Raw genomic sequence first — 115,343 nt, 5'->3', positions numbered from 1 at the left:
TCCATGATGCCCGTCGGCGCGCCGACGAAATCGTTCTCGGCACGCTGGGTAGCCAGCACCATGTCCTGGACCCCCAGCCCGGCGCCGGTGAGTTCGTTCAGCGCCGTAATGACGGCGCACTCAATGGCATGGGAAGAGGACAGTCCGGCGCCCCTGGGCACATCCGAGTCCAGGAGCACGTCCATGCCGGTGACGGGGAGCCCGCGCTGCTGCAGCGCCCACAGCACGCCGAGCGGGTACTTCGTCCAGCCGCGTGCCGTGGCACGGTTCAGGGCGCCGGCGTCCGCCGTCGTCAGTCCCTGGTTGCCGAACGTGGACAGCAGCCGGACTGTCGAGTCGGGCCGGATCCGGACCGCCACGCGGGCCGTCCGGTCAATCGCGAACGGCAGCACGAAGCCCTCGTTGTAATCGGTGTGCTCGCCGATCAGATTGACGCGGCCGGGAGCCTGCCAGACGCCGTCGGGGGCCGCGCCGAAAGTGCTCCGGAACGTGGCGGCGAGTTCATCGATGCCCGGCGGCGGGGTCATGGCTGTGCGGATATCGTGGTGCGGCTCATGGGTCCAAGGTATACGGATTGCCGGGCCGGTCTGTACGGTGGTGCGCATGGATCAGATGACCCCCATTCCCCACAACGCATCCGCGGCAGGAGACGGAGCAACGCGGCGCTATGCCTCGGGCCGCCAATACGAGCTGCGGCGCGGCGACGCCCTCGCCGTCGTGACCGAACTGGCCGCCGGCCTCCGGCTGTACAGCCGCGGCGGCACCCAGCTGACCGAGAGCTACGGCGATGCGGAGATCCCGCCCGGGGCCACCGGGATCACCCTGGCACCCTGGGCCAACCGGGTGGAAGACGGGCTCTGGTACCTGAGCGGCAAGAAACAGCAGCTCGACATCACCGAGGTGTCGCGCAACAACGCCAGCCACGGCCTGCTGCGCAACAGCTCCTACGGACTTGTGGATGAATCGGAATTCTCGGTCACGCTCGAAGCTGCGGTCTTCCCCCAGCACGGCTATCCCTTCCTGCTGCGCCACCGCGTCCGCTACGAACTCGCCGAGGACCTGGGGCTCGTGGTCCGGCAGTCCCTCATCAACGATTCGCAGGAGCCCGCGCCCTTTGTCCTCGGCGCCCACCCCTACCTGCGGCTGGGGGAGCTGCCCAGCGAGGAGCTCACCGTGACCGTCGGCGGCGGCACCCGGCTCGTGACGGACGACCGGGGCATTCCGCGCGGCACCGAGCCGGTCAGCGGGGACTTTGACCTGCGCGGCGGCCGGTCCGTCGCCGGGCTGGATATCGACTCCGCCTACACCGACCTGGAGTACGACGGCGGCATCGCCCGGCACACGCTGCATGCCGCCGACGGCCGCAGCGTGAGCCTCTGGCAGGACACGAACTGCGGCTACGTCCACGTCTTCGTGACGACGAAGTTCCCGGGACGGGCCAAGGCGGTGGCGATCGAACCGATGACCGGGCCCGCCAACGCCTTCAACAGCGGCGACGGCCTCAGCTGGCTCGCGCCGGGGGAGGAGTCCGCCATGACCTGGGGCATCAGCGCGACGCTGGCGCCCTGAGCCGGTCCTGCGTTTCCCATCCGGCGGCTGCTGGGGAATCATGGGGCTATGACGCCAGTTGACGCCGCTGCACCACACAACGAATCCGTTCCCGCCCGACCGGCCGCGCCCCTGCGGGTCCTGACGGACCGGGAGCTGGACCAGGACATCCCCTACGGCATCCGGATCGCGGCGGCGTGGTCCTGGCGGCTGGGGCTGATCCTGTTGTTCACCGCTGCCCTCATCTGGTTGCTCAGCCACATCAGCTTCCTCATCATCCCGGTCATGGTGGCCGCACTGCTGGCCGGACTGCTCAGCCCGGTCACCCGATGGCTGACGCGGCACAGCGTCCCCAAGGGCCTCGCGGTGGCTATCACCGTCCTGGGCTTCCTCGGGATCATCGCCGGCGCACTTGCCCTCGTGGGACGGCAGCTGGCATCCGGCTTGGCCGAGCTGTGGAGCGAGGCGCTCGCCGGAATCCAGCAGATCCAGGGCTGGCTCTCCGAGGGACCCCTGCACCTGTCCGCCGCCCAGATCGATGAGTACCTCAAAGAAGGCGCCGACGCGCTGCAGAACAACAGCAGCAGCATCGTCAGCGGCGCCCTGTCCTTCGGAAGCACCGCTGGCCATTTTGCCGCGGGCCTGGTCCTGGCCCTTTTTGTGCTGATCTTCTTCCTGCTCGAGGGCGACCGGATCTGGGCCTTCCTGGTCCGGCTGCTGCCCCGTAAAGCCCGCGCCGCGGCGGACGGCGCCGGCCGCCGGGGCTGGACATCGATGGTCAGCTACGCGCGGATCCAGATGTTCGTGGCCTTCGTGGACGCCGTCGGCATCGGCGTCGGTGCCGCCATCATCGGAGTGCCGCTCGCCATGCCGCTCGGCGTCCTGGTCTTCCTCGGCTCGTTCATCCCCATCGTCGGCGCGCTCGTCACCGGTGCCGTCGCCGTCCTGCTGGCGCTCGTCGCCAACGGGCCCGTCAACGCGCTGGTCATGCTCGGGATCGTGCTGCTGGTCCAGCAGCTGGAGAGCCACATCCTGCAGCCGCTCGTGATGGGCAAGGCCGTTTCCCTGCATCCCGTGTCCGTGATCCTGTCCGTGGCGGCCGGCTCCTACCTCGCCGGGATCCCCGGGGCCCTGTTCTCCGTGCCAATCCTGGCCGTAGCAAACTCGTCGATTCGCTACATTGCAGGCAGAACGTGGGAACATGATGAGGTGCTTGCAGCCGCGGGTCAGCAGGGCGTCCTCGCCCCTGCCGGGCCCGGCGACGACGGCACTATCAAAGACGTCCACCTGCCAGGTAAACTCCCCGGCCACCGGGAGGGCGCCGCACACCATCACGGTGACCCGGGCAGCGAAGCAGGCCGGGGCACCGGAGCCTGATCCGAAGAAGGAGACTCGTTCGTGATTACCCTTGAGAGCCTGCCCGTCAAGCTGGACAATGTCCTGGAGGCGCAGAAGCTGCTCGACGGGATTATTACCCGGACGCCGGTCGAATCGTCCCGGGCCCTCGGCGCCCTGGCCGGCGGCGAGGTGTTCCTCAAGTGCGAGAACCTGCAGCGCGCCGGTTCCTTCAAGGTCCGCGGCGCCTACGTGCGCATGGCCAAGCTCTCCCCGGACGAGAAGAAGCGCGGCGTCGTCGCCGCCTCGGCCGGCAACCACGCCCAGGGCGTGGCCGTCGCGGCCAAGAGCCTCGGCATCAAGGCCCGCATCTACATGCCCCTCGGTGTGGCGCTGCCCAAGCTCGCCGCCACCCGCAGCCACGGCGCCGAGGTGGTGCTCCACGGCCACAACGTCGATGAGGCGCTGGCCGAAGCGAAGCGCTACGCCGACGAATCAGGCGCCGTCTTTGTGCACCCGTTCGACGACGTCGACGTCGTCGCCGGCCAGGGCACGGTCGGCCTCGAGATCCTGGAGCAGGTCCCGCACGTCGACACCATCCTGATGGGCGTCGGCGGCGGCGGGCTCCTTGCCGGGGTTGCCGTGGCGGTCAAGGCCCGTGCGAAGGAACTCGGCCGCGACATCCGCATCATCGGGGTCCAGGCCGAAAACGCCGCCGCCTACCCGCCCTCGCTGGCCGCCGACGCCCTCGTGCCGCTCAAGCGTGTCTCCACGATGGCCGACGGCATCGCCGTGGGGCGCCCCGGACAGCTGCCCTTCAGCATCATCCGCGAACTCGTGGACGACGTCGTCACCGTCAGCGAGGACGCACTGGCCCGGGCGCTGATCTTCCTGCTGGAACGCGCCAAAATGGTCGTTGAACCGGCCGGCGCCGTCGGCGTCGCTGCACTCATGGAAGGCAAGATCGAGAACCCGGGAACGGTCGCGGTGGTCCTCTCCGGCGGCAACATCGACCCCATGCTGATGCTCAAAGTCATCCAGCGCGGCCTCTCCGCCGCGGGCCGGTACATGACCGTGCGGATGATGCTGGACGACCGCCCCGGCTCGCTGGCCACGATCGCCCGCATCATCGCCGAGAACGACGCCAACGTGACCGGGCTGGACCACACCCGGGTGGGCGGCTCGATCAGCATGGGCGACGTCTCCATCACGGTGAACCTGGAAACCAAGGGCCACGAACACTGCGGACAGGTCCTGGCCGCCCTACGTGCAGAGGGTTTCCAGCCGATCGTGGTGCACTAGTGCCATGACCCTCGACTCATCGCGGAACGGACGGCCCCGCGCCGTCGGGACCACGGCGGAGCGGGCCCGCAAGGGACTGCTCGTGGTGGGATCCTTCGTGCTGGTGCTCTACGTTATCGAGATCATCAACACCCTGCTGCTGCATTCCCTGAACCGCACCTTCGGGCTGCGTCCGCGCAGCCTGGAAGGGATCCTGGACATCCTGACGTTCCCGCTCCTGCACGCCAACCTGACGCACCTGATCTCCAACACCCTGCCGCTGATCATCTTCGGATTCCTGGTGTTCCTCTCCGGGATGAGGGTCTTCGTCACGGCCCTGGCGGCGAGCTGGCTGGGGTCCGGGATCGTCGTGTGGCTGATCGGCGGATTCAACGTGACGGTGGGCGCGTCCGGGGTGGTCTTCGGCCTCTTCGCGTTCCTGCTGGTCCGGGGCTTCTTCAACCGCAACTGGTGGCAGATCCTGCTGTCCGTGGTGCTCTTCATGGCCTACGGCGGCATCCTGTTCGGCATCCTCCCCACCGTGGCCGGCTACGTCTCGTGGCAGGCGCACCTCGGCGGCGCGATCGGCGGCGTCGCGGCCGCGCTGCTGCTGAGCACGCGGCGCGCACAGGCACCGGGCGCAGGGCGGTAAAAACCGGCGGTATGACCGGCTGCCACGCACGCCCCGCCAGGACGAAAAAAGACGCCGGCCTCCCCGCGAAGGGGAAGCCGGCGTCATTCGTTCCGTCCGGGAACGTGCTGTGTGGCGCGGTGTCAGCCGGCGTACGGCTTGGCGGACATAATCTCCACCGTGATGTCCTTGCCGTTCGGGGCGGTGTAGCTGAGCTTGTCGCCCTCCTTGTGGCCGACGATCGCGGCACCTAGCGGGGACTTCTCGCTGAAGACGTTGAGATCGGAATCGCCGGCGATCTCGCGGGAGCCGAGCAGGAAGGTCTCCTCGTCGCCAGCGATCTTCGCGACAACAATCATTCCGGGCTCCACGATGCCGTCGTCAGCCGGCGATTCGCCGACGTGGGCGTCCCGCAGGAGGGCGGTGAGCTGGCGGATGCGGGCCTCGATCTTGCCCTGCTCCTCCTTGGCAGCGTGGTATCCGCCGTTCTCCTTGAGGTCGCCTTCCTGCCGGGCAGCTTCGATCTTCTGAACGATTTCCGCCCGGCCGGGGCCGGAGAGGTGGTCCAGCTCTGCCTTCAGGCGGTCAAAAGCTTCCTGGGTGAGCCAAGCTGCCGTTGCGCTGTTGGGGGTAGACACGGACTTCTCCTTTTTGTGGTCAAACAAGCAAAGACCCCGCCACGGTGGCCACTTATGGAACTCAGTAACCAGCTCAGCGGGGGAAAGGGTATTGATCCATTGTAGTCAATCCTGTGGATAAACCAAAGAACACAGCGGTGTGGATCACACCGTGTTACAGCCGGCCTGCCGGCTGCCGGACTATTTGGCGGCGTCGGGAATCCAGCAGCTGTCGACGACGCCGGAAACCGCCTGGGATTCCGTGCGGACGAGCGCCCGGTGCACGGTGGTGCGCCCGCCGTCGGTGCCGGCGTCGGCGGCGTTAGGCCCGACGTCGACCACCTTCCAGCCGACCACCGCGAACTTGGAGTCCAGCGCCTTGACGGCGCACCTGGCGTCCGTGGCGGGGTCCTTGGTGACCTGGAAATCGATCTCGGCGAGGGTGGCGTCCGGGGTGCTGTAGCCGATGTCCTTGAACGTCACCGACGCGGTGGCGGACGACGTCGAGATCCAGGCCATGAACCCGATCCCCAGCGCGAGGGCCGCAATCAGGATGTAGCGTTTGGTCCTGCCGGTCAGCGCGCGCTTTTGGCTGCCGTATCGATTGGCTAGGCTGGTAGATGCCGGCGCGGGCACGGCAGGCTGATCCTCGGAAGTCACCAGTCCAGTTTAGTGTGGATCGGGGCGGGGAAAATCCGCGCCGACGATCCGGACCTTGTGCCCGGCAAGCGACCCGTATCCCGATCATCAGTAGAAAAAGAGGAGCCGTCCCACGATGACAGCGTCCCCCAGCCCGTCAGCGCCGCTTCGACTGCTGGCTGTCCATGCTCATCCCGACGACGAATCCAGCAAGGGCGCAGCCACGATGGCCATGTACGCGGCGGCCGGCATCGACGTCCTCGTGGCGACCTGCACCGACGGCTCCCGCGGTGACATCCAGAACCCCGCCATGGAGGGCGAACCGCACCCCAAGCGCGACATGGCCGGTGCCCGCCGGCTCGAAATGAACAAAGCGGCCGAGGTCCTCGGTGTCCGGCAACGCTGGCTGGGCTTCGTCGATTCCGGGCTGCCGGAAGGCGACCCGCTGCCGCCCCTGCCGAAGGGTTCCTTCGCCACGCAGACGCTGGAACGGGCGTCCGCCCCGCTGGTGCGCCTGGTCCGTGAGTTCAAGCCACAGGTCATCCTCAGCTACGACGAGAACGGCGGCTATCCGCACCCGGACCACATCATGGCGCACCGGGTTGCCGTCGAGGCGTTCGAGGCCGCCGGCGATCCGGCCCGCTATCCGGGAACCGGCGAGGCCTGGGCGCCCAGCAAGCTCTACTACGACCGCGCCTTCAGCCCAGAACGATTCCGTGCCCTGCACTTCGCGCTGGAGGAGTCCGGACTGCAGTCCCCATACGCGGAGCGGATCGCGGCCTGGCTTGAGGCCGACGCGGAAGGCCACACGCCGCCCGCACCGACCCACCCCACGACCACCCAGATCGAGTGCGGGGACTTCTTCGAGGCGCGGGATGACGCCTTGCGCGCGCACCGCACGCAGGTTGACCCGGAGGGCTTCTTTTTCGCCGTGTCGCCCGCAACCCAGCGGCGCGTCTGGCCGTGGGAGGACTACTCGCTGATCCAGTCCAGGATCCCTGCCGAACTGCCTGAAAAGGACTTCTTCGCCGGGCTAAGATAGACCCAGCAGGCCGTTTCTATGCCGTGTAGAACAATGCGGACAGAAAAACTTTCCTGAAGCAGCCGTCAATTCCCATAGAAGGTCTTAACCGTGCATTCCTTGCTCATCGCCCTGGCAACGTCACCGGCGCCCGCCCCTTCGCCGTCGTTGCGGCCTGGGTTGACCCAGGACCAGGTGACGCCCGGACTGCTGGGCTTCCTGCTGACCGCCTTCATCGTGGTGCTGACGGCACTGCTGATCGTGGACATGGTGCGGCGCATCCGCCGGGTACGCTACCGCGCCCAGGTGGAAGAAGAGCGCGCCGCAGCCGCGGAAGCGGCGTCGAACGGCACCAACACCCCGGCTTCCCCCGATGCGGGGGACCCGAGCCCGGAACGCGGGGCCGGCACCCGCCCGGAAGTCAACGGCGATGCGGGACCCGGAACCCGCTGACGGGGGAACACCGCAGACCGTCCCCGCGGCCGTCAACTCCCTGGGCGCGGAGCCCTCTGCCTACCTCCGGCAGCACGCCGGAAACCCCGTCCACTGGCGCCCGTTCGGAGACGAAGCGTTCGCTTTCGCCGCCGCACGCGACGTCCCGGTGTTCCTCTCGATCGGGTACGCCGCCTGCCACTGGTGCCACGTCATGGCGCACGAATCCTTTGAGGACCAGGCCACAGCGGACTTCCTGAACGCCCACTTCGTCGCGGTGAAGGTGGACCGGGAAGAGCGTCCCGACGTCGACACCGTCTACATGGCCGCCACACAGGCGATCAGCGGCGAGGGAGGCTGGCCGATGTCCGTCTTCCTGCTGCCGGACGGCCGCGCATTCCACGCCGGCACCTACTTTCCGCCTCGGCAGATGCCCGGCCGGCCATCCTTCCGCCAGGTCCTCGAGGCCGTGGTCGACGCCTGGCAGGACCGCCGCGGCACCGTGGAACAGAACGCCGCAACCCTGGCCCGCGGACTTGCCGCCTCGCAGCCGGTATCCGCGGTGCAGCTGGACCGCCCGCCCGAGCCAATCGGCCCGGCCCTGCTGTCCGGGGCGGTCGAGGCCCTCGCAGCCTCGGAGGACCCGGACGCAGGCGGCTTCGGCACCGCGCCAAAGTTCCCGCCCTCCCCGGTCCTGGAATTCCTCATCCGGCACGCCGCCGTTCCCACGCCGGATGCGCCGGCCGGGGAAACCGGCACCGCCGGGGCAGCGAAGGGCATGGCGGGCCGGGCGCTGGCCGCGATGTCCCGTTCGGCCCTGTTCGACCAGCTCGACGGCGGCTTCGCGCGGTATTCGGTGGCCCGCGACTGGTCCGTCCCGCACTTCGAGAAAATGCTCTACGACAATGCCCAGCTGCTGCGCGTCTACGTCCACTGGGTCCGGCTCGGCGGGACGGACGAGTACCCGGTCGCGGAAGCCGCGGACGTAGCCCTCCGCACGGCCGGGTGGCTCCTCGGATCGCTCGGACTGGCTTCGCCCGGACCGACGCCGTCCGGGGCGCCGGCTCCTGCCGGCGCAGCTCCCGAGGCGCTGGCATCCTCGCTGGACGCCGACACCGTAGTGGACGGGGTGCACGCCGAGGGCGCCAGCTATCTGTGGGCACCCGCGGAACTGGCCGGCCTGCTGGGGCCTGACGATGGCGCGGCCGTGTCCCGCCTGATGAACGTCCACTCCCGGGGCACCGTCACGGCGGAGGGCTCCGCGCTGCATCCCGCGCGGGAGCTCAGTACGGCGGAGGCCGGGCTGTGGGAGCGGGTGCGGCCGGTCCTCCTGGCGGCGCGCTCACACCGGCCGCAGCCGGCACGGGACGACAAAGTCGTTGCGGGCTGGAACGGCCTGGCCGTCGCGGCGCTCGCCGAAGCCGGCGCGGTGCTGGAACGGCCCGAGCTGGCCGCTGCCGCGGAACGGATCGCGGAGTACCTCGAACGGGTGCACTGGACCGCCGGTACCGCGGGGAAACCGGGCACCCTTGTGCGGGTCTCGCATGACGGCGCGGCCCGGGGGATCGGCGGGCTGCTGGAGGATTACGCCTTCTGCGCGGAGGGGCTGCTCGCCCTGTACTCGGTCACTGGCCGGACGCGCTGGTTCGCCCTGGCCGGGGACATCCTGGCGGCCGCCTGCTCGCGGTTCGCCGCGGCGGGCGTCCTGACGGACACGGCAGGGGAGTCTGCCCAGGTGCTGAACGCCCAGGGCGGCAGTGCGTCCCTGGATCCTTTTGACGGCGCCACACCCAGCGGGGCCGCCGCGTTCGCCGGCGCGCTGCTGTCCCACTCGGCCCTGACCGGCTCCGCGGAATACCGTTCGCTGGCCGGCAATATCCTCGAGCTGCTGCCGCCCCTGGCAGTCCGGGCGCCGCGGGCGGCGGGCTGGCTGCTCGCGACGGCCCAGGCTGCGCTCGCCGGTCCCGTGGAAGCCGCCGTGGCAGGACCGGACACCGCGGAACGCGGGGCATTGCACCGTGAACTGCTGCTCTCGCCGAGCCCGGGGCTTGTGGTCGCCGTCCAGGACGCCTCCGGCCCGGACACGGTGCCCTTGCTGCGCGGCCGCGGGCCCGCTCCGGACGGATCGCCGCAGGTGTTCCTGTGCCGCGGCATGGTCTGCGAACTGCCGGTCGGTTCTGCCGCCGCGGTCCGGGAACGCCTCGCTACCATGGTGCGATGACTTCCCTGATCCGGCCGCCCATGACCGGCACGCCGCCCCGGAAAAACTTCGAGCTGGTGGTCTTCGACTGCGACGGCGTCCTGGTGGACTCGGAGGTGATCGCCGTCCGGGTGGACCAGCGGGTGCTCGCGGACCTCGGCTGGGAACTCGGGCTGGAGGAGATCGTGGAACGCTTCGTCGGCAAGAGTGAGGCCAGCTTCATCGCCGCGGTCGAAGCGCACCTCGGGATTGACCTGGCCGACGGCTGGGACCGGCAGTACGAGCCGTGGTACCGGGCGGCGTTTGAGCGCGATCTTGTCGCCGTCGACGGCGTCGAGGAGGCCCTGGATGCGCTCCGGCTGCCGCACTGCGTCGCCTCGAGCGGCAGCCACGCGAAGATGCGGCGGACCCTCGGGCAGACCGGCCTGCTGCACCGCTTCGAAGGCAGGATTTTCAGTGCCACGGAAGTGGACCGCGGCAAACCGGCCCCGGATCTGTTCCTGCATGCCGCACGCCGGCTCGGAACACCCCCGGAGCGGTGCGTCGTCGTCGAGGACAGCGTCTACGGGGTGCAGGCGGCCCGGGCGGCCGGGATGCATGTCCTGGCCTACGGCGGCGGCGTCACCCCCGCGGAGCGGCTGGCAGGCCCCGGCACCACGGTGTTCCACGACATGCGGCAGTTGCCCGAACTCGTCGCGGCAGGGCGGCCCCCGACGCCGGAATTCCCCACTTTCGACGTCGGCCACCGGCGTGCCGGACCGAACCGCCGGTAAGTCTCGGCGCCGCCCGGGCAGGGTGGGGAGAATCCGGGAGGGACTGGCCCCGGCGCCCGGCACGGTTCAGCTGAGGACCGCGACGGCAATCGCGATGTAGTGCGCGGCGAAGGCAAAGACCGTGAGGGCATGGAAGAGCTCGTGGAAGCCGAAGTGTTTGTAACTGAAGTTCGGCTTCTTCAGGGTGTAGAAGACCGCCCCGGTGATGTAGAGGGCGCCGCCGATACAGATCAGCACGGCCGACGCGACGTTGGCTGCAAAGAACTGCGGCAGGTAGAACAGCGAGCCGCAACCCAGGGCGATGTAGATCGGCACGTAGAGCCAGCGCGGGGCGTGGGTCCACAGCAGGCGGAAGAGCACACCAAGGATGGCTCCGGACCAGATCACCCACAGCAGCAGTTCGGCTTGCGGGCGTTCCAGCAGGGCCCAGGCCAGCGGCGTGTAGCTTCCGGCGATCACCAGCATGATGTTGGTGTGGTCCAGCCTCTTCAGCACGATCTTCACGCGCGGTGACCAGTTTCCGCGGTGATAGATGGCGCTGATGCCGAACAGCAGGACCCCGGTGAAGGCATAGATGGCGGAGGCGATTTTCAGGTCGGGTGTCGGGGCCAGGACCACCAGGACGATGCCGGCTGCCAACGCCAGCGGGGCCGTTACAGTGTGGATCCAGCCGCGCCATTTGGGCTTGATCATCAGCAGCTCGGCAAGCCGCACCGCGGCGTCATCCATACGCGTTCCGCGCTCAGCCGGGCGCTCTGCCGGGCTCTCCACCGGGCTCTCCACCGGGCGCTCCACCGGGCGCTCAGGCAGGGGCTCTGGACTGTTGCTAACCATGGGGCAATAATAGCTTACGGTCCAGTAAGTTACCCTTCAGTAACACCCGATGCGACGCAATCCCGGGACGCTCCTGCACCTTCCAACGCCCTCCGGCAGGTAGCCTAGGATTTGCACTGAAGTCGTAAAAGGAAGCCAGGTGAATCTCCGGATGGAACTGCCCGGGTTCCTCTATGGCTTCTACGAGCGCAGGCTCCAGCGGTCCCTTGACCCGGAGCGCATCCCCAAACACATCGGCGTCATGGTGGACGGGAACCGGCGCTGGGCCCGCCAGTTCAACGCCCCGACAAGCCAGGGACACCAGGCCGGGGCCGACAAGATCCACGAGTTCCTGGGCTGGTGCCAGGAACTTGGCGTCAAGGTCGTCACGCTGTACATGCTCTCCACGGACAACATGAACCGCTCGGGCGAAGAGCTGGACCTGCTGATGGGCATCATCGCCAACACCCTGGACCGGCTGGACGAGGACGCCGAGATCTCGGTGCACGCCATGGGAGCTCCGGAGCTGCTGCCGGACTACCTCGCCGAACGGCTCAACAACCTCACCGCCCGCACTCCCGCGCGCGAAAAGCTCCACGTCAATGTCGCCGTCGGCTACGGCGGCCGCCGTGAAATCGTCGACGCCGTCCGCGAGCTGCTGCACGACGCCGTCGCCCGCGGTGCGGACATCGGCAAACTGGCCGATGAGCTGAGCGTGGACGACATCTCGCGGTTCCTCTACACACGCGGCCAGCCCGATCCGGACCTCGTGATCCGGACCTCGGGGGAGCAGCGGCTCTCGGGGTTCCTCATGTGGCAAAGCGCCTACAGCGAGTTCTATTTCTGCGAAGCCCTCTGGCCCGCTTTCCGCAAGGTCGATTTCCTCCGCGCGCTGCGCGACTACGCCGGCAGGCAGCGCCGCTACGGCGCCTGAGGACGTTCTTCCGGAGTTAACAGGATGGCAACAGGAATCGCCGAAAAATGGGCGAGGAAACAAGACGGCGGAGATTTACGTTATTCCCATCAGCAGGCAAACCGCCGGCTGATCGGGGAGGCCAGTACATGGAGCGGATTTTCGCACCGGGTGCAGGGGAGGCCGCTTCCGGCCTTCCGGCCGAGCCGCCTCACCAATAACAATTCCGGGCATGCGCCCCGGGGCTGGAGTCGATGTGGCTATTTCTGAACAACTGCCCGACGTCGTGACCGACCAGGGACAGAAAGCTACCTCTCGCGCCAAGCGAGCCACCTCAAAGACCGGTGCAGCGGATTCCGCTGCGGCCGGTCCTGCTGTTTCCGGGGAAGGGACTGCAAACATGGAACCGGCCAGGAGCTTCGTGATCGACACCTCGGTGCTGCTTTCGGACCCGCGGGCTATCCTGCGCTTCGCAGAGCACGAGGTCATCCTGCCGATCGTCGTCATCACCGAGCTCGAAGGCAAGCGGCACGACCCCGAACTCGGCTACTTCGCCCGCAAAGCGCTCCGGCTCCTCGACGAGCTGCGCGTGGAGCACGGCGGACTGGACCGTCCCATCCCGCTCGGCCACGGCGGCGGGACGCTCATGGTGGAGCTGAACCACATCTCCTCCGAGGTGCTCCCCGCCGGCTTCCGCGGCGGTGACAACGACAGCCGGATCCTCGCCGTCGCCAAGAACCTCGCCAACGAGGGACGTGACGTGACGGTGGTGTCCAAGGACCTCCCGATGCGGGTCAAGGCCTCGGCCATGGGCCTGCAGGCTGACGAATACCGCAACGAGCTCGTCAAGGACTCCGGCTGGACCGGGGTAGCCGAGGTGGACGCGAGCGAGGAGGACGTTGCGACTCTCTACGGGCACGAACCGGTCTTCATCCCGGCAGCCGCCGAGTTGCCGACCAACACCGGGCTGGTGCTGCTCTCCAGCCGGGGATCCGCGCTGGGCCGGGTGGGCGCCGACAAGCAGGTGCGGCTCGTCAAGGGTGACCGCGACGTTTTCGGGCTGCACGGGCGCTCCGCCGAACAACGGCTTGCGATCGACCTGCTGATGGACCCTTCCGTGGGCATTGTGTCCCTCGGCGGGCGTGCCGGCACCGGCAAGTCCGCGCTGGCCCTGTGCGCGGGCCTGGAGGCGGTCCTGGAGCGCCGGGAGCACCGCAAGGTGATCGTCTTCCGGCCGCTGTACGCGGTGGGCGGACAGGAGCTGGGCTACCTGCCCGGCTCCGAGGCGGAGAAGATGAACCCGTGGGCGCAGGCGGTGTTCGACACCCTGGGTGCGCTGGTCAGCCAGGAAGTTGTGGAGGAGGTCATGGACCGCGGCATGCTCGAGGTGATGCCGCTGACGCATATCCGGGGTCGTTCCCTGCATGACGCGTTTGTGATCGTGGACGAGGCCCAGTCGCTCGAAAAGAACGTGCTGCTCACGGTGATGAGCCGCATCGGCCAGAACTCCAAGATCGTCCTGACCCACGACGTCGCCCAGCGTGACAACCTGCGGGTCGGGCGGCACGACGGCGTGGCGGCCGTCGTCGAGACCCTTAAGGGGCACCCGCTCTTCGGCCACATCACGCTGACCCGCTCGGAGCGCTCGCCGATTGCGGCCTTGGTGACGGAGCTGCTCGAGGGGGCGGAGATCTAAGCTTCTGTAATCGGTTGGCAGCCGCGCGAGGGTCACCTTCGCGCGGCTGTCGCGTTCCGCCGTCGCTTAGACACCTCCCGCCGCGCCGCTCCGGTCGCTGGGCGACCTCCGCCACGCTGTGGTCGGCGATGCGCTCCTACGCGGAACGCCACAGCCGCACTTGAGCGGGTCTACTCCACCACAGGATCAATCCCCAGGAACTTGGCGGTGGGTTCGTGGCCTTCTACTTTCAGCTGCCAGTCGGGGCGTTTGAAGGTGGCGGGGGTGAGGCGGACCCGTTGGGCCTCCTGCACCTTGCCGCCCCAGGAGGCCCGGGTGACGCCGTTCAGTTCGTAGCCGAGCGTGCGGGAGACGCCGAGGGACTGCTGGTTCCAGGCCGCAGCCTCGGATTCGGCGACTTCCGCGCCCAGCCAGTCGAAGGCGTAGAGCGCGACGGCGGCACGCATCTCCTTGCCGAATCCCTGGCCCTGCACGCTTTGCCGGAGCCAGGAGCCCGTGCTGACCGTCTTCAGGGTGGCGAAATCCTTGGCCTCGACGTCCTGGCAGCCGATGAACTCGCCGTCGTGCCAGATGCCGAGCAGCAGCGTCCACTCCTGCGGCGTCATGTTCCCGCGGCACCGCCAGTACCACTGCGCCATGTTCGGGGCGAGCTCGTCAGCGGGTGACTCGGCCCACGGCTTGCTGAAGGGGCTGCGGCCGGGCTCGTGGACGCCGCTCAGGGCCGCCTGCACCGCCGCGGGGATCTCCTCGTCCCGGATGGGCCGGAGGGTGAGGCGGGGCGTGGCCAGTGAGAGGGCGAACGGGGGCCAGTAGGAGGCGGGCTCAGTCATCACGAAAGCCTAGCGGCGGGGAGCTGCCACTGCCAGTCACACGCCCGGCGACACATCCCAGCTGATGTGCCGGCGCACGTCGGTGAGGTTCATGGATTCGGCCAGGAACAGGTCATCGAGCATGTACTCGTCGACGGCGAGGATCCGCAGCCAGTGGCCGTAGCCCTCGGGTCCGTCGTCGAGCCAGCGGCTCGCGACGCAGACGCCGGTGCCGGCGTCGATCCGCACCAGGGTGCGCCCGGGACGGCACAGCGGCGCGTCCGGGTCGGCCGGGCGGTAGCCGGCGTTGGGCGTGACGGTGGTTTCCAGCGCAGGGCGGCCCTCATGGTCGACCTCGGTGATTGTGCCCAGCTCCACGGCATTGGAGTTGGGGAATTCCAGCGGGACGGGAGCATTGCCTGCCAGCTCCACGGGGTCCAGGGTGGCTCCGAACCGGCCGTTGCCGAAGCACGGCTCGCCGTAGGCGGCCTCCGGGCGGCGCCGGACCAGGCCGCCGCCGTCGTAGACCGGGGTGACCAGTTGAGGCGGCAGCAGCCACGATTTCCGGGTGGATTTGACGTAGAAGCCGTCGCGCGAATCGTTGATGCCCGTGGTGCTGTGGAGGACGAGTCCGTCGGCGGTCTCGAGCCGGAGTGCCCCGGGACGCCGCAGCCACGCGCGGACGAGGTCGGGGGCGCCGTCAGCGGCGTCGCCGGACGGGTCCGGACCCGGGCGGGATACCGGCCGGTCCACGTACTCGAAGCGCAGTGACTGCCACTTCCACGGCGAGGAACGGCACAGGTTCCGGAACGCGGGCGCCTGCTCCGCCTGCCCTCCGGGCTTGCCCGGGCCGGGCCGGTTCCTGCTGTCCCATGCGACCATATCCACAGTTTACGCGCGGGTCCATCCACGGCCGCGGCAAAATCACGTAGCATCCGAGGGTGATCCATCGACTCGGGAACCTGGCCGACGCCGCCCCGCTGGCCTTCTGGCTGGTGGCCGCCGCCTGCGCCTATTTTGCGCTGATGGCCGCGCGGCTCACCGTGATCGACGTCCGTCACCACCTGCTGCCGGACCGGATCGTGATTCCGTCCTACGCGGTCGCCGGGGTGCTGCTCCTTGGCGCCACGGCCAGTTCGGTTTTCCTCGCAGAGCCGGGGGCGGACGCCGCACGCGACGGCGGGGCGGCCCTGTTCGGGGTGCCCGGGCTGCGGATTGTGGCCGGGGGAGCGGTGCTGTGGCTGTTCTATTTTGTGTTGCGTGCCCTCTACCCGCCGGGAATGGGCTTTGGCGACGTCAAGCTCGCCGGCGTCCTGGGGATGTATCTGGGCTTCCTGGGCTGGTCGCACGTCTTCGCCGGCACCGTGGCCGCCTTCGTGTTCGGCGGCGTGTGGAGCCTGGGCCTCCTGGCGCTGCGTCGCGGCACCCTGAAATCGAGCATCCCGTTCGGGCCGTTCATGCTGGCCGGGACAGCCGTGGTCATGGTGGTGCTGCCTGCGTGACGGGTTGCCGGGCGGTTAGGCTGGCGGCATGGCTACCCCCGACTTCATCCTGAAGCTGCGCGAAACAATCGGCCACGACATGCTCTGGATCCCGGCCGTCCGGGGCGTCGTGTTCGACGACGCCAGGCGGGTCCTGCTCGGCCGGCGTGCCGACAACGGGCGTTGGGGCCTGATCGCCGGGATCCTGGAGCCCGGTGAGGAGCCGGCGCCGGGACTGCTGCGGGAAATTCTGGAGGAGACCGGTGTGGTGGCGGCCGCCGAACGCCTCGTGGCGGTTGACGCCTCGGGCCACGTGACGTACCCGAACCGGGACGTCTGCCAGTTCCTGACGCTGGTGTTCCGCTGCCGGTACCTTTCGGGCGAGGCGAGGGTGAACGACGGTGAGTCCCTGGCCGTCGGCTGGTTCCGGCCGGAGGATTTCCCGGAGCTCCTGCCCGGGCACCGTGACGCCGTTAAGTGGGCGGCGCAGGCCGACGGCGCCGCCCACTTCCAGAGCTGACCTGCTAGTCCGGGGCGCCGGCCGTCGTCGTGGCGGCGGCGTGGCGTTCGGCGTCGAGGCGTTCTGCCTCCTCGCCGCCCACAGCCTCGCCGCGGGCCACCATGCCCGCAGTGTCCGAGAGCGGAATCTGCTTCAGGGTGAGTGCCAGGATCAGCGCGATGCCCAGGAACGGCAGCAGGTACCAGAACACCGGTGCCAGCGAATCGGCGTAGGCGTTCACGATGGCGTCCCTCAGCTGTTCCGGGAGCTGGCTCAGGGCCTGCGGGTCCAGCGTCCGGGTGGACTGCGAGGCCTGCTCGGCCGAGGCGCCCGCGCCGGTAAAGGCCTTGCCGAGGGACTCAGACAGCCGGGAGATGAAGATGGATCCGAAGACGGCCACGCCCAGGGACGCGCCCACTTCGCGGAAGTAAGTTGGTGCTGGTGGCGGTTCCGATCTGGTCGGCCGGGACGGAGTTCTGCACCACGAGGACAATCACCTGCATGATGGAGCCCAGGCCGGCGCCGAACACGAACAGCTGCACGCAAATGACCCAGATCGGGGTGTCGGCCGTCAGGGTGGTCAGCCAAAGCATGGCGCCCATCGTGAGGGCGGAGCCCATGATGGGGAACATCTTGTACTTGCCGGTCTTGGAGATGCGGATGCCCGAGTAGATGGCCGTGCCCATGAGGCCCGCCATCATGGGCAGCATGAGCAGCCCGGATTCGGCCGCCGAGGTCCCGGCGGACATCTGCAGGAAGGCAGCCCCGCGGCAGCACGGCCCTGCACGACGCCATGGTCCGGCTGATCGGGGAGGCCGGCGCGGAACTGGCCGCCCGTGCCGGAGGACCAGCGCCCCGGCACGGTGCTCGTGGCCGTCCTGACCGACGGTCATGAGAACTCGTCACAGAAAGCCACCGGCGCCATGGTCAAGGCGCTGGTGGAACGGCAGCAGAGCCAGTGGGGCCGGCAGTTCACCTACCTGGGCGCCGTGCTGACGGCCGGCGGCCTACACGGCGGAGGAACGTGAGGCGGCAGGCGGCCTGGGCATCCGGGCCGAGGACGCCCTGACGTACGCCGCGGGGAACGTGGACGCGGCCTTCTCGGTGCAGTCAGCCAAGACCCGCCGGCTGCGGGAGGCCAGGATCGGCCGCGCCAGCATGGCCGACGCTGCCGCGGCGGCGGCCTACACGGCGGAGGAACGTGAGGCGGCAGGCGGGGAACCGCGCCGCCCCTGAGTGCAGGCATGCCGCCGGCCGGCACCCTCCGGGAAGGTGCCGGCCGGCGGCCGATGTTCTTGAGGCAGGGCGGGCGTCGCCGCCCGCAGCCCTTAGGCCTTGTGCGGGGGACGCGTCATGGACATGACGTCCAGTGCGGTGTCCAGCTGCTCCTCGGTCAGTTCGCCGCGCTCGAGGAAGCCCATGGCCACCACGGTTTCGCGGATGGTCAGGCCCTCGGCCACGGCCTTCTTGGCGATCTTGGCGGCGTTTTCGTAGCCGATGAACTTGTTCAGCGGCGTGACGATGGACGGGGAGGCCTCGGCCAGGAAGCGGGCGCGTTCCACGTTCGCGGTGATGCCGTCGATCATCTTGTCCGCCATGACGCGGCTGGTGTTGGCCAGCAGGCGCACGGACTCGAGCAGGTTGGCGGCCATAACGGGGATGCCGACGTTCAGTTCGAACGCGCCGTTGGTGCCGGACCAGGCGATGGCGGTGTCGTTGCCGATGACCTGGGCGCACACCATGATGGAGGCTTCGCAGATGACCGGGTTGACCTTGCCGGGCATGATCGATGAGCCCGGCTGCAGGTCCGGGATCGCGATTTCGCCGAGGCCGGTGTTGGGGCCGGAACCCATCCAGCGCAGGTCGTTGTTGATCTTCATGAAGGAGATCGCGATGTTGCGCAGCTGGCTGGAGGCCTCGATCAGGCCGTCACGGTTGGCCTGGGCCTCGAAGTGGTCGCGGGCCTCGGTCAGCGGCAGGCCGGTGTCGGCGGCGAGGAGTTCGATCACGCGCTCCGGGAAGCCCGCCGGGGTGTTGATGCCGGTGCCGACGGCCGTGCCGCCGAGGGGTACTTCGGCAACGCGGGGGAGGGAGGCGTTGATGCGTTCGATGCCGTAGCGGACCTGTGCGGCGTAGCCGCCGAACTCCTGGCCCAGGGTGACCGGGGTGGCGTCCATGAGGTGCGTGCGGCCGGACTTCACGACGTCCTTGAACTCGACGGCCTTGCGTTCCAGCGACGCCGCCAGGTAGCCGAGCGCCGGAATGAGGTCGTTGATCAGGGCGGAGGTCGCTGCCACGTGGACCGACGTCGGGAAGACGTCGTTGGAGGACTGCGAGGCGTTGACATGGTCGTTCGGGTGGACCACCTTCTCGCTGCCGGCGGCCTTGAGGGCGCGGGAGGCAAGCTCCGCGAGGACCTCGTTGGTGTTCATGTTCGAGGACGTGCCGGAGCCCGTCTGGAAGACGTCGATGGGGAAGTCGCCGTCGTACTTGCCTGCCGCAACCTCGTCGGCAGCGTCGGCGATTGCCTGGGCCAGCTCGCCGTCGAGCACTCCCAGTTCTGCGTTGGCCTGGGCGGCAGCCTTCTTGACCCGGGCGAGGGCTTCGATGTGGGTGCGCTCCAGGGTCTTGCCGGAGATCGGGAAGTTTTCGACCGCACGCTGCGTCTGGGCACGGTACAGGGCGTTCACGGGGACGCGGACCTCGCCCATCGTGTCGTGTTCAATGCGGAACTCTTCGGTATTCAACTCGTCTGTGGAAGTCATGGGCCTAGCTTATTGGGCGGAGGCGTCCCATCGAAAACCGTGAACCGGCGGACCGGTGACGGCCCCCGGCCTGGTCTACAGTTCGCCGATTCCGGAAACGAGCTCGGCATGGCCGTCGGCAAGGCTGTAGGCGAGCCCGATCACGGCGGCCCGGCCGCCGTCGATGGCGTCCGAGATCACCCGCGAGCTGTCCACCAGCCGGCGGGAGGTCTGCTTGACGTTCTCGACCACCATGTCGTTGATGCCGTCCTGGTTGTTACGCAGCGAGGTCAGCACCGACGGCGTGATCCGCTCGACCAGGCTCCGCATGAAACCGACCGGCATTTCCCCGGTTTCGACCGCTCTTTTGGTCGCCGTCACGGCGCCGCAATTGTCATGGCCCAGCACCACGATCAGCGGCACGCCCAGGACGCTGATGCTGTATTCCAGTGAGCCGAGCACGGCATCGTCGATCACCTGCCCGGCGGTGCGGACCACGAACACGTCGCCCAGGCCGAGGTCGAAGATGATTTCGGCGGCCAGCCGGGAGTCGGAGCAGCCGAAGATCACGGCGAAGGGGTGCTGCTTCTCCACGAGGGAGGAGCGGCGCGAGGCATCCTGGTTGGGATGGGAGGATTCGCCGGAGACAAAACGGTCGTTGCCTTCGCGGAGACGGCGCCAGGCAAGTGCAGGAGTCAGGTAAGTGGCCACGGCCTATACCTTACGGCGATGGCGTGGCGGAAGGTGAAATTGTTGCTGCCGGGTTGCTGTCCAGGGACTGCACGACGGCGGCGCCGAGCACGGTGAACTCGTCGAGTTGCGCCGTGCCGCTCAGGATGACGGTGGTGCCGCGGTGGGCCAGCACCATGGACTTTTCGCCCTTGCCGGTGTCACGGAGTTCCCAGTCGCGTCCGCCGGCGTTCCTGGTTCCGGTCACGGGAGCGTTCTTCACCTGCTGCAGCAGCCACGTGGGATTGGACTGCCGGGTCTGCACCAGGCCGATGAAGGACTCCTTGGGCGTGACGTAGCCGACCTCCCACGTGGGGACGCCGCTGGCCGTGCCGGACTCCCAGCGGGCGTAATTCGGACGGAATGTGTCGCCGGTGGCCGGTGCCACCGGTGTGAATCCCGCCACATCCGCGGCGTTGCCGGCAATGGAGCTGACGTCGATGTCCGGCCGGTAGCCGTCGGTCTTCGGCGACGGATTCATCAGGACGATCGGGAGGAAGGCCGCGATGCTCAGCACCAGCGCAATCATCATCCCGATCACCGAGGCGTTTGCCCGCTTCGCCGCCCCGGGGGCAATGACGGGCTTCACGGGCGGCTGGCCGGCTTCGCCGGCGGCTCCCTGCGCGGCGCCGCCGCCGGGGGTTGCCGGGGCCGCGGGGGACGTATCCTGCATTTCACTCACCCCTCTATAGTCGCCCATCCCGGAGCCGATCTCACATTCGGGGAGTCCGCCCGGGACGTGGTGGGGTGTTTCACACGATGGTCATGCCGAGACGTAGCATTCCTGCCGCGACTATGATCAGTATCAGACGAGCCACCGCACGGCCGGAGACCGGCTTTGCGGGTTCCATGATCGCCACTCGAAGAAGAGGTTCACGTGTCACCAGCGTCCATGACCCAGAAGTACTCCACGCTTTCCCCGTCGCTCGCCGTCGGAATCGACGAGCCTGACCGCAACCTTGCACTGGAGCTGGTCCGCGTCACCGAAGCCGCGGCCATCGCCGGCGGCCACTGGGTTGGTTTCGGGGACAAGAACAAGGCCGACGGAGCCGCCGTCGACGCCATGCGCTCGTTCCTCCAGACTGTCCACTTCAATGGTGTGGTTGTCATCGGCGAGGGCGAGAAGGACGAAGCCCCGATGCTGTTCAACGGCGAGAATGTCGGTGACGGCACCGGCCCCGAGTGCGACGTCGCCGTCGACCCCATCGATGGAACCCGCCTCGCGGCCCTCGGCATCAACAACGCCCTCGCCGTCCTGGCCGTCGCGGAGCGCGGTTCCATGTTCGACCCCTCCGCGGTGTTCTACATGGAGAAGCTTGTGACCGGCCCGGAAGCGGCCGACATGGTGGACCTGCGCCTGCCGGTCAAGCAGAACCTGCACCTCATCGCGAAGGCCAAGGGCGTCAAGGTCAACCAGCTCAACGTCATGATCCTGGACCGGGACCGCCACCGTGGGCTCGTGGAGGAAATCCGCGAAGCCGGCGCCCGCACGAAGTTCATCATGGACGGCGACGTCGCCGGCGCCATCGCTGCGGCGCGTGCCGGTACCGGTGTCGACGCGCTGATGGGCATCGGCGGCACGCCGGAAGGCATCGTCTCGGCCTGCGCCATCAAGTCCCTCGGCGGCGTGATCCAGGGCCGCCTGTGGCCCACGAGCGACGAAGAGAAGCAGAAGGCGATCGACGCCGGCCACGACCTGGAGCGCGTGCTCTCCACCAATGACCTCGTCTCCAGCGACAACTGCTACTTCGCGGCCACCGGCATCACCGACGGCGACCTGCTCAAGGGCGTGCGCTACTCCAAGGACAAGGTCCTCACACAGTCAATCGTGATGCGGTCCAAGTCCGGCACCATCCGCTTTGTGGACGGCGAGCACCAGGCCAGCAAGTGGGAGGGCTACGCCCGCAAGAACTAGGCAACAGCGGCAGAAGCGCCGCTCACGCCAGCACCGTCGAATCCCGGGCCGCCGCAGGCGCCCCGGGATTCGCTGCTTTCCGGCCGCCGGGTTTCGGTAGGCTGGGCCCATGACGTGGCTTGTGACTGGCGGTGCGGGATATATCGGTTCGCATGTGGTGGCTGCGTTACGCGCCGCCGCCATCCCGGCGGTGGTGCTGGACTCACTGTCCAGCGGGCACCGCGAATTCGTTCCGGACGGCGTGCCGTTCGTGCACGGCACCATCCTCGACGACGAACTCGTGGCCCGCACGCTGCTGGAGCACGATGTAACCGGGGTGATCCACCTGGCCGGCTTCAAATACGCCGGGGTTTCCGTGCAGGAACCGCTGCTGACCTACGAACAGAACGTCACCGGCACGGCGCAACTGCTCAAGGCGATGGAACTCGCCGAGGTCCACAAGCTGGTGTTCTCCTCTTCCGCAGCCACCTACGGCACGCCGCCGGCGGATGTGGTCACCGAGGACACTCCCACACTGCCGGAGTCGCCCTATGGCGAGAGCAAGCTGATCGGTGAATGGCTCATCCGCGACCAGGGCCGGGCCCGGGGCCTGAAACATACCTCGCTGCGCTACTTCAACGTCGTGGGTTCCGGCTCGCCCGAGCTCTACGACACAAGCCCGCACAACCTGTTTCCGATCGTGCTCCGGGCACTTGTGGCGGGCCGGACGCCGCGGATCAACGGGACCGACTACAACACCCCGGACGGCACGTGCGTGCGCGACTATGTGCATGTGGCGGACCTGGCGGCCTCGCATGTGACGGCTGCCCAGACCCTCGCGGCGGGCCGGCCGCTGGAACGCGTCTACAACCTGGGCTCCGGCGACGGGCTGTCCGTACGGCAGATCATGACGGCGATGGCAACGGCCACGGGGATCGACTTCGAACCGGAAACCGGCCCGCGCCGGGCCGGCGATCCGGACCGGATCGTCGCCGACGGCACACTCGCCGCCCGGGACCTGGACTGGAAGATGCGGCACTCCGTCGAGGACATGGTGGCCAGCGCCTATGCTGCGCAAAGGCACGCGGCCGCCGCGGCGGCCGCCGCCGGGGAACACAGCGGCCGGCAGGGCCGCTAGCGGCTGGTCCTGGCCCGGAGTTCGGTACGCAGCGTGCCGAGGAGCTTGCGGGCCGCCTGCGCGCCGCGGCGGGCCAGCTGGTAGGCGGCATAGCGCATCTTCCGCACCGGCAGGTCCCAGGTTCCGGCGTACGCGACCTGGCGGCCGCCGAACGATTTCTTGAAGGCCGTGAAACCGGCCCATTTGTGGTCCGGCTGGTCCTCTGGCGCCACACCCCAGAGGTCCACATGCTTCAGGCCCTTGTCCTTGGCATCGGCCATCAGGGTCACCAGCAGCGGAATCCCGGCGCTGAGCTTCCGGTGCGTGTCATCGAGGGCGGCGTGCGCATAGGTACGCGTATCGGCCGAGTCGTAGGCCAGGGCGGCGGCGATCGGCGCCCCGTCCAGTTCGGCGATGAAAAGTGTCGCGGCCCCGGCCGGCATCAGGGAGCGCGCCACCTGGCTAAGGTACTCGTCACTCTGGGGCTTGAAGCCGTTGCGCGCCGCGGTCATGTGCAGGAACTCCAGCAGCACCGAGATCTCGGCCGGATCCTGGCTGGAGCGGAACGTCACGCCCTTCTTGTGGATGTTCCGGTACAGGTTGCGGTTCACCGGCTTCATATCGGCCAGGACGTCCTTGAAATCGCGGTCCAGGTCCACAATCCAGCTGAGCTCGGGCTGCTGGTTCACCGGTGCAGGCTGCAGGCCGCGGCCGCGCAGCAGTCCGGCGGCGCCCGGGGCTGCCAGGCCGGCGTCTACCGGCTCAATCCGGACGAACACGGCCCCGCAGCTGCGTGCCAGCTCCGTCAGTGCCGCCAGCGCGGCGTCGAACGCCGGCAGGGAGGCGGCCACCGGACCGTAGGGTGCGTAGAGCAGCTTCCCGGCCGGGTTCGCCTCCTCGACGGCGAGGAAGCTCCACCCGGGCCCGGACTGCTCATGGACGGTCCGGCCCAGCGAGCGTTGGAAGTCAGCCCACTGGGGGCCCTGCAGGAAGTAGTCCACGGTTGTCAGGCTTTCAGTGCGGTGGTGACGGCAAAGGCCAGGGCAGCCTCGGTGGCGCCGGAGACGGGGTGCACGTTGACCGGGGCCTCCGCAGCGGGCAGGAAGGCGCTCGCCCCGCGGGCCAGGCGCAGTTCGCCCTTGGGGGAGTCCAGGCGGACGGCGCCCGAGGCCACGATGATCACGGCGGCGCCGGACTGTGCCAGCGGAACCGGTTCGCCGCCGGGCTGCAGTTCCACCCGCTGCAGCTGGAATTCCCGGAACGGCGGGCGGAAAAGCTCCTGGCCCAGCATGGTGGTCTCGGCGTCGAGCATCGGCACGCCGACGGCCTCGAACGCGATGGTCCTGAGCAGTTCCGGGACGTCCACGAACTTGGGTGTGAGCCCGCCGCGCAGCACATTGTCCGAGGACGCCATGACCTCGATGCCCAGGCCGTGCAGGTACGCGTGGACGTTGCCGGCGGGCAGGTACACGGCCTCGCCCGGCGCCAGCGAGATCCGGTTCAGCAGCAGCGAGATCAGCACACCCGGGTCGCCGGGGTAGTCGCCGTTGAGGTTCACCACGGTGGTCAGCTCCGCCGTGTGCGGTGCCATCGGCGCTCCGGAGATGAGGGCCGCGGCGATCATCGCGGTGGCGTGCGAGACGTCCTCGCCGCCGCCGATCAGCCGCTCGAAGGCGGCACGGAGGGCCGCCGGCTCCTCGGGCCGGGCCAGGTCCGCCAGCAGCTGCGGGAGCAGCGGCGGCAGGTCCAGCCCCGCCAGTTCAAAGCAGGCCGCCAGGTGCAGGAACACGGCCCGGGACTCCGCCGCCGGCCGGAAACCGCACAGCGCCTCGAAGGGCGTGAGCGCGAAGATCATTTCCGGCTTGTGGTTGTCGTCCTTGTAGTTGCGCTCCGTGGCGGCACGGTCGACGCCGGCGTCCTCTTCCCGGGCAAAGCCTTCCCGGGCCTGTTCGAGCGTCGGGTGCACCTGCAGGGACAGGGGACGCTCGGCGGCGAGGACCTTGAGCAGGAACGGCAGCCGCGGGCCGAATTCGGCGATGCTCCCGCCGCCCAGGTGGTGCTCCGGATCTTCGGCGATGAGGGCGTCCAGGTCCCGGCGGCCATTGTCGTCAGAGCCAGCGGCATGCGCTCCGCCGGAGGCGGGCGCCGCGTAGGAGAGCGCCACGGACGGGGAGTCCGGGTGGGCTCCGATCCAGAGTTCGGCTTCGGGGCCGCCGGACGCGGGCCTGCCGAGCAGTTTCGCAATCGCGGTGGTGGAACCCCAGGCGTAGGGCCGGAGGACGTTCTCGAGTTCGTACACAGCCTGGTCCCTATCTGGTCACTGACGTTTGGTCGGTAAAGCGGTGGAGCCTAGAGCGGCGCGCACTGGCCGTTGGTCGCCACCAGGTCGCGGATCGACTGTTCGTCACCGTTGCGCTTGAACTGGTTCAGCATTTCCTCCGTGATCGGCTCGCCGTCGGGCGTCGTCGTCACCGGGGTGAAGTCCGACGGTGACGGCGGGGGCTGCGTCCCGGGGGCAGCGCCGGCGGCGGACAGCAGTCCCGGCGCCGCGGCCTGCGGTACGACAGTGTCAGCGTCGGCACCGGCAGCAGCGGCGGCATTGGCCGCGAGGAGGCCGTCCACCTTCGAGTGGATCTGCTCGAAGTCCGGGACGGTTGAGAAGGAGGCGTCGAAGTCCGGCGGCCCGATGGTCAGGCGGCTCACCTCCTGGCCCTTGGCCTTCATCGCCAGGTCAACGAAGCTGCCAAGCTGGCCGGCGGACACGTTGGAGTCCACCACCTTGGTGCCGGCCTTGGCGATGTCTTCGAACTTGGACAGGAGCGTGGCCGGGTCCAGCTGCTTGAGCATCGCCTGCTGTACGCACTGCTGCCGCTGGATCCGGGCGTAATCGTCCACGAACTCCCGCGAGCGGCCGTACCAGAGGGCGTGGTAACCGTCCAGGGTCTGGTCTCCGGCCGGGATCCAGCCCAGCGGCATGCCGTGGATGCCGTTGGCCTCATCGACCATGTCACCGCTCATCGGGACCCAGCCGCCGGCCTTGATGCGGATGCCGCCCATGGCGTCGATGAGCTTCGAGAAGCCGTCCATGTCCACCAGCACGTAGGCCTGGACCTTGATGCCGAGCGTGCCGGAAACCGCCTCCAGCGTGGCCTGGGCCCCCGGGTCTGCGACGCCGGGGTACAGGTCCTGGTGCTCGTTGGTGACTTCGGTGTTGATCGCGTTGATGAGGCACTCGTCGCCGCAGTCGTAGCCGTCCGGGTAGATCTTGCGCATGGGGGAGTCTTCGCTGAACTGCGCATTCTGGAGGTTTCGGGGCACCGAGATGATGGCGGTCTTGCCGCTCTTGGCGTCGACGCTGATGACGGAGAGGCTGTCCGGGCGGCGGCCCGTGCGGTCCGCCCCGGCGTCGCCGCCCATCATCAGGAAGTTGTACCGGCCCTCGGAAGGTTCGATCGTGGGGCCGTTGGAGGCGAAGATGCTCCCGATCGCGTCGCGGCCCACGTTGAGCACGTAGGCGGCGTAGCCCAGCGAACCGCTGCCGAGGACCATCGCCAGTATGAGTGCCAGCACGACGGCGGGCCGCGCCCTGGGCGCGAGGAGAACGGGCCGGATCAGGCGCAGGGTGTTGTAGAACAGGGCGGCCCAGCCGATGGCCAGCACCACCAGGACGATGACCAGGAGGAGCGAGGTGGCAGGGTTGGCAATGACGTTGATGAGCGTGGAACGCGCCGCCACGAGCAGGACAACCGCCGTCAGGGCCAGCGCCCACACCGTGAACGTGACCCGCAGGGCGATCCTGCCGAGCCGCTTGTTGCCCGCCACGATCTGGGCGCTGCCCGGAACCAGCAGCGTCATCAGGATCAGCAGGAAGGCGCGCTTGGTCAGGACCGGCGCCGCCGCTCCGGAGGGGTAGCGGACGGGGTCGGTCAGGGACGGCTGCGGCTGGTTGCGCCCTTCCGGCCGCTGGCTGTTCTGCGGGGCGGGGGCGTGGCGGTTGGTCATCAGGTGATCCTTAGCGGCTGCCCCGCGGAACGGCGTTTCCGTCGGAGAATACTTCGCTCACTTTTTGCCGGAGGTTGGCACCCTTGCGGGCGGCGACGTCATTGAGTTCCTGGGCGAACTCCGCGAGGTCGGCCCTGAGCCGGGTAGCGAGGTCGTCGGTGCCGCAGGCCAGCATCCGGACGGCCAGCAGCCCGGCGTTGCGGGCGCCGCCGATGGAGACCGTGGCGACGGGAACGCCGGCGGGCATCTGCACGATGGACAGCAGCGAATCCATGCCGTCGAGCGTCTTGAGCGGCACGGGCACGCCGATCACCGGCAGCACCGTGACGGACGCGAGCATGCCGGGCAGGTGGGCGGCGCCGCCGGCCCCGGCAATGATGACGCGCAGTCCGCGCTCGTGCGCCGTCTGTCCGTAGCGGATCATTTCGGTAGGCATCCGGTGGGCTGAGACGACGTCGGCCTCGAAGGGGATGCCGAACTCGGCGAGTGCCTCGGCGGCGGCCTCCATGACCGGCCAGTCCGAGTCCGAACCCATGACGAGCCCGACGATGGGGGAGCCTTTGGGTGCTTCCCGGCTCGCGGCTTGCGTTTCGGTGCTGGGGCTCATGCGGTCTCCTCGGAATGTCCTGGTGCGGTTCCGGCCTGGACCCGCCCGTTCCTGATGATGTTGGCCACGGTGGTGGCCCGCTCGCGGACTGAGGCCACATCCGCCGCCGAGGTGCCGACAAGGTTGACATGGCCGATCTTACGGCCCGGCCGCACGGCTTTGCCGTAGCAGTGGACCTTCGCTGCGGGTTCGCTGGCGAGCGCTGCCGGGTAGGCGGAAAACAGGTCCTGGTTCTCGCCGCCCAGGAAGTTCTTCATGACGACGACCGGCCCGAGGACGTCCGTGGCGCCGAGCGGCAGGTTCAGGATGGCGCGGAGGTGCTGTTCGAACTGGCTTGTGACCGAGCCGTCCTGCGTCCAGTGGCCGGTGTTGTGGGGGCGCATGGCGAGCTCGTTGATCAGGAATCCTGCCCCGACTCCGGGAGTCTCGAACAGTTCGACGGCCATGACACCCGTGACGCCCAGTTCGTTGGCGATCCGGATCGCGGCGTTCTCCGCCGCGGCGGCAACTTCGAGCGGGATGTCCAGGGCGGGGGCGATGACTTCGTCGCACACACCGTCGACCTGGATCGTATGCACCACGGGCCAGGCCCGTGATTCGCCGTCCGGGGTCCGGGCGACGAGGGCCGAAAGTTCGCGGCTGAACGCCACCTTGGCCTCGGCCAGCAGGGGAGACATCGCAGCGAACCACTCCGCGGTCCCGACGGCGTCCTCTGCGGAATCAACGATCCGCACACCCTTGCCGTCGTAGCCGCCGCGCGGGGTTTTCAGGACGACGGGCCAGCCCGTGTTCTCGCCGAACGCAATGAGCTCCGCCACGTCGGCGACGGCGGCCCAGCGCGGGTTGGGGAGCTCCAGCCGGTCGATGGCGGCGCGCATCACTAGTTTGTCCTGGGCGTTGACCAGGGCGTCCGGGCCGGGGTGGACGTTGACGCCGGCCTCGATCAGGGAGCGCAGGTGCCCGGTGGGCACGTGCTCATGGTCGAACGTCAGGACGTCCAGGCCGCGGGAGAACTCGAGCAGGTGCTCCAGATCGGTGTAATCACCGACCGGGGCGTTGGCCACGGCGGAGACGGCAGAGACGTCCTCGCTTTCGGCAAGGACGCGGAGCTCGAAGCCCAGGGCGGTGGCCGCCGGGGCCATCATGCGGGCAAGTTGGCCGCCGCCAACAACACCGATTACAGGAAAAGTCACATCTGCCAGCCTACCGAAAGCCTCGCCTTTCCCCGATTCTGCGCCGACGGATGCGGCAGGCACCCCGCAATCAGCGCTAAAATGGGCCGTTGGCCCAAAGGCCGATAGTTCGAGCAGGCCACGGAGGGTCATGATTACTACACTTACTGAGCGCATGCGCGGGCTTGCTTCGCTCTTCTGGCGCGAAGTGGCCAAGTTCGGCGCAGTGGGAGGTGTTGCGTTCGTCATCGACAACGGACTCACGTACTACCTGATGCACGGTCCGATGACCGACAGCGAGGCCAAAGCCCGGTTTGTCGGCGCCAGCGTCGCCACCGTCTTCTCATGGATCGCGAACCGCTTCTGGACCTTCCGCCACCGCCGCCAGGACAACGTGGTGCGCGAGTTCCTGATGTTCATCCTCATCAACGGGATCGGCATCGGCATCTCCACCGGCTTCACCGCCCTCGCCAAGTACAGCTTCGGCATTACCGACAAGAACATGCTGTTCCTCGCCGGCGTAGTCGGCATCCTGGTGGCCACCGTCGTGAGGTTCTTCGCTTACCGCTTCCTGGTGTTCAACAAGGAACTGGACGAAGAGCCGGAGTTCTCCCACGACCACGAAATCATCGAGCGGCACCCGCACCCGCACCCGCACGCGGTGCCCGGTGTCCGTGTTCCGGAGCAGCCCGTCAAGGATCCCGAGCTGCCCGGCCCGCAGGGCTAGCAGCGCGGGCCCTGCCGGCGGTTGATGCGCCTAGCGGGCGTCGACCCGTTCCGCGCCGAGCAGCTTGTCCGTCACCTCGACGTCGGGATGGACCAGCACCACTGACCCGTCGGCCTTCCACGCGCCCAGCGAGCGGGCCAGGGCTGCCTCGAGGCCGTCCCCGGCCGGCACCAGCAGCCGGAGCCCGGCGTCATGCGTCGAGGCGAAACCGTCCAGCAGCCCGGCATGCGTGTGTGCCGCCCCCGCGGTGGTCAGCAGGGCCGGCCGGGAAGCCTCGGGGTCCACATGCGGCATAAAGACGTCGCCATGGGAGCGGACTTCGGCGGCATAGTCGACGACGCCGGTCGGCAGCTCACCGGGCCAGCGCATGGCCAGGGCCGGGAGCGCAACGGCAAGGACGGCGTCGAACGCCCCTTCCGCCGCGGCCGGACCGGGTTCCGCGGTGGCCAGCAGATCGGCTTCGCCGGCGTCGAGCACCAGCTCCATCCCCAGCTGCCACCCGGCGAGTGCCAGGATCAGGGATTTCCAGTGTGCCGGCAGGTCCAGGCGGAGCCGCGTCCCCGGTTCGGCGTCGAGTTCGTCCTGCAGGAGGTTGCTGGTTTTCGCCACCCAGTTGTCCAGGACCCGGCCGGAGAGTTCAACGCGTTCGGCGTCGGGCCCGTACCAGGTGAGCCGTGGCGAGGTGGCCTGGCCGGAACGCAGGGCTGTCATCAGATCGAATGCCGGGATGCTCATGACTTCATCTTGCCACGGCACTCCGGCCGCGCCGCCGGTACGTGTGATCTCCGTCATAGCGCCGGCGGCCGCTCCGTCTCCGATGCCGGAGGCCGGGCCTGAACATCGCCGGGATTTCGGCAAAAACCTTCAAAAGTACTCAGCACCCTGATAAATTCAGTACCGCCGGGCGCCGGTGGGCGAAAAATCCCGGGCGTGGCGTGCCCCGGCAATTGGTGCAAGTTGATTATTATCTCCGCCGTGGCTTGACTCCCGGATACTTACACGCGTGTAATTAGGTATCGAAGGCCAATGCGCAGAAACCGGCACACAACCGAGTGTCCGAGGGTCAGGCAAAGGCTGCAAATCAGGAGGGAAACGCCATGGGGCTTGCAGAGCGTATCCATGAAGATGCCGTCGTTGCCGGCCAGGCGACGGCGAAATACCGTTCACGCGGGGTGCCGAGTGACTGGTATGTGGATCCGGCCGATCCGGACGCAGCAGACCGCTACAACGAACACACACGAGACTCACTCCAGGACCAGGCCACGGCCTTCCTGGCTGCGCATGATGAACTTCTGGCCGGGAGCCCGGACCAGGACAACGATCTTCACGACCCGCCGATGGAACTGCAGACCCTCCACGCAGGCACCACCGCGCAGCCGGTCTGGATCGGGTTGCCGTCCCAGCAGGACTTCGACGATGAAGGCGAGCTCGGATGGCAGACGGATGCGCTGTGTGCGCAGACGGACCCGGAGGCCTTCTTCCCGGAGAAGGGCGGCTCCACCCGCGACGCCAAAAAAGTCTGCGGAGCATGCAATGTACGTTCGCAGTGCCTGGAATACGCCTTGTCCAACGACGAGCGCTTCGGAATCTGGGGTGGCCTCTCCGAGCGGGAGCGCCGCCGGCTTAGGAAGCGGGCAGTCTAATTCTTCAAGTAGTACGAGTCACCGCCGTCGTGGTCTCCCACGACGGCGGTGATTTTCTCCCCAGGACCCTGGCAGCGCTGGCGGGCCAGACCCGGCCGGCGGATGTTGTGATCGGCGTCGACACCGGTTCCCGTGACCACTCAGCAGCCCTCTTGGAGCAGGCGCTGGGCAAGTCCAACGTCACTGTCTTCGAGCGGGCCAGGAGCGGCATGGGCGCCGCCGTGACGGCCGGCCTCAGCGCCCTTGCACCATGGCCCGCAGCGGCCGGTGCAGAAGCCCCCGCAGTACCGGACGGCTCCGGCAGCCGGCCGGGGTCGGACTGGATCTGGCTCGTGCACGACGACGCCGCACCTGCCCCCGAGGCTCTCGCCGAGCTGCTCCATGCCGTGGAGCGGGCCCCGTCCGTCACGGTGGCCGGCTGCAAGCAGCTGGACTGGCAGACCGAGCGGCGGCTCATCGACGTCGGCCTCTCCACCAGCCGCTGGGCCGAACGGCTGACACTCATCGACGCCGACGAACTCGACCAGGGCCAATACGACGGCCGCACCGACACCTTCGCCGTGAACTCCGCCGGCATGCTGATCCGCCGCGACGTCTGGGAGCAACTGAGGGGCTTCGACCCGGCCCTTCCCGGCACGGGTGACGACGTCGACTTCTGCTGGCGGAACCGGCTGGCCGGACACCGCGTGGTGGTTGTTCCGAGCGCGAAAATGTTCCACGTTTCGCACCGGCCCCATGCCATGGGCAATGCGAAAGCGGCCCGCAAGGCGCAGGTCCACCTGCGGCTCAAGCATTCGGCCGGCTGGAAGGTTCCGCTGCACGCGGCAGGCGCACTCCTGGGGAGCCTCTTCAAACTTGTCCTGAGCATCGCGGTCAAGGACCCCGGCCACGGCTTCTCGCAGCTGCTCGCCACCTTCGTGGCCTTGGGACGGCCCGCCGCGGTGATCCGCGGCCGGCGCAACGCCGCCCGCACCCGCCGCATCCGCCGCTCCGTCATTAAAGGACTGCAGACCCCGCGGCGTGAGGTCTGGGCCCACCGGCGCTCCCTGATGGAAGCCCTCGGCGCGGACGACGCCGGAGAGGCCCTCGCCGGCCACGGACTGGCCGAACAACCCAGCGGAGACTCCGCCGACGACTTCGCCGCCCTCGCCACCACCGAGCGCGGCTGGGTGGGCAACGGCGCGCTGCTCGCGGTGCTCGTCACCACGGCAGCCTCCCTGATCGGCCTGCTCAGCCTCTTCCAGGCCGAGGCCGTCTCCGGCGGCGCACTGATTCCTGCTTCGCTGCAGCTCTCCGAAATCTGGGGCCACGCCTCAGGCTGGTGGATTACCCTCGGCGCTGGCCTCCCCGGCCACGGCGACCCCTTCGGCTACGTGCTGTGGGTCCTGGGCCTGCTCGGCGCGGGGGATGCCAACGCCGCCCTGGTCTGGCTGCTGGTCCTCGCCATGCCGTTGTCCGCGCTCGGCGCCTGGTTTGCGGCCGGCGCGCTGACGCAGCGGCGCCGGCTCCGGCTGGCGGCCGCCTTCATCTGGGCCGGCGCGCCGGCCCTCCACGTGGCCTTGAACCAGGGACGTGTCGGGGCGTTGCTCGCCCACGTCATGATGCCCCTGCTCGTCCTCGCCCTGCTGCGGGCCACCGGCACCGCCGTCGGCCGCGGCCATCATGCCGTTCCGGCCCCGGGGGAGCGGTCCCTGGCCGAAAAGCCCCCGGCCCGGCCCGGCATCAACGGGACGCCCTCCTGGACCGCGGCGGCCGCAGCAGGCCTCGCCCTGGCCGTCGTCACCGCGGCTGCTCCGGCGCTGCTGGTTCCCGCCGCAATCGTGGTTGTCCTGTGTGGTCTGCTTCTGGGCCGCCGCGGACGCACCGTGTGGTGGGCTCTGCTGCCCAGCGTGGCGCTGTTTGTGCCGTTCGCTTTCTCCGCCATTGACCGGCCCCGCGCCTTGCTGGCGGACCCCGGCATGCCGCTGGGGTTCGACGCGGCGCCGCTCTGGCAGCAGGTCCTGGGCCAGCCGCTGCGCTTCGCAGCCGACGGCGGACTGACCGGCCTGCCGTTCTTCGGCGGTTCCGCCGGCACGCCCGTTGTGCCGTGGGCGCTCCTGCTCGCGTTGCTGATCGGCCTGCCCGTCCTGCTGTTGGCAATGGCCGCACTCTTCCTGCCGGGCCGGCGGGCGCTCGTGGCCCGTTGGCTGTGGGCGGCCGCGGTGCTCATGCTGTCCGGCGGCTGGCTCGCCGGACACGTCGCAACGGGTGCCAGCGCAAGCGTGCTGGTGACCCCGTTCACCGGACCCACCGTGTCCGCCGCGGCGTTCGCCGTCCTCGGCGCAGCGCTGCTCGGCGCAGAGGGCCTGCTGGCCTCCGCCGACCGGGCCACGGCGCTGACTGCCGGACGCCGGATCCTGATCCGCACCACGGCAGCCACAGCCACGGTCCTCCTGCTCGCGGGACCGTTGGCCGGACTTGCCGTGTGGACCGCACAGAACGTCCTCCAGCCGCCAGCACCGGCAGCTGCCGCCGCGGACGCCCAGGCATCCACCGATGGCACAGCGGCCGGCGCCCTTGCCGGCGGCGGTACCCTCGGCACCCCGCGGCTGGTCCAGCCGGCCGCACCCCGCAGCCTCCCGGCCACTGCGATCGACCGCGGCGAGGGCCCCGAACAGGCCCGGACCCTGATCATCTCCATCACCGGAAACGGCAGCTACAACGCAACGCTGATGCGCGGCGCCGGCACCACCCTCGACGCCCTGTCGGCGGTCGCTTCCGCCCGCCCCGTCCTGGGCGAGCCGGGCAGCGAGTCGGTCCGCGACGACGACGCCGTCGCTGGATCCCTCCGCAGCGTCGTGGCCACGATCGTGGCCGGACAGGGCGTGGACCCGAGGGAAGACCTCGAGCGGCTCGGAGTCGGCTTCGTGGTCCTCCGCGCCGCCGACACCGCAGCCCAGCTCACGGCCGGCAGGATGGACGCCGTCCCGGGGCTCGTCGCCGTCGGCAAGACGGACGTCGGCTGGCTCTGGCGGATCAGCCCGCTGAACCAGCCGGTCATCGAGGCCGCCGACGTCGCGCACCGCGTGCGGATCCTCGACGGTGCCGGGGCGGCCATCGGGCTGCTCCCCTCGGAAGCGGTTTCCGCCGCCGCCGCAGTGCTTGCCGGCCCGGAGGGCCGCCTGGTGGTGCTGGCCGAACGCGCCGACCCGGGCTGGAGCGCCTGGCTCGACGGACGCCGGCTCACCGCAACCACCTCGGGCTGGGCACAGGCCTTCACCCTGCCCGCCCAGGGCGGCCAGTTGAGCATCCGCTATGAGGCGCCCTGGGCCCTCTGGGCAGGAATCGCACAGGCCGTTGTGATCGGACTGACCGTCCTGCTCGCCATCCCCATGCCGGCACGCCGGCCGAACACCGGGCTCTCACGGGACGAAGGCTCCCTGCGTAAGGAACACCAGCATGCATAAGGAAGCCGACGCCGGATCGAAGGACAGCCCGGAGGCCGCCCAGCAGCAGGCGGACAACCCGGGGCAGCCGGCGGAAAACGAAAACGACAGCCCAAACGAAGTCGAGAGCACAGTGCGGCCGCGGCGCAGACTGTTCCCGCGCGGCGGCACCCTCGGCGGGGTCCTCTCCGCCCTCGTGCTCGTCGCCGCGGGTGGCGGCCTCGTGTCGGCCGCCACGCTGACGCCCCACGACACAAGCGGGAGCCGGCAACTGGAAGCGCCCCTCGTCGCCGTTCCCGCCGGGGGCAGCGTCGGAGTCTGCCCGGGTCCGGCCAGGCTGCTTGAAGGCACAACCGTGGGCACGGATCCGCAGTTCAGCCCCGAGTCCGCCACCGCCAAGAGCGCCGTCAATGCCGTTGTGCTCAGCTCCACCGCGGGCGTCCTGCCCGGGAGCCGGCTCGCCTCGCTGAAGGGCAAAACCCTCGTCGAACTGGCCAAAGCCGCGGACCCGTCCGCTCCGGCAACTCCCGATGCCAAACCCGCCGCCGGTGCTCCGGCGCAGCTGGCAGGGGTGGTGCCGCAGCACGGCGTCGACGCGGTCAGCGTCCTGAGCGCCGATGCTCAGGCCAACCGGCAGGCCGCTGCCGGCGCGGTCATGAGCTACAACGCCACGGACGGGGACCTCCGCGGCTCTGCCGCCGCCGACTGCCAGCAGCCGGCCAACGACCTGTGGCTGGTCGGGGCGAACACGGCGCTCGGCCGGACCGCCGTCCTGAACCTCACCAACGCCTCCAGCACCCCGGCCACGGTCAGCCTGGACCTCTTCGGTGCCAAAGGCCTGATCCAGGCCCCCGGCAGCCGTGGACTCCTCGTGGCGCCCGGTACCACCCGCTCCATCATCCTGGCCGGGCTCGCCCCGGGGCAGGAGCGGCTCGGTGTCAGGGTGCGGAGCGCCGGCGGCCCGGTGGCCGCCATCATCGAGCAGAGCGTGCTGCGCGGGCTCACCCCCGGCGGCGTCGACTTCATCGTGCCCGGAACGGCACCCGCGGCCCGTCAGGTGATCTCCGGCGTCGAGGTACAGGATCCTGCCGCCGTGGCTGACCTCATCTCCAAGCCCGGTTCCGCCGACGCCGGACCATCCCTTCAGATCACGGTGCCCGGAGCGGCCGACGCGGTCGTGGCCGTCAAACTGTTCGGCCAGGACGGGCAGAAGGCGCTGCCCGGCGGCGGCGTCGTGCAGGCGAAGGCCGGCGCGACGACGGAAGTCGCCCTGGCGGGGGTGCCGGCGGGGTATTACACGGTCGAAGCCAGCTCCGATGTCTCCTTCACCGCCGCCGCGCGCGTCACCAGGGGACTGGCCGCCGGGGAGGCTTCCGATGTCGCTTGGTCGCCGGCCTCGGCCCGGCTGGGAAGCCAGCACGTCGTGCCCGTCCCCGCCGGCGGGAACCGGTTCCTGGTGTTCGGCGCGCCGGCCGGCCGGGCCACGGTCTCCTACACACCGGTCACCGCTGACGGGAAAGTCCGGACGGCCGCGGCCGCCGATATCGGCGGCGGAACCACGGCCTCCATCAAGGTCCCGGCCGATGTGGATGGTTCGGCGATTGTCGGGTATCTGCTGTCCGCCGCCGGGGAGCCGGCCTACGGCGCCGTCGTCCTGCAGCAGGAGGGCACACAGGACATTTCAACCATCGCCGTGGCACCCGGGGCCGCCGGCCAGGAACGGGTCCCGGTCAGCCTGGGGTACTAGGCGCGCCGCCTAGTAGCGGCGGCGGTACACCGGGTCCAGGGACTCGGGCGGCACCCCGAGCATTTCCGCGGTGTGTTCCACCACGACGTCGTGGACGAGGTCCTGGAGTTCTTCCCGGCTGCCGCAGGCCTGTTCCACCACCCGCCGGAACAGGGTGATGACGGGACCTTCCTCCGCCGTGGCGGGGGTGTACTCGCCCATCGGGGCGGGGGTTCCTTCGGCAACGAGCTGCTCCAGGCCCGGCGGGATCTCGTCCACGGCGAAGCGGACGCCGTCCAGGGTCTTGCCCCAGATGTCATGGAGCCGCTGGGCCGAATCAAGCACAAAGTCATCAAACCGGTCGGAGCGGGTCCGGTAGCCCGGCAGGTTGGGGAGCATGAGTTCACCGCGAAGTCCCCGGCCGTGCCTGTTCCTGCGGCGTTGCCGGAAGCCTTTCGGTTCCGCGGTGCGGCCGGAACCTGCGGGCGCGGAAGCGGCGTCAGCTGCGGCGTCGGGGTCAGCCAAGCGGACCGTAAAACCCGGATCTTGGTGCGATGACTGCATATGTTGACTCTAAACCCGGCAGATGATTTACGCGACACGGGCTCCGCGACCCGCCGCCGCAGCTCATTGCGCCGGGCGGCACGTTTCAATGCGCGGTTCCGCCGGGGAGGGGGAGTAGTCTGTGATGTCGTGGGTGCAATTCGTCTTTGTTCAAGGTCAGCCTGCCGCAATTCAGCGGTGGCCACTTTGACGTACGTCTATGCCGACTCCACCGCCGTTCTGGGCCCCCTTGCAACCTATGCCGAACCGCATTGTTATGACCTGTGCGAACAGCACGCCGGGTCCCTGACCGTTCCGCGGGGCTGGGAAGTCCTGCGCCTGGCCATGCCGGCCACACCCGCCGGGCCCGGTCCGGATGACCTGCTCGCCCTGGCCAACGCCGTCCGTGAGGCCGCATCGCGCCCGTCCGCGCCGGAGACGGCCCCGGGGCAGCGGAGCGCGCACCCGGCCCTGGAAGCGCCGGCCGCGGCGGAAGGCACACGCCGGGGGCACCTGCGCATCCTGCGCGAACCTTCGTGAGCTGCAACTGGCGGTAGGCTGGGAACTGCAAAATCCGTAAGCCACCGGCGCCTGCTGCGGCGTCCACCAGGGAGCGTTCACCATGCCGAATCTCAGTCCTGAGCTCTTGTCTGTCCTGCGATGCCCCGTTACCGGATCCGCGCTGGTCCAGGACGGCGAAGAGCTCGTCGCCACCGCGGCAGACGACTCCGGCGCGAAGCCGCGATACCGGATCGAGGACGGCATCCCGCTGCTGCTCCCGCCGGAGCTGCTGTCGGCAGCCACCTCGGCGCCCTCCGACCAGCACGACGCCGGTCCCCGCACCACCGCCGGATAGGGCCGCAACGCCGGATTCAGCCAATCCCTGCGACGCCCGGCGCCGAACCACCTTCAGTCAACGATATGCAAGGTCACAGTCACCCGGCCACCGACGACCAGCCGGCTACACAAAGGATTCACATGACTTTCGATTACAAGATTGCGGACATCTCCCTGGCCGAGGCGGGCCGCCACCAGATCCGCCTCGCCGAGCACGAAATGCCCGGACTCATGTCCCTGCGCGAAGAATTCGGCGCCAGCCAGCCGCTCCAGGGTGCCCGGATCGCCGGATCGCTGCACATGACGGTCCAGACCGCCGTCCTGATCGAAACCCTCACCGCCCTCGGCGCCGAAGTGCGCTGGGCTTCCTGCAACATCTTCTCCACCCAGGACGAAGCCGCCGCCGCCGTCGTGGTCGGAACCGGAACGGTTGAGGACCCGCAGGGTGTCCCCGTGTTCGCCTGGAAGGGCGAGACCCTCGAGGAATACTGGTGGACCGCCCAGCAGATCCTGACCTGGCCCGGCGCCGACAGCAACCCGGAGCTCGGACCGAACATGATCCTTGACGACGGCGGCGACGCCACCATGCTGGTCCACAAGGGCGCGGAAATCGAAGCCCTCGGCGCCGTCCCGTCCGCCGCCGCCGACGAATCGGAGGAAGGCCGCGTCTTCCTGGACGTGCTGCGCGCCTCCCTGCAGGAAGACCCGCAGAAGTGGACCAGGGTGGGATCCCGCCTGCTCGGCGTGACCGAGGAAACCACCACCGGCGTCCACCGCCTGTACCAGCTCGCCGAGCAGGGCAAGCTGCTGTTCCCGGCGATCAACGTCAACGACTCCGTCACCAAGAGCAAGTTCGACAACAAGTACGGCATCCGCCACTCGCTGCCGGACGGCATCAACCGGGCCACCGACGTGCTCATGGGCGGCAAGGTCGCCGTCGTCTGCGGCTACGGCGACGTCGGCAAGGGCGCGGCGGAAGCCTTCCGCGGCCAGGGTTCGCGCGTGATCGTCACCGAGATCGACCCCATCTGCGCGCTCCAGGCAGCCATGGACGGCTACCAGGTGGCCAAACTGGAATCGGTCCTCAGCGAGGGACACATCTTCATCACCACCACCGGCAACAAAGACGTCATCATGGCCGAGCACATGGCCGGGATGCGCGACAAGGCGATCGTGGGCAACATCGGCCACTTCGACAACGAGATCGACATGGCCGGGCTGGCCCGGATCCCCGGCATCAAGAAGGTCGAGATCAAGCCGCAGGTGCATGAGTGGGTGCTCGACGCCGACCCCGCCACGGGAGAGAGCGGCCGCTCCATCATCGTGCTCTCCGAGGGACGGCTGCTGAACCTCGGCAACGCCACCGGCCACCCGTCCTTCGTGATGAGCAACTCCTTCGCCAACCAGACCATTGCCCAGATCGAGCTGTTCACCAAGCGGGACCAGCCCGCGGGCGAACGCGAATACGACAATCAGGTCTACGTGCTGCCGAAGATCCTCGATGAGAAGGTGGCCAGGCTGCACCTGGAGGCCCTCGGCGTGGAACTGACGGAGCTCTCCAAGGACCAGGCCGCGTACCTTGACCTTGAGGTGGCCGGCCCCTACAAGCCGGAGCACTACCGCTACTAGGAGCCGGCACAGCTGGAAGGGGCTTGCGGACCGCCCGGTCCGGAGCCCCTTCTTTGTGACCGTATCGTGGTGGAACCGGCCGGTGGATTGGGCCGCGGGTTCGCTTATGCTGGCAAGGTAACGTCTGGAAGGACTGAGTATTGTGATCGCCCCGAACGGCTGGAGCACCCGCCGCAAGCTCGTCCTGCTCGGAGCGGTGTGTGCCCTGGCGGCCGGCGGCGGAGTGTTTGCCGCGGCAGGTCCGCTGGCCCACCCGTCGTTCGCGTCCGAGGCCGCGTCGCCGGAACGTTCGACGCCGGGGCTCGCCTTCCCCGTGGTGGCCCCGGTCAAGCTGGACGTCTCCCCGGCGAACGCCGCCACCCAGGTCAACCCGGGCGCGCCGGTGACCTTGAAAGTCAGCAACGGAAAAATCGAGCGCGTGGCCCTCACCAGCGATTCCGGTGACGCCGTGAAGGGCGCACTCAGCGCCGGAAGCTCCGGCTGGACAGCGTCGGAGCCGCTGAAATTCAACACCCGTTATACCTACACCTTCTCCGTGCTGGATGGCGCGGGACGCAAGAGCAACGCCACACGGAGCTTCACCACGGTCTCGACCGCCAATGAGGCCGACGCCGCGATCTACCCGCTGGACGGTATGAAAGTCGGGGTCGCGCAGCCTCTGCAGATCACTTTCAGCGAGCCGGTCGTGAACCGGGACGCCGTCGAGAAGGCCATCAAGATCACGTCCACCTCCGGGCAGGCCGGTGACTTCCACTGGTTCAGCGACACCATGGTCCGGTACCGTCCGGAGAATTTCTGGGCCGCCAACAGCACCGTCACGATGGACATGCAGCTGTTCGGCGTGGACCTCGGCAAGGGGCAGATCGGCAACTTCAACAAGAAGGTCAGCGTCCACATCGGCGACAAGAAGGTCGCGATCGCGGACGCGACCGCGCACACGTTCACAGCCAGCATCAACGACCAGCAGGTCGGCAAGTGGCCCGCGACCATGGGCGACACCCGGTTCCCCTCCGCCCGCGGGTACCTCGTATTCATGGAGAAGTACCGCGTGGAGCACATGGATGCGTCCACCATCGGACTCAAGCCGGGCGATCCCGCGTACTACGGCCAGCTCGACGTCAACTTCGCCACGCGCTTGACCACAAGCGGGGAGTTTATCCACCAGGCCACGGACTCGGCCATGCCCTATCTCGGCAAGGCAAACCTCTCGCACGGCTGCATCGGCCTGGGACCGGACGGGGCGCAATGGGTGTTCGACAACATGACGACCGGTGACGTGGTCCAGGTGGTCAACACCGAAGGAGACTTCGCCGCCTTCGACGACGGCTACGGGGACTGGAACATCCCCTGGGCGCAGTACGCGAACTGAGGTGAACGACCGCGGACAGCTCCGCGGATGCTTGGAGCGGAGATTCGGGTGGGGGACGGAAGATGGAAGAAATGACGAAGGTTCGGGGTATGGGGCGCCGGCGCGAAGGGCCCGTCAGCGGTCCGCAAGCCAGCGGCCCGGGCGGCGGAAAGTCCACCGGGAAAATGGCCGCCGTGCTGCTGCTCTGCGCGGCGGTCGGCGCGGGCGGGATCGGTGTCGCCAGCGCCCCGGGATGGGCTGACGGCGCCATGCCCTCGGAATCGTCCACCCCGATGCGGAACGTGCCCGGCCTCGCAGCCCCCGTGGTCAAGCCGGTGGATCTGGGCGTCACGCCCACCGACGGCGCCAAGGGCGTCAACCCTGCCTCGACACCCTCCATCAAGGCAGTCAACGGCCTCGTCAAAGACGTGGTGCTGGAACCCGCCAGCGGGGGAGACCGGGTGCCGGGTGCCACCAGCGCGGACGGCTCCACCTGGACCGCGGAAGATCCGCTGGAATTCAACACCAAATACAAGTACGACTACACGATCGTCGACCAGGCCGGCCGGGAGACGAAAAAAGCCCAGACCTTCAGCACCGTGGCAAAGGCCAACGAGGCCGATGCCGCCGTCTACCCGCTGAACGGCACCACCGTCGGGTCCGGACAGCCCATCGAGATTGTCTTCAGCGAACCCGTGCTGAACAAGGAGGCGATGGAGAAAGCGGTCGCCGTCACCGTCTCGTCCGGCCAGCCCGTCGCCTGGCGCTGGTACTCGGACCGGCGCGTCCGGATCCGGCCCGAAGCCTTCTGGGCCGCCAACACCCAGGTCACGGTGGACTTGAAACTCTTCGGTGTGGACTTCGGCAACAAGATGATCGGGAACGCCGACGCGAAAGTGTCCTTCAACGTCGGCCCGCAGCGCCTCGCCGTCGTCGATGACATCACGAAGACGATGAAGGTGTACTTCGACGGCCAGCTCGTCCGGACCGCACCGGTCACGCTGGGGGATGCGGAGTGGCTCTCGCCCACCGGCTTCGCCGTCATCATGGAGCAGGAGCGGACCTCCAACTTCAACGCCGGAAGCATCGGGCTGAAACCGGGCGACAAGGGCTACTACGCGCCGCTGACCGTCGAATACGCCAACCGGCTGACCAGCTCCGGTGTGTACGTCCACCAGGCCCTCGAATCGGCCTGGCGTGCGGTGGGGAGAGTCAACGTCTCCCACGGCTGCGTCGGACTGCTGCCGGCGGACGCCGCCTGGTTCTTCAACAACATGAAGACCGGAGACGTGGTCCAGACCCTCAACACCGGTGCACCGGCCGTGGAACCGCTCGAAGGATTCGGCGACTGGAACATCCCCTGGGCCCAATACGCCAAACGGTGACGGCCGGGCGCCCGCCGGGCGCGGGCAGGGCAACGAAACAGCCGCGCTGAATCGGGGTTGTTCCGGGGTGGCACCTCGCCCGGCCACAGGGTCTGGCGGTAGGCTCAGAACCAGATATGTTGCGTTGCCGGGCGCTGGCCGGGCGGCACGGAAGCCTACGGAAGCGAAGCTGCAGTGACTGATACAAGTCCCACCCCTCCGAACCGGCAGGATCCGCATCTGGATCCGGTCGATGACAGTGATGAACCCGCCTTCGACTGGATGAAGCCCGCCTCCGCAGACAAGCGCGAAGAGACCGGCACCGAACCCGCCGCCACCGCGCCTGCTGCGGGGACCGCCGCCGTGCCGCCTGGCAGCCGTGCCGACCGCAAGGCCGCAGAAGCCGCCGCCGGAACGTCCGGCCCGGCGCCCGAGCCGCTGCACACCTCCGCCCTGCAGATCCGCCCGCCTGAAGAGGAGGTGGAACGCCGGAACACCGAACGTGAGCACGCGGCGAACACCAAGCCCGTCCTCCCGCGCGTCATGCAGGTCCTGCTCGCCGTATGCTACCCCGTCATTCTGCTGGTCCTGGCGGTCCGGGCAGTGACCAGCCCCCTGTTCCTGTGGGTCGAGTACAACCGTCCCGGCTTCCCGGGCGACGGATACGGCTTCAGCACGGATGACCGCATGACCTATGGCTCCTACGCCGTGGACTACCTCGGCAACTGGGCCGGCCCGCGCTATCTCGGCGAACTCGTCGACCGCAGCGGCGACCAGCTCTTCAAGGCCGGCGAAGTCAGCCACATGGCGGACGTCAAACTGGTCATCCTCTCCGCCTTCGGGGCAGGCATCCTGCTGATCCTGCTCAGCCTCATCGCCGTGATCTACCTGCGGCGCCGCAGCACCGGGGGAGTCCGCCGCGGACTCTTCGCCGGCTCCCTCGTCACCCTCGTCATCATCACCGGCCTGGGCGTGCTGGCCGTACTCGGCTGGGAGCAGTTCTTCACCGAGTTCCACCGGGTATTCTTCGCCAACGGAACGTGGACCTTCTCCTTGCAGGACACGCTGATCCGGCTGTTCCCGGGCCAGTTCTGGGTGGACGCCGGCATCGTGATCGGAGCCATTGTCCTGCTCGCCTCCCTCGTCACCCTGGTCCTCACCTGGCCGACGCGCAAGCGCCGCGGCGTGCTGAAAACCGATCCGGCCGCGGCCGGAACCGCGAGGGACGAGGCGAGGGACGAGGCGGCGGACGACGCCGCGGCCGACGACGCGGCGGTGGACCACGCGAACGCCGGGCCTGCTGCAAAGCGGTCCCTCTTCAAACGCAGCAAGGACCGGAAAGCCGGGGATGGTGCCGAGGATCAGCCTGCCGGCACCGACGCACCCGCGACTGCCGACGCGGACACCGGTACTGCTCCGGCGCCTGCCGGCGGCAAGGCTTCCCGGGGGCATACCAGCAGCGTCTGACGGTCCAGCAGCTCAAAGTCCACAAGGCGGCGGCCGGCACCATGGTGCCGGCCGCCGCTGCGTTAACCCCGTGCCTGTGGGCTCGGTTCAGCGTAGATCCGGTTGATGTGCGTTTCGAAATCCCGCACGACGGCGGCCCGCTTGAGTTTGAGGGACGGGGTCAGGTGCCCGGATTCCACCGTGAAATCGGCGGCCAGGATGACGAAAACGCGGATCGATTCGGCCCGGGACACAAGCGAGTTTGCCTGGTCGACGGCGCCCTGGATGGCCGCCCGGACGAGTTCATGACTGGTCGCCTCGGCCACGCCCATGGCAGGGACCTTGTGCAGGGCGCACCAGTTCTCCAGACCCTCGGGATCAAGGTTGACGAGCGCGGAAACGAACGGTCGGCCGTCCCCCAGCACCACGGCCTGGCCCACCAGCAGGTGCTCGCGGATCTTTTCCTCGAGCGGACCCGGGGCCACGTTCTTGCCGCCGGCGGTGACCAGCAGGTCCTTCTTCCGGCCGGTGATCGTCAGGAAACCGTCCCCGTCGAGGGACCCGAGGTCCCCGGTGCGGAAGAAGCCATCCACAAACGACTCGGCGTTGGCGGCGGCGTTGGCGTGATAGCCCTTGAAGACGCCGATGCCGCGGACCAGGATCTCGCCGTTGTCGGCGATCCGGATGGTGGTGCCCGGCACCGGGATGCCGACGGTCCCCACCTTTGTGCGTCTCGGGGTGTTCGCCGTGCACGGCGCTGTCGTTTCGGTCAGTCCGTAGCCTTCGAGGACGGGGATCCCGGCGCCGCGGAAGAAGTGGGCGTCATGGGAGCTCAGCGGGCTGGCACCGGAGACGGTGTAGCCCAGCTGGCCGCCGAACGCCTGCCGCAGCTTCGGATACAGAAGCCGGTCGAACATGGCGTGCTTGGCGCGGGACGCCAGGCCGGGCCCGGGCCCCGTGCCCTGCGCCGCGGCGTCGAGGGCCTTCGAATAGTCGACGGCGACGGCGGCGGCCGCCCCGAACAGCCGTTGCTTGCCCGCCAGCGCCGCTTTGTGCGCCGCCCCGGCGTAGACCTTTTCAAGAATCCGGGGCACCACCAGCAGGAACGTGGGCCGGAAACTGGACAGGTCCTCGAGTAATTCCTTGGCACTGGAGGTGTGGCCCAGGGTGGTTCCGGCGCTCAGGCAGATGACCTGGACGGCGCGGGCGAGGACGTGCGCCAGCGGGAGGAACATCAGAGTGCGGGAATGGGGCTGCAACAGGATTTCGGGCAGGAACAGCACGATGTTCCTGGCCACGAGCGCGAAGTTCCCGTGGGTGATCTCGCAGCCCTTGGGACGGCCCGTGGTGCCCGAGGTGTAGACCAGCGAGGCGACGTCCGCCAGCCCCGCGGTGGCCCGGTGCCGCTCAAGCTCCGCGTCGCCCACCCCGGTGCCCGCGGCGGCGAGGCTGCCGAGGTTGGGGGCGCCGCCGTCGTACTCCATCCGGACCACCGGGACCAGGCGGTCCCCAAGCAGCTCGGAGGTGTCCAGCACCGCCTGGACAAGGTCGGCCCGGGCCTGGTTTTCGGCGAACACGCGCCGGGCGCCGGAGTCATGGAGAATCCACTCGACCTGGCTGGCGGAGGATGTCTCGTAGATGGGGACCGTCACGCCACCGGCAAACCAGATGGCAAAGTCCACCACGGTCCACTCATAGCGGGTGCCGGCCATGACGGCCACGGTTTCCCCCGGGGCGATGCCGCCGGCGATGAGGCCCTTCGCCAGCGCCGTGACCTGGCCCAGGAACTGCTGCGCCGAGACGTCCGTCCAGCCGGCGGGACCTTTGCGGGAGTACAGCGGATGGACCGGATCCTTGGCATGCTGTGCCAGCAGCAGGTCCGTCACGTTGCTGTCCGGATCCAGCTCGACTAGCAGTCCGGTACTTGCTTCTCTCACAGCCGTCTCTCCGTTCCGGGTCCGCCCGGTGACGGCGGACTTACCTTATAATCCTGCCCTAGATCCAGGACGGCATCCACATCCGGAACCGCCAGTCCTGGTAGGGGATGGTCTCGGCAGTCCAGACCGGATAGAAGAACGCGGACACCACGATGGCCGTGACCACAAAGAGCGTCACGAAGTACAGGCCGGAACGCCGGCGCCACAGCGGATCCGTGCGTTTGCCCAGCACCAGCCCCAGGCAGTAGACGAGGGCCAGCACCAGGAAGGGCTCAAAGGACACGGCGTAGAAATAGAACATGGTGCGGTCGGGATACATGAACCAGGGGAGGTAGCCGGCGGCGATCCCCGCGAGGATGGCCCCGGCCCGCCAGTCGCGCCGGCCGGCCCACCAGAACAGCAGGACGCCGAGGCAGACGGCGGCGCTCCACCAGATCAGCGGGTTGCCGACCGACAGGATGGCCGTGGTGCAGCTGCCTACACTGCAGCCCGGGCTGCCCGGTTCGGGGGATTCGTAGAAGAACGACGTCGGCCGGCCCAGCACCAGCCAGCTCCAAGCGCTTGCCTCGTAGGGATGGTCCGAGTTGAGCCCCTGATGGAACCTGTACGCCTCGAGATGGTAATGGGCCAGGGACCGGACGGCGTTGGGCAGCCATCCCCATTCCGCCGACGGATTGGTGTCCGCCCAGTGCCGGAAGTAGGCGTCCTTGGAACGGAACCAGCCGGTCCAGCTGGCGGCGTAAGTGAGGGCCGCGACCGGCACGATGCTCAGGAAGGCGGGGATGCCGTCCTTGAGGATCCCACCGCTGATCCAGCCATGGATTCCGGCGATCCGGCGGGCGCTCAAGTCCCAGAAGACGGTCAGCAGTCCAAAGCCGGCCAGGAAGAACAACGCGGACCATTTCGTTCCGACCGCGAGCCCCAGGCACACCCCGGCAGCGATCCGCCACCAGCGGATGCCCAGCCACGGGCCGGAGGCGAGCTGGAGCGGGGAGGGTCGGCCGTTGGCGGAGCCCGAGGCCAGCCTGCCGAGCCGCTCCGCGAGCCGGCGCCGGCCGCCGTCGCGGTCCATCAGCAGGGCGCCGAACGCGGCAAGGATCCAGAACATCAGGAAGATATCCAGCAGCGAGGTGCGGGACATCACCAGATGGTGTCCGTCCACCGCCAGCAACACCCCGGCCACGGCCCCAAGGGTCAGCGAGCGGAACAGCTTCTGGGCAATCAGTGCCAGCAGGAAGATCGACAACGTGCCCGTCAGGGCGGCTCCGAAGCGCCACCCGAAGGGATTGTCCGGTCCGAAGAGCCACATCCCGGCGGCGATCATCCATTTGCCGACCGGCGGGTGCACCACGTACTCCGGCGTGTCCAGCAGGACTCCGGGATTCCCGGCGATGAACGAATCGTTGGCCTTCTCCGGCCACGCGCGCTCATAGCCACTGATCAGGAACGAATAGCCGTCCTTGACGTAGTAGGTTTCGTCGAAGACGAGGTTGCGGGGCACGTCCAGCCGGACAAAGCGCAGCACCCCGCCGAGCGCGGCGGTGATGGCCGGGATGAGCCAGAACCACAACCGCAGCGACGGCGGATAGTCCCGCCAGCTCCGGATGCCGCCGATCAGGCGTTCCTGGAGCACCTCGGGGGTGAAGGCCTCCGAGGGGCGGCTGACCCAGCGGTGCCCCTCCAGGTTGCGTGCGGAAGGGGCGGTTGAGGGCGCCGGTCCGGCTGAGCCGGCCTCAACGGGCCGCGTGGAGGTCTGCGTCACGTTGCCCATGCTACCTTTCGCGGCTGTGTTCACCGGCCCTCGCCCGCGCGGCAGTAGGCTTGTCTAGTGGACCAACAACTCAGCACCTCCCCGAATCATCCCGACGACGACGGAGGTCCGGCCGAGGCTTCAGCCTCACCGGGGGGCCCGGGCAGGATCGTGCTGGCAGCAACACCGATCGGCAACGTCGGTGACGCCTCGTCCCGCCTGATCGAGCTGCTCATGACGGCGGATATCGTCGCGGCGGAAGACACCCGGCGGCTGCACCGGCTAGTCCAGAACCTCGGCATTACCGTGGGCGGCCGCGTGATCAGCTACCACGAGCACAACGAGGTGGCCAAGACCGCCGAACTCCTGGACCACGTCCGTTCCGGGAAAACCCTGGTGATGGTCACCGACGCGGGAATGCCGTCCGTCTCGGACCCCGGCTTCCGGCTTGTCGAAGGGGCCGTCGCGGCCGGGCTGACCGTCACCGCGGTCCCCGGGCCGTCCGCCGTGCTCACGGCGCTGGCACTCTCCGGACTGCCCACGGACCGTTTCTGCTTTGAGGGATTCCTGCCGCGGAAGGCCGGGGAGCGGTCCTCCCGGCTTGCCGTTCTCGACGCCGAGCGCCGCACCATGGTGTTCTTCGAAGCCCCGCACCGCCTGGAACCGATGCTCCGCGCCCTGCGCGAGCGGTTTGGCGCCGACCGCCGCGCGGCCGTCTGCCGGGAACTGACAAAGACCTACGAGGAAGTCATCCGGGGCAGCCTGCGCGAACTCCTGGAATGGGCCGAAACCAACGAGGTGCGGGGCGAAATCGCCGTCGTGGTGGGGGGCGCCCCGGAACGGGAGCCCGGCCAGCCGGAAGACCACGTGGCTGCCGTGAATGCCCTGATGGCGCAGGGGATCAGGCTCAAGGAAGCAGTCGCCGCCGTGGCCGAAGAGGCCAGGGTCAGCAAGCGCGAGCTCTACTCCGCCGTGCTCGCCGCGCGCTGATCCGGCGGCCGTTCCGGCCACCGGGGGCCGCCGCTTAGCGGCGCACAGGAGCTGTGCAGCTGCACAGCGGATCCCCGTCGACGTAGTGCGTACATGCGTAGACACTCCGGAGAGCGCGGCAGTACCGTGGCAGTAAATCCAGCGCGGTTTTCCAGCGCTGAAACCGAACCTAAACCACCCGAATTGCCGACGAGGGAGTCAATCGTGACTGTAACTGCCCAGCCTATTGTTACTGCGGAGCGCGAGGGCGCTTTGTTGGCCTCTGTTCCGACGGGGCTGTTGATTAACGGAGAGTGGCGTCCGGCGGCGTCGGGGAAGACGTTCGAGGTGGAGGATCCCTCGACGGGTGGGGTGTTGTTGAGCATTGCCGATGCCGGTCCGGAGGACGGGGCGGCGGCTTTGGATGCTGCGGCGGCCGCGCAGGAGTCCTGGGCGAAGGTCCCGCCGCGGGAGCGTGGGGAGATCCTGCGGCGGGCCTTTGAGCTGGTGACGGAGCGGGCGGAGGATTTCGCCCTGCTGATGACCCTGGAGATGGGCAAGCCGTTGGCGGAGGCCCGTGGTGAGGTGGCCTACGGTGCGGAGTTCCTGCGCTGGTTCTCCGAGGAGGCCGTGCGTGCGTTTGGCCGGTATTCGGTGTCCCCGGACGGGAAGTCCCGTTTGTTGGTGACGAAGAAGCCGGTGGGTCCGTGCCTGTTGATTACGCCGTGGAATTTCCCGCTGGCGATGGCGACCCGGAAGATCGCCCCGGCGGTCGCGGCGGGCTGCACGATGGTGCTGAAGTCCGCGAACCTGACGCCGCTGACTTCGCAGCTGTTCGCGGCCGTGATGGTCGAGGCCGGGCTGCCGGCCGGTGTCCTGAATGTCATCCCGACCTCCACGGCGGGGGCGACGACGGGGCCGTTGATCAAGGACCAGCGGTTGCGGAAGCTTTCCTTTACCGGGTCCACCGAGGTCGGCCGGCGGTTGCTCTCGGATGCGTCCGAGACGGTGTTGCGGACCTCGATGGAGCTTGGCGGGAACGCCCCGTTTGTGGTGTTCGAGGACGCCGACGTCGACGCGGCGGTGGCCGGGGCGATGCTGGCGAAGCTGAGGAACATGGGTGAGGCGTGCACCGCGGCGAACCGGTTCATTGTGCACGAGTCGGTCGCGGCGGAGTTCGCGGCGAAGTTCGCCGCGAAAATGGCGGACATGACGACGGCCCGCGGCACCGAGCCGGAGTCCAAGGTCGGTCCGCTGATCGATGCGAAGAGCCGGGACAAGGTCCACGAGCTCGTCACCGACGCGGTGGCTGCCGGGGCGGTGGCGGTGGCCGGCGGCGGTCCGGTGGAGGGCCCGGGGTATTTTTACCAGCCCACCATCCTCACCGGCGTTACCGAGGGATCCCGGATCCTGTCCGAGGAAATCTTCGGACCCGTTGCCCCGATCATCACCTTCGGCACCGAGGACGAGGCCGTCCGGCTCGCGAACAACACCGAGTACGGGCTGGTGGCCTATGTCTTCACCCGTGACCTGAACAGGGGCATCCGGATGGGCGAACGCCTCGAGACCGGCATGCTGGGCCTGAACGCCGGGGTGGTCTCCAACGCCGCGGCACCCTTCGGCGGGGTCAAACAGTCCGGCCTGGGCCGCGAGGGCGGCCTCGAGGGCATCGAGGAATACCTCTACACCCAGTACATCGGCATCGCCGACCCCTACGCCGGCTAGGGAGTCCGCTGGCTCCGGCGCACCCGGCGGAAAACGCCGCGGATCCTCAGCCAGGAACCCGCGGCAGCCCGCCGGGTGCGCTTTGCTGTCTGCGACACCGCACGGAAGGGTGCCGAGACTGACTGCCGCCAGCCCGCCATGACCGACGGCGGCAACCAGGCTGCGCGGAAGCGCACAAGGGGCCGGGCGTTGGCGCGCAGCGCGCCGTGCACGGCCGCGATCCTGGCGGCGGCCTCGCCGCCGGAGCCGACGGAAGTGTCAGCCGTTCCGGTGGAACCGCCGGGGCGGCCGTACTGGTGCCGCTCGAAGTCATCAGTAAGGGACACCACGGCCTGGTTTCCCGCCGCGTCGAGACCACCCGGGTCGCCCAGGGCGCCCGAGGTGCGCAGCCGCTCGGAGAAGTGCCGGGGCGTCTCACTGGTCCGTGGCGCCGCGCCGTAGTCCGTGGCAAGGTCCCGCAGCTCGGCGAAGGCCGGCAACGCTGACCCATCGGCGCCGGCTCCTTTGAGGCGCCGCCGCCGGAGGGCGCCACGCGCCAGCTGGGGAGATGCCACCAGCAGCGCCACCAGCAGCAGCGCGCCGGCGCCGTACAGGGCGGGCAGCAGCCGGCTGCCGGCATCCGCCGCCGATTCCCCGCCCGGGAGCGGGACAGGAGCCACTTGCGGGGTATTGGTCGGTTTGACCTGGTCTTCGGGAATCAGCCCGTCATTGCTTTCGTTGGTGCTGGCGCCGCTGGGAGGAGCGCTTTCCACGGCGTAGGGCGGGACCACCCCGCGTGAAGGCGTCGGTTCGAACGCCACCCAGCCGACACCCTGGAAGTAGAGCTCCGGCCACGCGTGGGCGTCACGGGCATCCACCTCGTACTCCGGCAGCGCCCCCTGGCCCGCAATCGAGACGGTGCTACCGGTGGGACGGCCCGGGGCGTAGCCGACGGCGATGCGGCTCGGGATTCCCTCCAGCCTGGCCATCACGGCCATGGCCGAGGCGAAGTGGATGCAGTAACCGCTCTTCTGGGTGAGGAAGTCCGCCAGCACGGAGAGTCCGTTGCCGTCATAGCCGCCCTGCACCGGCGACTGGAGCGAGTAGGTGAACTCGAGGGACCGCAGGTATTTCTGGATCGCCATCGCCCGCGCGTACGGCGTCTGGACGCCGGAGGTCACGGCATCCGCCGTTTTGCGCACGATTTCCGGAACGTTTGCCGGCGGCCGCAGGAACACCTCGGGGACGCCTTGGTTCGCGGCAGGAATCTGCGCCAGCAGCTCAGGAGTGAGCTGCGGGGAGGCAGAGAGCACAACGTACTGCTGGTCCCGGGAATTCGTGTCGACGGCTTTGATGCTGAGCGTGGCCGGATCCCAGCTCCAGCGCCCGGACAGGCCGTTGACGGCCTCGGGGGCGTAGGGGACGGGAAGGTAGGGGCTGGTGAACTGCCCGGTGTTGACGGCCGTGACCACACGGAGCTCCGTTGCGATGGACTCGAGGTCCGTGTCCATCCTTCCGGTGCCTACCCGGCGGGTATCCTCGCGGTCGTCCGGAGCCCAGGAATCGCCGTTGAAACTGTCCACGGTCACGGAGCGGAGATACGGGGCGGAGGGTGCGTTGGTGGCAAAGGTGATGCGGCCGTCCCCGGTCGGGCTGCGCAGGCTGTTGCCCAGGCTGATCATCGGGTTCAGCCCGCTGGAGGTGCCGAACGGATTCAGCCGCGAACCCTGCGGGAAGGTGCCCTGGTCAAACCCCGGAATCACCAGCTGGAGCATGAGCGTCACGGTCAACGCCAGGGCCCCGGTCAGCGAGGCGCGCCTGAGCTGGCCGGGATTGCGGGCGGTGTCCGCCCCCGCCCGGGAATCCGGAGCGAACCAGTGGCTGCTGGCCAGAATCATCAGGTACCCCACGGCGGCAGCGGCGAAGCCGAGCACGCCGACGCTTTGCGGCTTGACGATGGCCGGGACCACCAGGATGGCCAGGATTCCGAGTCCGCTGGTGGCGGGCAGGGCGAGCGGATACGCGAGTGCGTCGACCAGCATCACCAGCAGCCCCAGGACGGCGCAGATCAGCAGCACGATGCCGGCGTTGGGGGCCACCGGGGAGCTCTCCGCGAGCACCGTTTCGCTGGCACGGCGCAGGTAACGGCCCAGCTGGGTCATGGTGGCGCCGGTCGGGATGAAGCCGGCGAAGCTGTGCGGGCGGAAGAACGTGAAGGTCAGGATCATGACGAGCGACGCCAGGCCGCCGAGGCCCACGAAGACCGAGCGCCACCGGAGTGCCCGGAGTCCGGCCATCGTCAGGGCGACCGTAAAGACGGTCGACAGGACGGGGGAGAACCAGGCCCAGCCGCGCAGCACCCCGTTGAGGCCAAGCGCCGCACCCCCGACGGCGGTTGCGATTGCCAGGGCCATGACCCACGGCTGCGCGCCCACCCGTTCCCGCCGCAGAGCATCGGCCGGGGCGAGGACGGTGGTGTGTTCTCCGGTCCCGGATACGTCCGCGCCGGGAGGGCGATGCGGGGTGAGTGTCATTGCCGGATCCCCACACCACGGCGCGCGTCGGCCGGCTGGGCCAGGGCCCCGTCCGCGTCGAAGGCTGACCACGCGGCCGGAAGCGGCGTCGATGCCGAAACTGCAACGGCACGCCAGCCGCCGAGCCGCAACGCTTCCATGACCTGGCCGGAATCATGCCCCGGCCCGGTAATGACAAGGGCAAAGGCGTTGGCCCCGAACCCGGCCGCCGGGGCAAGATCTGTTGCCTCACCCACCGAGAGGCTGCCCAGGATGGCCAAAACAGGTCCCCGCAGCCGGTGGGCGGCCAGTTTGTCCATCAGCCTGTCGTCGAAGGGCTGAGGCCCGGCCTCCATGCCGGCGGGCGTCCCGCGCCGGAACGCCTCTCTGGAGTCCGTGCGGCTGTGCACGTTCCCGCTGAGCTGGATGGCGGCCAGGCTCTCGGCGACGGACTGCAGCCCGGCGGCCCCGATGTATTCCTCGGTCTCCGGCTCGGGGGCCGACAGGGACTGCAGGAAGGCGGGCTCGCCGGCGGCATCCAGGAACCGCAACGCGTAGTTGCGCTCGGAGAGATGGGCGCCGATCGACATTGCCGCCGTCACGGCCCATTCGAACGCCTCGTTGGTGTTGAGTTCATGGCCGTCCGCATCCGCAATGCCTACGGCGTTGGAATGGGAATAGGCGTAGGGCGGGAACGCCGCGAGCCGCTGGTCCAGGATGATGGTGGCCTCCGGGGTGGTGACGGATTCCTCCTGCCGCACCATCAGCTCGCCGTGCCGGGCCGTGGCGGCCCAGTGGACGCGGCGCATCGGGTCGCCGTGCCGGTATTCGCGAGTCATGACGTCGTCGTCGCTGGGGTTCGCCCGGAGCCGGGTGGCCGTGACGCCGTCGTGCCCGCGGGCGCCGGCCAGGCCTGTCACCGGCAGGTCGACGGCGGCCGGCGTCACGGTAAGGATATCGCCGTCGTCGATCGCATGGCGGTGCAGCGAGAGCCCGAACGGATCGCTGAATTCGGCCGTGACCGGTCCGATCCGGAACTGGCCGCGTTTCCCTGACCGCAGATGGTATTCGTAGCGGCTGGCGCCTCCCGCGGCGGAGCGCGCGGGGAAATGGAAGACGGGCGATTCCCCGAACCGCGCCGGCAGGTGCTCTTCCATGATCGCGTGCCCGGACCCGATCCCGATCCGGGCCACGGCCAGCCTCACCGTTGTGGTGGCGGCCGCTTCGACTGTGGAGGGATTGAACTCCCGGTAAACCTGGAACCTGGGTTTCAGGACCCGGGTGCCGGCCAGCGACACCAGGGGCAGGACCATCAGGAGGATCGCCAGGGCCAGCATGTCGCGACGCCCCGTGACCTGCGCCGCCAGGAGGAAGCCGGCGCCTGTGCCCAGCAGGCCCCAGCCACGGGTGCTGAAGATGTTTTTGGGAAACCGGTCCATCAGTGCCATGGCCGGGTCACTCCTAACGTCTGTTCGGCAACTGGGACGACGACGGCGCCGCCGCCCGGGCCGCGGCCGGCTTCCGGCCGTTGGTGGAGACCGGGGCCGCGCTGACCTCGGGATTGACCGGGATCCTGGCCAGGACGCCCCGGATGATGCTTTGGGGGGTCTCTCCCGAGCTGGCGGCCTTGCGGTCCAGGATGATCCGGTGCGCCAGGACGGCTTCGGCGACGCTGACGACGTCGTCCGGCAGCACAAAATCCCGGCCGGCGAGGGCCGCGGTGGCCTTGGCCGCCCGGAGCAGCTGGAGCATGGACCGGGGGCTGGCACCGAGCCGGAGCATCCCGCTTTCCCGCGTGGCCCGTCCGAGCGACACCGTGTATTCCTTGATCGACTGCGAGACGTAGACCTGCTGGACCGTGGCAATCATGGCCGCAACGTCCGCGGCAGTGACAACGGCTGTCACGCGCGTCAGCGGCGACGTGGCCTGATGCGTCTCCAGCATTTCCAGCTCGGATTCCTTGTCCGGATAGCCCATGGAGATCCGCGCCATAAAACGGTCCCGCTGAGCTTCCGGAAGCGGGTACGTCCCCTCCATTTCGATGGGGTTCTGCGTGGCCACAACCATAAAGGGCTCATCGAGTTTGTATGACTTGCCGTCGACGGTGACCTGGTGTTCCTCCATGCACTCCAGCAGGGCGGACTGCGTCTTGGCCGAGGCGCGGTTGATTTCGTCACCGATGACGATGTTGGCGAACACCGCGCCCGGCCGGAACTCGAAGGACCGGGACGCCTGGTTGTAGATGGACACCCCGGTGACATCGGAGGGCAGCAGGTCCGGCGTGAACTGGATCCTGCTGACCGAGCAGTCGATGGTGCGGGCCAGCGTCTTGGCCAGCAGGGTCTTGCCGACGCCGGGGACGTCCTCAAGGAGCAGGTGCCCCTGCGCCAGCAACACGGTCAGTGCCAGTTTCGCCGCTTCGGCCTTGCCGTCGATCACAGTGTTGATGGCGTTGAGGACGCGCTCGCTGGCCGCGTGGAATGCCTCCGGGTCCATCGCCGCGGGCAGCCGGGGAGGGCGTCTGGCGGCTGCGTTTCCCGCCACGCCAGAGCCGTCCTGGAAGCCCTGGTCTTCGGGGAGGACTTCGTCTACGGAGGTGCGGTGGTAGTCCATCGGCAGCCTTTCAGCCCTGGTGCGATGCCTGGCGGGTTCGGCACGGGTTGCCGGTCCCGACAGCGGGTTTTCGCCTGTATCCCTATCAGAGTACTAACACAACTGCCGGGGCTGACAGAGAGTTCCGGGTAAATCTCCAGACAGCAACCGCTATCCGTGTTAATCCATGTCCGTTAAAACGACGGTCGAGCCTGCAGCCGGCTCCCGGTTAAGGTAGATGGATGGTCAATTCCCTTACTCCGGTCCCGTTCCGCGCCCCCGGCAGCGACGGATCCGGCCGGCAAGGATATCCGCCGGCGCCGGAACCCCTGCCGGTCCCGGTCATGGACAACCACACGCATCTGGACTTCCCCCACGCGGACGTGAAGGTCAGCGTGAAAGACGCCCTGGACGCGGCCGAGGCAGTGGGCGTCCTGGGCGCCGTGCAGGTGGGGTGTGACCTGGAGTCCTCCCGGTTCACTGTCCAGGCCGTCGAGCTGGACGCGCGGCTCCTGGGCGCCGTCGCGATCCATCCCAATGACGCGCCGCACTACGCCGAGCGGGGAGAGCTCGACGACGCCCTGGCCGAGATCGAGGCCCTGGCCGCGCATCCGCGGATCCGGGCGATCGGGGAGACGGGACTGGACTTTTTCCGGACCGAGGGCGAAGGGCTGGCCCATCAGCGCTATTCGTTCCGCCGGCACATCGACATCGCCAAACGGCTTGGACTGACACTGCAGATCCATGACCGGGACGCCCATGACGACGTGGTTCAGGTGCTGCGCGAGGAAGGCGCCCCGGAGCGGGTGGTGTTCCACTGCTTTTCCGGCGGGGAGGAGCTCGCCCGGATCTGCAACGACCAGGGCTGGTACATGTCCTTCGCCGGGACCGTGACGTTCAAAAACGCAACAAATCTCCGCGAGGCCCTCGCCATCGCGGACCCCGAGCGGATCCTCGTCGAGACCGACGCGCCCTTCCTCACGCCGCACCCGCACCGCGGCCGCCCCAATGCCAGCTACCTGGTGCCGCACACCGTGCGGGCCATGGCGGACTTGACTGGAACCGAGCTCTCCGGCCTGTGCGCCCGGATCACCGAAAATACCGTGCGGGCCTACGGATCCTGGGACTGAAACCTCCCTTCCGGAACCCCCTTGGGGGATACCGGGTATGCATGAATTCTTGGTTGCTTTATAACGCTACGGTTACAGTAGTCAACTATTAGCCGGGGTCGGGGAAGGCCTACGGATATTTTCACTCCTGCGGGGCGCGCAATGTGGCAATCGATCCACATGCGCGCTCTCGTTTGTGAGTGTGGCAGTGCACACATCTGCCGCGAACAGCCGGACCCGTTCCGGAGCTGCCCCTGGGGTGTTTGCGACGGGTGATCCTGTGCGCTTTCCCCGTGCCCGGATGGTCCAAGAGATACGGGCAATCGTGGTCAAGTTCTTCACTTCGGACGGTAAGTTCAGTTTCGTCAAGGTAGGCACCCAAGCCGTGGTGCTCTTGGCACTCGTGCTCGGCCTCGTTGCCTTCGTCGGCAACAACAAGACGGTCACGCTCAACGTCGACGGAAAAGTAAGCTCCGTGCAGACGTTCGGCGGAACGGTCGGCCAGGTCGTCAAGGGCGCCAAGGTTGAACTGCAATCATCCGACCGGGTGTCGCCCGCCGCGGACTCCCGCGTCCGGGACGGATCGGTCATCAACGTCAACCTCGCCAAGGCCGTCAAGGTCAGCCTGGACGGCGCGGAGCGGACCATCAACACCACCTCGCCCACCGTTGAGGGCCTCGTGACGGAACTCGGCGTCGCCAGCGCCTCGGAAGTGTCCGTCCCGAAGGACGCCCAGCTGTCCGTCGCCGGTTCCTTCGTGGCCATCTCGACGCCGAAGTCCGTGAGCATCGTCGCGGACGGCAAGGCCGCCACGACCACCACGACGGCAGCCACCGTCTCCCAGCTCCTCACCGACGCGGGCCTCTCCATCGGCGCCAGCGACCGGACCTCGCAGCCCGGCAACGCCCCGGTGGTCAACGACATGGTCATCAAGGTCTCCCGCGTCGACACGAGCCAGACGGCGGAAGCCACCGAACCCGTGCCGTTCGAGACCCTCACCACCGAGAGCGCGGAGAAGTTCAAGGGTGAGAAGGACGTCACCCAGGCCGGCGTCGCGGGCGTCATGAACAAGAGCTTCAAACTGGTCCTCGTCGACGGCCGCGAAGCGAACCGCACCCTTGTATCACAGTCGGTCAGCGTCCAGCCGGTCACCGAGAAGGTCACCGTCGGCACCAAGGAAAAGCCGAAGGCGCAGGCCGGAAACACCGGCGCCGGCGCTCCGGCCATGATGAACGAAGGCATGTGGGACAAGATCGCCCAGTGCGAGTCCACCGGCAACTGGTCGATCAACAACGGCAACGGCTACTACGGCGGCCTGCAGTTCGATGTCCGGACCTGGCTCGGCTCCGGCGGCGGCGCGTACGCACCCAACGCCAGCCTCGCCACCAAGGCCCAGCAGATCGACATCGCCAACCGCGTCTACGCACAGCGCGGCCTCCAGCCGTGGGGCTGCGGCTGGGCCGCCCGCTAAGGGCCGGACCGCCACGACAGGCAGTCACGGCCGGGTCCGGCACTCCGGGCCCGGCCGTTGCCATGTCCGGGATAAGATACCTAGGTGACTGAACCGACCCCCTCCGCGCCTGCCAACGTGCCCAAAACCGAGCGCGCCGGTGCCTCCGGAACCGCGCCCGGAACCGCCCCTGCACCCCTGATGGGCGCGTCCGACATCCGCCGGCTGGCCGAGGAAATCGGAGTCCGTCCCACCAAGACCCTGGGCCAGAACTTCGTCATTGACGGCAACACCATCCGCCGGATCGTGGCGGCGGCAGCCATCCACCCGGACGAGACGGTCCTGGAAGTGGGGCCCGGGCTGGGCTCGCTCACCCTCGGCCTGCTCGACGCCGCCCGGTCCGTCGTGGCCGTCGAAATCGACCCTGTCCTCGCCGCGAAGCTTCCCGCCACCGTGGCCCGGTGGCGCCCCGAGGCCACGGAGAACTTCCACCTGGTCCTTGCCGACGCCATGCGGGTCACGGAACTTCCCGTCGAGCCGACGGCCCTTGTGGCCAACCTGCCCTACAACGTTGCCGTCCCGGTAGTCCTGCACCTGCTGCAGCATTTCCCGAGCCTGCGGCACGGCCTCGTTATGGTCCAGGACGAGGTCGCCGACCGGCTGGCCGCCGGGCCCGGCTCGAAGACCTACGGGGTGCCGTCGGTCAAGGCCGCCTGGTACAGCAGCATGCGCAAGGCCGGCGTGATCGGGATGAACGTGTTCTGGCCCGCGCCGAAGATCCACTCCGGCCTCGTTTCCTTCACCCGCCGGGAACCGCCGGTCACCACCGCAACCCGGGAACAGGTCTTCGCCGTGATCGACGCCGCATTCGCGCAGCGGCGCAAGACCCTGCGCGCTGCACTGGCGGGCTGGGCCGGAAGCGCCGCCGAAGCCGAGCGTTGCCTGCGGGCCGCCGGAATAGACCCGACCGCACGCGGCGAAGTGATCGACATCGCGGCGTTTTCCCGGATTGCCGAAGCCCACGCCCGGCCCGAGGCCTGAACTCCCAGCCCGAAGCGCAACGCCGGTACGGATGTGACGCATGCGGGCAAGGCTTGGAGCCCGGCCCTGCCATGCCATAGCGTGGAGCCATGAACGCAGTGAGAGGGCGCTTTGCCGCGAGGACCGTCCGGGTCAAGGCTCCCGGCAAAGTAAATGTCTCACTCGATGTCGGACCGGTGCGCCCGGACGGTTACCACTCGGTGGCCAGTGTCTACCTGGCGGTGTCCCTCTACGAAGAGATCGCCGCCACCAGCACGGACACCGGGGAAATCACGGTCAGCATCAGCCCGGCGAGCACGCTGGACCTCGACGGCGTGGACATTCCCCTCGATGAGCGCAACCTTGCCTACAAGGCGGCCGCCATCATGGCCGACGTCTCCGAGCATTCCACCGGCGTGCACCTGGAAATCACCAAGCGGGTGCCCGTGGCCGGCGGCATGGGCGGCGGCTCGGCGGACGCCGCCGCCACCCTGCTCGCCTGCGACTCGCTGTGGAACAGCGGACTCTCCCGCGACGAACTGGCCCACCTGGCCGCCGAACTCGGCGCCGACGTGCCATTTTCCCTGCTCGGCGGCACCGCCGTCGGCCTGGGGCTGGGCGACGAACTCTCCCCGGCCCTCGTCAAGGCCCAGACGGACTGGGTGCTGGTCACCGCGGACTTCGGCCTGCCCACCCCGGCGGTCTACCGGACCCTGGACAAACTGCGGGCGGCCGAAGGGATTGCCATCGAGGAACCCACTGCCGTGGACCCCCGGATCCTCAAGGCGCTGCGCACGGGGGACGCGGATGCCCTGAGCCGGGTCCTCATCAACGACCTCCAGCGGGCCTCCATCGAGCTGGCGCCGGAGCTCCGGGACACCCTCGGGCTCGGCGAATCCTGCGGTGCCATCGCCGGGCTCGTGTCCGGCTCCGGGCCCACCGTGGCCTTCCTCGCGCACAGCCCCGCGGCCGCCGCAGGGCTCGCGGAGGACCTCCGCCACCACGGCCTCGACGCCATGGCCGTCCACGGCCCGGTGCACGGCGCGCGCATCATCTCCGATACGCTCCTTTAGTGGCTTTTGACGCGCTGCGCCTCCTGACCGCACCGCATCTATTCACCGATACACCTGATCGACACACCTAAGAAAGCAGTTCCCAGTGGCACACTTGCTCGGCGGCGAGAACCTCACGGTCTCGTACGCAACCCGTACCGTCCTCGATGGCATCACCCTCGGCCTTGAAGAGGGCGACCGGATCGGCATGGTGGGCCGCAACGGTGACGGCAAGTCGACCCTCATGCGGCTGCTGGCGATGCGTTCCACCCCGGACTCCGGTCGGGTGACCAAGCGCAGCGAGGTCAATATCGGCTACCTGGACCAGAGCGACGTGCTCGACGGGGACCTCACGGTCGGTGCCGCGATCGTCGGGGACCAGGCCGACTATGAATGGGCCCGCAATCCGCAGATCCGCGAAGTCATGGGCGGCCTCGTGTCCGACGTCGACTGGCACGCCAACGTCCACGCGCTCTCCGGCGGGCAGAAGCGCCGTGTGGCGCTGGCCAAGCTGCTGATCGAGGACCACGACGTCATCATGCTCGACGAGCCCACCAACCACCTCGACGTCGAGGGCGTCGCGTGGCTGTCCCGGCACCTGTTGACCCGCTGGCGGACCAACCAGGGCGCCTTCCTCGTGGTCACCCACGACCGCTGGTTCCTCGACGAAGTCTGCACCAAGACCTGGGAAATCCACGACGGCATCATGGACCCGTTCGACGGCGGTTACGCGGCCTATGTGCTGGCCCGCGCCGAACGGGACCGCTCCGCTTCCGTGGTGGAAAGCAAGCGCCAGATGCTCGTCAAGAAGGAGCTCGCCTGGCTCCGGCGCGGCGCCCCGGCCCGCACCGCCAAACCCAAGTTCCGGATCGAGGCAGCCAACGCGCTGATCGCCGACGTCCCCGAACCCCGCGACTCGACCGCGCTGAGCAAGATGGCCACGGCCCGCCTCGGCAAGGACGTCCTGGACCTCGAGAACGTCTCCCTGGACTTCCTCGGCGGCGAGCCCGGGCAGAAGCTTTTCGAGAACATCACCCTGCGGCTTGCCCCGGGTGAGCGGCTGGGCCTCGTGGGCGTCAACGGCGCCGGCAAAACCACCCTGCTGAAGCTCCTCAACGGCGAGATCCAGCCCAGCTCCGGGAAGGTCAAGCGCGGCAAGACGGTGGTCACCGCGGTCCTGACCCAGGAGGTCAAGGAGCTCGACGACGTCTCGGACCTGCGCGTCATCGAAGTGATCGAGCGTGAAAAGCGCTCCTTCAACGTCGGCGGCAAGGAATTCACCGCCGGCCAGCTCGTGGAGCAGCTTGGCTTCACCAACGAGAAGCAGTGGACCCCGGTGAAGGACCTCTCCGGTGGCGAACGCCGCCGGCTCCAGCTCCTGCGCCTGCTCGTGGGGGAGCCGAACGTGCTGATGCTTGACGAACCGACCAACGACCTCGACACCGATACCCTCGCCGCCGTGGAAGACGTGCTCGACGGCTGGCCCGGGACCCTCGTGGTGGTCAGCCACGACCGCTACCTGCTGGAGCGCGTCACGGACCACCAGATGGCGCTCCTGGGCGACGGCAAGATCCGCTCGCTGCCGCGCGGCGTGGACCAGTACCTCGAACTGCGGGAAGGGGCCCTCGCCGGCTCCACGATCACCGGCGGCGGCAACCCCGTCACTTCCGCCAGTGCCGACTCCGCCCCCGCCGTCGCGGGCCCCTCGGAAGCCGAGAAGCGCGACGCCCGCAAGGCCAAGAACCGGATCGACCGCCAGCTGGGCAAGCTCAAGCAGCAGGAGGACAAGCTCCACGCCCAGATGACCACGGCGGCAGCCGACCCGGCGGCCGTGGGCCAGCTCGCCGGGCTCAACAAGAAGCTCAAGGACCTGGCCGGCGAACGTGAAGCCCTCGAAGTCGAATGGCTCGAGGCGCTGGACGTCCTGGGGGAGTAGCGTCCCGGGCGCCGGCCGAGTCGCACGAGGCCGGACCTTCGTGGCAGAATTGTCTCTTGTGCCTCGGGCTGAACGCCCGGGCATGATCCGCCCTGGTGTAATGGCAGCACCCCGGCCTTTGGAGCCGTGGAGTATAGGTTCGAATCCTATGGGCGGAACTCCGTGCGTCGACGGGACGGGAATGGTCCCCGACGGGCCAGGTCCGGTGCGGGTCACGTAGGATATAGCTGACGCCGCGACCGGAATCCGGTCCGGACAGGCCGCGCGGATCCGGCAACCGAGGTGCACCATGCGGCCTCAGCCGCGCGGCCACTCAGATCCACCGAACAGCGGCGTGAGTTAAGCCACTGAGCAAGGAGAGCCCGTACGTGAGCCCCGAGAATACCGGCCCAGCCGCCGTAATCGTCCTAGCTGCAGGTGCCGGTACCCGGATGAAGTCCCGTACCCCGAAGATCCTCCACGAGATCGGTGGCCGCTCCCTCGTGGGGCACGCGCTCGCCGCCGCCCGCGCCCTCCACCCGCAGGAGCTGGCGCTCGTCGTCCGGCACGAACGCGAACTCGTCGCCTCCCACATCACCGCGCTGGATCCGGACGCCCGCATCGTCGACCAGGACGAGGTACCCGGGACGGGCCGCGCCGTGGAAGCCGCCCTGGAGGCGCTCGACTCGCGCGGTCCGCTCAGCGGAACCGTCGTCGTCACCTACGGCGACGTCCCCCTCCTCACCGGGCAGCTGCTGGCCGGGCTGGTCGCCTCCCACGAAGCCGACGGCAACGCCGTCACCGTCCTAACCGCAGTGCTGGACGACGCCACCGGCTACGGGCGCATCCTCCGGGCCGCCGGCGGAACGGTCACCGGCATCCGGGAACACAAGGACGCCACGGATGCCGAGCGCGGCATCCGTGAGGTCAACTCCGGCATCTACGCTTTCGACGCCGCCGTGCTGCGCAGCGCGCTCGCACACGTCACCACCGACAACGCCCAGGGCGAGAAGTACCTCACCGACGTGCTGGCCCTCGCCCGCGAGGCCGGCGGCCGGGTGGCCGCCGTCGTCACGGAAGACCGCTGGCAGGTCGAAGGGGCCAACGACCGCGTGCAGCTCGCGGCCCTCGGCGCCGAACTCAACCGGCGCACCGTCGAGGCCTGGATGCGCGCCGGGGTCACCGTCGTGGACCCGGCCTCCACCTGGATCGACGCCACGGTCACCCTCGACGAGGACGTCCGGCTGCTGCCCAACACCCAGCTCCACGGGACAACGACCGTGGCGCGGGACGCCGTCGTCGGCCCCGACACCACCCTGACCGACGTCCACGTCGGCGAGGGCGCCAAGGTGATCCGCACGCACGGTTCCGGTTCCACGATCGGCGCCCACGCCAGCGTCGGCCCGTTCACGTACCTGCGCCCCGGCACGGTGCTGGGGGAGACCGGCAAGATCGGCGCCTTCTACGAGACCAAGAACGTCACGATCGGCCGCGGCTCGAAACTTTCCCACCTCGGCTACGCCGGCGACGCCGAGATCGGCGAGGACACCAACATCGGCTGCGGCAACATCACCGCCAACTACGACGGCGAGAAGAAGCACCGCACGGTCATCGGCTCGGGCGTCCGCACCGGATCCAACACCGTGTTCGTGGCCCCCGTGCAGCTCGGCGACGGCGCATACAGCGGCGCCGGTGCCATCATCCGCCGCGACGTACCCGCCGGCGCGCTTACCGTGTCCGTGGCGAAGCAGCGGAACGCCGAGGGCTGGGTCCTCGAGAACCGCCCCGGCACCATCTCCGCCGCGCTGGCCGAAGCCGCAGGCGCCACCCCACCAACCTCCACTACTCCGGCACCGACAGAAGAGGGCTAGCAAACATGAGCGAAATTACGGCACGCGGCGAGAAGAAGCTGGTGCTAGCCGCTGGGCGCGCGCATCCCGAACTGGCGAAGGAGATCGCCAAGGAGCTCGGCACCGAACTGCTGCCCCTGGATGCCTATGACTTCGCCAACGGCGAGATCTACGTGCGGGCCGGCGAAAGCGTCCGGGGCACCGATGCCTTCGTCATCCAGGCCCACCCGGCCCCGCTGAACAACTGGCTGATGGAACAGCTGATCATGATCGACTCGCTCAAGAGGGCCTCCGCCAAGCGCATCACCGTGGTCTCTCCGTTCTACCCCTACGCCCGCCAGGACAAGAAGGGCCGCGGCCGCGAACCGATCTCGGCGCGCCTCGTCGCGGACTTGTACAAGACCGCCGGCGCGGACCGGATCATGAGCGTGGACCTGCACACCTCCCAGATCCAGGGCTTCTTCGACGGTCCGGTGGACCACCTCATGGCCATCCCGCTGCTCGCGGACTACATCCGAACCCGCGTGGCCGCGGACAACATCACTGTGGTTTCCCCGGACACCGGCCGTGTCCGGGTCGCCGAGCAGTGGGCCGAGCGCCTCGGCGGTGCGCCGCTGGCCTTCGTCCACAAGAGCCGCGACCTCACCGTTCCCAACCAGGCCGTCTCCAAGACCGTCGTCGGGCAGATCGAAGGCCGCACCTGCGTCCTGATCGATGACATGATCGACACCGGCGGAACCATCTCCGGCGCCGTCCAGGTGCTCAAGAACGCCGGCGCCAAGGATGTCATCATCGCGGCCACCCATGCTGTCTTCTCCGATCCGGCCGCCAAGCGCCTCGCCGAATCCGGAGCCCGCGAAGTCGTCGTCACCGACACCCTTCCCATCAGCGCCGACAAGCGCTTCCCGCAGCTCACCGTGCTGTCGATCGCACCGCTGATCGCCCGCGCCATCCGCGAAGTGTTCGACGACGGCTCCGTCACGAGCCTCTTCGACGGCAACGCCTAGTTCGCCTGGTTTCAGAACCGGGCCCGGTTTCAGAAACCGGGCCCGGCGCTGGTAGCCTTGTAACGAAACCTTGGCGAGGGAGAGCGCCGGCATTCGGTTTGATTCCGTAATTAATGGAAATCAACCGGGAACCGGACTGCTGGTATCCGTTATCGACTGGGTCTGAATCTCCCTTCGGAAGGGCGGCCTCGCGGCCACCCGGCGTTGAAGGTCGCTAACAGACCTCCGCCCTTGCTGCACACCGCTAGTCCATTAGGAGATATCCATGTCTGAGCAGAAGCTCGCCGCAGAAATCCGCACCGAATTCGGCAAGGGCTTTGCCCGCCGTGCACGTATGGCCAACCTGATCCCCGCCGTGATCTACGGCCACGGCGCAGAGCCGATCCACATCACGCTGCCGGCCAAGTCCACCACGCTGGCAGTCCGCGTTGCCAACGCCCTGCTGACCCTGGACATCAACGGCGAACAGCACCTCGCCCTCGTCAAGGACATCCAGCGCGACCCGATCAAGCAGATCATCGAGCACCTTGACCTCCTGACCGTCCGCACCGGCGAAAAGGTCACCGTGGACGTCCCCGTGCACGTCACCGGCGAACTTGCCCCCGGCAACGTGTACAACCAGGAAATGACCCTCATCTCCCTCGAAGCCGAGGCAACGCACCTGCCGACCTCCGTCGAGGTCAGCATCGAAGGCCGCGCGGCCGGCGAGCACATCCACGCGTCCGACCTGGTCCTGCCGAAGGGCTCCGTCCTGCTGGCCGACGCCGAGTCCCTCGTGGTGCACATCTCCGAGGCCACCGAGGTCACCGAGGAAGAGGCTTCCGAGGGAGCCACCTCCGCCGCTTCCGTGGCTGCAGCCGAGTAATTCCGGCGAATCTTGCGGTGGCCGGGTCCCTTTGGGGCCCGGCCGCCGTCGTCTCCGCCCTCCGAGACCGCCCGCTGAGCCCCCCTCTGAGACCGCTTTCCCGCCCGCCCGGAACCGGCCTGCCGCACTGAAGGACTGACCCATGACTGAGAACTGGCTGATCATAGGCCTCGGCAACCCGGGAGCCGAATACGCCCACAACCGGCACAACGTGGGGCAGATGGTCCTCGACGAACTCGGCGGGCGCCTCGGCGGAGGGTTCAAATCCCACAAGTCCCGGGCCCAGGTCCTCGAGGGACGCCTGGGCATCGGCGGGCCCCGGATGGTGCTGGCCAAACCGCTGAGCTACATGAATGTTTCCGGCGGCCCGGTGTCGGCGCTGGCCAGGTTCTATGACATCGACCCCTGCCACGTCATCGCCGTGCACGACGAAATTGACATCCCCTTTAACACAGTGAAACTCAAGCTCGGCGGCGGCGAAGGCGGCCACAACGGGCTGCGGGACATCTCGAAGGCCCTCGCCACCAAGGACTACCTGCGGGTACGGGTGGGCGTCGGACGGCCGCCAGGCCGGATGGACACCGCGGACTACGTCCTGAGGGACTTTTCCTCCGCCGAGAAAAAGGAACTGCCGTTCCTGCTCGATTCCGCCGCCGACGCCGTGGAAGTCCTGGTCCGCGCCGGCCTGCTCACCGCCCAGCAGCAGTTTCACCCCGCCAAGGCACCGTAGGTTCCGTTGCCGGTCCCGCGGCGACGGACATTTCTTCCAAGGTTCCCGGATTCCCGCTATGATCGCTCTACTCTCATGTCGGGGGATAGGGATACGCTACTTCTAAGCGGGCATTCTGGGGTTGGTGTCCGCCAAGCGGTACGAAGGAAACTAGATGTCGAGGGATTCACTGGGCTGGGGAAATGTTTCCACTACATTGGCACCCGCCGAAGAACACACTGCCGGTCCGGTCAACAGGCACAGGTGGTCCGGTCTAGCGCGCTCCGCCGACGCCGACAGGGTTCGTGAGGCGCTGCTGGCTGACGGCCGGACAGGCGTTGTGGTCACCGGTGGACGGGGCGTCGGCAAGACTTTGGTGGGGCGGACCGCCTTGGCCGGATTCGGACCGGAGTTCTACACCCTGCAGCTGCGGAGCCCCGGAGCAGGGGCAGCCACCCCATACGGCTGCCTGGGGTTCACGCTGGCGCGCCTGCCGCAAAGCTCGCTCGGGTCCCCGACCGCCATCCTGCACGGCATCACGTCCTTGATCCGCGACGACGCCGCGGGGCGGCCGTGCGTGATCCTGCTGGACAATGCCGGCGCCCTGGACGAACTGAGCACCGGGGTGCTGCTCAACCTGCTCCAGACACAGACGGCCCGGCTCATCGCCACGGCGCAACGCAGCACCGACCTGCCTCCGGATTTCTACTGGCTCATCACGACCGGCCAGCTGGCCGAAGTCCGGCTCGCGAACTTCACCGGGGTCGAAACCCTGGACGTGCTGCAGACCGCGTTGGGCCACCGCGTCTCAAGCGCCCTCGCGAGCCAGATGCACCAGCTCGTCGGCGGAAGCCCCACCCTGCTGCAGGCCGTGGTCTCGGAACAGATCGAACGCGGGAACCTGGTGTTGTCCGGATCGGTCTGGACCCTGCTCGACGAAGTTGTCCTGGACGGCCGCACCGGGCTGGAGGACATCGTCCGGGCCCGATATGCCCGCGAATCACCCGTGGCACGGGAGGTCATTGAGGTGCTTTCCTGCGCCCGGGCCATGGCCCTGTCCCGGCTGGCAAGGATGTACGGTGCGGGTGTCATCGCGGACATGGAGGACGCGGGCCAGATCGTCGTCGACCGCACGGACCGGCACTTCGTCTCGCTTGGGGACCGCTACCTGGGCGACATCGTCCGCAACTGGCTCACAGTGGAGCGCCGCCTGGAGTTGCGGGACAAGGTCCCGGGGCACCGGCCGGAGGAGCTCGGCGAGCTGACCGTCGAAGACTTGCTCGCCTACGCGGCATGGACCCACGACTGCAATGCCCCGCTCGCCCCTGCCCACGCACTGGCGGCGGCCGAGGCCGCTGTCAGACTCTTTGATCCGAAGTTCGCACTCGAATGTGCCGGCAGCCTGGCCCCGGGTGACCCGGAATGGGCCGAGGGCCAGCTGCAGAAATCGGCGGCGTACCTGCAGCTGGGGCTGCCGCAGCAGGCCATGTCGGCGCTGGATGACATTTCGGAGACGCAGGTCAACGCCCTGGGCCCGGCGGTGTTTGCCGAGCTCGTTGCAGCCAAGGCCGATTGCATGGCATGGCTGGACGACCGGTCCGGCAAGGTCCCCGAGATGATCCGGCAGGCCCGGCTCCGGCTGCACGAGCCCGCCGTGAATGCCCCCGCCCACGCCCCGGAGGAGCTCACCCGGGCGGCACTGTGCCTGGACCTCTGCGAGTTCAACTTCCTCTCTTTCATCGGTGATTTCGAGCCCATGATGGACCGGCTCGCCGCGGCGGCCACGGCCGAGGGACACGACATCGACCCGGTGCACAAGCTCCGCTGCGCCATCATCCTGATGGAGGCTCTGTGCCTGACGGGCAAGGAGCTCGACGCCCGGACACTGATGCGCGAAATTGGCGGACAGCTGGGTGAATGGTCCAATATTCCCCGGATCCGCGAGAATTACGCCTGGCGATCGTTCAACGTACTGCTGCTGTCCGGGTACTGGCGCCAGGGCATCGACATGCTGAAGGATGCCAGCGGACGGGCCGGTCACGGTCTGCATTCCGGGAGCGCCGCCACAGACCTCGCCGTCGGGCTCGCCTACGTCTATGCCGGCCGCGGCTACATGGCGCTGGATCCGCTGCTTGCCGCGATCGCGCAGCTTGAGGTGAGGTCGAGCCTGCACTCCCTCCGGCAGGCCTACGCCGCCACTGCTTTCGCCTACGCCCAGACCGGCAATTCCGTGCAGGCGAGCATCTACCTCGACCGGGCGCGGTCCGCGGAGGGCCCGGCCCGGTTCACGATCCGGAGCTCCGTCGAGTTCTGCATGGACATGGCCTCGCGCTGGCTGGGGGACCCGGAAGCGAGGGAGCGGCTGGTGCACTCGGCTGAAGCCCATTTCCGTGCCGGCCGCTACACCCTGGCCGGAATCTGTATGTTCGGTGCCACCGTCAACGGCACCTCCAAGGATTTCCTTTTTATGCAGGACATCGCCGACAGGCGCCAGGGCCCGCTCGCGGAGTTGTCCCGGACCGTCGCCGTGGGCAGCCGGAAGAAGGATGCGGCGATCATGCTGGAAGCGGCCGAACTGTCCGCCAGCCTGGAACTGGACGCTGTCCAGGCCCGGTGCGCCGCGCTGGCCTTTGACTTCGCCCAGGCCGAAGGGCTGAGCGGGACCGCCAGCACAGCCCACACGATGCTGGACAAACTCTCGGAGTCCGTCCCCGCCCTGCCCATCACGCCCCGGAACAAGGGTCCGCTGTTGACCGACAGGGAACGGCAAATAGCGACCCTCGCCGGCAACGGCGTCTCAAACAAGGACATTGCGCTTGATATCGGTATTTCCGTGAGGACCGTGGAGGGCCACTTGTACCAGGTGTTCACCAAGCTTGGAGTTTCGTCGCGGAGTGATTTGCTTGGACTCATCTAGGGTACGTGCGGCCGCCGCCGGAGCCTCGGCCCCAGCCGTCCTGACCGGCCGGACCGAAGACCTGGCAGCAGCGGTGGCGGCCATCCGGGGCGGCACAAACGTCGCGGTGTTCCTGCTCGGGGACCGCGGGATCGGGAAATCCACCCTCATGGAGGCGGTGATCGCCGAGCTCGGACACGACGTAACACCGATCCGCATCCACGGCAGCCCCTCGCTGACGCACGTCCCGTACGGCGTGCTGGGCCCTTTCATCGTCGGCCTCCCGGTGCAGGAGGCGACCTCGCAACTGGCTGTCCTGAGGACGTTGTGGACCCATCTGGAGGAGGAACGGCGCGCAACCCAGAAGCCGTTGCTGCTGATTGTCGACGACGCCCACGACCTCGACGAGGCAACGGCAGGGATCCTGGTGGACCTCGCCGCCGCCGGCTGGTCGAAGCTGCTCGTCGGGGCGCTAGCACGGCCCGGCCTGCCCGAACCGCTGCTGCAGTTGTGGTTTGAAGGCATCGCCGAACGGCACGATCTGCGTCCCCTGACACAGCCGCAGACGACGGAAATGCTGGAGCACAAACTGGGCCCGCAAGTCCTTCCGAACGTCGCCGAGCTGCTCTGGGAAGCATCCGAAGGCAACCCGCTGTTGCTCAATTCCCTGATCGACGACGCGAAAAGCGACGGAACGCTCCTTCAGCGAAACGACGTCTGGCTGCTGACCCGGCCCCTGAACAGCCATGGGGACCGGCTGACCGACGTCGTCCGCAGGCAGCTGCTGAGGCGGTCGCAGGAGGAACGGCAGGCGCTGAATCTCGTGGCGCTCGCCGAGCCCGTGGCCAAGGAACTGATCGAGGCTGTGGTCGGTGAAGCCGCCGTGGCGGCATTGATGGAACACGAGCTGATCCGGGTGTCCGCCGGTACCGATGCCCTGCTGCGGTTACGCCACGCCGTATACGCTGACACGCTGCGCAACCTGATTTCGCCCGCGCGCAGTCTCCAGCTCCGGCAGAGCCTGCTGCGCCTCATGGACTCTGAGCCGGCGTCGGCCGAAGGGCTGCTGCGCCAGGTGAGCTGGTCCATGGAGTGCGGGGCGGAGCTGGAGGACCGGCAGCTGCTCCGGGCCGCCGTGCTGGCAAGCCGGCTCTACCAGGACGATCTGGCCCGCAAGGCCGCGTCCCTGGTCCGGGACCCCGAACTGCAGATAGCGGCCCGGTCGGTGGTGGCGCGGACGCACTACAACACGTCCGATTTCGCCATCGCACGGGACCTCCTTGAGGCTGACTTCGGCAAGGGGCACAGCCTCTCGAGCCTCCTGACCGGAACCCTGCTGTGGGCCGCCGTTCTGTCCGCCCAGGGCCTTTCGCCGGCCGACATCACGGAACGGGCGGACATGCTGCTGCGGTCCGGTGAGCGGCTGGCGCAGGAAAGACCGGCCGAAGCGGCGCGGATCCTTGCGGCCACCAGGGAGCGGTACGCGACGATCCGGAGCATGGTCCAGGCAATGGCCGGAGAGTTCCGCGGGGACACGAGTCCGGGTGCCGGTGCAGCCGCACCGGTGCCGCCGGCCAACCACCTGGACGAGGCCTTCAGGCTTTCCCTTGAATCCGAACGGCTCCTCGTCGATGGCAAGTCGGTGAGCGCCTTCGACGTGGCGTCCAAAGCCCTGAGGGCCGCCGGAGCCGGGCACGAGGAACTGCACTTCCTCACGGACTTCCTCGTCGTCCGGGCTGCCGCGGCCGTGGTTCATGGCGGCGACTGGCAGTCGGCCGAGACGCTGCTGGCGCGCTTTGCGGCGGGAACCGGGCCCAGCCTGATCTCGTTCGGTGGCGGTGTGCATGCGGCGCACGGCATTATCCTGCTGTACCAAGGCAAGGCGGCCCAGGCGCAGAACACCCTTAGCGGCGCACTGGAGTCGCTGCGGCTCGCGGATCCCCAGCAGCTGTTCGGCCTAACCGCGGCCATGGCATTCGCCGCCGCCGCGGAAGTCGGTGCCAAGGTGAAGGCCGAAATGTTCCTCACTGACTACGAGACCGTGCCTCCGGCGGTGTCCCGCTACCTGCGTACACTCGCGCGGATGGCCGTGGTGTACGGCAAGGCCCGGCTGGGAAACCATCCCGGGGCCATCGCGGAACTCCGGCTCCTGGGCCGGCCCGACCCCGAGCGGAACACTGACGGCCTGGAGCTCGACGCGCTCGCCTTTTGTCTCGCCCTGGGCGACCGGGACGCGGCCTCCCGGGTGCTGGAGCTCAGGCCGCGGCTGGAGGGCCGGAGGGCGGCGGCAATCTGCGACTATGCGGCCGCCGTGAGCACGGACCTGGCCGCAGATCATCTGTCGGCTGCCAAGAGCTGCGAAGACGCCGAACTGTGGGGCTTCGCAGCCCTGAGCTACGACGCTGCCGCCCACGTCTACCGGGCGGCCGGAGACTCACTGCGGGAGCGGATGGCGACGTCCCATCGAAAGCGGTGCCTGGACCGGGCAGACAACGCCCAGGACCAGGCCCCGGACGGCCCCGACGACAACCTCGGACTCCTGACCCGGCGGGAACGGGACATCGTTGCCTTGGCCGTCCGCGGGCTCAGCGACCGGAGGATCGCGTCCGAGCTGCAAGTATCCATCCGGACAGTCGAAGGACACCTGTACCGGAGCTACGCCAAGCTCAACGTCAAGGGACGGGACCAGCTCCCCGGCCTCGCCGGAGACCAGTAGCGCCAGGGTACGCTGTCCCGTCCAAGTACGCCCACCCTGCCGTGGGTAGCGCGCCTACTGGCCCGGTGACGCCGGCAAGCCCGCGCTACGTCGGCGGACACTCGGGCCGCCGCGCCGACTACTTGGTTGCGGCACCCCGGGTGCCCTAGCGATCTGAGTACAGCCACGTAGAACAGGGCCAAGTACCCGCCGCGTATTCGAGTACCACTTACGCATCCCCAATTGTCCCGCGCTCCATAGTTTGGAGATATCACTGGACAACCATTGATTGCGAAGGTCTCACTTATGTTTCAGCAAGACGTCGGGCTGCCCGCGGGCAGCGGCAAAACAGATGCGATTTCACCAGCCCAGCGCCTTGCCCAGGGGCGCTACGAGAAAACATATATCCGCAGCCAGATCGTTGCGGACGTCGTCGAGACGCTGACGGCGGGTTCCGGTTGCGGCGTCGTCTTAGTGGGGGAGCACGGGGCCGGAAAATCCTTCATCGCCCAGCGCGCGCTCGAACAGCTCGGCCCGGACTACGCAGTGATCCAGGTCCGGGGCAGCTCCATTTCGTCCAAACTTCCTTACGGGGCGCTCAGCGTTCTGCTCAACGACCTCGACGCGTCCCACCTCGAGCACCCGCTGATGGTGCTGCGTGGGCTCACCCAGGTACTCCACAACAAGGCCCAGGGCCGCAGGATCGTTCTCTTCGTGGACAACGCCCACGACCTTGACGAACTCTCCAGCATGATGGTGGCCCAGCTCAGCGCCGGGGAACACGTCACCCTCCTGGCGGCCTGCATCGACCTTCCCCGCGTGGGCGGGGACATCATGGGACTCTGGAAGGACGATCTTCTGCGGCGGATGGACCTTGAGCCGTTCGACTTCGCTGAAGTTGCGGCCTCCCTGAGCCACGAATACGGCGGCCAGTTTTCCCATGCCGCAGCCCGGGCCCTGTGGAGCGCCAGCGGAGGGAACGCACTCTTCCTCCATTCGCTCGCGAGGGAGCAGGTCAAACTCGGAACGGTCGGCCGCCAGGACGGCGTCTGGGTCCTGGGCAACGGACCCATCGCCCTGACCGGGGAGATCCGCGACGTGGTGAAGGCCCGCCTGAACCGTCTCACCTCGGGCCAGCGCGATGTCTTTGAACTGTTGGCCCTTGCCGGGGCCGTCCCCCTGCAGACGCTCATGAGCATCGCGAACCCGCAGGATATGGATGCCCTGCAGGAGCGCGCGCTGATTTACGTCAGCCATGACCACCCACCGATGGTCAGCGTGGCCAACCGGTTGTCGGCAGGCATCGTTGCCAGTGTGGTTCCCCCCGGGCGCAGCGCGGAGCTCCGCCGCCGGCTGACAGCGGTGCTCGAGGACTCAGAGCATCCGGACGCCGGCGGATCAGCCGGTGTCTCATGGGCCCTGGACTGCGGCGAGCACATCAGTCCGACGACGGCCCTGTTAGCCGCACGGATGGCGAACGACTCATCGGACCCTGCCGCGGCGTTGAGGTTCCTCCACGAGATCCAGGATTCCGAGGCAGCCTCCCGGGCCGCCGTCGAATCGGTGCATGCACACATCTCGGCGAACAATCACGACTCCGCCCGTCGTGTACTCACGGCACTGGATCACACTGCCGGCGACCGGATTCCGCTCGCCGACTGGACGTCGTTGCAGCTTCTCCGCGCCGAACTGGACCGGCGCAGCATCCCGACGACGGCCGACGCCCGGGCCAGGCTGCAGGAGATCAGCAGGCGGCTCTCCGCCGAACCCGACGCGGACCCTGCTGTCCTGGACTCGGCCTGGGCGCGGTTGCATCTCGCCGAGACCGAACTCGCAGTTTTCGAGGGCCGCTACCAGGATGTGCTGTCCATGACCGATAACGCGGACGGAAGCAACCTGGACACCGAAGCAGGGATCTTGACCGCGAGCCTGCGCTGCGAGGCCATGGCTGTCACCGGCAACGTCATTGGTTCCCTGGGTCTCGGCAGGCAGATTCTTTCCTCAGCAGTGACGGTACCGCTCGCGGACCGGGCCATGCGCGAGGTCAGGGGCCGCTTCCTGCTCCTGATGCTGCTCTCGGCCAAGTTCCGGGAGGCAGCCTCCTTCCTGGTGAGCGCCTCCGCCACCGATGACTCCCAGGAACGGCTGGGTGGGATGTTTGAGATCGGGCAGGGGGTCATCGACCTTCATGCGGGGCTGCTCGACGACGCGCTGCCCCGGCTCCAGGCCGGCATGGAGCAGCTCCTGGCCCACGACCCCGATGCCGTCGCAGGCCTGGCCGTGGCCGCCTACGCCTACGCCGCGGGCCTGCACGGTGACGAGGAGAAAGCCAGCCTGCAGCTCGCAGAGCTCGCCCAGCTGCAGCCGCATGCGTCCTGGCTGGTAGGCCGGATGACGCGGTACTTCGAGCTCTGTGCCCTGGCTGAACTCGGACAGCGGGCGACGGCCATCCGTGCGCTCGTGGCCGAGGCAGACCGTGACACGGAATCCTCGGCGCTGGCCCCGGGGCTGCTGTTCCTGTCCGCCGCGGCCAGGCTCGGCGACCGCCAGATGGCGCTGAGGCTCGGGACCCTGGCCGCCCGCGTCACCGGACATTTCGCGGGCCTGTGCTCGCGGCTTGCCGACGGCGTGAAGGCATCGGACAGCGACCAGCTGTTGGCCGCGTCGAAGGACTCCGACGCCGCCGGCAATGCCATTTTCGCGAGGGACGCCGCCCGCAAGTCAGTCAGCTGCGCCAACGACGCCGGAAACCGGATTGCCTTGCGGATCGGCCAGCGCACGCAGCAGTCGCTCGATGACAGGTTCGGCAGCCCGAAGAACGGACTGCACTCGCTCACGACCTCGACGCTGACGGCCAGGGAATGCGAAGTCGCCGTCAGGGCCGCTGCGGGAACCTCCAACCGCAAGATCGCGGAACAGATGCATGTTTCGGTCCGCACGGTTGAGGGCCACCTTTACCAGGTGTACTCAAAACTGCATGTGGCCAGCAGATCGGAACTCAACGATGTCATCTCCACTCCGGCGGAAAGCGCCCGGCTCGGCTGAACCCGCTCCGGCCGCGCTGGCGGCCGGGTCCGGGCCCTTTAGCGGGGGAGGTGGCCTGGTTGGAAAGCCTCGCTGAATTCCCACCGTTGATAGGGCAGTCCGGCCTGGTCAAGGATGTGGTGCGGTGCCTGCGCGACGACTCACTCTCCGGTGCCCTCATCATCGGGGCGGCAGGAACGGGCAAGACGGCGGTGTCCAGGGCCGTGGTCCGCGAACTGCGGCCCGCCGGAACTGTGATTCGGCTGACCGCCACGCGGGCGCTGGCCGCGGTGCCGTTCGGGGCCCTGGCGCCCTACCTGTCGGACCTGCCGGACCACGAACTGGATTCCCAGGCCGCCGTCCAGCAGGCCATGACCGGCCGGCTCAAAGCGGAGGCAAACCGGCCGCTCTTTGTCATTGACGACGCCCACTGCCTGGACCGGGGGACGACGCACCTCCTGGCGCTGGCCGTTGCCACGCGCGCCGCGGACCTGCTCGCCACCAGCCGGCCCGGGGCGTTTATCCCGGAGGAATTCCTGGCTCTCTGGGACGATGGGCTCCTTGCCAAGTTCGAGCTGTCACGGCTCAGCCGCCCGGGCGTCCACGAGCTTTGCGAACACGTGCTCCGGGCGGACGTCTCGCCCTGGGTGAGCGCGGTGTTCTCCCAGGTGGCGGACGGCAACCCGCTGATGCTCATGTCACTGATCGAGCACGCCCGGACCAGCGGGGCCCTCGTGCTTCGGAACGGTGTGTGGTTCCTCCGGGCCAATCCCGATCTGGCCGGGGTCCCGGCCGCCGACGTCATCGACCAGCAGCTGCGCTCCATGACTCCGGAAGAACGAATCGTCGCCACCATCGTGTCCCTGGCCGGGCCGCTCTCCCTCGGCCAGATCGTGAGGTTCAGCAGCCCGAAAGCCGTGGATGCCCTGGAAGCGGCAGGAATCATCACGGTCTCACCTGGACATGACCGTACAGTCCGGCCTGCCAGTATGCTGCTGGGCGAGATCATCCGCCGCCGGGCGCCGGCCGGGCAGAGCGCAGCCCTGCGCGAGCGCCTCCTCGCATTGCCCTCGGCCGGGCCAGTACTGCCCGAGACATTCCAGAACCAGCTCCGCTGGTCGCTGGACTGCGGAGCGCATGTCCCGCCGGAGCAGCTGATCCAGGCGGCTGAGGCGCGCAACACGGATCTGGACCCGACCGCCGCCGTCCAGGCCGCCCGCGCCGTCAGCGATGGGCAGTTCCTACCGGAAGCCAGGATCCAGCTGGCCTACGCGCATTACATCCTGGGCCGGCCGGACGACGCCGAGTCCTTTCTTCGGGCGGCGCATCCCCTGCCCTACGGGCGTACCTGGTACCTCGCGGCCCGACTTGCCCCCATGCTCCCCGGAGGGTTGGTGCTGGCGCCGCCGGCAGCGGAAACAGCCCCTGCTTCCGCCACCGGTCCGGGCGTGACCTTGAACGGGTCGCTGTGGGCGCAGTCGCCCGCGGCGGCGCTGGCGGCCGACATCATGCACCGCAACTGGGACGGGGCGTCGTCGGACCTTGAAGCCGGTCTGCAGGAACTGATCGACGCGGCGGCGCGGAACCCCGAAATCCATCTGCCGGCTGTATCCCTCCTCGGCGAGCTGAAGACCGCGCAGGGACTTCTCCTGGCGGGACTGCGGCTGGACCGCGAAGCCTGGGCAGGCATCCGCGGCACGGGCCAGGCGCTGCCACTTGCCCAGGAACAACTGCTGGCACGGCACTGCCTGAGCCTTATCAGGGCAGGGGAATGGGGAGAGCTCGCCGGGGCGCTCGATGACTACGCCGCGGCCTGCCCCGCCCGCCTCCTTTACAGCGGGGGGATGCTGCATGCGATGCGCGGGTTCTCCTTGCTGCGCCAGGGACGGATTCCGGAAAGCCTGGCGGAGCTGTTCCTGGGCGTGGAAGAACTGATCATCGCCGATCCCCTGGAAATGCTGCCCTTCGCACACGCCGTCACCGGGTATGCTGCCGCCCTGGCCGGGCACCCGGGGGAGGCGCAGGAACAGGCCCGGCAGTTCCGCTCCACCGCCTATCGCGGACTGCCGAGCCTGCAGCTGCTCTCCGAGGCCTATTGCCTTGCCGTGGAACGCCTCACCGGCCGGGTCGGGGGCTGGCGCGGCCTGGGAGAATTGGCCGACCTGGCGCAGCATCAGGGGCTCAGAGGAGTTGAAACAGACATCAGAAGGCTTGTCCTCCGCGGCGGCGACACCGGCAGCGCCCCCGCCTTGGTTTCCAGCAGCGGCGCGGTGGAGGGGGCGGAAGCGCGGCTCCTGGAGGCTTTCGCGCTCGCAGTGTCCGGCTCCGACGCGGCCGGACTGATCGCGATCAGCGACGAAGCGACCGCTGCGGGGCAAGGACTGCTGGCCTTTGACGCGGCCCAACAGGCGGCGGCCTGCCTGGAAAACAGCCCGGATCGGTGGAAGCTCACCGCTGTCCAACGCAGACTGCACCACCTGATGGTCGATGCCGGCATGTCCGAATACATGGACGTTGTCCACAGCGAGGGTGGCCCCGGGCTGACGGCGCGCGAGACGGAGATCCTGGAGCACGTGGCGGGCGGCTCCTCCAATGCCGACATAGCGGCTGCCCTCTCCCTGTCGCCCCGGACCGTCGAGGGACACCTCAGCCGGATCTTCGCCAAACTTGGCATCAGCCGGCGGGCGGAGCTCCTCGATGTGAACCGGAAGATCCAGCACTCCTTAGCGGTGCGCGAGGATTTCCCCGAGCTGCGGTGACAGTGGCCCTGCGTACTTCGCGGGTGGCCGGCGGGCCCGGCGGGAGTACCACCAAGTAGTGCGGCCGGGATTAGGAAAGAGAAGTCGGGTAAACGCTACTCGTGCACAGGTATGGCCCAGGGGTATTCAATTAAGACAGTTCCCGACGAGGGGTCTCATATAAGAAAATCCAGGGCGGTCGCCGTACGCGGGCCAGAACAGCCGGAAAGGGTGGCCACAAGCCGACCCTTGATTGCTGAAGAAGCTACTGCCACCATTAAAAGTGGTCGCGCGAACACTTCCCATCTTCCAACTCCTTCATTGGAATCGCACGGTGTCCCGACCGGCAGCCGTGCGCCAAGGTCGGAGCCGGCGGCGTCAGAGCCTTCTGAGACCGAGGCTCTCCCCCCAGCCGCCGCCGGCTCCCTATAAAAGGTCCAGAGATAGCAGTCCAGGTCAGCGGGGTACCCCGAGTGGCGAAGAGGCCTCAATTGAGCTGCTGATCAGCGACGGGGAGTGGGCCCCGTCCCGGTGCCGCCCAAGGCAACCGTCGAAGCATGGGATAATTAGGATTAATCTGCGTGACGTAATAGTGCTTGTCTCCTCGAGGGCCTTCGGGCACGGTGCGCCGCAGCGATCGCCGATCCAGGAGTATCCCCCATGGTTGCCACACCAGCCCACCTCCTCCGCTCAGCCATGGCGCTGGGCAACGATGAGGTCTTGAGGATCCGCAATGACTTCCCGATCCTGAGCCAGTCCGTCAACGGCAGCCCCCTGGTGTATCTGGACTCCGGTGCCACCTCGCAGAACCCGCTCAGCGTGCTTGAAGCCGAGCAGGAATTCTATGAGCAACGGAACTCGGCAGTCCACCGCGGTGCCCACCACCTCGCGGTGGAGGCCACCGAGTCCTTCGAGGACGCTAGGGAGACCGTCGCGGCCTTCATCGGAGCCGAACCGGACGAACTGATCTGGACCTCCAACGCCACGGAGGGCCTGAACCTGCTCAGCTACTCCTTCCTGAACGCCTCGCTGCCCGGGGCTGCCCCCGAAGCCGCCCGCTTCGCCTTGGCCGCCGGCGACGAGATCGTGGTCACGGAGATGGAACACCACGCCAACCTCATCCCCTGGCAGCAGCTGGCGGAACGGACCGGAGCGACCCTCCGCTTCATCCCCGTCGATGACGCCGGAGCCCTGGACCTCGGCGCCGCCGCACGCATCATCGGCAGCCGGACGCGCGTCCTCGCCTTCACCCATGCCTCGAATGTCCTTGGCACCATCAACCCGGTGCCCGCGCTCGTCGCCCTGGCCCGGGCCGCCGGGGCCCTTGTCGTGCTGGACGCCTGCCAGTCCGCGCCGCACCTGCCCTTCGACGTCAAAGCACTCGACGTGGACTTCGCCGTCTTCTCCGGACACAAGATGCTGGCACCGACCGGAATCGGCGGGCTGTACGGCCGGTCTGAGCTGCTCAACGCGATGCCGCCATTCCTGACCGGCGGCTCCATGATCACCACCGTCACGATGGAACGGGCCGGCTTCCTGCCCAGCCCGCAGCGTTTTGAAGCCGGTACCCAAAAGATCTCGCAGGCCGTGGCCCTCGCCGCCGCCGCGAACTACCTGAGCGAGACAGGCATGGCCCGGATCCACGCCTGGGAGGCCCAGCTGGGCCAGCGCCTCGTGGCGGGCCTTGAGTCCATCCCGGGAATCCGGGTGTTGGGCCCGACGGCCGGCCAGGAGCGGATCGGGCTGGCGGCGTTCGACGTCGCCGGCGTCCACGCCCACGACGTCGGGCAGTTCCTGGACAGCCGGGGCATTGCCGTGCGGGTGGGGCACCACTGTGCCCAGCCGCTGCACCGCCGTCTTGGACTGACGGCCACTACCCGGGCCAGCACCTACCTTTACAACACCACGGATGACGTGGACACGTTTCTCGACGCCGTCGCCGGCGTCCGGGGATACTTCCAAGCCTGAGGACGGCAGTACATGAGTCTTGACCAGCTTTACCAGCAGATCATCCTTGAGCACTCCAAGGCCCGGCATGGCAGCGGGCTGAACGGAACGGCCGTTCCCGACGGCGCAAGCAGCGGCCAGTCCCATCAGCTGAACCCGGTGTGCGGTGACGAAATCACCCTCCGGGTGGCCGTCGCGGACGGGAAGGTCAGGGAAGTGCGCTGGGACGGGGACGGCTGCTCGATTTCGATGGCGTCGGCGTCCGTGCTGACGGACCTGGCCGAGGGCCTGGACCCGGAGGAGCTGCGCGCCGTGATCGGCAGCTTCCGCGAGGTGCTGCGCTCCCGCGGCAAGGTGGCGGCCGACCCGGAGATCCTGGGCGACGCCGCGGCCTTTGAGGGCGTGGCCCGGTACGCCGCCCGGGTCAAGTGCGCCATGCTCTCCTGGGTCGCCGCGGAAGACGCGCTCGGGCAGGCCCTTTCCCATTAGGCGCCGGTCCTCCGCCGCGCAGGAGCGCGGCCCTACCCGGCCGGGCTCAGGGCCGGCCGAGTCCCTTGTAGATCCAGCCTGCCGCGCGCCACTTGGACGGGTCCAGGACGTTCCGGCCGTCGAGGATGCGCGGAGACGAGACGAGCGACCGGGTGGTGTACGGGTCAAGCTCGCGGTACAGCTTCCATTCGGTCAGCAGCAGCACCGCGTCGGCCCTGCGCAGGGTGGTTTCCAGGTCCGGTTCCAGCGGCAGTTCCGGGAAGCGTTTGGCGGCATTGACGAGGGCCTGGGGATCGGTAACCGTCACTACGGCGCCCTGCAGTTGGAGCTGCGCCGCGACGCTGAGGGCCGGTGAGTCCCGGACGTCGTCGCTTTCGGGTTTGAAGGCGGCGCCGAGCACGGCGATCCGCTGGCCCATGAGCGAGCCTCCGCAGAGTTCCCTGGTGAGTTCGACGACGCGGGTCCGGCGGCGCATGTTGATCGCGTCCACCTCGCGCAGGAAGGTCAAGGCCTGGTCCGCGCCCAGTTCGCCGGCCCGGGCCATAAAGGCCCTGATGTCCTTGGGCAGGCAGCCACCGCCGAAGCCGATGCCGGCGTCGAGAAATTTCCGGCCGATCCGTTCGTCCAGGCCGATCGCGTCGGCCAGCCGGGTGACGTCGGCGCCGGTGGCTTCGCAGACCTCGGCCATGGCATTGATGAACGAGATCTTGGTGGCGAGGAACGAGTTGGCGGCCGTCTTGACGAGCTCCGCTGTGGCGTAGTCGGTGATCAGCCGCGGTGTGCCTTTGGCGAGCGGCACCTGGTAGACCTGGTCCAGGACAGCCACCGCGGGGTGGTCCTCGTTGCCTTCCGGGACGCCGTACACCAGGCGGTCCGGGTTCAGCGTGTCGGTCACCGCATGGCCTTCGCGGAGGAATTCCGGATTCCACACCAGAGTGGCGCCCGGTTCGGCTTCGGCGATGATGTCGGCAAGCCTCGCCGCGGTCCCGACCGGAACGGTGGATTTGCCGGCAATGATGTCGCCGGGGGACACCTGGCCGGCCAGGGCCTCCACCGCCACATCGACGTAGCGTAAGTCCGCGGCGTTTTCGCCGCGCTTTTGCGGAGTGCCCACGCAGATGAAATGGACTTCGGATCCGCGGGCCGCCGACAGTTCGGTGGTGAACCTCAAGCGGCCCGATTCCTCGAGCTCGGACAAGAGCTCGTCCAGAACGGGTTCGTAAAATGGCGCGTGCCCGCCGGAGAGCTGGGCCACTTTGGTTTCGTCAAGATCGACGCCAACCACGTCGTGACCAAGCTTCGCCATACAAGCGGCATGGACGGCGCCAAGATACCCGCAGCCGATTACCGAGATCCGCATTCCGAGGTCCTCACACAAAAGTGGTGTGATCATAGATTACGTGCTGGGGGCGGGTTTGGCACGGGCCTACGCAAAGTCATGACCAAGAGCGCGAGCAGGCCGCCGAGGGTGGCTCCGCAGGTATTGGCAACGACGTCGGCCAACGCGGGGTAGCGCTCGGGCAGGAAGGCGAATTGGGCGACTTCGATCAGGCCGGACAGCAGCAGGCCGGCGGCCCCGCCTGCCCACCAGTAGCGCCTGCCCAGGATCCAGACGACCAGTGCGCCCAGCGGTACGAACAGGACGACGTTCGCAGCGGACTCCACGACGGCGTAGTTTATCCAGGCCGGCATGCCCGCCTCGTGCAACTTTTTGAGCGCCTTCATCAGCATCCCGGCACCCGTCCGGTCCACCGGTGTGGGCCACAAGGCGATGGCGCCCAGGATGATCGCATAGGCGATGAATTCCCATTTGGCTACACGGCGGCGGGATCGCAACGGGCGGCGCCTTTCGGTAGTTCACCGGCATTTTCCCCGAGTCTAGTGCCCGCGCGCTGCGCGCACTGCTGTGGGGGAGCGGCGCGGCCGCGGCGGTCCGGCAAGCCGGGCCGCCGAGGCTCCCGTCAGGCGAGCAAACCGGCGATCCCGATGGCCGCCGTCGCCGCCCCCAGCACCATGGAGATGCTGACGAGGACTATGTGTACGGTCAGGAAGCGGGTCGGCTTGCCGCCGGCATCGCGGGCGCGGGGGTCCTTCATCACGCGGCGCAGGAATTGCGGCCAGACGGCGAGGGACCAGACGCCGGCGACGATCAGGACGACGGCAAGGATTGCGGGAAGGTCCACGCTGCTAGTGGCTCTCGAGCCAGGCCTGGGCCTGCTGCGACTGGATGTTGAGGGCCTTGCCGACCATGGGCTCGGCCGCTTCGGCAATCTTGCCGCCCAGGAACGGCACCGACGAGGTGACGGTGCCTTCGAGTTCGACCCGGGTGCTGCCGTCCACGGACACGAGGCGCTGAACCGCGTTGACGTCCAGCGGTGCGCCGGCGACCTTCATGGAAATGCTGCTCTGCCGCGATCCGTCAGCCGCAGGTGCCGCCCAGGTCTCAACCTGGGTCACCTTGAGGCTTTCGCCGACGAATTTCCGGGCGATGTCCGGCATCCGGGTGGTGGGGATGGTCCGGACGGTGGTGGTGACAAACGCGCCGGCCGTGTCGCCGTCGACGGCAAAGGATTCCAGCGTGCCGCCGACGTATTCGCTCGTGTGGCGCAGGAATTCCTCGTTCACGAAAACGGCGGTAACGCGGTCAACACTGTGGGGCAAGGTGGTGGATGCACTCAGGGGCATGGGGTCTCCAATGCTGTTGTACTGGACGCTTCGGGCTCCCAATATCCTACGGGGTGCGCCCGCCAGGCTCCGATTCGAGGTGCTCCAGATTCCGGGCGGCGGCCGTGATATTCCGTGACATGGCGGGGAAGATCAGGCTGTGGAACGGCAGCACCGCGAGCCAGTACAGGCGGCCGCTGAGGCCCTTGGGGAAGAAGATAGCGCGCTGCCGGTAACGGCTCCCGGTGCCCTCGGGCTCCACCGAGAGCTCGAGCCAGGCCCGGCCTGGCGCCCGCATCTCGGCACGCAGCCGGAGCAGCCGGCCGCGGTCAATGCGCTCAGCCCGCCACCAGTCCACCACTTCGCCTTCGGCGAGCAGGTGCGGGTGCCGACGGCCCCGCAACAGGCCCGCCCCACCGGTGAGTTTGTCCAGCCAGCCGCGGACCCGCCAGGCCAGGGGCAGGGAGTACCAGCCGTTGCGCCCGCCGATGCCTTCGAGGATCGTCCAGACATGCTTCGGGTCCACCCCGCTGGTGTAGGTGCGCTCGTCGACGTATACACGGTGCCCGGCCCAGTCGGGGTCCGACGGGAGCGGATCGGCGTCGGCGCCCGCGCTGGCCCACGTCGTTTCCACCTGGCCGTCGCGCTCCTTGCCGAGGGCGAGGGCCACGGCCCGGCGGTACGCGGTCAGGCCACCCTCCGGGAGCGGGATGAGGGCATCAATGTCGTGTTCGCGGGACACGGCGTCGTGCTGGAGGGATTCCACCAGCGGCAGGGACATGGACAGCGGAATCGGGGTCACCAGCGCCACCCACAGCCCGGCCAGCTTGGGCGCCGGCACGGGCAGGGCCAGAACCCAGCGGCGGGGGAGTCCGGCCTCGGCGGCGTACTCCTGCATCATGCCGGCATAGCTCAGCACCTGGCGCGAACCGATGTCGAAGGTGCGGTCGACCGGTCCCTCCAGCGACGCCGCGCCCGCCAGGTAGTGGAGGACATCGCGGACGGCGATCGCCTCGATCTTGTTCCGCACCCAGCTGGGGGCGGGCATCACCGGTAGCGTTTCGGACAGGTGGCGGATCATCTCGAACGACGCCGAACCCGAGCCGATCACGACGCCCGCCTGGAACACGATGGCGTCCACCGGGCAGTCGAGGAAGACTTTGCCCACCGCTTCCCGGGAGCGCATGTGCGTGGACAGGTCGGCGTTGACCGGGTGCAGGCCGCCGAGGAAGACGATCCGTCCGACGCCGGCACCGGCAGCCGCGGTGGCAGCCGTTTCGGCCATCGCCTTTTCCTTGGATTCGAAGCCCGCCCCGGTCGCCATGGAATGGACGAGGTAATAGAGGACGTCGACTCCCGCCAGGGCCTCCCGTAGCGCCGCGTCGTCGTCGAGGCTGCTCTGGATGACTTCGACGTGCTCGAGCCACGGCACACCGGAGATCTTGGCCGGCGTCCGGACCAGGACCTTCACCGTGTGCCCGGCCTCCAGCAGCCGGGGCACCAGCCGGCCGCCGATGTAGCCGGTGGCGCCGGTGACCAGCACGGTTTTCGGGTTCGGGGCCTGGGGCTTGGCGTTCATGGGAGGCTCCTTGTCGTTGCGCATATAAGGCATTCGGAGTGCGGGCAGCGCCGGACGGCTGCAGTCGACTGCCGGTCCGGCGGCGGTCCTCCCAGCCTAGCCCCCACCGCCGTGCGCGGCAGGGCCGGAGCGGCAGGCCCGCGCCGGCAGCGCCCGCCGTCCCGTGCGGTCCGGCCCCGGCTGCGCGGTAGGCTTGGAAGACCCGGGATTCTCACGAATTTCGGCTATTTGTGTTGCCTGCATTCCCGTGATCCCATCAGGAGCAACAGCTATGAGCCTCAACGGCCCCTCTCTCACCGGTCTGCGCCGTGTCCTCGCCGAAGACCGGAATTATGCCCGGGTCCAGGCCGAGGCCGCCCGCGGGTTCGCCGCCCGCAGCGAGGACTACCAGATCAGCGCACCGGCCGGAATGCGGTCCACGCTGCTCGCGGAAATGGCAGACGGACTCGCGACGCTAGCGAAGAACGAAATCGGCGCCGCCGGAACAGGCCGTCCGGCGCCGGTCGTCCTGGCCGTCACCGCGACCGGCCGCGAGGCCGAGGACCTGACCGAAGCCCTGCGCGCCTTCCTGCCGGCCGACGCAGTGGCCGAGTTCCCCAGCTGGGAGACACTGCCGCATGAACGGCTCTCGCCGCGCTCGGACACCGTCGGCCGGCGGCTGTCCGTGCTGCGGCGGCTCGCGCACCCCGAAACGTCCGCCGCCGGTGCGCTGCGCGTCGTGGTGGCCCCGGTGCGCGCCGTCGTGCAGCCGATCGTCGCCGGACTGGGCGAGCTGGTGCCCGTGACCCTGAAGGTCGGCCAGGACGCACCCTTCAGCGGTGTCGTCAAGAGCCTCGCGGACGCCGCCTATGCCCGGGTGGACATGGTGACCCGGCGCGGCGAGTTCGCCGTCCGCGGCGGCATGCTGGACGTCTTCCCGCCCACCGAGGACCACCCCATCCGGGTCGAGTTCTTTGGCGACGAAGTGGACCAGATGCGCTGGTTCGCCGTCGCCGACCAGCGCTCGCTGACCGCGCCCGGCCTGCATCACCCCACCGAACTCCACGCCCCGCCGTGCCGCGAAATCCTGATCACCCCCTCCGTCATGTCCCGCGCGGCGACCCTGAAGACCCAGCTCCCGGCCGCCGCGGACATGCTGGAGAAGATCGCCGGCGGCATCGCCGTCGAAGGCATGGAATCGCTGGCCCCCGTCCTGGTGGACGCCATGGTTCCGTTCCTGGACCAGCTCCCGGCCGGTTCCATCTCGGTGGTGATCGAGCCCGAGAAGGTCCGCACCCGGGCCCACGACCTCGCCGCCACCAACGAGGAATTCCTCGAAGCCGCCTGGTCCATAGCCTCCGACGGCGGCACAGTGCCTCTGGCATTGCATACTGTCCTGAGTTCCGCGGCGTCCGAAGCCCTGCATTCGGCCAGCTTCCGTTCGCTGACCGAAACCCGCACCGCCGCCCTCGAGCACGGCGTCTCCTGGTGGTCCATCACCTCGCTGGCCACCGACGAAGAGCTGCTGCCCGACGTCGACGTGCTCAACCTGCACGCCCGGGAACCCCGCGGCTACCAGGGCGACGTGGCGGAAATGATGGACTTCATCGGCTCCCGCGTCCGGGACCAGTGGCGGATCGTTGTGGTCACCGAGGGCCCCGGCCCGGCGCAGCGCCTCGCAGAGCTTTTCCACGACAACGACATCCCCTGCGCACGGGTGGACACCCTCGATGCGGACCCGCAGGCCGGGCTGATCGAGGTGACCACCGCCGCCGTCGGCCGCGGTTTTGTCCTGGATCCGCTCAAGCTGGCGCTGCTGACCGAGGCGGACCTGCTGGGCCGCACCTCCGCCGGTTCCACCAAGGACATGCGCCGGATGCCGTCCAAGCGGCGGAACGCCGTCGATCCGCTCCAGCTTGTGGCCGGCGATTCCGTGGTGCATGAACAGCACGGCATCGGCCGGTTCGTGGAGCTCATCCAGCGCCGGGTGGCCGGGGGCGGCGACGGCGTGCGCGAATACCTGGTCCTGGAATATGCCCCGTCCAAGCGCGGCGCCCCGGGCGACCGGCTCTTTGTGCCCACCGACCAGCTGGACCAGGTCACCCGGTACGTCGGCGGCGATACTCCGGCGCTGAGCAAGATGGGCGGCGCGGACTGGGCGAGCACCAAGTCCAAGGCCCGCAAAGCGGTCAAGGAGATCGCCGGCGAGCTGATCCGGCTGTACTCGGCCCGGATGGCCTCCCGGGGCTACGCCTTCGGCCCCGATACCCCGTGGCAGCGGGAACTTGAGGAAGCCTTCCCCTACGTCGAGACCCCGGACCAGCTGACCACCATCAACGAGGTCAAGGCGGACATGGAGCGGGAGATCCCGATGGACCGGCTGATCTCCGGCGACGTCGGCTACGGTAAGACCGAGATCGCGGTCCGGGCCGCGTTCAAGGCCGTCCAGGACGGCAAGCAGGTGGCCGTGCTGGTGCCCACGACGCTGCTCGCCCAGCAGCACTACGAGACGTTCACCGAGCGGTTCTCCGGCTTCCCGCTCGTCGTCAAGCCGCTGTCCCGCTTCCAGAGCGGCAAGGAGGCCAAGGAAACCTCCGACGGCGTCAAGGCCGGTTCCGTGGACGTTGTGATCGGCACGCACCGGTTGCTGTCCAAGGACTTCGGTTTCAAGGACCTCGGCCTGGTGATCGTGGACGAGGAGCAGCGCTTCGGCGTCGAACACAAGGAGGCGCTCAAGAAGATGCGCACCAACGTGGACGTCCTGGCCATGAGCGCCACCCCGATTCCGCGCACCCTGGAAATGTCCCTGACCGGCATCCGCGAGACCTCCACCCTGGCCACCCCGCCGGAGGAACGCCACCCCGTGCTGACCTACGTGGGCCCGTACACGGACAAGCAGACCTCCGCCGCGATCCGCCGCGAGCTGATGCGCGAAGGCCAGGTGTTCTTCGTCCACAACCGGGTGTCCACGATCGACCGCACCGCGGCTAAGATCCGCGAACTGGTCCCGGAAGCCCGGGTGGAGGTGGCGCACGGGCAGATGTCCGAGAGCCGGCTGGAACAGATCATCGTGGATTTCTGGGAAAAACGCTTCGACGTCCTCGTCTGCACCACCATCATCGAGACCGGCCTGGACATCTCCAACGCCAACACCCTGATCGTGGACGGCGCGGACAAGTACGGATTGTCCCAGCTGCACCAGCTGCGCGGACGGGTGGGCCGCGGCCGGGAACGCGCCTACGCCTACTTCCTCTACCCCTCGGAGGAACCGCTCGGCGAGGTGGCGCTGGAACGGCTTAAGGCCGTCGCGACGCACAACGAACTCGGCGCCGGCATGCAGCTGGCCATGAAGGACCTCGAAATCCGCGGTGCAGGCAACCTGCTCGGCGGCGAGCAGTCCGGCCACATCCAGGGCGTCGGCTTCGACCTCTACATCCGGCTGGTGGGCGAGGCCGTGGCCGAATACCGGGGCGAGGCCGAGGAGAAGGCCGCCGAAATGAAGATCGAGCTGCCGGTCAACGCGCACCTGCCGCACGATTACGTGCCGGGCGAACGGTTGCGCCTGGAGGCCTACCGCAAACTCGCCGGCGCCATCACCTATGAGGCGATCGACGAGGTCCTCGCCGAGCTGGTGGACCGCTACGGCGAACTGCCGCTGCCCGCGACCAACCTGATCGACGTCGCCCGGTTCCGGGTGGGCGCCCGCGAGGCCGGGTTGTCCGACGTCGCGTTGCAGGGCAACTTCATCAAGTTCTCCCCGGCGCAGCTGCCCGAGTCCAAGCTCATGCGCCTCACCCGGATGTACCCCGGCGCGCAGGCCAAGCCGGCTCTCGACGCGGTGCTCATTCCGAAACCGAAAACCGCCCGGATCGGCGGCCGGGACCTGCAGGACGCCGAGATCCTCGAGTGGGCCAACGGCGTCATCCGCAACATCTTCTCCGACGCACCGCTAGCGGTGAAGTAAAAGAATGATGGGAGGACATCACGCCGCATCGGGAGCCGCGGCGTGGGTGGCGATCGCCTCGACCGGGCCCTACGCGCTGGGCTGGTACCCGCTGGATCCGACCGGAATCGTGATCGGCGGGATGGCGACGGCGGGGACGGCCCTGGTCTGCGACTGGGACCACCGTTCCAGCACGATCGCGCACTCGCTGCCGCCGCTGTCCAACGTGATTGCCGTGGGCATCGAAAACGCCAGCGGCGGGCACCGGCAGGGCACCCACTCGGTGCTGGGCGCGGCGTTCTTCGTGCTGCTCGCCGCGATGGCCGGGCAGTTCCAGCTGCAGACCGACTGGGGACTGCTGTCCGTGGGCGCCGGGCTGCTGTGCATGTTCATGATCAACATCGCGGCGAAGGCCCTGAAGCTCTTCCCGAAGTACGGCTGGATCAGCAACTGGGTCTTCGCCCTGGTCATGGCCGGACTGGTGACGTGGTTCGCGCCGCACCAGTGGACCTGGCTTCCCGTCTCGATGCTTACCGGCGTGCTGGTGCACATTGTGGGGGACATGATCACCACCGGGGGAGTGCCGCTGCTCTGGCCGCTTGTGATCAAACCGCCGAAGGTCCTGCGAAAATTGCCGCTGCTCAAGGACGTCTGGAAAGCCAACGGGGCGTTCTCCATCCCGCTGCTGGGCCGGGCGGGTTCGCGGCGGGAATGGTTTGTGCTGATCCCGGTCAGCGCCTACGCCATGATCGGCATGTTCGGCGCTGCCCTGGCGCTCGGCAAGGCGCACTTTCCGGCCGCCGTCGCGCTGGGCACAGGGCTCATCAGCAGCCTCTTCGGCGGGCTCCCCGGCGGCCGGCCGTAACCAGCACCGTTAAATGACTGAAGCTCCGGAAATCCGGAGCTTCAGTCGTTTAAGCGTGGCGTTTAGTCTTCGCCGGCCGAATCCGAGCGGCCCATGATGGTCTGCGGGATCCAGAACGAGGCGGCAAACAGGGCCAGGCACGCGGCCATCGGCCAGGGGTTGCCCAGCGTCAGGAAAGACAGCGAGTACAGGGACGCGAGGAACAGGACCATCATCACGGAAAAGATGACGATGGTCGAGCCAAGGTTGTTCTCGGCCGGCGCTGCCTGCGCGCTCTGCTGGTTCTGCTGGGTGTTGCTGGACATTCGTTCCTCCTCGGCCCCGCGGGGCTCAAAACTGTGGCGGCTGCCGGTATGGATCAGTACGCGGAGGAACCCTGTTCACCCTTGACGATCGCGATGCCGGAGCTGGCGCCAATACGTGTTGCACCTGCAGCAATCATAGCCTGCGCATCGGCCAGGGAGCGGACGCCGCCGGAGGCCTTGACGCCGAGTCCCGGGCCTACCGCGCGGCGCATCAGGGCGATGTCCTCCGCGGTGGCGCCGCCGCCGTTGAAACCGGTGGAGGTCTTCACGAAGTCGGCACCGGCTTCCACCGCGGCCTCGCAGGCCAGGACCTTCTGGGCATCCTTCAGCAGGGCAGTTTCGATGATGACCTTCAGGATGGCTCCGCCGTCGTGGACGGCCTCGGCAACGGCCGCGATGTCATCAACCAGCGCGCCCTTGTCGTTGGCGCGGGCGGCGGCGATGTTGATGACCATGTCCACTTCTTCCGCGCCGTCCAGCACGGCGCCGCGGGCCTCGAAGGCCTTGACGTCGCTCGGGGTGGCGCCCAGCGGGAAGCCGACCACGGAACACGTCAGGACGCCGGAGCCCTTGAGCGCAGTCTTGACGGTCTTGACCCAGAGGGGGTTCACGCAGACCGACTTGAACTTGTATTCGGCGGCCTCGGCGCAGACCTTGAGGATCTCGGCCTCGCTGGCCTCCGGCTTGAGGAGGGTGTGGTCGATGTAGGAGGCGATGTTTCCGGCGCTGGCCGGGGCGTCCGGCGTGGCGGGGGTGGTGCTGCCGGCGGCCGTGGTGGCTTCGTTGCTCATGGTGGTCCCTTTCCTGGCGGGCCTGCTTCTGTGTTGTCCCGCTGGGGCCTTGTAGGCCCGCGGACACCGCGTTAATCGCGGCTTCTCAGGTGTCCATCTTGCCATAAGGGGTCCGCCGGCAGGCCGCCCACGGGCCTGCCGGCGCCGCGTGCCTACGCGGCGTGGCCGAGGGGGTCGGCCAGGGTGGCCTGCAGCAGCTGCGAGGCGCACACCGAGGCGGCAGACGCGGCTGCCACCAGCAGTCCCAACCGCACGCCGTCGAACACTGCGGCATCCCCGATCGCCCAGATGCCAGGCACCGAGGTGCGGAAGTCCTGGCCGATCACGATGCCGCCGCGGGGAGCGGTTTTGAGCCCGGCACTGACGGAGAGGGCATCGCGGGCGATCCGATCCTCCGCCAGCACCACCAGGTCGCCGTTCATGGTGGAACCGTCTGCGAAGACGACGCCGGATGCCGGAAGCGTGGACCCCGCAAGGCTGGGGACGACGGCGGCGGGGCGCTGCGTGGTGCGGACGGGACGGACGCCCCTGGCCCGGAGCACGGCCTCCGCCTGCCCGGCGGCGGTCCCGGTGCCCACCAGGATGCCGAGGGGACGCCGGCCCAGTACCCGGGTGACGTCCTTGACGGCCTCGCCCAGCCCGGTGGCGTCGTCGATGGTGGAGTAGCTGAGGCACCGGCCGGCGCCTTCGAGCGGCGCGCCCTCGGGGGAGGATCCGGTGGCGATGACCAGCTGGTCGTAGCTGAACTCCAGCCCGTCCGCCGTCGTCACCCGCTGTCCGTCGGGATCGATGTAGCTGACCGGCTGGCCGAAGCGTACCGAAACCTGCGGCAGGGCAGCGAGCTCAATGAGCTCGGCCGGGGCACTGTCCCGGTTGCTCAGCACCGTGATTCCGCCGGCGAACGGGGTCCGGGTCAGCTGCCGGACGAGGGCCTGCGCGGCCGGGCCGGCCCCGGCGATGACGATCCGGGGCCGGGTCTGGGAATCGGGTGTTGCGGTGGGGGTGGCGGACATGGTGTGGCCCTTTCGCTGGTGGCCGGTGGTGTGGCCTGCGTGCTTGATGCACCCAGCGTAGGCGGCGGGTTTTTCCGGCGTGTTTCCCGGGTGTTGCCGTTTCCCCGGTGCCCGTTCGCCAGTATTTACCGGCCGGTAATGTCCTGGGTCACACCCGGAGCCGGTAGCCGCGCTTCACGACGGTTTCCACCAGCCGGCCGTCCGGCAGCGAGGAGCGCAACCGGCTCACGGTCATGTCCAGGGCGTGGACGGAACCCCGTAGCTCCAGCAGTTCGGACAAGGCCTCGCGGGACAGGACCGCCCCGCCGGCTCCCAGCAGGGCCCGGAGCAGCAGCAGCGGGGCCGGCGCCATGTCCACGGCCTCGCCGTCGATCCGCAGCGAGCGGCCGCGGAGTTCGACGCTGCCCGAGGCGGTGTCCAGGCGGCGGACGTGGTTCAGGGCCAGGTGTTCGCAGACCAGCCTGATGAGCGCGCCCATCCGGAACCGTTCCGGGACGAGCGGCTGCAGCCCGGCATCAATCAGGGGCTGGGCCGTGACTGGACCCACGACGGCGGTGGCGACGTTCGTTTTGAGGCTCTCCACGAGCTGTTTGTACAGGCCCATCTCGTGCGCGGTGCTCCACATCGCGTCGACGGCCGGGGCGCTCGTGAACGTCAGCACGTCGAGGTTGCCGGTGCAGGCCGCCTCGATCAGGCGCGGCAGCCGGTCCGCGCCGTCGGGCTTGACCCAGCGGTACGGGGTGACGGTCAGGACGGTGGCGCCGGACATCCGCAGCCGCTCCAGCTGGCGGACGTCGGTGTAGCCGTGCAGCTGCACGGCTACGGTCTTCCCGCGCACGCCTTCGGCCAGGAGCATGTCCACGAGGGTCGCGGTGGTTTCGTCGCTGCTGATCCCGACGTCGGCCAGTCCGGCCGCCCGGACGGCGCCGCGGGCCTTGGGGCCGCGGACGAACATCCGGGTGGTGCCGAGGGTTTCGAGCAGCTGCTCGCCGATACCGAACGTATCCGCGGCCTCGCACCAGCGGCGCATCCCGTAGGCGGTGGTGGCGATGCAGAGCTCGGGTTTGGCATCGATGATGGCGCGGGTGTCCTCGATCAGCCGCAGGTCCTCCTGCACCGGGGCGATCTTCAGCGCCGGCGCGTGCAGCACCTCGGCGCCGCGCCGTTCCAGGGCTTCGATCAGGTCCTGGGAGCGCCGGTGCGACGTGACGCCGATCCGGAACCCCTCGAGGGGAAGTTCGGCCTTCTCCAGGCCTTCCCCGGGGGCGGCGGCACCGGGTACGGCGGTGGCGGGGGCGATGGCGTTCAACGCATTCACTGCTCTCACGCGCCCGTCAGGGACGCGGCGAGGCGGTCCAGTTCGGCGGTGGCTTCGGCGCAGCCGCGGTTGGCTTCGGCCACCCGGACCACGTCGCCGATCACCAGCACGGCCGGGTTGGTGCAGTCCGCGGCCGCGGTGGTGATGGTGCCGAGTTCGGCGATGGTGGTGCGCTGGCCGGGGCGGTAACCGCGTTCGATGACGGCCATCGGCATGTCGGGCCGCATCCCGGCGCGGCGCAGCCCGGCTGCGAGCTGGCGCAGGGTGCCGATGCCCATCAGGACCACGATCGTCCCGCCGAGCCCGGCTAGGCCAGCCAAGTGAGTGTGTTCCTTCTCGGTCAGCGGGGCGTGGCCGGAGACCACGGTGAACATGTGGCTGACCTCGCGGTGCGTGACCGGGATCCCGGCCGCGGCCGGGACTGAGATGGCGCTTGTGACGCCGGAGATGACCCGGACGGGGATGCCTGCCTTCACGCAGGCCGCGACTTCCTCGCCGCCGCGGCCAAAGACGTACGGGTCGCCGCCCTTGAGCCGCACCACGCTCTTGCCTGCCAGGGCGGCGGCGACCATCAGCTCCTCGATCCCGGACTGGCTGACCGGGTGGTGGCCGGGGCGCTTGCCCACGTCCACGAGTTCGGCCGTGCTCAGCGAGGGAAGCTCCTGGTAGGGGGCGAGCCGGTCGTAGAACACGACGTCGGCGTCCCGCAGCGCCTTGACGGCCGCCACGGTCAGCAGCTCGGTGGTTCCGGGGCCGCCGCCCACCAGGGTGACGTGGCCGGCGGGACCCGCGGCGGGCTCGGCCGAGACCGGGATGCCGTTCTCGCGGCACCGCTCCAGCAGGGCTTCCCAGCCAGGCTGGCCGTCGTCGACCGCGGCCACCAGGAAGGGCCGTTCGGGCAACGGGCCATCGTGCGGCGCGCCGGCCGGTGTGCTGAGCCGGGAGACGAGTGCGCCCGCGGCCTCGAAGCGCCGGACGGCCTGGCGGGCGGCGTGGTCCGAACCGGTGACCAGGACTTCGCGGCCGGTGAGATCAATGCTGAGCTGCATGGCTATACCTCGTTCTCATCGCGGGGCCTCATGGGGATGGACGCACCGATCATCACTGGCTGCTGGGCGGCCAGCGCCTTCTCCTCTGCCGTGGCCGGGCGCATCTGGCCGCGCTCGTCCGGGACGAAGGTGATGGAGTCGTCCTTCTGGTCGGGGGCGTTGACGAAGGAGCGGAACCGGCGCAGGCGCTCGGGATCCTTCAGGGTGTCGGCCCACTCGTCGACGTAGGTGTCAACATGCTTGGCCATGGCGGCCTCGAGGTCCTCGGCGATGCCCAGGGTGTCGTGCACCACCACGTCCTCGACATGTTTGATGCCGCCGTCGAGCTCCTCCTGCCACCGGGCGGTGCGCTGCAGGCGGTCGGCCGTGCGGATGTAGTACATGAAGTAGCGGTCAATGTACTTGAGCAGTGTTTCGTCGTCGAGGTCCTTGGCCAGCAGCTGGGCGTGCGCCGGGGTGGCGCCGCCGTTGCCGCCGACGTACAGGTTCCAGCCGTCAGCGGTGGCGATGACGCCGACGTCCTTGCCCCGGGCCTCGGCGCATTCGCGGGCACAGCCGGAGACTCCCATTTTGAGCTTGTGCGGGCTGCGGAGGCCGCGGTAGCGCAGTTCCAGCGCGATGGCCATGGCCACCGAGTCCTGCACTCCGAAGCGGCACCAGGTGGAACCGACGCAGGACTTTACCGTGCGCAGGCTCTTGCCGTAGGCCTGGCCGGACTCGAAGCCGGCGTCCACAAGCTCCTTCCAGATTTCCGGGAGCTCCTCCAGCCGGGCGCCGAACATATCGATGCGCTGGCCGCCGGTGATCTTGGTGTAGAGGTTGTACTTATCGGCCACGGCGGCGATGACGCCGAGCTTCTTCGGGGTGATCTCGCCGCCGGCGATGCGGGGGACCACGGAGTAGGTGCCGTCCTTCTGCATGTTGGCGAGGGCGCGGTCGTTGGTGTCCTGCAGGGTGCCGCGGCCGGCGTCCAGGACGTAGGCGCTGTTCTGGCTGGCCAGGATGTTGGCGATGGTCGGCTTGCAGATGTCGCAGCCGTCGCCGGTCCCGTACTTGGCCATGACCTCCTCGAAGGAGGTCAGTTCCAGGACGCGGATGGTCTCGAAGAGTTCCTGGCGGGAGAGCTCGATGTGTTCGCAGAGGGCATTGGAGACGGCGACGCCGGACTTGGTCAGTTCGGTTTCGAGCAGCTTCTTGAGCATCGGCACGCAGGAGCCGCAGCTGGTGCCGGCGCGGGTGCAGCCCTTGAGCTCGCCGAGTTCCTGGACGGGGGCGTTGCCGTCGCAGGCCCCGCAGCCGTTGACGGTGTCGCGGATGGTTCCGGCAGAGACGTTGTTGCAGGAACACAGGATTGCGTCGTCCGGGAGTTCGGTGTCCGGGGCGTCGCCGCCGCCGGCCGCGGTGAGGTACGCGCCGGGTTCGGCGGCCAGTTGGCGGCCCAGCATGGGGCGGAGGCTCGTGTAGGGCGAGGCGTCGCCGACGAAGATTCCGCCGAGGAGGGTCTTGGCATCGTCCGTCGTGACGATCTTCTGGTAGACGCCCCGGGCGGGGTCGGCGTAGACGATCTCGAGGGCGTGCTCGGTGCGGGCGAAGGCGTCACCGAAGCTGGCGACGTCGACGCCGGACAGCTTGAGCTTGGTGGCGGTGTCGAAGCCCGGGAAGGTCGCAACGCCGCCGTGCAGCCGGTCCGCGACAATCTCCGCCATGGTGTTTGCCGGTGCCACGAGGCCCAGGCACATGCCGCCGAAGTTGGCTACCTCACCGATCGCCCAGATGCCGGGGACCTCGGTTTCGCAACCGTCGGAGATGACGACGCCGCCGCGCGGGCCGAGCTGGAACTGCGGGGCGATGCCTTCGGTTTCCGGTCCATTGGCTGCGCGGAACAGTTCGTCGCGGGGCCGCACACCGATCGCGACGATCACGATGTCGGCGTCGATGATCCGGCCGTCCGCCATGAGGACGCCGGTGACCTGGCCGTCGTCGTCGGAGAGGACCTCCGAGGGGAACACGCCGCCGTGGACGGTGAAGCCCTTGGCTTCGATGAGGCGGCCCAGGGCCTGGCCTGCGCCTTCGTCCAGCTGGGTGTTCATGAGCCAGGGGGAGCCGTTGATGACGATCGGGGCGGCGCCGAGCTGCTCGGTGCCGGCCGCGGATTCCAGGCCCAGGAGGCCGCCGCCGATGGTGACGGCGTTGACTTTGCGGCCGAACTTGGCCGTCAGTTCCGCGATCGCCTGGTTGATGGCCCGGACGTCCTCCAGGGTGCGGTAAACGTGGGTAAGGTCGGAGCCGGCGATGGGCAGGCGGGCCGCATCGGAGCCGGTGGCGACGACGAGCTCGTCGTACGGGTACACAGTGCCGGCTGCGGTGGTGACGCTTTTGCCTGCGGTGTCGACTGCCGTGACGCGCTCGCCGGTCCGGAGGCTGAGGGCCTCGTGGTCCCACATGGAGGCGCTGCCGAGGGTGAGGTCCACGCTGCTGTCCGTGAGGGCCTTGCTCAGTGCGACACGGTCATAGGGGAGGTGCGCTTCTTCGGTCAGGACCGTCACGTGCCAGCCGTCGAGGCCCCGGGAGTGCATGGCGTCCGCGAAGCGGTGGGCTGCGGGGCCGCCGCCGGCAACCACAACATGCCGTGGGTTCTTGGCGCGCTCTGCGCCCAGGTTCTGGGGGCTGGAAGTCTGTCCGGTCACTGTGGGCCTTTCGCATGGGCCGCAGACGGTGCTCTGCAGCTTGTGTACCCAGACTAGGTATCTGCAGTTTCGCTTCAGTTTCCCTTATGTTTCGTGATCTTAACTTCTGCATCACGACTGCGTTTCCGAGGGGGTGAGTTCTCTTTTACCCGCCGGACACATTGGGCGCATCCGGATGAAACACCGCGGGCCTAGCTTGGATATGTGGCCGCAGCAGCGGTCCGGCCCGCAAGGGATGTATCAGAAGAGAGGGGCCGGGATGACCGCCGTACTTGAAAGCGCAGTACTCGACGCATCACCCGACATCGAGGATCAGGCTGCTGGGTCCGGAGCCGGCTGGCACCGTGTGTGTGCCGTGGCGGACCTGGAACCGGCATGGGGCGAGGCGGCGCTGATCGCGGGCCGCCAGGTGGCCTTGTTCCGCACCGTGTCCGGTCAGGTTTTCGCCGTCGCACAGGAGGACCCGGCCACCGGGGCCAATGTGATGGCCCGCGGTATCACGGGGTCCCGCGGGGACCGCCCGACAGTGGCTTCACCGCTGCACAAGGAGGTCTACGACCTCGGTACGGGGGAGTGCCTCGGCACCCCGGCCCTGCGGCTCGCAACCTTCTGTACCCGGATTGTGGGCGGGTACATCGAGGTCGAGCTCTAGAGTCCCAGGGCCTCGCGGACGTCGGCGAGGACACCGTCCAGGGCGGCGCGTGCCTGGAGCCGTGCCTCGGGCAGTTCCGCCGCCGAACCGACGCTGCGGATGACCTCCAGGTAACACTTGAGCTTGGGCTCGGTCCCGCTGGGCCGGATGATGACGCGGCTGAGGTCCCTGGTCAGGTACAGCAGGCCTTCGGTCGGCGGGAGGTGCTCGCTGCCTTCGGCCAGGTCCGTGACCGTCTCGACGGCGGAGCCGCCAAAGGACTCCGGCGCGCTGACGCGCAGCCGGTTCATCATGGCGTCCAACAGGCCAAGGTCCGCCACCCGGATGCTGAGCTGGTCGCTCGCGTGCAGGCCATGGACGAGGTACAGCTCATCGAGCGTGTCGAAGATCGTCTTGCCCTCGGCCTTGGCCGCCGCCGCGAACTCGGCGATCAGTACCGCGGCGGAAATCCCGTCCTTGTCCCGGACGAGTGACGGCGCGACGCAGTAGCCCAGTGCCTCCTCGTAGCCGTACAGCAGGCCCGGGACACGCGCGATCCACTTGAAGCCGGTGAGGGTTTCCTCATGGGCATAACCGGCGGCAGCCGCGATCCTGGCGAGCAGCCGCGAGGACACGATCGAGTTCGCGAAGACGCCCTCCGGCGCCTCGTCACCGGCGGCCGCGAAGCGCGCCACGACGTGCGCGCCCAGCAGGGCGCCCACTTCGTCGCCGCGCAGCATCCGCCAGGCGCCCGTGTCCGGATCCTTGGCGGCAACCGCGGCGCGGTCGGCGTCGGGGTCGTTGGCGATCACGATGTCCGCGTCCACCCGGGCCGCTGTCTCGAGCGCCAGGTCCAGGGCGCCGGGCTCTTCCGGGTTCGGGAAGTTCACGGTGGGGAAATCAGGGTCCGGTTCCGCCTGTTCCGTGACCAGCGTGACGTCGGCAAAGCCGGCCGAGTGCAGCACGGCCACGGCGGTTTCGCCGCCCACCCCGTGCATCGGGGTCAGGACAATCTTGAGGTCCCGGGCCGGGAAATGCGCGGGGACGGCGAGGGCAGCGACGGCGGCCTCGTAGTCCGAGGCGATGGTGCGGTCCAGCACCGTCCAGCCGTCCTTGGCCAGGACGATGGACTCCAGAGCGCCGGCGGCGTCGATCCTCGCCGCGATCAGGGCGTCGTAGGGTGCGACGATCTGCGCGCCACGGCCGCTCTCCTCCACGGCGTGCCGGCCGAGGTAGACCTTGTAGCCGTTGTCCTGCGGGGGGTTGTGGCTGGCCGTCACCATCACGCCGCCGTCGCACTCCAGGGCCCGCACCGCGTAGGCGAGCAGCGGAGTGGGGAGGGCGGCAGGCATCAGGAAGGTTTCAATCCCGGCGGCGGTCAGGATCGCCGCGGTCTCTTCGGCGAAGATATCGGAGTTGTAGCGGGCGTCATAGCCGACGACGGCGCGCGGCCGGGTGCCGGGGGCGGCCTGCTCGACGGCGTTGGTCAGGAAGGAGGTGAAGCCAGCCGCGGCGCGGCGCACCACAACGCGGTTCATCCGGTTCGGGCCGGGCCCGAGTGCCGCGCGCAGCCCGGCGGTGCCGAACTGCAGGGTGCCGCCGAAGCTGTCCGCGAGCTCCTGCCGGGCCGCGGCGGTGCCGTTGTCCGTGAGCTGGATCAGCTCGGTGAGCGCGGCGGCGGTGGCCGGGTCCGGATCCTGGGCGGCCCATGCTCGGGCATCGCTCAAGAGTCGTGACAGTTCGGCATCAGAAGACGTCATGGGTACCAAACTATCCGCAATCGGCGGGGAATAGTTCCCGCGACAAGCGGGACGGCCTTAGGGTTCGGTCACGCCGGGCGGTGCCGGCAGCCTTGACACCGATTTTTCCGGACACGTAACGTCTGGAATATGAAGATGGGCCGTGGGGTGGAATGGGCCGTGCACAGTTGCGTCAACATGTCCTGGACGCCGGCGGGGGAAGCCGTCAACTCCGCCCGGCTTGCGGAGTACTACCAGCTCCCCAGCGCGTACCTGAACAAACAGCTCCAGGCGCTGGTCAGAGCCGGTGTCCTGACCTCGGTCTCGGGTCCCCGGGGAGGCTTCCACCTGGCACGCCGGCCCGAGAACATCACGGTGCTCGACGTTGTCCTGGCGCTGGAGGGCCCCGAGCCGGCGTTCCGCTGTGAAGGGATCCTGGGAAACGTCCCCGATGCCGATCCCGCGGTGAACCATGTCCGGACCTGCCTCATCTCGCAGACCATGCGGCAGGCCGAACTGGTGTGGCGGCAGGCCCTGGCGCGGCAGACCATCGCCGGAATCGCCGACTCCATGGAGCGGCGGTTTCCGGACGACAGGCAGAAAGCGCTGGATTACCTTGCCGTCGAAGGCAATTAGAGCTTGGCGATGATCTCCGCGAGCAGCCGGGAGATGCGCGGGCCCGCGGCCTGACCGGCTTCGAGGACTTCCCCGTGGCTCAGCGGGACCGGGCTGATGCCCGCGGCCAGGTTGGTCACAAGCGAAATTCCGAAGACCTCCATGCCGGCGTGGCGGCCGGCGATGGCCTCCAGCGCGGTGGACATGCCCACCAGGTCGGCGCCGATCCGCTTGGCGTACTGCACCTCGGCGGGGGTCTCGTAGTGCGGTCCGGTGAACTGTGCGTAGATGCCTTCATCCAGCGAGGCGTCGACCTCGCGGGCCAGGGCGCGGATCCTCGAGGAGTACAGGTCCGTCAGGTCCACGAAGGTGGCGCCTTCCAGCGGGGACGTGGCGGTGAGGTTGATGTGGTCGCTGATCAGCACCGGGGTGCCCGGAGTCCAGGCCTCGTTCAGGCCGCCGCAGCCGTTGGTCAGGACCAGCGTCTTGCAGCCTGCAGCCGCAGCGGTGCGGACGCCGTGGACGACGGCGCGGACGCCTTTGCCCTCGTAGTAGTGGGTGCGCGCGCCGAGGACCAGGGCACGCTTGCCCTCCTTGGTCAGCACCGAGCGGATGGTGCCCACGTGGCCCACCACCGACGGCTCGGAGAAGCCCGGTACCTCGGAGGCGGACAGGGTGGCGGTGGTCTCGCCGATCAGTTCGGCGGCGTCGCCCCAGCCCGAACCGAGCACGAGGGCCACGTCGTGGGCCTCAACGCCGGTCTCCTCGGCAATGTAGTCGGCGGCGGCGCGGGCGGCGTCGAAGGGATCAGTGTTCAGGAATTCTGTTGTACTCACCGGTACAAGTTATCGTGCCGGTGCCGTGCTGCCCAGCACCGCACCAGTATGGTGCACGTCCCTTTTCTTGGAGGGCCGGGGCAGATGGGGGAGAATGAACGATTGTGACTACGCATCCCGATTTCAGTTCACCCCGCATCGCAATTCTCGGCGGAGGCCCCGGCGGCTACGAAGCCGCCATGGTCGCCGCCTCGCTGGGGGCGAAGGTCACCATCATCGAACGCGCCGGGCTCGGCGGTTCCGCGGTGCTGACCGACGTCGTCCCCTCCAAAACGCTGATTGCGACGGCGGACCTGATGACCCGCGTGGGCGAGGCCGGCGAGCTGGGCGTCAAGTTCGACCTCAACGGAGGCGACTGCTCACCCACGATGCGCGCCGACCTTAAGCACATCAACGACCGCCTCCTGGGGCTGGCGCGGCAGCAGTCGACCGACATCCAGAAGGGCCTCGAATCCCAGGCTGTCCGGATTGTGATCGGTTCCGGCCGGATGCTGGACAACCACACCATCGAGGTCATCACCGTCGACGGCACCGAGACCATCGAAGCCGATGCGATCCTCCTGGCCGTGGGCGCCCACCCGCGTGAGCTGCCCACCGCACGGCCGGACGGCATCCGTATCCTGAACTGGGCCCAGATCTACGACCTGGACGAGCTCCCCGAGGACCTCATCGTGGTGGGCTCCGGCGTCACCGGCGCCGAGTTCGCCTCCGCGTACAACGGCCTGGGCTCCAAGGTGACCCTGATTTCCAGCCGCGACCGGGTGCTGCCGGGTTCCGACACGGACGCCGCCGAGGTCCTCGAGGGCGTCTTCGAACGCCGTGGCCTGAAGGTCCTCTCCCGCTCCCGCGCCGAGACCGTGGAACGCACCGAAGACGGTGTTGTGGTCACGCTCGGCGACGGCTCCACGGTGACCGGAAGCCACTGCCTCGTCTGTGTCGGCTCCATCCCCAACACCGACGGGATCGGCCTCGAGGCGGCCGGGGTTGCCCTCAACGAGAGCGGCCACATCAAGGTCGACGGCGTCTCCCGCACCACCGCGCCGAACATCTACGCCGCAGGCGACTGCACCGGCGTCCTGGCCCTCGCCTCCGTGGCGGCCATGCAGGGACGGATCGCGATCGCCCACTTCCTGGGCGACAGCGTCACTCCGCTCAAGCTGCACCAGGTGGCCTCGAACATCTTCACCTCGCCGGAAATCGCCTCCGTGGGCGTTTCCGAGGCCGAGATCGAATCCGGCAAGTACCAGGGCGACGTCGTCAAGCTCTCGCTCAAGAGCAACGCCCGCGCCAAGATGCGCAACCACAAGGACGGCTTCGTCAAGATCTTCGCCCGCAAGGGCTCCGGCACCGTGATCGGCGGCGTCGTGGTGGGGCCGAACGCCTCCGAGCTCATCTTCGCGATTTCGCTCGCGGTGACGCAGAAACTGCACGTCGACGACGTCGCGAGCACCTTTACGGTGTACCCGTCCCTGAGCGGTTCCATTTCCGAGGCCGCGAGGCGCCTGCACGTCCACATGTAACTTCCGGGCGGGCCCGCCCAAGATCCGGTGGCGCGACGAGCACTCCTTCAGCGCGGAGGTCGGAGCCGGGGTGGACCTCAGCCGGGACCTGACGCTGGCGGCGACCCCGGTCACCCGACTGATGTCCGCGGGGGACTTCTGGATCCCGCAGCGGGGCATCTTTATGATCGGCTCGTCCGTGTTCGAACCCTTCGACCCCGCCACGCACCTCGCACCGGGGCACTGAGCGGCGCGTCGGCGTCGGGCGGGCTTCCGGACACTGACGCCGGGGGCCCGCCCGTTCTCTCAGGAATAGGAGTACGGCGGAACGGTATCGCCGGGGGCGAAGGGCTTGAACCAGTGCTCGAAGTCCAGTTCCCGGGCGTCATCCTCGAGATCATCGAGCCTGTCCGAGTACAGGGCCTCACTGTCCGCGTCCTCCAGCAGGACTTCCTCGACGTCGGCGCGCCAGTCGTCCGGCAGGTCGAGCTCGTAGATGTCCTCGGTGATTTCCGCCTGGTCGAGCAGGCAACGCACGGCGAGCTCCGCTGCCAGGCAGCCCGGGGCGGACCAGCCGCGGACCAGCGACGCGGTGACGTCGGCGGCGACCACAATGAACTTCTGGGTGAACTTCGCGTCGTAGCTGGTGGCGAACTGCGGCGGCAGCGAGGACAGCACCGAGGTCCCCACGATCTCGGTGGGGGTGCGGACTGCCAGCTGGCTCAACGTGCCAAGGTCACGGAAAAGCTGGTCGATCAGGATGCTCGACGAGTTCCACAGGAGTCCGGCCAGCAGGCGTGTCTGGCGCACTGACTTCTCACGATCCTCCCCGGTGACCGCGGCCATTTCGGCCAGGTCTTCGGGATCGAACTGGAGCCGCTGCTCGGCGGTCATGTCGTCGGGATGCGGGTCCAGACCCAGGAGCTCCAGGCTCAGCCCGGTCAGCTTCGCGGCGTCAGCCAGCAGTTCTTCGGTGATGTCGTCGTCGTCGGCGCTCATGGCCCCGATGCTACCGGGCGGACGTTCCTGGTCCGATTCGCGTTACGCGGTGGTGACTGGCCGGTTCAGGCTTGCCGGTCAAAATCGGCGACGTCAGGCTGCCACGCGCGTCCCGGGCGGTGTCCCACACGTCAGCGGGGGTTCAACGTCCCCCGGTCGGATGAGAAATGTTTCGTTGGCTAAACAGATCGAAGCTGCCTGGCCGCGACGGCAACAGATTGGGGCTCGATCGGCCCGGAATCAGGCATCGCGAAGGCCATCGCTGCCGTCAACAATGACTTGAAGCACCCAGACCGCCTGCGCCGCCCTGACGCGGTTGAGCTGCGTCTTGTGGCCGATCTGGCGCTAGTGGTCATGCGTCTGCAGCTCTTTGACCTGCTCGATCTTCCGAACGACGCGCTATCGCCCTTCCAGAGCTACGGAGACGTCAACGGCGTTGTCAGGTCATTCGAACGAAACGGACTCATGATCGATGGCGACGGGAAGTTCATTCCTTGACCGCGTTGAGAGAGGGCGCCCGACCAGCGGGGACACCAAGTCAGGTAGTGGCGTGGAGTACAGCGTCGCCCTCGCGGGGGCGACGCTGGGGACTGCGGGCGTTAGCGCCCCGCGAGGTCAATTCGCATCGTGTTCCGGTCTTGCATGGCGTGCATGCCGGCTCATGAACGCATCGTGACGCGATGCCGCATGCAACCTTTATCCACGGCAGATGCTCTCCGAGTTTCCCCACGGCAGCTGGGCTCGGCTTCATATTCGAGTTCCAAGCCTCAACCTGGCCGGATGGCAGTGCCAAGGCTGGTACTTTATGCTCAAGCGAGCCCGTCGGAAGCCTTAGGCATTGACGCCCTTTTCCGATGTCCTGGCCGCGATGACAGTCACCGGGCATCGCCCGGCAGGGGGAAATTTTGAAGAAGGTACTCGCGCTCGCCATGTTGGCTGGTCTCTTATTGACCGGGTGTGGCAGCAAGTCCGCGCAAACGGCGGCGACGTCGTCAGCATCCGCTACAGCTGAGGTCGTGTCCGGCGTCACGGTCCCGAACGTTGTCGGTAAGACGCTGGACGAAGCCACGGACGAGCTGAAGGGCCTTGGCCTGAACGTCGAAGCGGCAGACACGGTTGATGGAAAGTCCATTATCCTCAAGTCGAACTGGCAGGTAACGACCCAAGATGTCTCGCCGGGAGCCACTGTGGCTAAATCCTCCCGGATCAACCTCGGCGTTGTGCATCTGACCGATGCGACACCGACACCGACACCGACACCGACACCAGCGGCAGTACCGGTAGTGACGCCACCGGCTGCCGAAGTCGCGCCACCGGTCGCCGTACCTCTCCCTGCGGCTCCTCGCGCAGCACCGGCAGCACCGGCAGCACCGGCGGCGCCGGCGGCCGTGTATTACGCGAACTGTGCCGCGGCCAAGGCTGCGGGTGCCGCTCCCATCCGCGCGGGTGCGCCCGGGTATCGCGCGGCGCTGGACCGGGATAGAGATGGAATTGCCTGCGACAAGTAGGTTTCCGGCCATCTGCGGTTGAAGGGGGCCACCAACTAAATTGCGCCCGGAATGCCGGATTCTTAGTTTCGAATCCAGGTTTCGGGGTGCAGTTCAGGTAGGTGGCCCCTTTTGCGTTTCGCTTGACCTGAAATTCCGGCCCCTACGCCACGGCCCCCTGGAAGTGCTTTTCGATGATCCCCTTGATGTCGTCGTGGCACCCGCCGCAGCCGGTGCCCGCCCGCGTCGCGCCGGACACCTCAGCCACAGTCCCGCACCCGTCGGTAACGGCCGCAGTAATCTTCGTCCCGCTGACGCCGGCGCACCGGCACACGGTCCGCTCCGGATCCGCAGCACCAGCCGCGGCCGCCTGGTCCGGCCCGTCCAGCCGCAGCAGCAGAGACCGGTCCGCCGGAAGCTCGGCGCCACGCTCGAACAGCTGCACCAACTCTGCCGCTGTGCGGGGCATGCCCACGGACACGAGGCCTTCGAGCACACCGGCGCGCGTGGTCATCTTCACGTAGCGGCCATGCTCCGGATCGGCCCACTGGGCGATCTGCAGCCGGGCCCGGCCGTTCACAGCACCGGCGGTCAACACTTCCTCGTCCCAGGGGTCTGCGGAAACATCCCCGGCCACGGCCATGTTCATGCCGCGGGCCTTGAGCACAATCACGCCCGGCTTCTCGGCCGCCAACGCCGGCAGGGCTTCGGCGTCGGCCGGATTTCCAGACGCCAGCAGCACCAGATACTCGGCAAGCCATTCCGCCTGCCGCCACCCCGGACCCACCAGCCCGGACGGGCCCCGCGCGGTGCGGCACTCGACGCACTCCGGCTCGGGGCAGCGGACCTCGGCGCAGTCGCCGATCGCGAAAATGTGGGGTTCGTGGTGGGCCCGGAGCTTGTGGTCCACCAGGATGCCGGCCGCCGTCGAAAGCCCGCAGCCTTCCGCGAGTTCGGTCCGGGGCCGGACGCCGCAGGAGAGCACCAGCAGGTCGCCGTCGATCGCAGAGCCGTCATCGAGCAGCAGCGCCGAGAAGCCGGCGTCGGGCGCGTTGTGTTCCACCCCGACGGAGCGCGCGTTGCCGGCCATCCGCACGCCGCAGTTCCGCAGGCTTGCCGCGAGCACGGCGCCGCCGCCGCGGTCGATGTTGCGGCCCAGGGGATGCGGGCCGTTGTGCACCACGGTGACGGTGGCGCCTTCCTCGGCCGCGGCGAGGGCGGTCTCCAGCCCGAGCACGCCGCCGCCCAGGACCACCACGCGCTTGCCACCCGCCACGGCCGCCTGCAGCACTGACGCGTCACGGAGGTCGCGGAGGGCGGTCACTCCCGCCGGCAACACGGGGGCGGCCGGATCCGGGTTCAGCCCGGTGAGGTTGGGGATCACGGGGCGGGATCCGGTGGCGAACACCAGCCGGTCATAGCCTGGGGAGGTGCCGTCGCTCAGCTTCAGCTGCTGCCGGGCACGGTCCACCCGGCGGACGCGCACGCCGAGCCGGACGTCGACGCCCTCGGCAATCAGTGCGGCCGCATCGGCCAGCGCCAGGGCGGAGGCAGTGGTCCGCCCGACGCCGAGGTCGGCCACCAGCACGCGGTTGTACGCGGCCTCAGCCTCCTCGCCGATCACCGTCAGCTGTGCCAGCCCGCTGCGCACCGCCGGAAGCAGCTCATCGACCAGCCGCGCGGCCACCGGCCCGAAGCCCACGACAACAATCCGCTCAGTCATGAGGCACCCTCTTTCTGGAAATCAGCAGCCAGCAGCACAGCTGAGCCCGGCCGGACCCACACCTTGCTGGTTTTGAACTCGGGCATCCCGGAAATCGGGTCCGTGGCGGCCTCGGTGAGCCGGTTGGCGCTCTCCAGCTCCGGGAAATGGAACGGCAGGAACACGGTCTCGGGCCGGATGTCCGTGCTCAGTTCGGCCCGGCAGCTGACCTCGCCGCGGCCGTTGGAAATCGAGACGAAGTCACCAGCGGCGATGCCCTGCGCTGCGGCAGCCGCGGGATGGATCTGCAGCCGCGCCTCGGGCTGGGCCTCGGCGAGGGCCGCCACCCGGCGGGTCTGCGCGCCCGACTGGTAGTGCTCCATCAGCCGGCCGGTGATCAGGGTCATCGGCGTGCCGGCCCGGTCGGCAGCGGGTGCGGTGTCCGCGGCATAAGGCGAACGACGGCGCGGTGTCACCGCCGTGAACACCGCCCGTCCGTCCGCGTGGGCGAAGGAGTCCAGGAACAGCCGGGGGGTGCCGGTGCTTCCGGACGGGTAGGGCCAGTAGGCGGCCTCGCCGCGGTCCAGCATGGCGTAGTCGATCCCGGAGTAGTCGGCCAGGCCGCCTTCGGACGCGAGCCGGAGCTCCTCGAACACGGTCTCCGGGTCCTCGCTGAACGTGGACGGCGCTTCCAGGGCTTCGGCGAGCCGGGTCATGATCCACAGCTCCGTGCGCACCCCGGGCGGCGGAGCGAGGGCGCGGCGGCGGCGGAGCACACGGCCCTCGAGGTTGGTCAGGGTGCCTTCCTCCTCGGCCCACTGGGTGACCGGCAGGATGAGGTCCGCCTCGGCGGCGGTCTCGGAGATGAAGAAGTCGCAGACCACCAGGAAGTCCAGGCTCCGCAGTCCCTTGATCACGGTGTTGGCGTCCGGGGCGGAGACCGCCACGTTGGCGCCGTGCACGAACAGGCAGCGGACGCCGTCGGGCTGGCCGAGGGACTTGAGGAGTTCGACGGCGGGAACGCCGGGTCCGGGGATGAGCGCTTCCGGCACGCCCCAGACGCGGGCCATGTGGGCGCGGGCGGCGGGGTCGGTGATCTTGCGGTAGCCGGGGAGCTGATCGGCCTTCTGGCCGTGTTCGCGGCCGCCCTGGCCGTTGCCCTGGCCGGTGAGCGTGCCGTAGCCGCTGCGCGCGGAGCCGGGGAGGCCCAGCAGCAGGGAGAGGTTGATGGCCGCTGTGGCGGTGTCCGTTCCGTCCACGTGCTGTTCCACGCCGCGCCCGGTGAGGATGTAGCTGCCGCCCTGCCGGGCGCCGTCGGCCAGTCTGCGGGCGGTGTCCCGGATCAGCCCGGCGGGGACGCCGGTGAGGGACTGCACACGCTCGGGCCAGAAGGAGGCCACGCTGCGGACCACGGCGTCGTAGCCGGTGGTGCGTTCCGCGACGTAGCCGGAGTCGGCGAGGCCCTCGTGGATCACCACGTGGGAGATGCCGAGGAGCAGGGCGAGGTCGGTGCCGGGCAGCGGCTGCAGGTGCAGCCCGCCGCCGTCGGTCGTGAACGCGGCGGTGGCCGAGCGGCGGGGGTCCACCACAATCAGCCCGCCGGCGTGGCGGGCGCCCTGCAGGTGCTGCACGAACGGCGGCATGGTCTCGGCGACGTTGGAGCCGAGCATCAGGATGGTGCTGGCGGCGTCAAGGTCCTCCAGCGGGAAGGGCAGGCCGCGGTCCAGGCCGAAGGCGCGCATCCCGGCCGCGGCGGCCGAGGACATGCAGAACCGGCCGTTGTAGTCGATCCGGGAGGTGCCCAGCGCCAGCCGGGCGAACTTTCCCAGCTGGTAGGCCTTCTCATTGGTCAGCCCGCCGCCGCCGAAGACTCCGACGGCGTCCGCCCCGTGGCGGGACCGGGTGTCCTTGACCGCGGCGGTGATGAGTTCCAGCGCCTTGTCCCAGCTGACCGGGCGGTGCACGCCGTCGGCGTCCTTGAGCAGCGGTTCCGTGACGCGGCCCGGGTGGGTGAGCAGCGAGGCGGAGGTCCAGCCCTTGCGGCACAGGCCGCCGCGGTTCGTGGGAAAGTCGCGTCCGGACACGGCGAGGGGTGCCTCGAGGGGCGCCCCGAGCGGCGCTTCCAGTGCGGCGGAGGCGGTGGCCGGCACGGGCTCTGACCCCGGCTGGGTAGCCGGGGTCAGAGCCGCTGGGGACTTCAGCGTCATGGCGCACTGCAGCGCGCAGTAGGGGCAGTGCGTGTCGGCGCTTTTGGTCATGTTAGACGTGTCCCATCGCGTTTCGGTTGGCGTTGCGGATGTAACATGCCCAGCAGACGACCAGCATCAGGACGTAGGCCCCGACGAAGCCGTAGAACGCGGGGGTGTACGAGCCGGTGGCGGTGTTGGAGGCGTTGAGCACCTGCGGGATGACGAACCCGCCGTAGGCGCCGATGGCCGAGATGAGGCCGAGGGCCGAGGATGCGAGGCGCTGGGTGGCCACCGAGCTGGCGCCGGACTTTGCTGCCCGGCTGGACGTGGCGAAGATGACCGGGATCATCCGGTACGTTGCACCGTTGCCGAAGCCGCTGGCGGTGAAGAGCATCAGGAACAGGACCAGGAAGAGCCAGAAGTTCTTCAGCGGCAGCGTCCAGATCATGGTCAGGGTGATGACGGCCATGGCGGCGAACGCCGTGACGGTCATCCGTGCGCCGCCCATGCGGTCGGCCATCCGGCCGCCGTAGGGCCGGGCCAGCGAACCGACCAGCGGGCCGAGGAACGCCAGCGAAAGCGCCACGGTGCCGACCCCGATGGAGGAGAACGCCGGGAAGTAGTCCTTGATGAGCTTGGGGAACACACCGGCGAAGCCGATGAAGGAACCGAAGGTGCCGATGTACAGCAGCGCCATGATCCACAGGTGCGGTTCCTTGAGCGCGGCGAGCGAGCCCGCGACGTCGCCCTTGGCACTGGTGAGGTTGTCCATGTACTTCCACGCGCCGAACGCGGCGAGCAGGATCAGCGGGACCCACATGAGACCGGCCATGGGGAGGTTGACGGTGCCGGCGGCCAAGAGCGTGATGGCAATCGGAACGGCAAGCTGTGCGACGGCGGCGCCGAGGTTTCCGCCGGCGGCGTTCAGCCCCAGCGCCCAGCCCTTTTCGCGGGCCGGGTAGAAGAAGGTGATGTTGGCCATCGAGCTGGCGAAGTTGCCGCCGCCGAAACCGGCGAGGGCTGCCACGAAGAGCATGGCGCCGAACGGGGTCTCAGGGTTGGAGACGCACATGGCCAGCCCGATCGAAGGGATCAGCAGCAGCATGGCCGAGACGATTGTCCAGTTCCGGCCGCCGAAGCGGGGGACCATAAAGGTGTAGGGGATCCGCAGCGTGGCGCCCACCAGGCTGGGCATCGAGATCAGCCAGAAGATTTCCGAGGTGGTGAAGGTGAAGCCGGCCGCGGGGAGCTGGACCACAACGATCGACCACAGCTGCCAGACCACGAAGCCCAGGAATTCGGCAAAGATGGACCAGTTCAGGTTGCGCCGGGCAATGGGGCGGCCCAGGGTTTCCCACTGCTCCTTGTTCTCGGCATCCCAGTTGGCGATCCAGCGGCCGGGACGGTATTCAAGGGCGGGCCCACCGAGGGTGGTGCCGGCAGAAATGGAAGGGGAAATACCGGGGGAAACGCCGGTTTGGGCGTTTGCGGTGCGTTCAGCAGTCACGGGGACCTCCTTGGGATGTTGTCCTTCCACGGTAGGGAATCCGCGTTTCCGGGACCGTCGCCGTTTGTTAACGTGCTGTGACGTTTGCCTATCAGGCGGTTTGTGACGACGTGAGGGAAATGAAGCGGCGTAGAGTGATGACCAGCACGTGAGACGATTCCAACTGTCCAAATGGCGGACTATTTGTCCATTGACTGGACGACGGGAACTATTATTTAGCGTATTCAGTTTCCTATGCCGGACGGTCTCACCGCAGTAACGGTCCGGTCCTCATGAAAGCGCTCAAACATGTCATCCACTGCTACTTCCGCGGAGCATGGGTCTGCCCAACCGGTAAACTCGCGCGGCCGCGTCATTGTCGCAAGCCTGATCGGCACCACCGTTGAGTTCTATGACTTCTACGTGTATGCCACCGCCGCTGTGCTCGTCTTCCCCCGGCTGTTCTTCCCCGGGCAGAATGAAACCACCCAGCTGCTGAGTTCCTTCGCAGTGTTTGGCGTCGCGTTCATCGCCCGTCCGCTCGGGTCCATCGTCTTCGGCCACTTCGGTGACAAGTTCGGACGCAAGGGCACCCTGGTGGCATCGCTGCTGACCATGGGCATTGCCACGTTCCTGATCGGCTGCCTGCCGACGGCGCTCGTCCCGGGCTGGGAGTTCTGGGCTCCGGCGCTGCTGGTTGTCATGCGCTTCGCCCAGGGCCTGGCCCTCGGCGGCGAATGGAGTGGTGCGGCACTGCTGGCCACCGAGAACGCCCCCGCGAACAAGCGCGCCATCTACGGCACCTTCCCGCAGCTGGGAGCCCCGATCGGCTTCATCATCGCCAACGTGATCTTCCTGGTCTTCAGCTACGCCCTGACGCCGGCAGCATTCATGGAGTGGGGCTGGCGCGTGCCGTTCCTGCTCAGTGCTGTCATGGTGATCATCGGCCTTTACGTCCGGCTCAAGCTCATCGAAACCCCCGCCTTCACCAAGGTCCTTGAATCCAAAGAGGTCGCCAAGCTGCCTCTCGCCCGGGTCTTCAAGTCCAGCTGGCGCCACCTGATCCTGGGCACGTTCATCATGCTCGCCACGTACGTGCTCTTCTACCTGATGACCACGTTCACCCTGACCTACGGCACCCGCGCCTCCAGCCTGGATGCCGCCAAGGCCGCAGCAGAGAAGGCGGGCAAGCCGCTGACCGAGGCCGCGGCCGCAGCGTTCGTCCCCGGCCTGGGCTACTCCCGCAACGACTTCCTCTGGATGCTGATTGCCGGCGTCGTGTTCTTCGGCATCTTCACCCTGGTCTCCGGTCCGCTGGCGGAGAAGTTCGGGCGCCGCAAGGTGCTGATCGTGGTCACCCTCGGTATCATCGCCTTCGGCCTGCTCTTCGTCCCGCTGTTCAGCGCCGGCTTCGTAGGCACCATGGCGCTGCTGATTATCGGGTTCTCCCTGATGGGGCTGACCTTCGGGCCGATGGGTGCGCTGCTGCCGGAATTGTTCCCGACGAACGTCCGGTACACCGGCTCGGCCATCAGCTACAACTTCTCCAGCATCCTGGGTGCGGCGGTGGCGCCGTTCATCGCCGTCTGGCTCTGGGAACTGGGGAAGGGCAGCCCCGGGCTGGTCGGTGTCTACCTCGCGGCCATGTCAGTGCTGACGCTGATCGCCCTGTTCCTGAGCAAGGAAACCCGCGACCTCGACTACGAGAACAACGTAGCCTGACGTCCGTTCCCGTTCCTGACAGATGAAGCCCGGTGTGTTGACCACACCGGGCTTCTTTGTGCCCTGGCTCTTGGAGGCGCGGGCGCCGTGGCCCCGGCGGGGCGTTTTTAAAGGGCGGTGTACCGCTCCACGAAGTTGCGGAGGATCTTCATGGGTTCTGTCGCAGTGAACTGCCGGGCGTCCTCCATCAGCACTTCCGCCGACTCCGGCGGGAAGTACCCGGCATGGCGGTAGATATCGATCCTGGTGACCAGCCCCTCCGCGTCGAGCTCCGGGTGGAACTGCGTGGCGTACAGGTTGGTCTTGATCCGGAACATGTGCACCGGACAGGCGGCCGAGCTGGCCAGCAGGACCGCGTCCGGCGGCAGGACGGTGCACCCCTCCTTATGGCCGGTGAACGCCGTGAACTGCTCCGGCAGGCCCTTCAGCAGGGGATCCTGCAGACCCTCGGCTGTCAGGCTGATGGTCACGCCGCCGAGCCCTTCGCCGTAAGTCCTGTCGATCACGGCACCCTGGTGCAGGCCCAGCGTCCCGACCCCGTAGCAGGCGCCCAGGAAAGGGAAGTCCTCGGCGACGATCCGGTCCAGGAGCGTGGCCAGCTCGCGCTCTACCCGGTGCTGGGCGGCACTCTTTTGCTCGGGCGGGTCGCTGGAGGTGAAAGGGCTTCCGCCCACGATCACGCCCGAATACGCCGAGAGATCCAGCTCCGGCAGCGGAGCGGCCTCCATCCGGATCCGGCGCAGTTGCGCGGCGTCCAGTCCGGTGTAGCGGAGGTAGGCCCGGTATTCGTCGTCGGCTGCGGCGTCCTCGGCTCGTGAGGCGAGGAGTAGGAATGGCTTCACGGAACTAAGTTTGCCCCTCGCCGCGGCCGGTCCGCTATTCTGCGTCCTCGATCATGGCGATCACGGCGCCGGCGGAGACGGTTTCGCCGGCAGCTGCGGACAGCCCGGTCACGATTCCGGCCCGGTGCGCGGTGAGCGGCTGTTCCATCTTCATGGCCTCGAGCACGACGACGAGATCGCCTTCGGCAACAGTGTCGCCCTCGGCGACGGCCACCTTCACGATGGTGCCCTGCATGGGGGAGGTCAGGGCGTTGCCGCCGACAGCCGCCGTGGCGCCGCCGCTGCGGGAACGCTTTTTGGCCTTGGCCGGCTTGCCGCCGCCCGTGCCGCCGGAAGTTCCTGAGCCGAGCGACGCCGGGAGGACGACCTCGAGGCGCTTGCCGCCGACCTCGACGACGACGCGCTGGCGTTCGCCGGCGTCGGGCGCTTCAGTATCTGTACCGGTGGGGGTCCAGGCGGGGATGTCGTTGACGAAGGCGGTTTCGATCCAGCGGGTGTGGACCTTGAACGGTCCTTCGGCGGGAGCGAAGTCGGGGTTGGTGACGACGGCGAGGTCGAACGGGATGACGGTGGGGATGCCTTCGACCACCATTTCCTCGAGGGCGCGGCGGGCGCGCTGCAGGGCCTGCGGGCGGGTGGCGCCGGTGACGATCAGCTTGGAAAGCATCGAGTCGAAGTTGCCGCTGATGACGTCGCCCTGTTCCACACCGGAGTCGATCCGGACGCCGGGGCCGGTGGGGTTCTTCAAAAGCGTGATGGTGCCCGGAGCCGGCATGAAGTTGCGGCCCGGGTCCTCGCCGGTGATGCGGAATTCGATGGAGTGGCCGCGGACCTCGGGGTCCCCGTAACCGAGTTCCTCGCCGCGGGCCAGCCGGAACTGTTCGCGGACGAGGTCGATTCCGGTGACTTCCTCGGAAACGCAGTGCTCCACCTGGAGACGGGTGTTGACCTCGAGGAAGGAGATGGTGCCGTCCTGGCCCACGAGGAACTCGCAGGTGCCGGCGCCGAGGTAGCCGGCTTCCTTGAGGATGGCCTTGGAGGATTCGTAGAGCCGGCGGTTCTGCTCTTCGGTGAGGAACGGCGCCGGGGCTTCTTCGACGAGCTTCTGGTTGCGGCGCTGGAGCGAGCAGTCGCGGGTGGAAACCACCACGACGTTGCCGTGGGCGTCGGCGAGGCACTGGGTCTCGACGTGCCGGGGGGCGTCCAGGAAGCGTTCGATGAAGCATTCGCCGCGGCCGAACGCGGCGATGGCCTCGCGCACGGCGGATTCGAACAGTTCGGGGATTTCTTCGCGGGTGCGGGCCACCTTGATGCCGCGTCCGCCGCCGCCGAAGGCGGCCTTGATGGCCACGGGCAGGCCGAACTTGTCCACGAATTCGAGGATTTCCTCGGCGGATTCGACCGGGTCGGCCGTGCCGGGGACCTGCGGGGCGCCGACCTTTTCCGCGATGTGGCGGGCCTGGACCTTGTCTCCGAGGGCGGAGATGGCCTCGGGGGAGGGGCCGATCCAGGTGATTCCGGCGGCGATCACCTTGGCGGCGAACTCGGCGTTCTCGGCCAGGAAGCCGTAGCCGGGGTGGATGGCGTCGGCGCCGGAGCGGTGGGCGACGTCGATCAGCTTGTCCATGACGAGGTAGGACTCGGCGGCGGTGTTGCCGCCCAGGGCATAGGCCTCGTCGGCGAGCTTGACGTGCAGGGCGTCGCGGTCCGGATCCGCGTAGACCGCCACGGACGTGATGCCCTCATCGCGTGCGGCGCGGATGATGCGAACGGCGATTTCACCGCGGTTGGCGATCAGCACCTTGCTCAGCCGGTGGGTGCCGGCGGCAGTGGCTGCCTGGGTTGATCGCTGCACGGGATTTGCGGACTGCTCCGAATTTGCTGACAAGGCGTCTCCTTCTTTCCTTCAGGGAGCCTAGCGCGGTTTTGTGGGTTCCGCCGATATTACTTGCGGATTCCGCGCGTAAACGGCCCCTCCTTTGTAGGGTTGCTACAAGGCCCTGCGAATTGGTGTGCTCGGCCCGGCCATCGGCCGCTACACAGCCGGGTCCGCCGCGCCGCCGGTCCAGAGCTCGGTGATGCCCACCTGCGCCTGGCCCAGCAGCCCGCGGAGCGTGGAGATGGAGAGCCCGACGACGGTGTGCGGGTCGCCGTTGACCTTGCGGATGAAGGCCCCGCCGTAGCCGTCGATCGTGAAGGATCCGGCGCACTGCAGCGGCTCGCCGGTGGCGATGTAGGCGTCGATTTCCCCGGCGCTCATCTCCATGAAATGCACTTCGGCGGAGGTTACGTGCCCCAGGGTTGCGCCGGTGCCGGGGCGCTCGCCGGGGCGCTCGGCGGGGCCGTCGCCGTCGGTGTCGCGGCAGTCCACAAGCCAGTGGCCGGTGTGCAGCACTCCCATGCTGCCGCTCATCCGGAGCATCCGTTCCCTGGCGACCTCTGCCGTGTACGGCTTGCCGTGCGCCTCGCCGTCGAATTCGAAGACCGAATCGCAGCCCAGCACCAGGGCGCCCTCCGCCTCCGGCAGCGACGCCACGGCCTCGGCTTTGGCCCGGGCGAGCAGGAGGGCGGTGTCGTGCGGGTCGGTCACGCCGTAGCGGGCCTGGACGGCGTCTTCGTCCACATCCGAGACGAGGACCTCGTGCCGGATGCCGGCGTAGCTGAGGAGCTTGGTGCGGGCGGGGGACTGGGAGGCAAGAATGAGGCGGGTCACCGCTCCAGCCTAATTCCTTGAGGCTTTATTGTGGGGTTGCCCGCAAATCGTGGACAGTTGATCAGGCGGCTTGTGCCGGCTGAGGTTTTGTTGTGGCGAGGAATCGTTCGTGTTCCACGGGTGTGGTGTAGCCCAGTGCTGAATGCAGCCGGGCACGATTGTAGAACTCCTCGATCCAGCGGCCCGTAGCCCGGATTGCCTCGTGTCTGGTTGCCCAGCGGCGGCGGTCGTAGAACTCGGTCTTTAGAGTGGACCAGAATGATTCCTGCATGGCATTGTCCCAGCACACGCCGGTGCGTCCGACGGATTGGCGGATGCCCAGGACGGCGCAGACGTCGTTGAGCTGGGTGGAGGTGTACTGGGTGCCGCGGTCGGCGTGGAACACGAGCCCCTCCGGGCCTCCGCCGCGAAGGATGTAGGCCATGCGGAGTGCGCGTTCGACCAGGTTGCTGGTCTGGGTCGAGTCCATCGCCCAGCCGATCACCCGCCGCGAGCAGGCGTCCCTGACCGCACACAAATTCAGCCAACCCTCGCCGGTGCGCAGATAAGTGATGTCCGAGATCCAGACCGCGTCCAAGGTGCCTGTATCCCACTTCCTTGCCACCAGATCCGGGATCGAATGGACGGGTGTGTCACCGATCGGCGCGACCGGGCGGAACCGCCGTGGGGAGATCCCTTCCAAGCTTTGCCGGCGCATGGACGCCGCCACGGTCTTCCGGTCAACACTGGTCCCGTTGCGGGCCAGTTCGGCTTGGATTCGCGGGGCCCCGTAGGTCCCGTACGACTTGGTGTGAGCCTTCCGGACCTTCACATCCAGC

General features: G+C 68.4%; 94 protein-coding genes, 1 tRNA gene and 1 pseudogene (1 of these 96 running past the window's edge). 53 read left to right on the top strand and 43 right to left on the bottom strand.

What is annotated here, in order from left to right; all coding sequences use genetic code 11:
- Positions 1-527, bottom strand: partial view of a galactokinase gene (gene galK / locus ABIB51_RS07180; protein ID WP_354187125.1) — the 5' end (the start) only. The gene continues 634 nt to the left of window position 1, outside the view; 527 of the gene's 1,161 nt are visible here — the first part of the coding sequence; its start codon is at positions 525-527; the stop codon falls past the left edge of the window.
- A gap of 85 nt (positions 528-612) precedes the next feature.
- Here galK and ABIB51_RS07175 point away from each other — a divergent pair, with 85 nt between their 5' ends.
- Genes ABIB51_RS07175 through ABIB51_RS07160 form a run of 4 tightly spaced genes read left to right on the top strand, consistent with a single transcriptional unit; the run spans position 613 to position 4,816 of the window.
- A complete protein-coding gene (locus tag ABIB51_RS07175) occupies positions 613-1,569 on the top strand; it encodes an aldose 1-epimerase family protein (protein ID WP_354186877.1) in 957 nt (318 codons plus the stop codon).
- A gap of 48 nt (positions 1,570-1,617) precedes the next feature.
- Positions 1,618-2,925, top strand: a complete 1,308-nt coding sequence (locus ABIB51_RS07170; RefSeq protein WP_354186875.1) for an AI-2E family transporter — start codon at positions 1,618-1,620, stop codon at positions 2,923-2,925.
- Between the two features lie 21 nt (positions 2,926-2,946).
- A complete protein-coding gene (ilvA, locus tag ABIB51_RS07165) occupies positions 2,947-4,185 on the top strand; it encodes a threonine ammonia-lyase (RefSeq protein ID WP_354186873.1) in 1,239 nt (412 codons plus the stop codon).
- Positions 4,186-4,189: 4 nt separating this feature from the next.
- Positions 4,190-4,816, top strand: a complete 627-nt coding sequence (locus tag ABIB51_RS07160; RefSeq protein WP_354186871.1) for a rhomboid family intramembrane serine protease — start codon at positions 4,190-4,192, stop codon at positions 4,814-4,816.
- Between the two features lie 122 nt (positions 4,817-4,938).
- On the opposite strand, the gene greA is transcribed toward ABIB51_RS07160, so the two are convergent.
- Both greA and ABIB51_RS07150 read right to left on the bottom strand, forming a co-directional pair.
- Entirely contained in the window at positions 4,939-5,433 is a 495-nt protein-coding gene (gene greA / locus ABIB51_RS07155) for a transcription elongation factor GreA (protein ID WP_354186869.1), read from the bottom strand.
- 180 nt (positions 5,434-5,613) lie between these two features.
- Entirely contained in the window at positions 5,614-6,072 is a 459-nt protein-coding gene (locus ABIB51_RS07150) for a DUF4307 domain-containing protein (RefSeq protein ID WP_354186867.1), read from the bottom strand.
- Positions 6,073-6,187: 115 nt separating this feature from the next.
- Between ABIB51_RS07150 and mca the strand changes: the two genes are divergently transcribed.
- The 4 genes from mca (at position 6,188) to ABIB51_RS07130 (ending at position 10,477) form a co-directional block, all read left to right on the top strand.
- Positions 6,188-7,093, top strand: a complete 906-nt coding sequence (mca, locus tag ABIB51_RS07145; protein WP_354186865.1) for a mycothiol conjugate amidase Mca — start codon at positions 6,188-6,190, stop codon at positions 7,091-7,093.
- A 90-nt stretch (positions 7,094-7,183) separates the two neighbouring features.
- Positions 7,184-7,525 (top strand): hypothetical protein, encoded by a 342-nt coding sequence (locus ABIB51_RS07140; protein WP_354186863.1) that lies wholly within the window; start codon positions 7,184-7,186, stop codon positions 7,523-7,525.
- A complete protein-coding gene (locus tag ABIB51_RS07135; RefSeq protein WP_354186861.1) occupies positions 7,503-9,725 on the top strand; it encodes a thioredoxin domain-containing protein in 2,223 nt (740 codons plus the stop codon). The genes ABIB51_RS07140 and ABIB51_RS07135 overlap by 23 nt, the downstream gene beginning before the upstream one ends.
- On the top strand, positions 9,722-10,477 hold the full coding sequence (locus ABIB51_RS07130; RefSeq protein ID WP_354186859.1) for an HAD family hydrolase: 756 nt from the start codon (positions 9,722-9,724) through the stop codon (positions 10,475-10,477). The genes ABIB51_RS07135 and ABIB51_RS07130 overlap by 4 nt, the downstream gene beginning before the upstream one ends.
- Positions 10,478-10,543: 66 nt before the next feature.
- Here the strand turns inward: ABIB51_RS07130 and trhA are convergent, their stop codons facing one another.
- Positions 10,544-11,206 carry a PAQR family membrane homeostasis protein TrhA gene (gene trhA, locus ABIB51_RS07125; RefSeq protein ID WP_354187123.1) on the bottom strand — a complete coding sequence of 221 codons (663 nt, stop codon included), beginning with the start codon at positions 11,204-11,206 and terminating at the stop codon, positions 10,544-10,546.
- A 256-nt stretch (positions 11,207-11,462) separates the two neighbouring features.
- Between trhA and ABIB51_RS07120 the strand changes: the two genes are divergently transcribed.
- Together ABIB51_RS07120 and phoH2 are read left to right on the top strand one after the other, a co-directional pair.
- Positions 11,463-12,224 (top strand): isoprenyl transferase, encoded by a 762-nt coding sequence (locus ABIB51_RS07120; protein WP_354187122.1) that lies wholly within the window; start codon positions 11,463-11,465, stop codon positions 12,222-12,224.
- A 235-nt stretch (positions 12,225-12,459) separates the two neighbouring features.
- Positions 12,460-13,899 (top strand): RNA 5'-3' helicase PhoH2, encoded by a 1,440-nt coding sequence (gene phoH2, locus ABIB51_RS07115; protein ID WP_354186857.1) that lies wholly within the window; start codon positions 12,460-12,462, stop codon positions 13,897-13,899.
- 170 nt (positions 13,900-14,069) lie between these two features.
- Here the strand turns inward: phoH2 and ABIB51_RS07110 are convergent, their stop codons facing one another.
- A complete protein-coding gene (locus ABIB51_RS07110) occupies positions 14,070-14,729 on the bottom strand; it encodes a GNAT family N-acetyltransferase (RefSeq protein WP_354186855.1) in 660 nt (219 codons plus the stop codon).
- Between the two features lie 36 nt (positions 14,730-14,765).
- Positions 14,766-15,590 (bottom strand): hypothetical protein, encoded by an 825-nt coding sequence (locus tag ABIB51_RS07105; protein ID WP_354186853.1) that lies wholly within the window; start codon positions 15,588-15,590, stop codon positions 14,766-14,768.
- A gap of 59 nt (positions 15,591-15,649) precedes the next feature.
- On the opposite strand from ABIB51_RS07105, the gene ABIB51_RS07100 reads away from it, so the two are divergent.
- Entirely contained in the window at positions 15,650-16,210 is a 561-nt protein-coding gene (locus ABIB51_RS07100; RefSeq protein WP_354186851.1) for a prepilin peptidase, read from the top strand.
- Between the two features lie 28 nt (positions 16,211-16,238).
- Entirely contained in the window at positions 16,239-16,709 is a 471-nt protein-coding gene (locus ABIB51_RS07095; RefSeq protein WP_354186849.1) for an NUDIX hydrolase, read from the top strand.
- A gap of 4 nt (positions 16,710-16,713) precedes the next feature.
- Here ABIB51_RS07095 and ABIB51_RS07090 read toward each other — a convergent pair.
- A pseudogene (locus ABIB51_RS07090) lies at positions 16,714-17,446 on the bottom strand (MFS transporter); the annotation flags it as partial.
- A gap of 78 nt (positions 17,447-17,524) precedes the next feature.
- On the opposite strand from ABIB51_RS07090, the gene ABIB51_RS07085 reads away from it, so the two are divergent.
- On the top strand, positions 17,525-17,716 hold the full coding sequence (locus ABIB51_RS07085; protein ID WP_354187135.1) for a hypothetical protein: 192 nt from the start codon (positions 17,525-17,527) through the stop codon (positions 17,714-17,716).
- A gap of 58 nt (positions 17,717-17,774) precedes the next feature.
- A complete protein-coding gene (locus ABIB51_RS07080) occupies positions 17,775-17,924 on the top strand; it encodes a hypothetical protein (protein WP_354186847.1) in 150 nt (49 codons plus the stop codon).
- Positions 17,925-18,016: 92 nt separating this feature from the next.
- On the opposite strand, the gene ABIB51_RS07075 is transcribed toward ABIB51_RS07080, so the two are convergent.
- The 3 genes from ABIB51_RS07075 to ABIB51_RS07065 form a co-directional block, all read right to left on the bottom strand.
- Positions 18,017-19,453, bottom strand: a complete 1,437-nt coding sequence (locus tag ABIB51_RS07075) for a class II fumarate hydratase (protein WP_354186845.1) — start codon at positions 19,451-19,453, stop codon at positions 18,017-18,019.
- Positions 19,454-19,528: 75 nt separating this feature from the next.
- On the bottom strand, positions 19,529-20,143 hold the full coding sequence (locus tag ABIB51_RS07070; RefSeq protein ID WP_354186843.1) for a carbonic anhydrase: 615 nt from the start codon (positions 20,141-20,143) through the stop codon (positions 19,529-19,531).
- Positions 20,144-20,153: 10 nt separating this feature from the next.
- Entirely contained in the window at positions 20,154-20,834 is a 681-nt protein-coding gene (locus ABIB51_RS07065; RefSeq protein ID WP_354187120.1) for a DUF4245 domain-containing protein, read from the bottom strand.
- Positions 20,835-21,053: 219 nt separating this feature from the next.
- Here ABIB51_RS07065 and glpX point away from each other — a divergent pair, with 219 nt between their 5' ends.
- Both glpX and galE read left to right on the top strand, forming a co-directional pair.
- Complete coding sequence (glpX, locus tag ABIB51_RS07060; RefSeq protein ID WP_354187118.1) at positions 21,054-22,076, top strand: class II fructose-bisphosphatase; 1,023 nt, start codon at positions 21,054-21,056, stop codon at positions 22,074-22,076.
- 109 nt (positions 22,077-22,185) lie between these two features.
- A complete protein-coding gene (galE, locus tag ABIB51_RS07055; RefSeq protein ID WP_354186841.1) occupies positions 22,186-23,193 on the top strand; it encodes a UDP-glucose 4-epimerase GalE in 1,008 nt (335 codons plus the stop codon).
- Here the strand turns inward: galE and ABIB51_RS07050 are convergent.
- From ABIB51_RS07050 to ABIB51_RS07030, 5 genes are read right to left on the bottom strand one after another with little or no spacing between them, the layout of a single operon-like run.
- Complete coding sequence (locus tag ABIB51_RS07050) at positions 23,190-24,173, bottom strand: lipid II:glycine glycyltransferase FemX (RefSeq protein WP_354186839.1); 984 nt, start codon at positions 24,171-24,173, stop codon at positions 23,190-23,192. The two genes, galE and ABIB51_RS07050, sit on opposite strands and share 4 nt — an antisense overlap.
- A 5-nt stretch (positions 24,174-24,178) precedes the next feature.
- Entirely contained in the window at positions 24,179-25,471 is a 1,293-nt protein-coding gene (manA, locus tag ABIB51_RS07045) for a mannose-6-phosphate isomerase, class I (RefSeq protein WP_354186837.1), read from the bottom strand.
- A gap of 50 nt (positions 25,472-25,521) precedes the next feature.
- The gene (locus tag ABIB51_RS07040) at positions 25,522-27,174 is read right to left on the bottom strand and encodes an LCP family protein (RefSeq protein WP_354186835.1); all 1,653 of its coding nucleotides are present in this window, start codon (positions 27,172-27,174) and stop codon (positions 25,522-25,524) included.
- A gap of 10 nt (positions 27,175-27,184) precedes the next feature.
- A complete protein-coding gene (purE, locus tag ABIB51_RS07035) occupies positions 27,185-27,781 on the bottom strand; it encodes a 5-(carboxyamino)imidazole ribonucleotide mutase (RefSeq protein ID WP_354186833.1) in 597 nt (198 codons plus the stop codon).
- Positions 27,778-28,974: a 5-(carboxyamino)imidazole ribonucleotide synthase gene (locus tag ABIB51_RS07030; RefSeq protein ID WP_354186831.1), complete on the bottom strand. Its 1,197-nt coding sequence runs from the start codon at positions 28,972-28,974 to the stop codon at positions 27,778-27,780. The genes purE and ABIB51_RS07030 overlap by 4 nt, the downstream gene beginning before the upstream one ends.
- A gap of 130 nt (positions 28,975-29,104) precedes the next feature.
- Between ABIB51_RS07030 and ABIB51_RS07025 the strand changes: the two genes are divergently transcribed.
- Positions 29,105-29,680: a GtrA family protein gene (locus ABIB51_RS07025; protein ID WP_354186829.1), complete on the top strand. Its 576-nt coding sequence runs from the start codon at positions 29,105-29,107 to the stop codon at positions 29,678-29,680.
- 30 nt (positions 29,681-29,710) lie between these two features.
- Here ABIB51_RS07025 and ABIB51_RS07020 read toward each other — a convergent pair whose 3' ends face one another.
- A complete protein-coding gene (locus ABIB51_RS07020) occupies positions 29,711-30,415 on the bottom strand; it encodes a TIGR03089 family protein (protein ID WP_354186827.1) in 705 nt (234 codons plus the stop codon).
- A gap of 362 nt (positions 30,416-30,777) precedes the next feature.
- Between ABIB51_RS07020 and ABIB51_RS07015 the strand changes: the two genes are divergently transcribed.
- The 3 genes from ABIB51_RS07015 to ABIB51_RS07005 are packed head-to-tail and all read left to right on the top strand — an operon-like array spanning position 30,778 to position 36,495.
- On the top strand, positions 30,778-31,323 hold the full coding sequence (locus ABIB51_RS07015) for a WhiB family transcriptional regulator (protein WP_354186825.1): 546 nt from the start codon (positions 30,778-30,780) through the stop codon (positions 31,321-31,323).
- A 29-nt stretch (positions 31,324-31,352) separates the two neighbouring features.
- Positions 31,353-34,769: a glycosyltransferase gene (locus tag ABIB51_RS07010; RefSeq protein WP_354186824.1), complete on the top strand. Its 3,417-nt coding sequence runs from the start codon at positions 31,353-31,355 to the stop codon at positions 34,767-34,769.
- Positions 34,762-36,495: a DUF5719 family protein gene (locus ABIB51_RS07005; RefSeq protein ID WP_354186822.1), complete on the top strand. Its 1,734-nt coding sequence runs from the start codon at positions 34,762-34,764 to the stop codon at positions 36,493-36,495. Before ABIB51_RS07010 ends, ABIB51_RS07005 begins: the two co-directional genes overlap by 8 nt.
- A gap of 9 nt (positions 36,496-36,504) precedes the next feature.
- On the opposite strand, the gene ABIB51_RS07000 is transcribed toward ABIB51_RS07005, so the two are convergent.
- Positions 36,505-37,038 (bottom strand): metallopeptidase family protein, encoded by a 534-nt coding sequence (locus ABIB51_RS07000; RefSeq protein WP_354186820.1) that lies wholly within the window; start codon positions 37,036-37,038, stop codon positions 36,505-36,507.
- A gap of 129 nt (positions 37,039-37,167) precedes the next feature.
- Here ABIB51_RS07000 and ABIB51_RS06995 point away from each other — a divergent pair, with 129 nt between their 5' ends.
- The 6 genes from ABIB51_RS06995 to ABIB51_RS06970 all read left to right on the top strand — a co-directional run bounded on the left by ABIB51_RS06995 (position 37,168) and on the right by ABIB51_RS06970 (position 43,662).
- Positions 37,168-37,557, top strand: coding sequence for a DUF3499 domain-containing protein (locus tag ABIB51_RS06995; protein ID WP_354186818.1), 390 nt, complete (start codon positions 37,168-37,170; stop codon positions 37,555-37,557).
- Between the two features lie 82 nt (positions 37,558-37,639).
- Positions 37,640-37,873 (top strand): Trm112 family protein, encoded by a 234-nt coding sequence (locus ABIB51_RS06990; protein WP_354186816.1) that lies wholly within the window; start codon positions 37,640-37,642, stop codon positions 37,871-37,873.
- A gap of 122 nt (positions 37,874-37,995) precedes the next feature.
- On the top strand, positions 37,996-39,483 hold the full coding sequence (ahcY, locus tag ABIB51_RS06985) for an adenosylhomocysteinase (RefSeq protein WP_354186814.1): 1,488 nt from the start codon (positions 37,996-37,998) through the stop codon (positions 39,481-39,483).
- Positions 39,484-39,628: 145 nt separating this feature from the next.
- Positions 39,629-40,852 (top strand): L,D-transpeptidase, encoded by a 1,224-nt coding sequence (locus tag ABIB51_RS06980; RefSeq protein WP_354187116.1) that lies wholly within the window; start codon positions 39,629-39,631, stop codon positions 40,850-40,852.
- 71 nt (positions 40,853-40,923) lie between these two features.
- On the top strand, positions 40,924-42,216 hold the full coding sequence (locus ABIB51_RS06975; protein ID WP_354186812.1) for a L,D-transpeptidase: 1,293 nt from the start codon (positions 40,924-40,926) through the stop codon (positions 42,214-42,216).
- 174 nt (positions 42,217-42,390) lie between these two features.
- Entirely contained in the window at positions 42,391-43,662 is a 1,272-nt protein-coding gene (locus ABIB51_RS06970) for a TIGR01906 family membrane protein (protein WP_354186810.1), read from the top strand.
- A 62-nt stretch (positions 43,663-43,724) separates the two neighbouring features.
- On the opposite strand, the gene ABIB51_RS06965 is transcribed toward ABIB51_RS06970, so the two are convergent.
- Positions 43,725-45,578, bottom strand: a complete 1,854-nt coding sequence (locus ABIB51_RS06965; protein WP_354186808.1) for an AMP-dependent synthetase/ligase — start codon at positions 45,576-45,578, stop codon at positions 43,725-43,727.
- Between the two features lie 58 nt (positions 45,579-45,636).
- Positions 45,637-47,349 (bottom strand): dolichyl-phosphate-mannose--protein mannosyltransferase, encoded by a 1,713-nt coding sequence (locus ABIB51_RS06960; RefSeq protein ID WP_354186806.1) that lies wholly within the window; start codon positions 47,347-47,349, stop codon positions 45,637-45,639.
- Between the two features lie 57 nt (positions 47,350-47,406).
- Between ABIB51_RS06960 and rsmI the strand changes: the two genes are divergently transcribed.
- Together rsmI and ABIB51_RS06950 are read left to right on the top strand one after the other, a co-directional pair.
- Positions 47,407-48,318 carry a 16S rRNA (cytidine(1402)-2'-O)-methyltransferase gene (gene rsmI / locus ABIB51_RS06955; RefSeq protein ID WP_502916085.1) on the top strand — a complete coding sequence of 304 codons (912 nt, stop codon included), beginning with the start codon at positions 47,407-47,409 and terminating at the stop codon, positions 48,316-48,318.
- Positions 48,319-48,522: 204 nt separating this feature from the next.
- Complete coding sequence (locus tag ABIB51_RS06950; protein WP_354186804.1) at positions 48,523-50,022, top strand: NAD-dependent succinate-semialdehyde dehydrogenase; 1,500 nt, start codon at positions 48,523-48,525, stop codon at positions 50,020-50,022.
- Here ABIB51_RS06950 and ABIB51_RS06945 read toward each other — a convergent pair.
- From ABIB51_RS06945 to ABIB51_RS06935, 3 genes are read right to left on the bottom strand one after another with little or no spacing between them, the layout of a single operon-like run.
- Positions 50,019-52,535: a transglutaminase TgpA family protein gene (locus ABIB51_RS06945; RefSeq protein ID WP_354186802.1), complete on the bottom strand. Its 2,517-nt coding sequence runs from the start codon at positions 52,533-52,535 to the stop codon at positions 50,019-50,021. The two genes, ABIB51_RS06950 and ABIB51_RS06945, sit on opposite strands and share 4 nt — an antisense overlap.
- Positions 52,532-53,962: a DUF58 domain-containing protein gene (locus tag ABIB51_RS06940; protein WP_354186800.1), complete on the bottom strand. Its 1,431-nt coding sequence runs from the start codon at positions 53,960-53,962 to the stop codon at positions 52,532-52,534. Before ABIB51_RS06940 ends, ABIB51_RS06945 begins: the two co-directional genes overlap by 4 nt.
- Positions 53,963-53,975: 13 nt before the next feature.
- Positions 53,976-55,127, bottom strand: a complete 1,152-nt coding sequence (locus tag ABIB51_RS06935) for an AAA family ATPase (protein ID WP_354186798.1) — start codon at positions 55,125-55,127, stop codon at positions 53,976-53,978.
- Between the two features lie 221 nt (positions 55,128-55,348).
- Between ABIB51_RS06935 and ABIB51_RS06930 the strand changes: the two genes are divergently transcribed.
- From ABIB51_RS06930 to sufU, 16 genes are all read left to right on the top strand, one after another.
- On the top strand, positions 55,349-56,236 hold the full coding sequence (locus ABIB51_RS06930) for a TatD family hydrolase (protein WP_354186796.1): 888 nt from the start codon (positions 55,349-55,351) through the stop codon (positions 56,234-56,236).
- 280 nt (positions 56,237-56,516) lie between these two features.
- Positions 56,517-57,686 (top strand): resuscitation-promoting factor, encoded by a 1,170-nt coding sequence (locus ABIB51_RS06925; RefSeq protein WP_354186794.1) that lies wholly within the window; start codon positions 56,517-56,519, stop codon positions 57,684-57,686.
- 84 nt (positions 57,687-57,770) lie between these two features.
- Positions 57,771-58,706 carry a 16S rRNA (adenine(1518)-N(6)/adenine(1519)-N(6))-dimethyltransferase RsmA gene (rsmA, locus tag ABIB51_RS06920; protein WP_502916084.1) on the top strand — a complete coding sequence of 312 codons (936 nt, stop codon included), beginning with the start codon at positions 57,771-57,773 and terminating at the stop codon, positions 58,704-58,706.
- Between the two features lie 89 nt (positions 58,707-58,795).
- Positions 58,796-59,758, top strand: coding sequence for a 4-(cytidine 5'-diphospho)-2-C-methyl-D-erythritol kinase (locus tag ABIB51_RS06915; RefSeq protein ID WP_354186792.1), 963 nt, complete (start codon positions 58,796-58,798; stop codon positions 59,756-59,758).
- Positions 59,759-59,843: 85 nt separating this feature from the next.
- Positions 59,844-61,673 carry an ABC-F family ATP-binding cassette domain-containing protein gene (locus tag ABIB51_RS06910; protein WP_354186790.1) on the top strand — a complete coding sequence of 610 codons (1,830 nt, stop codon included), beginning with the start codon at positions 59,844-59,846 and terminating at the stop codon, positions 61,671-61,673.
- An 86-nt stretch (positions 61,674-61,759) separates the two neighbouring features.
- A tRNA-Gln gene (locus ABIB51_RS06905) sits at positions 61,760-61,831 on the top strand.
- A 210-nt stretch (positions 61,832-62,041) separates the two neighbouring features.
- The gene (gene glmU / locus ABIB51_RS06900) at positions 62,042-63,523 is read left to right on the top strand and encodes a bifunctional UDP-N-acetylglucosamine diphosphorylase/glucosamine-1-phosphate N-acetyltransferase GlmU (RefSeq protein ID WP_354186788.1); all 1,482 of its coding nucleotides are present in this window, start codon (positions 62,042-62,044) and stop codon (positions 63,521-63,523) included.
- 5 nt (positions 63,524-63,528) lie between these two features.
- The gene (locus ABIB51_RS06895) at positions 63,529-64,509 is read left to right on the top strand and encodes a ribose-phosphate diphosphokinase (protein ID WP_354186786.1); all 981 of its coding nucleotides are present in this window, start codon (positions 63,529-63,531) and stop codon (positions 64,507-64,509) included.
- Between the two features lie 265 nt (positions 64,510-64,774).
- Positions 64,775-65,374, top strand: a complete 600-nt coding sequence (locus ABIB51_RS06890; protein ID WP_354186784.1) for a 50S ribosomal protein L25/general stress protein Ctc — start codon at positions 64,775-64,777, stop codon at positions 65,372-65,374.
- A 142-nt stretch (positions 65,375-65,516) separates the two neighbouring features.
- Positions 65,517-66,104, top strand: a complete 588-nt coding sequence (pth, locus tag ABIB51_RS06885; RefSeq protein ID WP_354186782.1) for an aminoacyl-tRNA hydrolase — start codon at positions 65,517-65,519, stop codon at positions 66,102-66,104.
- A 154-nt stretch (positions 66,105-66,258) separates the two neighbouring features.
- Positions 66,259-69,000, top strand: a complete 2,742-nt coding sequence (locus tag ABIB51_RS06880) for a response regulator transcription factor (RefSeq protein WP_354186780.1) — start codon at positions 66,259-66,261, stop codon at positions 68,998-69,000.
- Positions 68,987-71,695: a LuxR C-terminal-related transcriptional regulator gene (locus ABIB51_RS06875; protein WP_354186778.1), complete on the top strand. Its 2,709-nt coding sequence runs from the start codon at positions 68,987-68,989 to the stop codon at positions 71,693-71,695. Before ABIB51_RS06880 ends, ABIB51_RS06875 begins: the two co-directional genes overlap by 14 nt.
- Positions 71,696-71,980: 285 nt before the next feature.
- Positions 71,981-74,719, top strand: a complete 2,739-nt coding sequence (locus ABIB51_RS06870; protein ID WP_354186776.1) for a LuxR C-terminal-related transcriptional regulator — start codon at positions 71,981-71,983, stop codon at positions 74,717-74,719.
- 59 nt (positions 74,720-74,778) lie between these two features.
- Positions 74,779-77,457 (top strand): LuxR C-terminal-related transcriptional regulator, encoded by a 2,679-nt coding sequence (locus ABIB51_RS06865; RefSeq protein ID WP_354186774.1) that lies wholly within the window; start codon positions 74,779-74,781, stop codon positions 77,455-77,457.
- 639 nt (positions 77,458-78,096) lie between these two features.
- Positions 78,097-79,404, top strand: a complete 1,308-nt coding sequence (locus ABIB51_RS06860) for a SufS family cysteine desulfurase (protein WP_354186772.1) — start codon at positions 78,097-78,099, stop codon at positions 79,402-79,404.
- A 12-nt stretch (positions 79,405-79,416) separates the two neighbouring features.
- A complete protein-coding gene (gene sufU / locus ABIB51_RS06855) occupies positions 79,417-79,872 on the top strand; it encodes a Fe-S cluster assembly sulfur transfer protein SufU (RefSeq protein WP_354186770.1) in 456 nt (151 codons plus the stop codon).
- Positions 79,873-79,918: 46 nt separating this feature from the next.
- On the opposite strand, the gene ABIB51_RS06850 is transcribed toward sufU, so the two are convergent.
- The 5 genes from ABIB51_RS06850 to ABIB51_RS06830 form a co-directional block, all read right to left on the bottom strand.
- On the bottom strand, positions 79,919-81,232 hold the full coding sequence (locus ABIB51_RS06850; RefSeq protein WP_354186768.1) for a UDP-glucose dehydrogenase family protein: 1,314 nt from the start codon (positions 81,230-81,232) through the stop codon (positions 79,919-79,921).
- 29 nt (positions 81,233-81,261) lie between these two features.
- Positions 81,262-81,708, bottom strand: coding sequence for a VanZ family protein (locus tag ABIB51_RS06845; protein WP_354186766.1), 447 nt, complete (start codon positions 81,706-81,708; stop codon positions 81,262-81,264).
- A gap of 125 nt (positions 81,709-81,833) precedes the next feature.
- Positions 81,834-82,055: an SCO4848 family membrane protein gene (locus ABIB51_RS06840; RefSeq protein ID WP_354186764.1), complete on the bottom strand. Its 222-nt coding sequence runs from the start codon at positions 82,053-82,055 to the stop codon at positions 81,834-81,836.
- Between the two features lie 4 nt (positions 82,056-82,059).
- Entirely contained in the window at positions 82,060-82,557 is a 498-nt protein-coding gene (locus ABIB51_RS06835; protein WP_354186762.1) for a DUF2505 domain-containing protein, read from the bottom strand.
- A gap of 46 nt (positions 82,558-82,603) precedes the next feature.
- Positions 82,604-84,115: an SDR family oxidoreductase gene (locus ABIB51_RS06830; protein ID WP_354186760.1), complete on the bottom strand. Its 1,512-nt coding sequence runs from the start codon at positions 84,113-84,115 to the stop codon at positions 82,604-82,606.
- A gap of 271 nt (positions 84,116-84,386) precedes the next feature.
- On the opposite strand from ABIB51_RS06830, the gene mfd reads away from it, so the two are divergent.
- The gene (gene mfd, locus ABIB51_RS06825) at positions 84,387-88,058 is read left to right on the top strand and encodes a transcription-repair coupling factor (protein ID WP_354186758.1); all 3,672 of its coding nucleotides are present in this window, start codon (positions 84,387-84,389) and stop codon (positions 88,056-88,058) included.
- A 4-nt stretch (positions 88,059-88,062) separates the two neighbouring features.
- Positions 88,063-88,902 carry a metal-dependent hydrolase gene (locus ABIB51_RS06820; RefSeq protein ID WP_354186756.1) on the top strand — a complete coding sequence of 280 codons (840 nt, stop codon included), beginning with the start codon at positions 88,063-88,065 and terminating at the stop codon, positions 88,900-88,902.
- Between the two features lie 62 nt (positions 88,903-88,964).
- Here the strand turns inward: ABIB51_RS06820 and ABIB51_RS06815 are convergent, their stop codons facing one another.
- The 6 genes from ABIB51_RS06815 to nirB all read right to left on the bottom strand — a co-directional run bounded on the left by ABIB51_RS06815 (position 88,965) and on the right by nirB (position 96,065).
- Positions 88,965-89,207, bottom strand: coding sequence for a hypothetical protein (locus ABIB51_RS06815; protein ID WP_354186755.1), 243 nt, complete (start codon positions 89,205-89,207; stop codon positions 88,965-88,967).
- A 53-nt stretch (positions 89,208-89,260) separates the two neighbouring features.
- Positions 89,261-89,998: a deoxyribose-phosphate aldolase gene (gene deoC / locus ABIB51_RS06810; RefSeq protein WP_354186753.1), complete on the bottom strand. Its 738-nt coding sequence runs from the start codon at positions 89,996-89,998 to the stop codon at positions 89,261-89,263.
- A gap of 152 nt (positions 89,999-90,150) precedes the next feature.
- The gene (locus ABIB51_RS06805; RefSeq protein WP_354186751.1) at positions 90,151-91,011 is read right to left on the bottom strand and encodes an FAD-dependent oxidoreductase; all 861 of its coding nucleotides are present in this window, start codon (positions 91,009-91,011) and stop codon (positions 90,151-90,153) included.
- A gap of 148 nt (positions 91,012-91,159) precedes the next feature.
- Positions 91,160-92,320, bottom strand: coding sequence for a uroporphyrinogen-III synthase (locus tag ABIB51_RS06800; protein ID WP_502916088.1), 1,161 nt, complete (start codon positions 92,318-92,320; stop codon positions 91,160-91,162).
- A 14-nt stretch (positions 92,321-92,334) separates the two neighbouring features.
- Positions 92,335-93,378, bottom strand: a complete 1,044-nt coding sequence (cobA, locus tag ABIB51_RS06795) for a uroporphyrinogen-III C-methyltransferase (protein ID WP_354186749.1) — start codon at positions 93,376-93,378, stop codon at positions 92,335-92,337.
- A gap of 2 nt (positions 93,379-93,380) precedes the next feature.
- Positions 93,381-96,065 (bottom strand): nitrite reductase large subunit NirB, encoded by a 2,685-nt coding sequence (nirB, locus tag ABIB51_RS06790; protein ID WP_354186747.1) that lies wholly within the window; start codon positions 96,063-96,065, stop codon positions 93,381-93,383.
- Between the two features lie 259 nt (positions 96,066-96,324).
- Here nirB and nirD point away from each other — a divergent pair, with 259 nt between their 5' ends.
- The gene (gene nirD, locus ABIB51_RS06785) at positions 96,325-96,717 is read left to right on the top strand and encodes a nitrite reductase small subunit NirD (protein ID WP_354186745.1); all 393 of its coding nucleotides are present in this window, start codon (positions 96,325-96,327) and stop codon (positions 96,715-96,717) included.
- Here the strand turns inward: nirD and ABIB51_RS06780 are convergent.
- On the bottom strand, positions 96,714-98,456 hold the full coding sequence (locus ABIB51_RS06780) for a phospho-sugar mutase (RefSeq protein ID WP_354186743.1): 1,743 nt from the start codon (positions 98,454-98,456) through the stop codon (positions 96,714-96,716). The genes nirD and ABIB51_RS06780 overlap by 4 nt on opposite strands.
- A 129-nt stretch (positions 98,457-98,585) precedes the next feature.
- Between ABIB51_RS06780 and ABIB51_RS06775 the strand changes: the two genes are divergently transcribed.
- A complete protein-coding gene (locus ABIB51_RS06775) occupies positions 98,586-99,071 on the top strand; it encodes an RrF2 family transcriptional regulator (RefSeq protein WP_354186741.1) in 486 nt (161 codons plus the stop codon).
- On the opposite strand, the gene ABIB51_RS06770 is transcribed toward ABIB51_RS06775, so the two are convergent.
- Positions 99,068-99,886, bottom strand: a complete 819-nt coding sequence (locus ABIB51_RS06770) for a purine-nucleoside phosphorylase (RefSeq protein ID WP_354186739.1) — start codon at positions 99,884-99,886, stop codon at positions 99,068-99,070. The genes ABIB51_RS06775 and ABIB51_RS06770 overlap by 4 nt on opposite strands.
- A gap of 104 nt (positions 99,887-99,990) precedes the next feature.
- Here ABIB51_RS06770 and ABIB51_RS06765 point away from each other — a divergent pair, with 104 nt between their 5' ends.
- A complete protein-coding gene (locus ABIB51_RS06765; protein WP_354186737.1) occupies positions 99,991-101,406 on the top strand; it encodes an NAD(P)H-quinone dehydrogenase in 1,416 nt (471 codons plus the stop codon).
- Positions 101,407-101,476: 70 nt separating this feature from the next.
- Positions 101,477-101,632: a hypothetical protein gene (locus ABIB51_RS06760; protein WP_354186736.1), complete on the top strand. Its 156-nt coding sequence runs from the start codon at positions 101,477-101,479 to the stop codon at positions 101,630-101,632.
- A 59-nt stretch (positions 101,633-101,691) separates the two neighbouring features.
- Here the strand turns inward: ABIB51_RS06760 and ABIB51_RS06755 are convergent, their stop codons facing one another.
- Positions 101,692-102,384, bottom strand: coding sequence for a hypothetical protein (locus tag ABIB51_RS06755; protein WP_354186735.1), 693 nt, complete (start codon positions 102,382-102,384; stop codon positions 101,692-101,694).
- A gap of 279 nt (positions 102,385-102,663) precedes the next feature.
- On the opposite strand from ABIB51_RS06755, the gene ABIB51_RS06750 reads away from it, so the two are divergent.
- A complete protein-coding gene (locus ABIB51_RS06750; protein ID WP_354186733.1) occupies positions 102,664-102,882 on the top strand; it encodes a hypothetical protein in 219 nt (72 codons plus the stop codon).
- A gap of 407 nt (positions 102,883-103,289) precedes the next feature.
- Positions 103,290-103,892: an excalibur calcium-binding domain-containing protein gene (locus ABIB51_RS06745; RefSeq protein ID WP_354186731.1), complete on the top strand. Its 603-nt coding sequence runs from the start codon at positions 103,290-103,292 to the stop codon at positions 103,890-103,892.
- 142 nt (positions 103,893-104,034) lie between these two features.
- Here ABIB51_RS06745 and ABIB51_RS06740 read toward each other — a convergent pair whose 3' ends face one another.
- The 3 genes from ABIB51_RS06740 to ABIB51_RS06730 are packed head-to-tail and all read right to left on the bottom strand — an operon-like array spanning position 104,035 to position 109,269.
- Positions 104,035-105,594 (bottom strand): FAD-dependent oxidoreductase, encoded by a 1,560-nt coding sequence (locus ABIB51_RS06740; RefSeq protein ID WP_354186729.1) that lies wholly within the window; start codon positions 105,592-105,594, stop codon positions 104,035-104,037.
- On the bottom strand, positions 105,591-107,831 hold the full coding sequence (locus ABIB51_RS06735) for a molybdopterin oxidoreductase family protein (RefSeq protein WP_354186727.1): 2,241 nt from the start codon (positions 107,829-107,831) through the stop codon (positions 105,591-105,593). The genes ABIB51_RS06740 and ABIB51_RS06735 overlap by 4 nt, the downstream gene beginning before the upstream one ends.
- 1 nt (position 107,832) lies before the next feature.
- Positions 107,833-109,269 carry an MFS transporter gene (locus ABIB51_RS06730; RefSeq protein WP_502916083.1) on the bottom strand — a complete coding sequence of 479 codons (1,437 nt, stop codon included), beginning with the start codon at positions 109,267-109,269 and terminating at the stop codon, positions 107,833-107,835.
- 288 nt (positions 109,270-109,557) lie between these two features.
- On the opposite strand from ABIB51_RS06730, the gene ABIB51_RS06725 reads away from it, so the two are divergent.
- Positions 109,558-110,970: an MFS transporter gene (locus ABIB51_RS06725; RefSeq protein WP_354186725.1), complete on the top strand. Its 1,413-nt coding sequence runs from the start codon at positions 109,558-109,560 to the stop codon at positions 110,968-110,970.
- Positions 110,971-111,077: 107 nt separating this feature from the next.
- Here ABIB51_RS06725 and ABIB51_RS06720 read toward each other — a convergent pair whose 3' ends face one another.
- From ABIB51_RS06720 to ABIB51_RS06705, 4 genes are all read right to left on the bottom strand, one after another.
- Positions 111,078-111,812 (bottom strand): glutamine amidotransferase, encoded by a 735-nt coding sequence (locus ABIB51_RS06720; protein ID WP_354186723.1) that lies wholly within the window; start codon positions 111,810-111,812, stop codon positions 111,078-111,080.
- A 34-nt stretch (positions 111,813-111,846) separates the two neighbouring features.
- Positions 111,847-113,667 carry an acetyl/propionyl/methylcrotonyl-CoA carboxylase subunit alpha gene (locus tag ABIB51_RS06715; protein WP_354187108.1) on the bottom strand — a complete coding sequence of 607 codons (1,821 nt, stop codon included), beginning with the start codon at positions 113,665-113,667 and terminating at the stop codon, positions 111,847-111,849.
- 180 nt (positions 113,668-113,847) lie between these two features.
- Positions 113,848-114,525: a Maf family protein gene (locus ABIB51_RS06710; RefSeq protein ID WP_354186721.1), complete on the bottom strand. Its 678-nt coding sequence runs from the start codon at positions 114,523-114,525 to the stop codon at positions 113,848-113,850.
- Between the two features lie 61 nt (positions 114,526-114,586).
- Positions 114,587-115,343: IS3 family transposase (locus tag ABIB51_RS06705; protein ID WP_354186719.1), on the bottom strand; the 757-nt coding region annotated here is incomplete at its 5' end.

The sequence above is a fragment of the Arthrobacter sp. UYCu712 genome, from assembly GCF_040547005.1.
Lineage (GTDB): Bacteria > Actinomycetota > Actinomycetes > Actinomycetales > Micrococcaceae > Arthrobacter.
Note: the sequence above shows the minus strand (reverse complement) of the source record. Positions and strands in the feature narration are given on the sequence as shown.

Excerpts from the sequence above, each read along its gene's own strand:
- ABIB51_RS07175 (WP_354186877.1), top strand. The coding sequence starts at position 613 with ATGACCCCCATTCCCCACAACGCATCCGCGGCAGGAGACGGAGCAACG.
- ABIB51_RS07170 (WP_354186875.1), top strand. The coding sequence starts at position 1,618 with ATGACGCCAGTTGACGCCGCTGCACCACACAACGAATCCGTTCCCGCC.
- ABIB51_RS07160 (WP_354186871.1), top strand. The coding sequence starts at position 4,190 with ATGACCCTCGACTCATCGCGGAACGGACGGCCCCGCGCCGTCGGGACC.
- mca (WP_354186865.1), top strand. The coding sequence starts at position 6,188 with ATGACAGCGTCCCCCAGCCCGTCAGCGCCGCTTCGACTGCTGGCTGTC.
- ABIB51_RS07135 (WP_354186861.1), top strand. The coding sequence starts at position 7,503 with ATGCGGGACCCGGAACCCGCTGACGGGGGAACACCGCAGACCGTCCCC.
- ABIB51_RS07130 (WP_354186859.1), top strand. The coding sequence starts at position 9,722 with ATGACTTCCCTGATCCGGCCGCCCATGACCGGCACGCCGCCCCGGAAA.
- trhA (WP_354187123.1), bottom strand. The coding sequence starts at position 11,206 with ATGGATGACGCCGCGGTGCGGCTTGCCGAGCTGCTGATGATCAAGCCC.
- ABIB51_RS07120 (WP_354187122.1), top strand. The coding sequence starts at position 11,463 with ATGGAACTGCCCGGGTTCCTCTATGGCTTCTACGAGCGCAGGCTCCAG.
- ABIB51_RS07110 (WP_354186855.1), bottom strand. The coding sequence starts at position 14,729 with ATGACTGAGCCCGCCTCCTACTGGCCCCCGTTCGCCCTCTCACTGGCC.
- ABIB51_RS07105 (WP_354186853.1), bottom strand. The coding sequence starts at position 15,590 with ATGGTCGCATGGGACAGCAGGAACCGGCCCGGCCCGGGCAAGCCCGGA.
- ABIB51_RS07095 (WP_354186849.1), top strand. The coding sequence starts at position 16,239 with ATGGCTACCCCCGACTTCATCCTGAAGCTGCGCGAAACAATCGGCCAC.
- ABIB51_RS07075 (WP_354186845.1), bottom strand. The coding sequence starts at position 19,453 with ATGACTTCCACAGACGAGTTGAATACCGAAGAGTTCCGCATTGAACAC.
- ABIB51_RS07065 (WP_354187120.1), bottom strand. The coding sequence starts at position 20,834 with ATGCAGGATACGTCCCCCGCGGCCCCGGCAACCCCCGGCGGCGGCGCC.
- glpX (WP_354187118.1), top strand. The coding sequence starts at position 21,054 with ATGACCCAGAAGTACTCCACGCTTTCCCCGTCGCTCGCCGTCGGAATC.
- galE (WP_354186841.1), top strand. The coding sequence starts at position 22,186 with ATGACGTGGCTTGTGACTGGCGGTGCGGGATATATCGGTTCGCATGTG.
- ABIB51_RS07040 (WP_354186835.1), bottom strand. The coding sequence starts at position 27,174 with ATGACCAACCGCCACGCCCCCGCCCCGCAGAACAGCCAGCGGCCGGAA.
- purE (WP_354186833.1), bottom strand. The coding sequence starts at position 27,781 with ATGAGCCCCAGCACCGAAACGCAAGCCGCGAGCCGGGAAGCACCCAAA.
- ABIB51_RS07025 (WP_354186829.1), top strand. The coding sequence starts at position 29,105 with ATGATTACTACACTTACTGAGCGCATGCGCGGGCTTGCTTCGCTCTTC.
- ABIB51_RS07020 (WP_354186827.1), bottom strand. The coding sequence starts at position 30,415 with ATGAGCATCCCGGCATTCGATCTGATGACAGCCCTGCGTTCCGGCCAG.
- ABIB51_RS07015 (WP_354186825.1), top strand. The coding sequence starts at position 30,778 with ATGGGGCTTGCAGAGCGTATCCATGAAGATGCCGTCGTTGCCGGCCAG.
- ABIB51_RS07005 (WP_354186822.1), top strand. The coding sequence starts at position 34,762 with ATGCATAAGGAAGCCGACGCCGGATCGAAGGACAGCCCGGAGGCCGCC.
- ABIB51_RS07000 (WP_354186820.1), bottom strand. The coding sequence starts at position 37,038 with ATGCAGTCATCGCACCAAGATCCGGGTTTTACGGTCCGCTTGGCTGAC.
- ABIB51_RS06990 (WP_354186816.1), top strand. The coding sequence starts at position 37,640 with ATGCCGAATCTCAGTCCTGAGCTCTTGTCTGTCCTGCGATGCCCCGTT.
- ahcY (WP_354186814.1), top strand. The coding sequence starts at position 37,996 with ATGACTTTCGATTACAAGATTGCGGACATCTCCCTGGCCGAGGCGGGC.
- ABIB51_RS06975 (WP_354186812.1), top strand. The coding sequence starts at position 40,924 with ATGACGAAGGTTCGGGGTATGGGGCGCCGGCGCGAAGGGCCCGTCAGC.
- ABIB51_RS06960 (WP_354186806.1), bottom strand. The coding sequence starts at position 47,349 with ATGGGCAACGTGACGCAGACCTCCACGCGGCCCGTTGAGGCCGGCTCA.
- ABIB51_RS06945 (WP_354186802.1), bottom strand. The coding sequence starts at position 52,535 with ATGACACTCACCCCGCATCGCCCTCCCGGCGCGGACGTATCCGGGACC.
- ABIB51_RS06940 (WP_354186800.1), bottom strand. The coding sequence starts at position 53,962 with ATGGCACTGATGGACCGGTTTCCCAAAAACATCTTCAGCACCCGTGGC.
- ABIB51_RS06935 (WP_354186798.1), bottom strand. The coding sequence starts at position 55,127 with ATGGACTACCACCGCACCTCCGTAGACGAAGTCCTCCCCGAAGACCAG.
- ABIB51_RS06930 (WP_354186796.1), top strand. The coding sequence starts at position 55,349 with ATGGTCAATTCCCTTACTCCGGTCCCGTTCCGCGCCCCCGGCAGCGAC.
- ABIB51_RS06925 (WP_354186794.1), top strand. The coding sequence starts at position 56,517 with ATGGTCCAAGAGATACGGGCAATCGTGGTCAAGTTCTTCACTTCGGAC.
- ABIB51_RS06915 (WP_354186792.1), top strand. The coding sequence starts at position 58,796 with ATGAACGCAGTGAGAGGGCGCTTTGCCGCGAGGACCGTCCGGGTCAAG.
- ABIB51_RS06895 (WP_354186786.1), top strand. The coding sequence starts at position 63,529 with ATGAGCGAAATTACGGCACGCGGCGAGAAGAAGCTGGTGCTAGCCGCT.
- ABIB51_RS06890 (WP_354186784.1), top strand. The coding sequence starts at position 64,775 with ATGTCTGAGCAGAAGCTCGCCGCAGAAATCCGCACCGAATTCGGCAAG.
- pth (WP_354186782.1), top strand. The coding sequence starts at position 65,517 with ATGACTGAGAACTGGCTGATCATAGGCCTCGGCAACCCGGGAGCCGAA.
- ABIB51_RS06880 (WP_354186780.1), top strand. The coding sequence starts at position 66,259 with ATGTCGAGGGATTCACTGGGCTGGGGAAATGTTTCCACTACATTGGCA.
- ABIB51_RS06870 (WP_354186776.1), top strand. The coding sequence starts at position 71,981 with ATGTTTCAGCAAGACGTCGGGCTGCCCGCGGGCAGCGGCAAAACAGAT.
- ABIB51_RS06860 (WP_354186772.1), top strand. The coding sequence starts at position 78,097 with ATGGTTGCCACACCAGCCCACCTCCTCCGCTCAGCCATGGCGCTGGGC.
- sufU (WP_354186770.1), top strand. The coding sequence starts at position 79,417 with ATGAGTCTTGACCAGCTTTACCAGCAGATCATCCTTGAGCACTCCAAG.
- ABIB51_RS06850 (WP_354186768.1), bottom strand. The coding sequence starts at position 81,232 with ATGCGGATCTCGGTAATCGGCTGCGGGTATCTTGGCGCCGTCCATGCC.
- ABIB51_RS06835 (WP_354186762.1), bottom strand. The coding sequence starts at position 82,557 with ATGCCCCTGAGTGCATCCACCACCTTGCCCCACAGTGTTGACCGCGTT.
- ABIB51_RS06830 (WP_354186760.1), bottom strand. The coding sequence starts at position 84,115 with ATGAACGCCAAGCCCCAGGCCCCGAACCCGAAAACCGTGCTGGTCACC.
- mfd (WP_354186758.1), top strand. The coding sequence starts at position 84,387 with ATGAGCCTCAACGGCCCCTCTCTCACCGGTCTGCGCCGTGTCCTCGCC.
- ABIB51_RS06820 (WP_354186756.1), top strand. The coding sequence starts at position 88,063 with ATGATGGGAGGACATCACGCCGCATCGGGAGCCGCGGCGTGGGTGGCG.
- ABIB51_RS06815 (WP_354186755.1), bottom strand. The coding sequence starts at position 89,207 with ATGTCCAGCAACACCCAGCAGAACCAGCAGAGCGCGCAGGCAGCGCCG.
- deoC (WP_354186753.1), bottom strand. The coding sequence starts at position 89,998 with ATGAGCAACGAAGCCACCACGGCCGCCGGCAGCACCACCCCCGCCACG.
- ABIB51_RS06805 (WP_354186751.1), bottom strand. The coding sequence starts at position 91,011 with ATGTCCGCCACCCCCACCGCAACACCCGATTCCCAGACCCGGCCCCGG.
- cobA (WP_354186749.1), bottom strand. The coding sequence starts at position 93,378 with ATGCAGCTCAGCATTGATCTCACCGGCCGCGAAGTCCTGGTCACCGGT.
- nirD (WP_354186745.1), top strand. The coding sequence starts at position 96,325 with ATGACCGCCGTACTTGAAAGCGCAGTACTCGACGCATCACCCGACATC.
- ABIB51_RS06780 (WP_354186743.1), bottom strand. The coding sequence starts at position 98,456 with ATGACGTCTTCTGATGCCGAACTGTCACGACTCTTGAGCGATGCCCGA.
- ABIB51_RS06775 (WP_354186741.1), top strand. The coding sequence starts at position 98,586 with ATGAAGATGGGCCGTGGGGTGGAATGGGCCGTGCACAGTTGCGTCAAC.
- ABIB51_RS06755 (WP_354186735.1), bottom strand. The coding sequence starts at position 102,384 with ATGAGCGCCGACGACGACGACATCACCGAAGAACTGCTGGCTGACGCC.
- ABIB51_RS06740 (WP_354186729.1), bottom strand. The coding sequence starts at position 105,594 with ATGACTGAGCGGATTGTTGTCGTGGGCTTCGGGCCGGTGGCCGCGCGG.
- ABIB51_RS06735 (WP_354186727.1), bottom strand. The coding sequence starts at position 107,831 with ATGACCAAAAGCGCCGACACGCACTGCCCCTACTGCGCGCTGCAGTGC.
- ABIB51_RS06725 (WP_354186725.1), top strand. The coding sequence starts at position 109,558 with ATGTCATCCACTGCTACTTCCGCGGAGCATGGGTCTGCCCAACCGGTA.